91 protein-coding genes and 1 pseudogene (2 of these 92 only partly in view) are annotated in these 114818 nt (G+C 73.1%); 48 read left to right on the top strand and 44 right to left on the bottom strand.

Going from position 1 to position 114818, the window contains the following annotated elements; genetic code table 11:
- The 3 genes from WMF31_RS35920 to WMF31_RS35910 all read left to right on the top strand — a co-directional run.
- Positions 1-626 carry the 3' portion of a LysR family transcriptional regulator gene (locus WMF31_RS35920; RefSeq protein WP_436606263.1) on the top strand. It extends 286 nt beyond the left edge of the window, so the window shows 626 of its 912 coding nt (coding positions 287-912); the start codon falls outside the window, past its left edge; the stop codon is at positions 624-626.
- 71 nt (positions 627-697) lie between these two features.
- Positions 698-1327 (top strand): glutathione S-transferase family protein, encoded by a 630-nt coding sequence (locus WMF31_RS35915; protein ID WP_436606262.1) that lies wholly within the window; start codon positions 698-700, stop codon positions 1325-1327.
- A gap of 104 nt (positions 1328-1431) precedes the next feature.
- The gene (locus tag WMF31_RS35910; RefSeq protein ID WP_436606261.1) at positions 1432-4278 is read left to right on the top strand and encodes a hypothetical protein; all 2847 of its coding nucleotides are present in this window, start codon (positions 1432-1434) and stop codon (positions 4276-4278) included.
- Positions 4279-4296: 18 nt separating this feature from the next.
- Here WMF31_RS35910 and WMF31_RS35905 read toward each other — a convergent pair whose 3' ends face one another.
- The 7 genes from WMF31_RS35905 to WMF31_RS35875 form a co-directional block, all read right to left on the bottom strand.
- On the bottom strand, positions 4297-5247 hold the full coding sequence (locus tag WMF31_RS35905) for a S41 family peptidase (protein WP_436606260.1): 951 nt from the start codon (positions 5245-5247) through the stop codon (positions 4297-4299).
- 7 nt (positions 5248-5254) lie between these two features.
- Positions 5255-5812, bottom strand: coding sequence for a DUF3540 domain-containing protein (locus WMF31_RS35900; RefSeq protein ID WP_436606259.1), 558 nt, complete (start codon positions 5810-5812; stop codon positions 5255-5257).
- Positions 5809-7554 (bottom strand): pentapeptide repeat-containing protein, encoded by a 1746-nt coding sequence (locus WMF31_RS35895; RefSeq protein ID WP_436606258.1) that lies wholly within the window; start codon positions 7552-7554, stop codon positions 5809-5811. Before WMF31_RS35895 ends, WMF31_RS35900 begins: the two co-directional genes overlap by 4 nt.
- Positions 7551-9941 carry a DUF2169 family type VI secretion system accessory protein gene (locus tag WMF31_RS35890; protein WP_436606257.1) on the bottom strand — a complete coding sequence of 797 codons (2391 nt, stop codon included), beginning with the start codon at positions 9939-9941 and terminating at the stop codon, positions 7551-7553. The genes WMF31_RS35895 and WMF31_RS35890 overlap by 4 nt, the downstream gene beginning before the upstream one ends.
- 24 nt (positions 9942-9965) lie before the next feature.
- Positions 9966-11174, bottom strand: coding sequence for a hypothetical protein (locus WMF31_RS35885; protein WP_436606256.1), 1209 nt, complete (start codon positions 11172-11174; stop codon positions 9966-9968).
- Between the two features lie 147 nt (positions 11175-11321).
- Positions 11322-11660, bottom strand: a complete 339-nt coding sequence (locus WMF31_RS35880; RefSeq protein ID WP_436606255.1) for a hypothetical protein — start codon at positions 11658-11660, stop codon at positions 11322-11324.
- A gap of 353 nt (positions 11661-12013) precedes the next feature.
- Positions 12014-13288, bottom strand: a complete 1275-nt coding sequence (locus tag WMF31_RS35875; protein ID WP_436606254.1) for a serpin family protein — start codon at positions 13286-13288, stop codon at positions 12014-12016.
- Between the two features lie 309 nt (positions 13289-13597).
- Here WMF31_RS35875 and WMF31_RS35870 point away from each other — a divergent pair, with 309 nt between their 5' ends.
- Together WMF31_RS35870 and WMF31_RS35865 are read left to right on the top strand one after the other, a co-directional pair.
- Entirely contained in the window at positions 13598-15841 is a 2244-nt protein-coding gene (locus WMF31_RS35870) for an ATP-binding protein (RefSeq protein WP_436606253.1), read from the top strand.
- 44 nt (positions 15842-15885) lie between these two features.
- Positions 15886-16842: a hypothetical protein gene (locus tag WMF31_RS35865; protein WP_436606252.1), complete on the top strand. Its 957-nt coding sequence runs from the start codon at positions 15886-15888 to the stop codon at positions 16840-16842.
- Between the two features lie 6 nt (positions 16843-16848).
- Here the strand turns inward: WMF31_RS35865 and WMF31_RS35860 are convergent, their stop codons facing one another.
- On the bottom strand, positions 16849-17853 hold the full coding sequence (locus WMF31_RS35860; RefSeq protein WP_436606251.1) for a hypothetical protein: 1005 nt from the start codon (positions 17851-17853) through the stop codon (positions 16849-16851).
- A 263-nt stretch (positions 17854-18116) separates the two neighbouring features.
- Positions 18117-18353 carry a hypothetical protein gene (locus WMF31_RS35855; protein WP_436606250.1) on the bottom strand — a complete coding sequence of 79 codons (237 nt, stop codon included), beginning with the start codon at positions 18351-18353 and terminating at the stop codon, positions 18117-18119.
- A 641-nt stretch (positions 18354-18994) separates the two neighbouring features.
- Between WMF31_RS35855 and WMF31_RS35850 the strand changes: the two genes are divergently transcribed.
- Genes WMF31_RS35850 through WMF31_RS35835 form a run of 4 tightly spaced genes read left to right on the top strand, consistent with a single transcriptional unit; the run spans position 18995 to position 23434 of the window.
- On the top strand, positions 18995-19720 hold the full coding sequence (locus WMF31_RS35850) for a (2Fe-2S)-binding protein (RefSeq protein ID WP_436606249.1): 726 nt from the start codon (positions 18995-18997) through the stop codon (positions 19718-19720).
- Positions 19721-19722: 2 nt separating this feature from the next.
- Positions 19723-22140, top strand: coding sequence for a xanthine dehydrogenase family protein molybdopterin-binding subunit (locus tag WMF31_RS35845; RefSeq protein ID WP_436606248.1), 2418 nt, complete (start codon positions 19723-19725; stop codon positions 22138-22140).
- Positions 22137-23117, top strand: coding sequence for an FAD binding domain-containing protein (locus WMF31_RS35840; protein WP_436606247.1), 981 nt, complete (start codon positions 22137-22139; stop codon positions 23115-23117). The genes WMF31_RS35845 and WMF31_RS35840 overlap by 4 nt, the downstream gene beginning before the upstream one ends.
- On the top strand, positions 23114-23434 hold the full coding sequence (locus tag WMF31_RS35835) for a hypothetical protein (RefSeq protein ID WP_436606246.1): 321 nt from the start codon (positions 23114-23116) through the stop codon (positions 23432-23434). Before WMF31_RS35840 ends, WMF31_RS35835 begins: the two co-directional genes overlap by 4 nt.
- Positions 23435-23516: 82 nt before the next feature.
- Here WMF31_RS35835 and WMF31_RS35830 read toward each other — a convergent pair whose 3' ends face one another.
- Complete coding sequence (locus tag WMF31_RS35830) at positions 23517-23798, bottom strand: pyrimidine/purine nucleoside phosphorylase (protein WP_436606245.1); 282 nt, start codon at positions 23796-23798, stop codon at positions 23517-23519.
- A 438-nt stretch (positions 23799-24236) separates the two neighbouring features.
- Here WMF31_RS35830 and WMF31_RS35825 point away from each other — a divergent pair, with 438 nt between their 5' ends.
- The 3 genes from WMF31_RS35825 (at position 24237) to WMF31_RS35815 (ending at position 26806) form a co-directional block, all read left to right on the top strand.
- On the top strand, positions 24237-24692 hold the full coding sequence (locus tag WMF31_RS35825) for a hypothetical protein (RefSeq protein ID WP_436606244.1): 456 nt from the start codon (positions 24237-24239) through the stop codon (positions 24690-24692).
- Between the two features lie 198 nt (positions 24693-24890).
- Positions 24891-25889: a hypothetical protein gene (locus tag WMF31_RS35820; protein ID WP_436606243.1), complete on the top strand. Its 999-nt coding sequence runs from the start codon at positions 24891-24893 to the stop codon at positions 25887-25889.
- Positions 25890-25990: 101 nt separating this feature from the next.
- Positions 25991-26806 (top strand): MOSC domain-containing protein, encoded by an 816-nt coding sequence (locus WMF31_RS35815; RefSeq protein ID WP_436606242.1) that lies wholly within the window; start codon positions 25991-25993, stop codon positions 26804-26806.
- Positions 26807-26824: 18 nt separating this feature from the next.
- Here WMF31_RS35815 and WMF31_RS35810 read toward each other — a convergent pair whose 3' ends face one another.
- The 6 genes from WMF31_RS35810 to WMF31_RS35785 all read right to left on the bottom strand — a co-directional run bounded on the left by WMF31_RS35810 (position 26825) and on the right by WMF31_RS35785 (position 36444).
- A complete protein-coding gene (locus WMF31_RS35810) occupies positions 26825-27631 on the bottom strand; it encodes a phytanoyl-CoA dioxygenase family protein (RefSeq protein ID WP_436606241.1) in 807 nt (268 codons plus the stop codon).
- 133 nt (positions 27632-27764) lie between these two features.
- Positions 27765-28178 (bottom strand): PilZ domain-containing protein, encoded by a 414-nt coding sequence (locus tag WMF31_RS35805; RefSeq protein WP_436606240.1) that lies wholly within the window; start codon positions 28176-28178, stop codon positions 27765-27767.
- A gap of 175 nt (positions 28179-28353) precedes the next feature.
- Positions 28354-32532, bottom strand: coding sequence for a hypothetical protein (locus tag WMF31_RS35800; protein WP_436606239.1), 4179 nt, complete (start codon positions 32530-32532; stop codon positions 28354-28356).
- On the bottom strand, positions 32529-34385 hold the full coding sequence (locus tag WMF31_RS35795; RefSeq protein ID WP_436606238.1) for an OmpA family protein: 1857 nt from the start codon (positions 34383-34385) through the stop codon (positions 32529-32531). The genes WMF31_RS35800 and WMF31_RS35795 overlap by 4 nt, the downstream gene beginning before the upstream one ends.
- 485 nt (positions 34386-34870) lie before the next feature.
- On the bottom strand, positions 34871-35263 hold the full coding sequence (locus WMF31_RS35790; protein ID WP_436606237.1) for a hypothetical protein: 393 nt from the start codon (positions 35261-35263) through the stop codon (positions 34871-34873).
- Positions 35264-35292: 29 nt separating this feature from the next.
- On the bottom strand, positions 35293-36444 hold the full coding sequence (locus tag WMF31_RS35785) for a zinc-dependent alcohol dehydrogenase (RefSeq protein WP_436606236.1): 1152 nt from the start codon (positions 36442-36444) through the stop codon (positions 35293-35295).
- A 101-nt stretch (positions 36445-36545) separates the two neighbouring features.
- Between WMF31_RS35785 and WMF31_RS35780 the strand changes: the two genes are divergently transcribed.
- On the top strand, positions 36546-36683 hold the full coding sequence (locus WMF31_RS35780; protein WP_436606235.1) for a hypothetical protein: 138 nt from the start codon (positions 36546-36548) through the stop codon (positions 36681-36683).
- Positions 36684-36833: 150 nt separating this feature from the next.
- On the opposite strand, the gene WMF31_RS35775 is transcribed toward WMF31_RS35780, so the two are convergent.
- On the bottom strand, positions 36834-37436 hold the full coding sequence (locus tag WMF31_RS35775; RefSeq protein WP_436606234.1) for a hypothetical protein: 603 nt from the start codon (positions 37434-37436) through the stop codon (positions 36834-36836).
- 387 nt (positions 37437-37823) lie between these two features.
- On the opposite strand from WMF31_RS35775, the gene WMF31_RS35770 reads away from it, so the two are divergent.
- From WMF31_RS35770 to WMF31_RS35760, 3 genes are all read left to right on the top strand, one after another.
- A complete protein-coding gene (locus WMF31_RS35770) occupies positions 37824-39023 on the top strand; it encodes a glycosyltransferase (RefSeq protein ID WP_436606233.1) in 1200 nt (399 codons plus the stop codon).
- A 288-nt stretch (positions 39024-39311) separates the two neighbouring features.
- The gene (locus WMF31_RS35765; RefSeq protein WP_436606232.1) at positions 39312-40130 is read left to right on the top strand and encodes a family 43 glycosylhydrolase; all 819 of its coding nucleotides are present in this window, start codon (positions 39312-39314) and stop codon (positions 40128-40130) included.
- 161 nt (positions 40131-40291) lie between these two features.
- Positions 40292-41962 carry a DEAD/DEAH box helicase gene (locus WMF31_RS35760; RefSeq protein ID WP_436606231.1) on the top strand — a complete coding sequence of 557 codons (1671 nt, stop codon included), beginning with the start codon at positions 40292-40294 and terminating at the stop codon, positions 41960-41962.
- Between the two features lie 42 nt (positions 41963-42004).
- On the opposite strand, the gene WMF31_RS35755 is transcribed toward WMF31_RS35760, so the two are convergent.
- The 6 genes from WMF31_RS35755 to WMF31_RS35730 form a co-directional block, all read right to left on the bottom strand.
- On the bottom strand, positions 42005-43039 hold the full coding sequence (locus WMF31_RS35755) for an NADP-dependent oxidoreductase (protein ID WP_436606230.1): 1035 nt from the start codon (positions 43037-43039) through the stop codon (positions 42005-42007).
- 178 nt (positions 43040-43217) lie between these two features.
- Positions 43218-43820 (bottom strand): TetR/AcrR family transcriptional regulator, encoded by a 603-nt coding sequence (locus WMF31_RS35750; protein ID WP_436606229.1) that lies wholly within the window; start codon positions 43818-43820, stop codon positions 43218-43220.
- Positions 43817-44017 (bottom strand): hypothetical protein, encoded by a 201-nt coding sequence (locus tag WMF31_RS35745; protein WP_129344381.1) that lies wholly within the window; start codon positions 44015-44017, stop codon positions 43817-43819. Before WMF31_RS35745 ends, WMF31_RS35750 begins: the two co-directional genes overlap by 4 nt.
- Before the next feature lie 271 nt (positions 44018-44288).
- Positions 44289-45533 carry a zinc metallochaperone GTPase ZigA gene (zigA, locus tag WMF31_RS35740; protein ID WP_436606228.1) on the bottom strand — a complete coding sequence of 415 codons (1245 nt, stop codon included), beginning with the start codon at positions 45531-45533 and terminating at the stop codon, positions 44289-44291.
- A 363-nt stretch (positions 45534-45896) separates the two neighbouring features.
- Complete coding sequence (locus tag WMF31_RS35735) at positions 45897-47222, bottom strand: hypothetical protein (protein WP_436606227.1); 1326 nt, start codon at positions 47220-47222, stop codon at positions 45897-45899.
- Between the two features lie 98 nt (positions 47223-47320).
- Positions 47321-48082 carry a helix-turn-helix transcriptional regulator gene (locus tag WMF31_RS35730; protein ID WP_436606226.1) on the bottom strand — a complete coding sequence of 254 codons (762 nt, stop codon included), beginning with the start codon at positions 48080-48082 and terminating at the stop codon, positions 47321-47323.
- A gap of 121 nt (positions 48083-48203) precedes the next feature.
- On the opposite strand from WMF31_RS35730, the gene WMF31_RS35725 reads away from it, so the two are divergent.
- From WMF31_RS35725 to WMF31_RS35705, 5 genes are all read left to right on the top strand, one after another.
- Entirely contained in the window at positions 48204-48926 is a 723-nt protein-coding gene (locus WMF31_RS35725) for an SDR family oxidoreductase (protein WP_436606225.1), read from the top strand.
- Between the two features lie 297 nt (positions 48927-49223).
- Positions 49224-50972 carry a cellulose binding domain-containing protein gene (locus tag WMF31_RS35720; RefSeq protein WP_436606224.1) on the top strand — a complete coding sequence of 583 codons (1749 nt, stop codon included), beginning with the start codon at positions 49224-49226 and terminating at the stop codon, positions 50970-50972.
- A gap of 43 nt (positions 50973-51015) precedes the next feature.
- The gene (locus tag WMF31_RS35715; protein ID WP_436606223.1) at positions 51016-51276 is read left to right on the top strand and encodes a hypothetical protein; all 261 of its coding nucleotides are present in this window, start codon (positions 51016-51018) and stop codon (positions 51274-51276) included.
- Positions 51263-52207, top strand: coding sequence for a LysR family transcriptional regulator (locus WMF31_RS35710; protein ID WP_436606222.1), 945 nt, complete (start codon positions 51263-51265; stop codon positions 52205-52207). The genes WMF31_RS35715 and WMF31_RS35710 overlap by 14 nt, the downstream gene beginning before the upstream one ends.
- Positions 52208-52221: 14 nt before the next feature.
- Positions 52222-52851: a class I SAM-dependent methyltransferase gene (locus tag WMF31_RS35705; RefSeq protein WP_436606221.1), complete on the top strand. Its 630-nt coding sequence runs from the start codon at positions 52222-52224 to the stop codon at positions 52849-52851.
- Positions 52852-53723: 872 nt separating this feature from the next.
- Here WMF31_RS35705 and WMF31_RS35700 read toward each other — a convergent pair.
- From WMF31_RS35700 to WMF31_RS35690, 3 genes and pseudogenes are all read right to left on the bottom strand, one after another.
- Positions 53724-54656, bottom strand: coding sequence for a Uma2 family endonuclease (locus tag WMF31_RS35700; RefSeq protein WP_436606220.1), 933 nt, complete (start codon positions 54654-54656; stop codon positions 53724-53726).
- Between the two features lie 246 nt (positions 54657-54902).
- A pseudogene (locus WMF31_RS35695) lies at positions 54903-55019 on the bottom strand (NUDIX domain-containing protein); the annotation flags it as partial.
- A 172-nt stretch (positions 55020-55191) separates the two neighbouring features.
- Positions 55192-55587, bottom strand: coding sequence for a RidA family protein (locus WMF31_RS35690; RefSeq protein WP_436606219.1), 396 nt, complete (start codon positions 55585-55587; stop codon positions 55192-55194).
- A 164-nt stretch (positions 55588-55751) separates the two neighbouring features.
- On the opposite strand from WMF31_RS35690, the gene WMF31_RS35685 reads away from it, so the two are divergent.
- Positions 55752-56648 (top strand): LysR family transcriptional regulator, encoded by an 897-nt coding sequence (locus WMF31_RS35685; RefSeq protein ID WP_436606218.1) that lies wholly within the window; start codon positions 55752-55754, stop codon positions 56646-56648.
- A 64-nt stretch (positions 56649-56712) separates the two neighbouring features.
- Here WMF31_RS35685 and WMF31_RS35680 read toward each other — a convergent pair whose 3' ends face one another.
- The 4 genes from WMF31_RS35680 to WMF31_RS35665 form a co-directional block, all read right to left on the bottom strand.
- Positions 56713-58440, bottom strand: coding sequence for a CotH kinase family protein (locus tag WMF31_RS35680; protein WP_436606217.1), 1728 nt, complete (start codon positions 58438-58440; stop codon positions 56713-56715).
- A gap of 361 nt (positions 58441-58801) precedes the next feature.
- Complete coding sequence (locus WMF31_RS35675; protein ID WP_436606216.1) at positions 58802-60226, bottom strand: M20 family metallopeptidase; 1425 nt, start codon at positions 60224-60226, stop codon at positions 58802-58804.
- Between the two features lie 335 nt (positions 60227-60561).
- Positions 60562-60765 carry a 2-hydroxymuconate tautomerase gene (locus tag WMF31_RS35670; RefSeq protein ID WP_436606215.1) on the bottom strand — a complete coding sequence of 68 codons (204 nt, stop codon included), beginning with the start codon at positions 60763-60765 and terminating at the stop codon, positions 60562-60564.
- A gap of 95 nt (positions 60766-60860) precedes the next feature.
- Complete coding sequence (locus tag WMF31_RS35665; RefSeq protein WP_436606214.1) at positions 60861-61535, bottom strand: DUF542 domain-containing protein; 675 nt, start codon at positions 61533-61535, stop codon at positions 60861-60863.
- Positions 61536-61569: 34 nt separating this feature from the next.
- On the opposite strand from WMF31_RS35665, the gene WMF31_RS35660 reads away from it, so the two are divergent.
- From WMF31_RS35660 to WMF31_RS35650, 3 genes are read left to right on the top strand one after another with little or no spacing between them, the layout of a single operon-like run.
- Complete coding sequence (locus tag WMF31_RS35660; RefSeq protein WP_436606213.1) at positions 61570-61896, top strand: helix-turn-helix domain-containing protein; 327 nt, start codon at positions 61570-61572, stop codon at positions 61894-61896.
- Positions 61893-62171 carry a hypothetical protein gene (locus tag WMF31_RS35655; RefSeq protein WP_436606212.1) on the top strand — a complete coding sequence of 93 codons (279 nt, stop codon included), beginning with the start codon at positions 61893-61895 and terminating at the stop codon, positions 62169-62171. The genes WMF31_RS35660 and WMF31_RS35655 overlap by 4 nt, the downstream gene beginning before the upstream one ends.
- Positions 62168-62596 carry a hemerythrin domain-containing protein gene (locus WMF31_RS35650; RefSeq protein ID WP_436606211.1) on the top strand — a complete coding sequence of 143 codons (429 nt, stop codon included), beginning with the start codon at positions 62168-62170 and terminating at the stop codon, positions 62594-62596. The genes WMF31_RS35655 and WMF31_RS35650 overlap by 4 nt, the downstream gene beginning before the upstream one ends.
- 84 nt (positions 62597-62680) lie before the next feature.
- Here WMF31_RS35650 and WMF31_RS35645 read toward each other — a convergent pair whose 3' ends face one another.
- Together WMF31_RS35645 and WMF31_RS35640 are read right to left on the bottom strand one after the other, a co-directional pair.
- On the bottom strand, positions 62681-65119 hold the full coding sequence (locus WMF31_RS35645; RefSeq protein ID WP_436606210.1) for a substrate-binding domain-containing protein: 2439 nt from the start codon (positions 65117-65119) through the stop codon (positions 62681-62683).
- A gap of 257 nt (positions 65120-65376) precedes the next feature.
- Entirely contained in the window at positions 65377-66957 is a 1581-nt protein-coding gene (locus WMF31_RS35640; protein WP_436606209.1) for an AbgT family transporter, read from the bottom strand.
- A 633-nt stretch (positions 66958-67590) separates the two neighbouring features.
- On the opposite strand from WMF31_RS35640, the gene WMF31_RS35635 reads away from it, so the two are divergent.
- The 7 genes from WMF31_RS35635 to ilvE all read left to right on the top strand — a co-directional run bounded on the left by WMF31_RS35635 (position 67591) and on the right by ilvE (position 75887).
- Positions 67591-69123 (top strand): S28 family serine protease, encoded by a 1533-nt coding sequence (locus WMF31_RS35635; RefSeq protein ID WP_436606208.1) that lies wholly within the window; start codon positions 67591-67593, stop codon positions 69121-69123.
- Positions 69124-69252: 129 nt separating this feature from the next.
- Entirely contained in the window at positions 69253-70161 is a 909-nt protein-coding gene (locus WMF31_RS35630) for a PhzF family phenazine biosynthesis protein (protein WP_436606207.1), read from the top strand.
- Between the two features lie 210 nt (positions 70162-70371).
- On the top strand, positions 70372-71715 hold the full coding sequence (locus tag WMF31_RS35625) for a S41 family peptidase (RefSeq protein ID WP_436606206.1): 1344 nt from the start codon (positions 70372-70374) through the stop codon (positions 71713-71715).
- 503 nt (positions 71716-72218) lie between these two features.
- The gene (locus WMF31_RS35620; RefSeq protein ID WP_436606205.1) at positions 72219-72857 is read left to right on the top strand and encodes a peroxiredoxin; all 639 of its coding nucleotides are present in this window, start codon (positions 72219-72221) and stop codon (positions 72855-72857) included.
- A 256-nt stretch (positions 72858-73113) separates the two neighbouring features.
- The gene (locus WMF31_RS35615) at positions 73114-74088 is read left to right on the top strand and encodes a DUF2167 domain-containing protein (RefSeq protein WP_436606204.1); all 975 of its coding nucleotides are present in this window, start codon (positions 73114-73116) and stop codon (positions 74086-74088) included.
- Positions 74089-74284: 196 nt separating this feature from the next.
- Positions 74285-74998, top strand: coding sequence for an IclR family transcriptional regulator (locus tag WMF31_RS35610; RefSeq protein WP_436606203.1), 714 nt, complete (start codon positions 74285-74287; stop codon positions 74996-74998).
- Between the two features lie 4 nt (positions 74999-75002).
- On the top strand, positions 75003-75887 hold the full coding sequence (gene ilvE, locus WMF31_RS35605) for a branched-chain-amino-acid transaminase (RefSeq protein ID WP_436606202.1): 885 nt from the start codon (positions 75003-75005) through the stop codon (positions 75885-75887).
- 1 nt (position 75888) lies between these two features.
- Here ilvE and WMF31_RS35600 read toward each other — a convergent pair whose 3' ends face one another.
- Positions 75889-76800 (bottom strand): LysR family transcriptional regulator, encoded by a 912-nt coding sequence (locus WMF31_RS35600; protein WP_436606201.1) that lies wholly within the window; start codon positions 76798-76800, stop codon positions 75889-75891.
- Between the two features lie 603 nt (positions 76801-77403).
- Here WMF31_RS35600 and WMF31_RS35595 point away from each other — a divergent pair.
- The gene (locus WMF31_RS35595; RefSeq protein ID WP_436606200.1) at positions 77404-77910 is read left to right on the top strand and encodes a hypothetical protein; all 507 of its coding nucleotides are present in this window, start codon (positions 77404-77406) and stop codon (positions 77908-77910) included.
- 159 nt (positions 77911-78069) lie between these two features.
- On the opposite strand, the gene WMF31_RS35590 is transcribed toward WMF31_RS35595, so the two are convergent.
- Positions 78070-79335, bottom strand: coding sequence for a PAS domain S-box protein (locus tag WMF31_RS35590; RefSeq protein ID WP_436606199.1), 1266 nt, complete (start codon positions 79333-79335; stop codon positions 78070-78072).
- A gap of 150 nt (positions 79336-79485) precedes the next feature.
- Positions 79486-80295, bottom strand: a complete 810-nt coding sequence (locus WMF31_RS35585) for a 2-oxo acid dehydrogenase subunit E2 (protein ID WP_436606198.1) — start codon at positions 80293-80295, stop codon at positions 79486-79488.
- 613 nt (positions 80296-80908) lie between these two features.
- Here WMF31_RS35585 and WMF31_RS35580 point away from each other — a divergent pair.
- Positions 80909-81805, top strand: coding sequence for an MBL fold metallo-hydrolase (locus WMF31_RS35580; RefSeq protein WP_436606197.1), 897 nt, complete (start codon positions 80909-80911; stop codon positions 81803-81805).
- A gap of 102 nt (positions 81806-81907) precedes the next feature.
- Here the strand turns inward: WMF31_RS35580 and WMF31_RS35575 are convergent, their stop codons facing one another.
- Entirely contained in the window at positions 81908-82195 is a 288-nt protein-coding gene (locus WMF31_RS35575; protein WP_436606196.1) for a hypothetical protein, read from the bottom strand.
- Positions 82196-82201: 6 nt separating this feature from the next.
- Between WMF31_RS35575 and WMF31_RS35570 the strand changes: the two genes are divergently transcribed.
- Both WMF31_RS35570 and WMF31_RS35565 read left to right on the top strand, forming a co-directional pair.
- Complete coding sequence (locus tag WMF31_RS35570) at positions 82202-82339, top strand: hypothetical protein (protein ID WP_436606195.1); 138 nt, start codon at positions 82202-82204, stop codon at positions 82337-82339.
- 190 nt (positions 82340-82529) lie between these two features.
- The gene (locus WMF31_RS35565) at positions 82530-84458 is read left to right on the top strand and encodes a type VI secretion system Vgr family protein (RefSeq protein ID WP_436606194.1); all 1929 of its coding nucleotides are present in this window, start codon (positions 82530-82532) and stop codon (positions 84456-84458) included.
- Positions 84459-84763: 305 nt separating this feature from the next.
- Here WMF31_RS35565 and WMF31_RS35560 read toward each other — a convergent pair whose 3' ends face one another.
- Positions 84764-86794, bottom strand: coding sequence for a DUF2169 family type VI secretion system accessory protein (locus WMF31_RS35560; RefSeq protein ID WP_436606193.1), 2031 nt, complete (start codon positions 86792-86794; stop codon positions 84764-84766).
- Positions 86795-87047: 253 nt separating this feature from the next.
- Here WMF31_RS35560 and WMF31_RS35555 point away from each other — a divergent pair, with 253 nt between their 5' ends.
- The 4 genes from WMF31_RS35555 to WMF31_RS35540 are packed head-to-tail and all read left to right on the top strand — an operon-like array spanning position 87048 to position 90939.
- Complete coding sequence (locus WMF31_RS35555; RefSeq protein WP_436606192.1) at positions 87048-88292, top strand: DUF2169 family type VI secretion system accessory protein; 1245 nt, start codon at positions 87048-87050, stop codon at positions 88290-88292.
- Between the two features lie 15 nt (positions 88293-88307).
- On the top strand, positions 88308-89537 hold the full coding sequence (locus tag WMF31_RS35550; RefSeq protein WP_436606191.1) for a DUF4150 domain-containing protein: 1230 nt from the start codon (positions 88308-88310) through the stop codon (positions 89535-89537).
- 2 nt (positions 89538-89539) lie between these two features.
- Complete coding sequence (locus tag WMF31_RS35545; RefSeq protein WP_436606190.1) at positions 89540-90295, top strand: ankyrin repeat domain-containing protein; 756 nt, start codon at positions 89540-89542, stop codon at positions 90293-90295.
- An 8-nt stretch (positions 90296-90303) separates the two neighbouring features.
- Positions 90304-90939, top strand: coding sequence for a hypothetical protein (locus WMF31_RS35540; protein WP_436606189.1), 636 nt, complete (start codon positions 90304-90306; stop codon positions 90937-90939).
- Between the two features lie 110 nt (positions 90940-91049).
- On the opposite strand, the gene WMF31_RS35535 is transcribed toward WMF31_RS35540, so the two are convergent.
- The gene (locus WMF31_RS35535; RefSeq protein ID WP_436606188.1) at positions 91050-93476 is read right to left on the bottom strand and encodes a PAS domain-containing protein; all 2427 of its coding nucleotides are present in this window, start codon (positions 93474-93476) and stop codon (positions 91050-91052) included.
- Positions 93477-94124: 648 nt separating this feature from the next.
- Between WMF31_RS35535 and WMF31_RS35530 the strand changes: the two genes are divergently transcribed.
- Entirely contained in the window at positions 94125-96089 is a 1965-nt protein-coding gene (locus WMF31_RS35530) for a hypothetical protein (protein ID WP_436606187.1), read from the top strand.
- An 8-nt stretch (positions 96090-96097) separates the two neighbouring features.
- Here WMF31_RS35530 and WMF31_RS35525 read toward each other — a convergent pair whose 3' ends face one another.
- Complete coding sequence (locus WMF31_RS35525) at positions 96098-97648, bottom strand: serine/threonine-protein kinase (protein ID WP_436606186.1); 1551 nt, start codon at positions 97646-97648, stop codon at positions 96098-96100.
- Positions 97649-97720: 72 nt separating this feature from the next.
- On the opposite strand from WMF31_RS35525, the gene WMF31_RS35520 reads away from it, so the two are divergent.
- The 3 genes from WMF31_RS35520 (at position 97721) to WMF31_RS35510 (ending at position 104148) form a co-directional block, all read left to right on the top strand.
- Positions 97721-101716, top strand: coding sequence for a protein kinase domain-containing protein (locus WMF31_RS35520; protein ID WP_436606185.1), 3996 nt, complete (start codon positions 97721-97723; stop codon positions 101714-101716).
- A gap of 313 nt (positions 101717-102029) precedes the next feature.
- Positions 102030-102734: a hypothetical protein gene (locus WMF31_RS35515; RefSeq protein ID WP_436606184.1), complete on the top strand. Its 705-nt coding sequence runs from the start codon at positions 102030-102032 to the stop codon at positions 102732-102734.
- 49 nt (positions 102735-102783) lie between these two features.
- Positions 102784-104148, top strand: coding sequence for a sigma 54-interacting transcriptional regulator (locus tag WMF31_RS35510; RefSeq protein ID WP_129344450.1), 1365 nt, complete (start codon positions 102784-102786; stop codon positions 104146-104148).
- Positions 104149-104181: 33 nt separating this feature from the next.
- Here the strand turns inward: WMF31_RS35510 and WMF31_RS35505 are convergent, their stop codons facing one another.
- Both WMF31_RS35505 and WMF31_RS35500 read right to left on the bottom strand, forming a co-directional pair.
- Positions 104182-105642, bottom strand: a complete 1461-nt coding sequence (locus WMF31_RS35505) for a hypothetical protein (protein WP_436606183.1) — start codon at positions 105640-105642, stop codon at positions 104182-104184.
- Between the two features lie 519 nt (positions 105643-106161).
- Complete coding sequence (locus WMF31_RS35500; RefSeq protein WP_436606182.1) at positions 106162-106722, bottom strand: hypothetical protein; 561 nt, start codon at positions 106720-106722, stop codon at positions 106162-106164.
- Between the two features lie 554 nt (positions 106723-107276).
- Between WMF31_RS35500 and WMF31_RS35495 the strand changes: the two genes are divergently transcribed.
- Positions 107277-107693 (top strand): hypothetical protein, encoded by a 417-nt coding sequence (locus WMF31_RS35495; RefSeq protein WP_436606181.1) that lies wholly within the window; start codon positions 107277-107279, stop codon positions 107691-107693.
- Positions 107694-107809: 116 nt separating this feature from the next.
- Here WMF31_RS35495 and WMF31_RS35490 read toward each other — a convergent pair whose 3' ends face one another.
- On the bottom strand, positions 107810-108247 hold the full coding sequence (locus WMF31_RS35490; RefSeq protein WP_436606180.1) for a hypothetical protein: 438 nt from the start codon (positions 108245-108247) through the stop codon (positions 107810-107812).
- Positions 108248-108501: 254 nt separating this feature from the next.
- Here WMF31_RS35490 and WMF31_RS35485 point away from each other — a divergent pair, with 254 nt between their 5' ends.
- On the top strand, positions 108502-108912 hold the full coding sequence (locus tag WMF31_RS35485) for a hypothetical protein (RefSeq protein ID WP_436606179.1): 411 nt from the start codon (positions 108502-108504) through the stop codon (positions 108910-108912).
- Between the two features lie 166 nt (positions 108913-109078).
- Here the strand turns inward: WMF31_RS35485 and WMF31_RS35480 are convergent, their stop codons facing one another.
- Positions 109079-110656, bottom strand: coding sequence for a rhomboid family intramembrane serine protease (locus WMF31_RS35480; protein ID WP_436606178.1), 1578 nt, complete (start codon positions 110654-110656; stop codon positions 109079-109081).
- Positions 110657-110902: 246 nt separating this feature from the next.
- Positions 110903-112057 (bottom strand): DUF4142 domain-containing protein, encoded by a 1155-nt coding sequence (locus WMF31_RS35475; protein ID WP_436606636.1) that lies wholly within the window; start codon positions 112055-112057, stop codon positions 110903-110905.
- A 1014-nt stretch (positions 112058-113071) separates the two neighbouring features.
- Here WMF31_RS35475 and WMF31_RS35470 point away from each other — a divergent pair.
- The gene (locus WMF31_RS35470) at positions 113072-114334 is read left to right on the top strand and encodes a threonine/serine ThrE exporter family protein (protein WP_436606177.1); all 1263 of its coding nucleotides are present in this window, start codon (positions 113072-113074) and stop codon (positions 114332-114334) included.
- Positions 114335-114514: 180 nt separating this feature from the next.
- Positions 114515-114818, top strand: the beginning of a protein-coding gene (locus WMF31_RS35465; protein WP_436606176.1) for an ATP-binding protein. The gene runs 1490 nt beyond the window's last position; 304 of the gene's 1794 nt are visible here — the first part of the coding sequence; its start codon is at positions 114515-114517; the stop codon falls past the right edge of the window.

The following is a 114818-nucleotide window of genomic DNA, read 5'->3' as shown; positions in this document are numbered from 1 at the left end:
TGCGCCTGGCGGCGAGCGACTACCTCGGCAAGGGGCTGCTCGTGCCGGTCATCCGGCAGATGCTCGAGGAGCGCGCCCCGGTGAGGTTCGCGATCACGACGGCGAACTCGATCGACGCGGCGCGGTGGGTGGAGCGCGGCGAGGTGGATCTGGGGCTCGCGTCGGCGTCGTCGGCGGGCGGCGATCTCGTGAAGCTGCCGCTGTTCGTGCAGCCGTTCCTCTGGGTGGGGCCGCGGCAGCGGGGCAAGGCGGCGGCGCTCTGCGAGCGGCTCCGGCGCGAGCCGCTGCTCCGGCTCGCGCCCGGCAGCCTGGGGCGGCGCATGCTCGACGCGTACCTGGATCGCGAGCGGATCCGGCCGATCTCGACCATCGACGTGTCGAGCGTCTCGCTCCTCGTCTCGTACGTCTCCGGCGGGCTCGGCGTGGGGCTCGCGCCGGCGCTGGCGCTGACCGAGGTCGCGCGGTCGCGGGTCGACGTCGAGGTCGCCGAGGTCGAGCCGCTGCCGGTCGAGCTGATGACGCGCGAGAACTTCCGGCGCAACCCGATCATCGAGCGCTTCATCGAGCGCCTGTCGGCCGAGGGGCGCCGCGCCGAGCAGCGGACCCGGGCGCTCCTCGGGGCGTGACCCTCGCGGGAGAGGCCCCGTCGCGGCGCGAGCGCGTTGCCGCGGCGGGCCCGCGCGATTACGGAGGATCCATGATCCTGATTGGCCAGTACGACTCGCCGTTCGTGCGCCGCGTCGCCGTGGCGCTCCAGCATTACGGGCTCACCTACGAGCATCGCCCGTGGTCGGTGTGGGCCGACGCGGACTCCATCGCGAAGTACAACCCGCTCCGGCGCGTGCCGGTCCTGGTGCTCGACAGCGGGGAGGCGCTCGTGGAGAGCTCGGCGATCCTCGACGCGCTCGACGACCTGGTGGAGCCTTCGCGCGCGCTCCTGCCGCGGTCGGGCGAGGCGCGCCGCGCCGGGCTGCGGATCTCTGCGCTCGCCACGGGCCTCGCGGACAAGGCGGTGAGCCTGCTCTACGAGCACGTGCTGCGCACCGACGAGCGCCGCAGCCAGGTGTGGGTCGAGCGCTGCGTCCAGCAGATGTCCGACACGCTCGATCTCCTGGAGAAGGAGCGCGCGGGCCGCGGCGGAGACCACCTGCTCGGCAGCTTCAGCCACGCCGACATCGCGCTCGGCTGCGCGCTGCGCTTCGTGGGCGAGGCGCACCCGTCGCTCACCGACGCCGCGCGGCGACCGGCGCTGGCCGCGCACGCCGCCCGCTGCGAGGCGATGCCGGTGTTCGCGGCGGTGGTGCAGCCGCTGCACGTGGCCGTGTAGCCGGCGGGTCGGCCCGGGCGCCCCGGGGGGGGCCGGGCGGGGCGGCCGGGGTGCTCGGGCGCGTCGAAGGGTCCCTCGCAGGGCGGATGAGCTACCCTGCGGCCATGGGGCACATCACCCTCTCCTCTGCCAGCGGGCGCGTCACCATCACCGACGAGGTCTCGGACACGACGCCGCTCGAAGGGAGCACGCCTGTGGAGATCGTTGTCATGGAGGGCGGCGACAACATGGCGGTCAGCCCACAGACGCTGCGGGGCATCCAGCTGACGGACGGCTCGGTCATCGTGGTCGACGAACACACGCTGGAGCGCATCCAGCGCCGGATCGACAACCGACGCGGCCGGCTCGATATCCAGATCCAGACGCCGGGTCCGCCAGGAGATTGGCGCCCCACCGTCGTGCAGAGGTTCTCCGACGTATCGATGTCGAGGCCTTTCTCCGATGTGCCGATATCGATGGATGACGAGAGGCATGGCGGAGACGACGCCTCTCTGGGCCTCTCCGACGAGGACGCCGAACACCCTCGCGAAGAGGACGAGGACGATCTCCTCGACGGCGGCTTTCGCGGCGGCGGCGGCTGGAGCAGCGCGAGCGAGGGGAGCGACGACGAGGAGGAAGCGAGCAGCGGCCAGCCGCGTGGCGACATCGATCCATCGATGTTCGAGCACCTCATGCCGGACGACGCGGCGGAGGATCGCGGCCAGCCCGTGAGGCGGCAGCTCACGCTCGACGCGGACAAGGGCTTCGGCGGGCTCGTGCTCGCCACGTGGAACGCGTCCCATTTCGGCGCGCGGAAGGACGTCAAGAACCCCGGCCTGCTCGACCTCGACGACGGGGAGGCCTTCGACGAGGCGATCTTCGCCGATGAACGGTCGACGAGCGAGCAGGACAGGTATTACAGCAGGCGAAACAAGGACAAGGAGCTCCGCGGCGAGGGCGAGAAGGACGCCAAGGCCCAGTACGTGGTGGACATGCTCGTCGGCGCGATGCGGGCGGGGCATCCGATCGACGGGCTCGTGATCCACGAGATCAACAACGGCGAGGCGTTCCAGGACGCCTTCGGGAGGGCGGCGAGAGAGGCAGGGATCGACGGCACGTACGAGCTCCACCTCGGGCCGCACCTCCACACCGGCTCGGACAGGCACGCGCAGAAGGAGCGGTATCCCGTCGTCGTGCGCACGGAGAAGCTGAAGGTCGAAGGCGTGGAGTACATCCCGACCTACAGCGCCAGAGAGAGGGGGAAACCGAGGGTCGTCGCCGGCGAGCCGGTCCGGACCACGAACGGCGGCACCGTGAAGACGCCCTCCGGCAAGTCGCGCCCCCTCATCGCGTACACGATCACGCGGAAGGACCGGCCTTCAGCGAAGCCGCTCAAGCTCGTCAACGTGCACACCAAGCCGGGCAAAGGAGGGCTCAGCACCGACGAGGGCGTGAACGATCGCCGGCCGGTATTCAACCAGGTCCAGCCAGCGTACAGGCACGCGTCGAAGGACGGCGAGCACATGTGGGTCTTCCTCGGGGACCACTACCTGGCGGGCCAGGACGTCGTCACCAGAGACGGGAAGCGCTTCGACGAGTCGCTTCCATCCGGGATGCTCAACCTCGATCCGGAGTCGAAGACGAACACGATCGAGAAGATCAACACCGATGTGGAGAACGCCCGCTGGAGGCGCAAGACGATCGAGGCCCGCCGCGCCATGGAGAGCGCGAGGAACGCCGTCACGAAGCTCTCCGGCACGAACCTCGGCAAGCGCGGGCGCGGGGCCAAGGAGCCAGAGAAGAAGGCCCCCTCCAGGGCGACGCTCGAGAACAAGCTCAAGGCCATCGAGAAGGACCTGAGGAGCCTGGAGAATCACGATACCCGCGCGGGCGCGAAGGAGGACATCAGGGCTCTCCGGCGGCGATTGGAACGGCTGAAGACCACGCTCGCGCAGAAGAACCCATCGCTCGACGACGCTCAGAAGAAGATCCTCGAGCTCAACGCCGACACCAAGGCACAGGTCTACCAGAGCCTCCGCGCCCGCGAAGAGGCGTTCGTCGCGGAGCAGAAGTCGGCCCCTCGGGCGCGGCGCGCCGGGACGTTGGGGGATCGCGCGCGGAGCCTGCGCGACGCAGCAAAGGACAAGGATGATCCGGAAGCGTCGGCGCTCCTCGAACAAGCCCGCCGGCTGGAGGAGCAAGCTGCAGAGCAGGCGAGCGGCGAGTCCAAGGAGGACCGGCGAGGCGCCTTCCTCGACAGGAAGCGGACGATGGTGGCCGACAAGGCCGTGGTCAGCTCGAGCTTCGTGGTCCGCAAACCGGCGCTCATGACCGTGCTCCCCGGAAAGAAGGGCGAGGAGCCGAAGACCGCCTTCGTCGAGAAGGACGTGCTCTACGCCAGGAGCGGCGATGGCTGGAAGGCCACGGGAGATCACTTCGCCCTCGCGCAGGGCCGGGTGCTATCGGACCATGGGGCGGTGGTCATCGTGGTCAGCGACGACCCCGAGGATCAGGAGGCGGCCGACAAGATGATGGACGCGCTCGTCCTCGAGCCGTCAGGGCTGGCGAAGACCCTGGACGAGGCCGACGACGAGTCCGAGAGCGAGCAGGATGCCGCGCCCGACTTCGAACCGGACAGCAGCAGCGACGAGGACAGCGACGACGAGGACGGCAGCGACGGCAGCGACGAGGAAAGCGACGACGAGGACGATAGCGACGAGGACAGCGACGGCGGCGGCCGGGACACCGATCCTCGGGACGACTCCGGCGATGACAGGAGCTCCGGCGAGGACTCGCCCCCTCCCAAGAGGAAGAAGCCCAACGAGCGCAGCGTCGGGAGCCTCCACAGCGCGACGATGTCGCGCACGGCGCAGCGGCAGTCCACCCCCACCCGGGCGACCACGACGAGGACCACGACCAGGCTGCAGACGAACAGGTCGAGCAAAACCGCGGCCAAGAGCAAGAAGCGCTGATCTCCCTGCGCGGTGCGCTCACCCCGGATCTGGCAGCACGCCGCCGGCCGAGATCTCCCGCCCGTCCGGCAGCTCCACGCGGGCTCCGCGCCGCGCGCACCCCGCGTCCCACATCGCCGCGGCGCCCTTTCCGTAGGTCGCCTCGCCCGCGACGACCGCGCGCCCGTGCGCCTGCAAGCACGCGGCGACGAGCTCCGCCGCGGAGGCCGTGAAGCGGTCGACCCACACGACGAGGGGCATCGTGTACGGCGCTCCCGGCCGCGCGCGGTGCTCGGCCGCGTCGCCGTCCTCGTCGATGACGGTGGCCAGCAGCGCGCCTTCGGGGAGGAAGCCGCCGGCGATCTCCACCGCGGCCTTCACGTCGCCGCCCGGATTGCCGCGCAGGTCCAGCACCAGCACCTCCATGCCGCGGGCGAGGAGCCGCCCGATCTCGCGGTGGAGGAGCGCCGGGCCGTCGATGGCGATCCGCCGCAGGGCCACGCAGCCCACGCCCGGCGCGAGGATCTCGCCGGACAGCCCGTCACCGGCGGCCCCGGGCGCGAGCGCGACGGCGACGTCCAGCGCGCCCTGCAGCGACTCGCCGACGCCCGCGCGCATCGTGAACACGTTCGTGGCGCTGGGCACCGCGATGAGGCCGAGCGGCGCGTTGAAGTTGTTGCCCGCCGTCAGCGACGCGAGGTGCGCGGCAGGCAGGAAGTTGAAGAACACGTTGGTGAACGACGCCGTCACGACGGCCGCGCCCTTGATCGTGGGGTGCATCACGCCGGGCTCGTCGCCGATGGACATCGGGATCACCGAGCCCACGGTCAGCGACGGCATCATCGAGGTGAGCACGTTCGCCGCGAAGACCGTCGCCATCGCGTTGAAGGCGACGTTGACGTACGGGATCGGCACGCCGACCGGAGGCGTCCTGCACACGTCGGGCGCCGCGATGAACTGGCCTGCTCCTCGGTTCGCGACGGGCAACATGGCGCGATCACCCGAGGTGGACCTGCTTGCCCTGCACCGTGGCCGTCTCGTCGGTCACGATGGTGGCTGTCCCGGCCTGGAGCACGGAGCTGCCCTGGACCACCGTGCGCGCCTCCTTCGCCTCGACCTCGAGCCTCGACGCGACGCGCTGGTACAGGTCCGTGGCCCGCTGGATCAGGGTCTCCGCCCAGGTCGTGACGCGCGAGGCGTGCACCGTCACCTCGGGGCTCCGGATCTCCACGCCTCGATCGGCCGAGAGGCGCAGCGTGCCCCCCTCGGCCGCGAGATCGACGTCGCCGGAGAACCGCAGCACCGCGCGCCCGGAGCCGCGCAGCACGCCGATCGCATAGAGATCGTCGCGCTTGCCGATCACGAGCAGCGCGTCGCCGACGGCCGGCTCGTACGGCGAGACGAACGCCAGCGTGGCGTAGCGCTCGGCGCCGTTCGGCAGGAGCACGAGCACGCCGTCGGCATCGACCGACAGCACCTCTGCGGGGCCCAGAGTGTCTGTCTCGACGGGGCGGAAATCGGGGGTGATCACCTCGGCTGTGGCACGCTGGCTCATGTCCTGTCCTCCTGCCGAGGCGGCGGGCGCCACGCTTCGGCCTCCAAGCGATCGACGTCGGTCCCGCGAGCGCCGGTCCGGCGCGCGCCGCTCCACGAGGCCCTCTCCGCTCGCAGCGCGTGCAGGTTCGCGCCCGAGAGGTCCGCGTCCGAGAGGTCGGCCCCTTCCGCGGCCAGGTGCGACAGATCCGCGCCGGCGAGGCGGGCTCCCCGGAACGACGCGCCGGCCGCGTGCGCCTCGGCCAGCACGGCGTCGGAGAGATCCGCGCCCGCCAGGTCGGCGCCGTCCAGCGAGGCGCGCGAGAGGACGGTCCGCCGCAGCTCGGCGCGCTGGAGGCGCGCTCCCCGGAGATCCGCCTCCCCGAAGAAGGCCAGCTTGGCCCGCGCGCCCGCGAGGCGGGCCCCTCCGAGCTTCGCGCGCAGCAGCGTCGCGCCCCGGAGATCCGCGCCCTCCAGGTTGGCCCGCGCGAGATCCGCGTCGGTGAAGTTGCTCCCCGAGAGATCGGCGCCGTGGAGGTCCGCGCCCGCGAGCTGCGCCTCGATGAACCCGCAGGCGCGCAGGGTCATGCCGGCGAGAGGCACGCTCGAGAGATCGGCGCCGGCGAGGTCGGCGCGGTCGAAGATGGCTCGTTCGAGCCGCGCCCCCGCGAGGGACACGCGCTGCAGGAGCGCCTGCTGGAGCAGGGCGCGCGTGAGGTTGGCGCCGGCCAGGCTGGCGCCGTTCAGCACCGCGCGGACGAGGCGGGCGCCCTCCAGATCGGCGTTCGACAGATCGGCGTCGAGCAGCACGACGCCCGTCAGGTCCGCGCCGGCGAGCTTCTGCCCGGCGAGCCTCGCGCCCTGCAGGTACGCGCGCTCGAGGCGGGCGCCGGTCAGGTCCGCGCCGGTGAGATCGCAGCCCGCCAGGACCGCTCCGGTGAGGTCGGCCCCGCGCAGGCTGGCGCCCCGCAGATCCGCGCCGCGCAGCGACGAGCCCGCGAGATCCGCGCCCGCGAGATCCGCGCCGGCGAGCTTCGCCGCGCCGAGGTCGGTCCCCGGCGCCGCCAGGCCCGCGGCCTCGCCGGGGCCGAAGAGCGCGCCGTCGAGCACGCACCGCGTCATGCTGGCCGGCAGGCGCGCGCCCCGCAGATCGGCCTGGACCAGCACGACGCGCTCGAGCGCCGCGCCCGACAGGTCGGCGCCGCGGAGGATCGCGCCGAACATCGACGCTCCCGTGACGCGGGCGCCTCTCAGGTCCGCGCCGGTGAGGTCCGCTCTCTGGAACGACGCCCCGTCGATCGCGCGGCCGCCGAGCGCCGCGCCGGGCAGCTTCGCCATGTCGAGCCGCGCCTGATCGAGCCTCGCGCCGTCGAGCTTCGCGTCCGTCAGATCGGCGCTGATGAGCATCGCGCCCCCGAGGTCCGCGCCGGTGAGATCCGCGCCGCGGACCCTCGCCCTCACCAGCTTCGCGCCGCGCAGGACCGCGCCGCGGAGCCGCGCCCCGCGCAGGTCGCACGCCGCGAACGACGCGCCCTCGAGGTCCGACCCGTCGAGCACGGCGTCACGCAGGACGCACCGGATCCACTCCGAGGCGGCCAGCGCCGCCCCCGAGAGCGCCGCGCCGCCGAGGTGCACGTCGACGAGCCGGGCGCGCGGCATGCGCGCGCCCGTGAGATCGCGCCCGCGCAGGTCGAACCGGGTCACCCGCTTGCCCGCGAGGCTGTCGGTCTCGCGCATGCGACGGATCAGCTCCTCGGGCGTCATGATGGATCCAGGAGGGCCCGGGCGACGTTCGCGCCGGCAAAATCGGCGTCCGCGCCCGCGGCGCCCAGGAGGACGGCCTCGAACAGGCTCGCTTGCCGGAACGACACGCGCGTGAGCGTCGCCCTCCGAAGATCCACGCCGAACAGGTTGGCGTGATCGAAGCTGGCCTGTTCGAGGCGCGCGCGATCGAAGCGGGCCCTGCGCAGATCGGCGCCCGAGAAGCGCGCGCCCGCCGCCTCCACCTCCGAGAAGCACGCGTCGTGGAAGGACGAATACCTGAAGTCCGCCTCCGCGAGATCCGCGCGCATCCACACGCTGGCCGGGCCCCGCGCGCCGTTGAGCCGCGCGCGCCGCAGCCGCGCGTCCGAGAGGCCCGAGCGCCCGAGCTCGGCGTCGGTGAAGTCGGCGGCGTCGCCGGTGATCTGCGTCAGCATGCACCGGAGCAGGCGCGCGCCGACCCACACCGACCCTTCGAGCCGCGCGCCCTCGAGCAGGCACTGCGTGAGCGCGGCGCCCGCGAGCCGCGCCCCGGTCAGGCGCGCGCGCTGGAGGAGCGCCCGCTCCCCCACGGCCCCCTCGAGATCGGCGCCTTCCAGATCGATCTCCTCGGCAAAGACGCCGTCGAGCCGCGCCCTCGTGAGCCGCGCGCCCCCCGCCCGCGCGCGCGCGAGCTGCGCCTGCGTGAGGTCGGCCCCGGAGAGATCCGCGTCGCCGAGCTGCGCCTCGGCGAGCACGGCCTGCCGCAGGCTCGCGCCCGCGAGGCGCGCGCCGCGGAGATCCGCGCGCGCGAGGAGCGTCCCGTCGAGGCGCGCGCCCTCGAGGTCCGCGCCGCGCAGATCGCGGCCGGACCAGTCGCGCCCGGAGGCGTCGCCCCCCCGCGAGGGCGTGTCCGCGCCCTCCGCCGCCTCCGGCTCCCCGCCCGGAACGCCGCGCAGCCGGGGATCGCGCAGCGCCGCCTCGAGCGCCGCGAGCCCGGGGACCGCCGCGCCGGACGCCCGCGCCTCGAGCGCGAGGCCGCGGAGCTGCGCGAGGCGCCTCGCGAGCACGGGCCGGATCCTCGCGTCCGCCAGGGGCGCCTCGGCCGGCGGCGGCGCGGCGGGCGAGGGGGCGCCGGCCAGCGCGGCGGCGACCCTGGCGGGCAGATCGAGGCCGCGCCGCCCGGTGTGCGCGCCGGCGGCGGTCACCGCGCGGGCGATCGCCGACCGCAGCCCGGGCGGCAGCGTCGCGAGCGTCTCGTCGAGCTGCGCGGCGAGCCGCGGGTCGACGGGCTCCTCCGGCGCCGCCGGGCCGGGATCGGCCGCGGCCCACGCGTCGCCGAACGAGGCCGGCACGCTCTCCTTCACCGGATCGCGCTCGAACGCCTCGAGCGCCGCGCGGTAGTGCGCCTCGGGCTCTTTGGGGCTCGCCATCGGCTCGGAGGCGAACAGCACCGTGCGCACGCCCCGGAGCTCGGCGTCGGACACGGCATCGACGCCGCGCCACACGAGCGAGAGGCGGAGGATATCGAGGTCGGCGAACAGCGTATCGAGGACCATCGGCACCTCGCGGAAGCGACCGGCGGTGTCCATCAGGAAGGCGCGCACGCGCAGGCCCGGGAGCGCGCTCTCGAAGAGCACGCGGTCGGGGTGGAGGTTCGCGAACGACAGCGCCTCGTCGCCGCGGAGGAAGGGGACTTGCTGGTCGCGCGGCGCCGCGTTGAAATGGCCGAGGTCGAAGTCTTCCGCGTGGTACGGAGCGCGCTCCCTCCGCCACGCCGGGCCGTACGCGGCGCCGAGCTTCCGGGCGCGCTCGGGCCAGCGCGACGAGATCGGGCCGAACCCGGCGGGCGCCGGGCGATCGCCGCGGCTCTTGATGGGCTCGCCCGGAGACTCGATGTTGGGCAGCTCCGGGGTGTCCAGCCCCTTGCCCACCGGGTTCGCCGCGTGGCGCGGTCCGCCGAACGCGTGCGTGTACGCGACCGGCATCTTCACGAAGCGGGCCGGGTCCGAGGGGTAGTCTCCGAGGACGCCCGACACCCAGGTCCGCGGACCGACGACCTCCAGGACCTTCGAGAAATCGCCGACCGTGAAGCGGACAGGGCACGACGCCACGGGGCGGCCGGAGGGCGCGTGGCACGTGCCGAGGAGCAGCAAATCGGCGAGCGGCTTGAAGTCCGCGAAGTCGCCGGGATACACGATGTCACCGGAGAGGGCGTCGTCCTCCGGCCGGTGGCGCTCGGCCGACAGGGGCTCCTGCACGAGCCGCGGATCCCCCTCGGGCAGCGCGGCGGGGGCGCCGTGCACGAGCTCGAACGTGCCGCGCACGATGAGCGTGGCCTCCGGCTGCGGCGGGCGCCGCGACGAGGGCTTCACGCCGAAGGCGAGGGGCGTCAGGTTCTTGATCTTCATGCGCCGGACCCGGGGGGGGCGCCGTCAGAGGAAGCTGTGCTGCGCGCCCACCTGGGTGTGGGTCGTGCCCGTGGCGAGCCGCTGCGCCGCTGCCTGGATCTTCTTCGGCGTGATCTCGTAAGTCGCGTCCAGATCGACCGAGATGCCGGCGCCGATGTTGACCTCGATCTTGCCGGCGATGCAGATGTCCATCATCAGCGCGATCGTGATGTCGAGCACCGTCCCCATCGTGATCGACTGCTCGCTCCCGATCGTCAGCTCCGTGACGTCGCCCGAGACGATCTCCGTCTCGGTGCCGATGATCGTGGATACCGTGTTTCCGATGGTCGTGTCCTTGATCGACGGGCACACCGTGGTGCTCGTCATCGACGACGCCGTGGTCGTGTCGGTCATCGAGGTGACGGTGGTGGTGCTCGTCATCGACGTGGCCTTCGTCGTGCTCTCGATCGCGCCGGCGCACTCGGTCGTGTCGCGCATGGTCGTGGCGGTGGTCGTCGACTCGATGACGTCGGCCCAGGTCTCGTCCTTGATCGACGGCACCGGCAGCGCCGAGGAGCCGGTGTACGACTCGATCGACCGCGCCCACGTCCGATCCGTGATGCGAGGGTTCTCCTTGCCCTTCGCGGGCGCCGCGCTCCCGGTGATGCTCTCCTTGAGGTTGCCCGAATAGACGTCGTGCGTGTCGCCGTGGTACGTCGTGAACACGTCGCCTTTGATGCTCTCCTCGATCACGCGCCACGTACCGTCGTAGTTCTGCACCCAGCGGATCTCGCTGCTGCCCTCGAACGTGATGCCCGTCTCCGAGACGTGCCCGCCCGAGACGTCCCAGCCGGAGTCGTGGTCCTGCCGGCCGCGAACCAGCATGCGGTAATTGCCCTGCACGACCTCGACCTTGTCGCCGCGGGTCGTCGTGATGCGGTTTCCGTCGGAGTGGTCGCGCCAGCCACCCTTGGTGTGGAGCTTCGCCGTCTCCGCCTTTCGCTCCGCGACCGGGGTGAACTGAGGGCAGCCGTCACGCACGCGGTCGTCGTCCACGAACGACGTGACGAGCGCCGCGAGGTCCTCGCCGGAGGCGCGCGGCGCGCCCGGGCTCGCGGCGATGGACGGGTCCTTCACCGCGCCGAGGCGCAGATACGACGTCATCGCCTCGGTTTCGCTCGCCGCGTTGTTGAAGTTCGGCGCCTCGATGAGGATGTACTTGCCGCTGACGCCTTCGCCCTCTCTCTGGCCCATGCGCGCTAGGAGACCGAGGGGGACATCGCTTGTCAAGGGCGCGCGCCCCCGTCGCGGCGCCTTGCTCCCGGCGGCGCCGAGGTGGAGCGCGACCGGCTCGCCACGGCCTGCGGGGCGCGCGCGACGGCGCGCCGCAGGCCCGAGCGTTCACTCCTCGCAGAGCTCGAAATGCGTTTGCCTCGCGTCCAGGGACGCGGCGCGTCGCTCGGCGGCCTCGAGCAGCGTCGGGCTGGCGCCGAAGAGCGAGCCCGTCCCCGGCCAGTACAAGGTCGAGCCCGATTCACACAGGGTCACGAGCACGGGCCCTTCGGGCAACGAGCTCGATTCGCCTCGTTCGACCACGGCGATATAGCTGAGCCGGCTGCGGGGCGAGCCGCGAAACATGCGGAGCACCTCGGCGTGATAGGTCAGCCGATCTCCATCGGCGGTAGACGCTCGCTCGACCTTGATGTGCCGAACGAGCGCGGTGACCGGGGTCTGCGCCATGGCCGTCCTCAGCCCTTCGAGCTCCAGCGCCGCGCGCGACGCCGGCGCGTCGACGGCTGGCGCTGGCGCGCTGGCTCGACGAGGCGCCGGGGGCATCGGCGAGACGGCGGGAGGCGCGTCGATGGACGGTTCGTCAACGGACGGTCCGGCGACAGGAGACGGGTGGGCAGCGCGCTCGTGAGCGGCGGGGTCCTCGCCGGCGGCCTCGGCCATGGGAGAGTTCGTGGCGCATGGTCGACCACATGACGCTCCCATGAGCACGGTGAGCAGCGCCCATCGCGTCAGGCTCATCTCCTCGACAGCCTACCACGTCCGGCGGTATCCCGGGGACCATTCAAGGCGGGACGCGGTGATCAGCTCGCGCTGGGGTCGGCGACGCGGCCGACGAACAGGACGCTGCCCGTCGCGTTGTCGCGAATGAGGAACAGGAAGGGATTCACGAGCGCGAGCGACGCCGGCGGGGGCGCCGACTCGTCGCCGACGATGACCGCGGTCGCGGCCGCCGCCTCGGTGCCGGCCTCGTTCACGCCGACGAACGCCTTGTGGAGGACGTCCTGGATGTAGGGCCGTCCCGTGGCGTTGATCCCGGTGAAGTCCGCGGCGCCGGACGTGAACGCGATCTCCATCCCCATTTCCTTCAGCGTGTCCTTGAGGCTCAGCGTGTATTCGAACTTGAACCTGGGCATCGTGGTGTCGACCTGGTGCTCGCTCATCGCGCCGACGATGCCGTCGACCTTCGCCGCGTCGAGCGACGCCTCGAACGTGTCGAGCGTGCCCTCCTCCGGCAGGAGGAGCACCATCGACAGCTCGTTCCCGTCGTAGGGCATCGCGACCGCCTGGTAGCCGTCGCCCTCGGCGTACGGCATCTCCAGGCTGCCGTGCATCAGGGGCACGGTCACGTCGGTCCCGTCGGCCTTCACGAACCGGCCGTCCTCCGTCGCGGTGGGCTCGAACGGGGTGCGCCACGCCGCGTTGAAGTAGATGGCGTTCGTGAGGATCAGCACCGTCTCGGGGGTGATCGCCTCGACGGGCACCAGATCTTCGATCTTGCCCTCGGTCTGCTCGCTGACCCAGCCGTTGACGAGATCGACCGCCTCCCGCGGGTGCCCCACGAAGTCCACGACGCGCATGCCAGCGCCGTAGTTCAGCGCGAGCGTGTCGAGGAAGGGCGCCTCGAACGGGTAGCCGATCTGCCCCCAGAGCGCGTTCACGACGTGGAGGCGGAAGCCCTCTCCGTCGGCGCCCTGGGCGCCCTGACCGCGGCTCTCGAGCTCCTGGTCGAGCCAGTTGAGCGCCGGGTGGAGCCTGTCCTGCCCGAGGTCGAAGCGCATCGTGTCGGCCATGGCCGTCTCGGTCTCGCCCTTCGCGCCGGCCCATGTCATCGCGAGCGCCGTCGAGATGCTGTAGGGCGAATAGAAGACGTTGCCCGGCTCCTTCCGGAGCTGCTGGTAGAGGTCGAGCGCGAACGCGGAGTTGCCCGCGACGAGCGCGGTCCTGTCCTCCGGAGGCACGTCCGGGGTCGAGATGCGCTGTTTGTCGGAGGCGACCACGCATCCGGGTTTGTCCCCGTCGCGGCACGCCTCGCCCCCGGGATCGGGGCTCGGGTCTTCGTTCGGCTCGGTGGACATCTCGCAACCGAGGATCGCGGCCAGAGACAGGAGGAAGGGCGGAGCGCAGGTTCGAACGGTTCGCAGCATGCCGCTCCGCCGAGCATTCGCCGTGCCGCGCCGGCCCCCGAGCCCGGGGTCCTGCGTCTCCGAGGCGGTACGCGCGGGGCGTCCGAGCCGCCGCGCGCCGCGCGCGCCCGGACCCTGACATCCGGCGAAGGCGCTGGCCCGGTCTGGCACACGATGCCCCCTCCGCTTCGCGCTCCCGCCGCCCACGGCACAGGCCGGCGCCACCGTTGCGGTTGCATCACCGTTCCTTACAAAGACGGCATGGGCAAGGCCCACATCCACGGCACGACGGCGGCGCCGGCGAAGCTCACCTCGGACCTCACCCGCTGCGATCAGGAGCCCATTCATGTCCCGGGCGCCATCCAGCCGCACGGCGCGCTGCTCGTCCTCGACGAGCCGGATCTCACGATCACGCAGGCGAGCGAGAACGCCGGCGAGCACCTGGGGCAGCCGCTCGAGCGCGTCCTCGACCAGCCGCTCTCGGCCGTGCTCGGGGAGGCGTCGGCGGCCGAGGTGCGGGCGGCGCTCGACGGGGATCGCTGGAAGGAGCTGAATCCGCTCGCCATCGCCGCGCGCGGCCGGCGCTTCGACGGCATCGTCCACCGTCACGCCGGGGCCACGATCCTCGAGCTCGAGCCGATCCTCCCGACCGCGACGGAGGCCACCGTGCATCACCCGCTGCGGCGGGCGCTCCTTCGCGTGCAGTCGGCGGGGACCCTCGACGACCTCTACGAGGCCGTCGTGCAGGAGGTGCGGCGCTTGGCCGGCTTCGAGCGCGTGATGCTCTATCAGTTCGACGACGAGGGGCACGGCGCCGTGATCGCGGAGTCCAGGGAACCCTCGCTCGAGCCGTACCTCGGCCTGCATTACCCCGCCTCCGACATCCCGCGGCAGGCGCGCGCGCTTTACCTCGCGAACCCGCTCCGCATCATCCCCGACGCCCGCTACACGCCGGCGCGCCTCGTCCCCGGCGCGAGGCGAGAGCGCGCGGCGCCCCTCGACCTCAGCTTCGCCGTCCTGCGCAGCGTCTCGCCGGTGCACCTCGAATACATGGCCAACATGGGGGTGCTCGCCTCGATGAGCGTCTCGCTCCGCGTGCATGACGGCCTCTGGGGGCTCATCAGCTGCGCGAACCACAGCGGGCCTCGACGGCTGCCTTACGAGCTCCGGTCCGCCTGCGAGGTGCTGGGGCTCCTGACCTCGCTCGAGATCGCCGCGTTCGAGGATCGCGAGGCGGCCGCCCGGCGCGACGCGCGCCGCCTTCCCCTCTCGCTCCTGGTCGACACGATGCGCTCCGGCGACGATGTGCTCGAAGGGCTGCTCGCCCGCCCGGCAGAGCTCCTGGCCCTGGTGGGGGCAGAGGGGGCGGCGGTGGTCCGGGCGGGCGATGCGCGGACGTGGGGCCGTACCCCGCCGCTGCCGTTCGTGATGGCCCTGGCGGACTGGCTGGACCAGCGCCCGGATGCATCGCTGTTCTCGACCGCGTCCCTCGCCGCGATGCTCCCGAGCGCCCTCCCGGTCAAGGACGTCGCGAGCGGGCTCCTCTCGTTCGGGTTGCCCGGGGCCGAGCATCGACGCCTCCTGTGGTTCCGGCCGGAGATCGTGCAGACGGTCCGCTGGGGAGGGGATCCGCGAGAGCCGGTCGAGACCGACCCTCACATGCGTATCCACCCGCGCCGGTCGTTCGCGCTGTGGAAGCAGGAGATGCGCTTGCGCTCGCGCCCCTTCAGCGCGTCCGACATCGAGGCTGCGGAGGATCTCCGGCGGTACGCGGTCGAGATCGACCTGGAGCGGCAGGTCGAGCGCGCGCAGCGGGCCGTGCGCGCGCGCGACGATCTCGTGGCGGTGGTCTCGCACGACCTCAAGAACCCGATCGGCGTCATCCAGATGCAGGCCGCCCTGCTCTTGCGCGCGGCGGGCCCTCATGACGAGCCGCAATCGCGCCGCCTCCGCGCTCTGGCCGAGCGTATCCAGCGCTCGGTCGATCGAATGAACGCGCTCGTCCACGGCTTGCTCGACCTGGCGAAGATCGAGTCGGGGCGGTTCGTGCTCGAGCGTCGGCCCGAGCCGACGCGGGAGCTCGTCGAGGAGGCGCTGCTCGCGATGCGCCCGCTGGCGGAGTCCAGGCGGATCACGATCGCCGAGCATGTCGTCGAGACCCCGCGCGTGGAGGCCGACCGCGAGCGGATCTTCCAGGTGTTCTCGAACCTCGTCGGCAACGCGATCAAATTCACGCCCGAGGGCGGCGCTGTCACGGTGGAGGTCGCGCTGGAGCGGGACGGGGTCCGCTTCACGGTCGCCGATACGGGCCCGGGGATCCCTGCCGATCGGCTCCCGCACGTGTTCGAGCGGTACTGGCGAGCGCCCGGGGAGCGGTCCGCGGGCACGGGCCTCGGCCTTTACATCGCCCATGGGATCGTCGAGGCGCACGGCGGGCGGCTCTGGGTCGAGTCGACCGTCGGCGTCGGCACCCGGTTCACGTTCACGTTGCCCCTCTCGTCATGAGCCCGCTTGAGCTCGGCGAGGCATCCTGGTTCCATCGAGATGCCATGAGCGGTGCCGCGCCACGCCGGTGGATCCCACGATGGCTCGCCGCGCTCGCGATCGTGCCCTGCGCGTGCCACGGCCCCGCAGACGCTCCAGCGAGCAGGCCGGCCCCCGCGCGCGACGGCGCCGCGCCCCGTCCGCACGACAGCTCCGCGCCCGGCCCACGCGACAGCGCCGCGCCCGGCCCGGCGCAGCCCGGCCCCGCGCCTCCGCCGGCCGCCGCCCCGCCCACGAGCGCGCGGGCCGCTCCGACGCCGTGGCCTCCGGCGAGGCCGCAGGGCATCGAGTCGGACTGGTGCATCGACGGGGTCGACGCGCTCGACGAGGAGACCTGTTATGTGCTGCCGGACGCGCCGACCCGCACCCTGCTCATCTATCTTCACGGGATCGTCCCGCCGGGGAAGCAGAGCCCGCAGAAGACCAATTTCGAGACCGTCGTGGCGCGCGCCTCCCGCCGCGCCGGCGTCGCTGCGCTGATGCCGCGCGGCAAGGTCGGCCTCGCGCCCCGGGGGTTCGCGCGCTGGTGGGGCTGGCCGACGGGCGACTCGACGTACCGGGAGCACGCCGCCGGGTTCGTGGCGGCGTTCGCGGAGAAGCGGCGCAAGCTCGAGGAGCTGATCGGCGCGCCGTTCTCGCGGGTGTACGTCGCCGGCTCCTCGTCGGGCGCGTTCTTCGCCGCCGCGCTCGCGCTGCGCGGCGGCATCGACGCCGACGGGTTCGGCGCGATGTCCGGCGGGGGAGGCCGCGCGACGCAGGAGCTCCCGGCGCTCGAGCCCAGGCCGTTCTACATCGGCTTCGGCTCGCACGATGCGGCCGGCCGCTCGGCCCGCGCCCTCGCCGACGTCCTGCGCGCCGCGCGCTGGCCCGTGCGCGTCGCCGAGCACCCGGTCGGCCACGGCGCGAAGGAGGTCTACCTCGATGAGGCCTTCGCCTTCTGGCGCGAGCACGAGGGTCGATGAGACTCTTCAGGATCGCGAAGCGCTCGCCGGCCTGGGGCGGCCGGGCGCGCGGGGGCGGGCCCTCGCGCCCGGGGGCCTCGTCCCGAGCGCCTCGCGCACGGACGTGGCCGTGGCGGCGCGCGCGATCCATCGATCGAGCTTCGCCGGGTCGGTGCAGGCCCGGATGCGCGCCTCGTCGTCCCGTGAGGGCGAGAGCCCGCGTGCTCGCAGCAGCGTCATCAGCGCTTGTTGCCGGCCCTCGGCCCGGCCCTTGGCCTCGCCCTCGGCCCGTCCCTCGGCCCGGCCCTTGGCCTCGCCCTCGGCCCGTCCCTTCTTCCGTCCCTGCGCTTCGAGAAAGAGGCGGAGCTTCCTGGCCGCGGGGGTTTCGGGGATCTTGTCGGGGTTCATCGAGGCCTCCCTGAGGAGCGCCAGCATGCGCTCGCTGAGCACGGACAGGATCGCACGCTGCTGCGCGCGTCGCAACGCGGGGGGCAGCCGCTCGGTCAGCTCGAACGCCCGCTCGACGACGGCGCGCGCCCTGGGGCCGTGGCGGTGCTGCATGGCCCACGCCGCGAAGAGCGCGAGCTCCGGGTGGCGCTCGTCGAGGAGCGCCTTGCTCTCGGCGGCGCCGAGGTGCAGCACGACCGGCTTGAGCTGGAGCACCGTGCCGAGGCGCGTGCGCACGCACGCCACGCGCTCGGCCCAGCGGGCGACGGCGCGGCGGGCGGTGATGACGAGCATGTCGCCGGCCACGCCGGTCTGATCGTGGAGCAGGCTGGCCGCGAGCGGCCATCGGCGGCGCTTGGCCGGGTCGACGCCGCGCTGCAGCTCGACCAGGACCCAGCGCCGCCGGCCCCCGCGGTAGACGAGATCCAGCCGCAGCTCGGCGGGCTTGACGAAGCGGAGCGTGGCGTCGGACGGCTTGAGGCTGCGCGGCAGCTTCACGCCGGTGAGCGCGGAGACGAGCGCGCCGAGCAGCCCGGGCTGCTCGCGCAACGCGACGATCAGGACCTCGTGCGACGTGCCCGGCACGACGCTGTGACTACGACGGGAGGAGGGGAGTCGGCCAGTTTTTTTTCTTCTACCTCTCTACCTCTTCGCACGCGGACATGGCCTGTTGCGCCTCGCCGCATGCAGAAATCGAAATGGGCGACGAGGTCTGCCTGTAATGGGTTATTCCGGACCTGACGACCCAATGGCGCCCTTTGGCGGCTTCAAGCTGTCGGGGGTTGGACGCGAGCTCGGCGCTGCCGGCGTGCACGCCTCCACATCGGCCCGGCCACCGGGCGCGCTGGCTACTCACCCGTCGCGGCCGGCTGACGCGCGCGGATCTCGGCCAGCACGGCGTCGATCCGGGCGCGACGGTCGGGACGGGCGCGCGCGCGGGCCCGCTCGAGCGCGGGGATGGCGCGGTCGCCCAGCGCCAGGAGCCCCTCGCGCGCGGCGCGCGAGACCGCCGCGTGCGGGTGCGCGAGCCTGTCGGCGATCTCGTCCACCGCCCCGAGATCACCGCCGAAACAGAGCACGCGCACGGCGAGGCGGACGGTGGTGGGATCGGGATCGCCGAGGAGCGCGCGGGTCGCGCGCAGGTAGCGATCGCGCGGGGCCAGCCCGCGGGGACCGCCGCGGCGAGGTCGCGGAGGTCGTCCTCGCCCTCGCCCTCGCGGCGCGCCAGCGCCTGCGCGGCGGCGTGCGCCGCCGCGGGATCCGACGACGCGAGGAGCTCGCGCAGCGACGACAGCGGCGGCCGCAGCGCCTCCAGCGAGAGCAGGCGAGCTTCCGCCTCGAGCAAGGGTTCGGTCGTGTGCATCGCAGGAGGCCTCGGTTATACCGGGGAGCGCGGAAGACGAGCTCTCCCTTTCGGCGGCGAGCGCCGCGGGCCGGGACGTGGTTCGTCGGCGCTGCCGCTCGTGCTGCGCTATCCCGACACAGGCCCGACGCGCGTGCGGGCCAATCCTCTCTGCGGCCCCTTCGGCCGCTCGGGCCGAGCGCTGGATTCGCTCCCGAGCACGGCGTGCAATGCAGTCTGGAGCGCATGCACCGGACGACGACACCTGCTGAGCCTGGCAAGATCGTGGTCGTGTACGTCGTCCACGGTGGAAGCGCTCGAACGGGCCTGTCCATGCGCTTTCAATCGTAGACGCCCCCGACGAGGCCAGATTACGCTTCGCGCGTGTCGAGCCGCAGCAAGGAGGATCCGCGCTCCCCGACCGGGGGCGCTCCCAGCGAGGGCCGCGGCGCCGGCGACGGCGCGCAGGCCCTGCTCACCCGCCGCCGCTTCCTCGCCGGCACGGGGCTCACGGCCGCGACCTCCGTGGCCATCGAGGCGTGCAGCCCTGGCGAGCCGCAGGCGCCGCGCGGCCAGGGCAAGGGGACCGAGGTCCTCGGGCCCGATCGCGTGCCCATCACCCTGCAGGTCAACGGCGTGGAGCGGAAGCTCACCGTGGACCCCCGCGCCACGCTCGCCGACGCCCTCCGCGTCGACCTCGGGCTCACCGGGACCAAGGTGGTGTGCGATCGCGGCGCCTGCTCCGCCTGCACGGTGTGGCTCGACGGCACCCCCGTGTGCTCGTGCATGACCTTCGCGCTCGACGCGGTCGGGCGCGCGGTCGTCACCGTCGAGGGGCTCGCGCGCGGCGGCGCCCTGCACCCCGTCCAGCAGGCGTTCATCGAGCACGACGCCGCGCAGTGCGGCTTCTGCACCCCGGGCATGGTCATGAGCTGCGCCGCGCTGCTCCAGCGCAACCCGTCGCCGACCCTCGACGACGTGCGCGCGGCCACGAGCGGCAACCTCTGCCGCTGCGGCACCTACCCCAAGGTCTTCGAGGCGACCCTCGCGGCGGCGCGGGGCGGCGCGCGGCCGCCCCAGGGGCCGGCCGACGGGCGGAAGGAGGGCTAGCCATGGACGACGAACAGCGCACGGTGCGGGTCCCGACCGGCATCGTCCACCCGGGCGGCAGCGAGGTCACCGAGCGCCAGCGCTCCGTGCCCGCGGACGAGCCGCCGCCCTGGCCCGTGAACGCCGCGCTCTCCGCGGTCGGCAAGCGCACGCCGAGGCTCGACGGCCGGCTCAAGGTCACCGGCGGCGCGACCTACACCGCCGACGTGCGGCTCCCGGGCATGCTCTTCGGCCGCGCCGTCCGCTCGCCGCACCCGCACGCGCGCGTGCGCGCCGTCGACGTCTCCGCGGCCGAGCGGCACCCCGGCGTGCGCGCGGTCCACGTGCTCGAGCGGCTGCGCGGGAGCGCCGTGCTCCGCGATCCCTCGAAGGAGCTCCCCTCGAAGTACCCCGTGGTGCGCTACGCCGGCCAGCCCGTCGCCGCGGTCGCCGCCGTGACCCAGGCCGACGCGGACGAGGCGGCGCGGCTCATCCGGGTCGAGTACGAGCCGCTGCCGTTCGTCGTGGACCTCGACGAGGCGCGCGCGCCGGGCGCGCCGCGCGTGTTCCCGGGGCCCGCGGACCAGGCCGCGACCGCGGGCGGCGGCGGCGGGCCCGCGGGCGTGCCCCAGAGGGGCAACGTGCGCGGCCCGATGAAGAGCGGCCCGCTCGGCCCGCCGCGCGGCGACGTGCAGAAGGGCCTCGCCGAGGCCGACGTCCGGGTCGAGGGCACCTACCGCACCCAGGTGCAGACCCACTCGGCCCTGGAGCCCCACGGCGTGGTGGCCGACTGGAAGCCCGAGCTCCTGACCGTGTACGCGTCCACCCAGGGCACGGGCACCGTGCGCGACGAGCTCGCCGAGGTGTTCGGCCTGCCCAAGAGCCGCGTCCGGGTCGTCACCGAGTTCATGGGCGGCGGCTTCGGCGCCAAGTTCGGCATCGGCAACTACGGGGCGCTCGCGGTGCACCTCTCGAAGAAGGCCGGCGCGCCCGTGCGGCTGATGCTCGACCGCAAGGAGGAGCACGTCGCCGGCGGCAACCGCCCCAGCTCGGTGCAGGAGCTCCGCATCGGCGCCAGGAAGGACGGCACCCTCACCGCCATCCACCTCGTCTGCCACGGCACCGGCGGGACGGGCACGGGCTCCGGCGCCGGCGGGCCGGCCAAGAACCTCTACCCGTGCCCGAACCTGCTCGTCGAGGAGAGCGACGTGTTCACCCACGCGGCGCCGGCCGCGGCGTTCCGCGCTCCGGGCCACCCGCAGGGCGCCTTCGCCCTGGAGCAGGCGATCGACGAGCTCGCGGAGAAGCTCGGGATGGACCCGGTCGCGCTGCGCGACAAGATCGACGTCGACGAGGACCAGGGCGGCCGCAACGTCGACAGCGCGGCGCGCCGCGTGGAGCGACGGATCGGGGCCGAGAAGATCGGCTGGTCGCGCCGGCGGCCGCCCGGCTCCGACCCGGGCCCGGTGAAGCGCGGCCTCGGGATGGCGCAGTCGATCTGGTACCGCATCGTCGACCTGGACGCCTCGTGCGAGGTCCGCGTGGTGCGCGACGGGTCGGTGGAGCTGCGCTCGGCGGTGCAGGACATCGGCACCGGCATCCGCACCGCGCTGGCCCAGGTCGTGGCCGAGGAGCTCGGGCTCCGGCCCTCCGACGTCCACGTGCGCATCGGCGACACGGAGTTCCCGTCGGGCGTCGCCTCGGGCGGGAGCAAGACCACGGGCTCGATGACCCCGGCCGCGCGCAACGCGGCCCACCAGGTGCGCAGGCGCTTCCTCGCCGAGGTGGCGGCCGCGCTCGGCGAAGAGCCCGAGGCCCTCGCGCTGCGCGACGGCAAGGTCGTGGTGTCGAGCGACGGCGGCCGCTCGCTCTCGTTCCGGGCCGCCGCGGCGAAGCTCCGGACCGAGCAGATCGCCGCCACCGCGAGCCGCCCCGAGGACTACGGCGGCTTCGCCACGGGCCGGCCCCGGGGCGGCATCGGCATCGGCGGCTGCGGCGGGGTGCAGTTCGCGGAGGTCAGCGTCGACACCGAGACCGGGATCGTCCGGGTGGAGCGGGTCGTGGCGGTGCACGACTGCGGCCGGCCGATCAACCCGCTCGCGCTGGAGAGCCAGATCAACGGCGGCATCCTCCAGGGCATCTCGTACGCGCTCTACGAGGACCGGGTGCTCGACCGCCGCGCCGGGCGGATGCTCAACACGAACTTCGAGCAGTACAAGATCCTCGGCGCCCGCGAGACGCCGAGGATCGACGTCACGATCCTGGAAGAGTACCACGGCCGGAGCTCCACGGACGCGGGCGGCATCGGGGAGCCGGCCACGGTGCCCACGGCGGCCGCGGTCGCCAACGCCGTCTACAACGCCACGGGCGCGCGGGTGCGCGAGCTGCCGATGACGCCCGCGCGGGTGCTCGAGGCGCTCGCCCGGAAGGAGGCGCGATGAACCGGTTCGCATGGGTCAACCCGGGCTCGGTCGAGGAGGCCGTCGCCGCGCTGGGCGCGAGGGCGGCGCTCAAGGCAGGCGGCGTCGACCTGATGGACCTGCTCAAGGAGCGGCTGATCGCGCCCGAGCGCCTGGTCAACCTGCGCGCGATCCCCGGGCTCGACGGCATCGAGGAGCGCGCGGACGGGCTGCACATCGGCCCGCTGGCCACGCTCGCGCGCCTCGCGGAGGCGCAGGCCGTGCGCCTCCGCTACCGCGCGCTCGCCGAGGCTGCGGGCCGCGCCGCCACGCCGCAGATCCGCAACGTGGCCACCGTCGGCGGCAACCTGCTGCAGCGGCCGCGCTGCTGGTATTTCCGCAGCGAGGACTTCCTGTGCAAGAAGAAGGGCGGGGCGCGCTGCTTCGCGCAGGACGGCGAGAACGCCTACCACGCCTTCCTCGGCAACGCGGTGTGCGCCGCGGTGCACCCGTCGGCGATGGCGACCGCGCTGCTCGCGCTCGGCGGGAAGCTCCGCATCGCGGGGCCGCGGGGCGAGCGCGAGGCGCCGCTCGATGGGTTCTTCGTGACGCCGGAGCAGGACGTGCTGCGCGAGCACGCGCTCGGCCCGCAGGAGATCATCACCGAGGTGGTGGTGCCGCCGCCCGCGCCGGGGGCGAGCTCGGCCTACCTGAAGCAGGGCGAGAAGGAGTCGTACGACTGGCCGCTCGCCGAGGTGGCCGTGCTGCTCGAGCGCGAGGGCGGGCGGTGCCGACGGGCGTCGATCGTCCTCGGCGCGGCGGCGCCGGTGCCGCACAGGGCGCGGGCGGCCGAGGCGGCGCTCGCCGGCAAGGCGGTCGACGAGGCGGCCGCGCGCGCGGCCGCCCGGGCCGCGGTGGAGGGCGCGACGCCGCTCGCGGACAACGGGTACAAGGTGACGATCGCCGAGGTGATCGTGCGGCGGACGATCCTCGCGGCGGCCCAGGGGGGCGGGACATGATCGACGACAGGGCGAAGGGCGGAGTCGGCGACGGGGCGGAGGCGCCGGCGGGCGAGGGCCCCGGTCCGGGCGCGGCCGAGCGGCCGCCGGTCGTGTGCAGGAAGCTCCGGACCAAGGTGGCCTTCGGCTCGATGCACCCCGGCCTGCGCGACTGGCGCTACGGCGCGTCGAGCACGGCCGTGTACTGGTGCCTCGCGACCCTGGAGACCGCCGGGCCGGACGACGGCTACGCGCACCCGCACTGCTGCTGCGCGGGCCGCTCCTGCTTCGTGGCGCCGGCGGACGACGGCGCCGACGAGCGCGCGCCGATCGCGTGAGGCGGGCGCCGGGGGAGCCCGGCGCGGCTGGTCACGCGCGCTCCGGCGCGGCGCGACCCGCTGGACTCGCGGGCTCCTGCGATCAGAGGAACTCGCAGAGATACCCTGACGGCAGCGACACCCTGACGTCGAAACCGCTCTTGCCGGGCACCTCGAACGAGGTCCCCGCCGGGTAGGCGCGCCACTCCGGCGAGCCGTCCAGGCGGATCGCGAGCTCGCCCGCGACGACGGTCATCCGCTCCGGCGCGTCCGTCGAGAAGTGGTATTCGCCGGCGTCGATGACGCCCATCGTCTGCCTTCGCCCGTGGCGCTCGAAGCCGAGGCTCTGGACATTGCCGTTGAAGTAGCTGTTGTGCTTGAGCATGGCGCCCTCCTACCGCGTCCCTCCCTGAGAGACCAGCGCCGCCGCGCCCGCTCGCGCGAGCGCGGCGCCGGCGCGAACGCCGGTGAGGAGCGCACGGGCGCGGCGCGCGGAGGGGGGCGGGCGCGGCCGCCGGCCGGACGGCGCGGCGGCGCGGCCGCGGCGGTGTGCGGCGGACGAGCAGGCAATGGGCAGCGACAGCGCGCCGGGGCGGCTCGGCCTCGCGACGCGCGCGCACGCCCCGCACGGCCTCTCTCTTGCCTTGCACGGGCGCAACCCAGCGCAGAGCGACAGGGAGCGCGCGAGGGCACAGGAGCGCGCGAGGGCGGCGAGCCTGTTCGACCGCGCATGAGCGCGCCTGTCCTCGAGGGAGCCACAGGACAGGCTCTCCATTGGCGGATGGGAGCAAGAGGGAACGAGACACGAGCAAGGAGAAAGGCAATGAACGGAGTCGTGCAGTTCGTCCGGCGGGCGACCTTGCCTGCCGCCGGCCTCGGCGTCGCGCTGGCGCTGGCCGGAGATGCGAGCGCCCAGGCCGTGAAGGTCGTCTGGGCGAGCAACACCTACGAGAGCGACGAGCACTGCGATCCGCAGAGCAAGATGCTCGGGGGCGAGCAGCTCAACCGCGGTTATGCGCTCTACTCGACCAACCGCAAGTACCAGCTCATCCTGCAGGACGACGGCAACCTCGTGCTGTACCGGGTCCCGTCGCAGCCCCTGTGGGCCAGCGGCACCGACGGGCTGGCGATCAAGCATGCCATCCTGCAGACGGACGGCAATCTCGTGCTGTACGACTACGCGGGCAATGCGAGATGGGCGACCAACACGCAAGGACACCGGGGGGCGTTCCTGGTGGTCCAGTGTGACGGCAACCTGGTCCTCTACGCACCCACATAGCGCCTGGAGCCTGCCCCGGGGGGTGGTGCGGCCCTTTGGGGGCTCACCGGAGGGGCTGAAGTGCAGGCGAGCCATGAAAGAGGCTCGCCGGAACGCAAGCCCCGGAGGTGAGCCCCCAAAGGGCCGCACCACCCCCCGGCGCGCGGCGCGCCAGGAGATCGGCGCCCTCGCCGCGACGCGAGGGTGTACGCTCCATGAATGGCCTGGAGCTTCCTGCCATCCTGGATCGATCTCGAGTCCGTCTCGCTCTCGCTCGACCTCCCCGCGCGCACCACGTTGAAGCGCGTGGCCGTGGCCACCCTCTCGACCTCGGCCGCGACCGGCTCCACGGCGCTCCGCCTGACGCTCGCGCCGGCGCTCCTGCGCGTCGCGTTCGATCCCTACCTCGTCATCGATCTGCCGCCGCCGCTCGGCGACATGGGGCTACAGCAGGTCGAGTACGACCTTCGCTCGGGCGCCATGACGCCCAACGTCTTCTACACGGGGGGGCTCCTCCGGGTCGGCAAGGAGGCGGCCGAGGACGAGGCCCGCGCCTTCCTGAGGGGGCTCGTCACCTCGACGCCGATGGCCATCCCCCCGTACGATCCCACGACCGATCCCGATCTCGTCCTGACGGTGCGCCAGGTGCTCTCGAACCTCGAGGCCGAGGGCGGCGGCGTCGCCTTCCGCGGCGCGAGCCTCTCGGCGCGGGCCACGCTGCGCGAGGAGCTCGCGGGCGCGGTGGGGCGGGACGGGTTCCGCATCCCGGCCGGCGCGACGATCCTGGCCCGCGTCGACGTCGAGGGCACCACCCGGGCGGAGCTCGAGGCCTCTCCGCGCGTGAAGCGCATCCAGGTCGATTGCTCCTCCGTGGTGCTCCGCAAGGATGGAGTCGACCAGGCCGATGTCCGCCGCTTCATCGTGCGGCGCGGCGGGGAGATCACCGTCGAGCAGATCGAGCCCCTGGGGGCGCTCGGCCAGGCCGCCGGCCTCGAGTCGCTCGTGCGCCTCTTCGGCGCCCTGGCCACGGGCGGCGACGCCGCGGCGCTCGATCCGCGGCGCATCGAGCCGAGCGTCGTCGAGGGGCTGGTCAAGGAGGAGATCGCCCGCGCCCTGCGGCCCGCGCTCGTCGACTGGGTGCAGCAGAACGCCGAGATCGTGGTGGGGATGGACCTGCGGCAGGTCTTCGGCATCACGGAGGGAGCCGGCGTGGCGTGAGGGGATGAGGGGGGAAGGGGAGAGGGCGGAGCGGATGAGGCGGAGTGGATGAGTCGGCGCGCCCTCGGAGAGCGCACAGCGGTGTGTGCTATAGGCCACCGATGCGAGTCACCGCCCTTCACATCTACCCTGTCAAAGGCTGCCGCGGCATCGCCGTCGACGCGGCGGCGGTCGACGACCTCGGCCTCGCCGGGGATCGACGGTTCATGATCGTCGACGCCGACGGCAAGCCGCTCACGCAACGCCCGCTGCCGCGCATGGCGCTCATCGAGACCCGGCTCTCCGACGACCTGCTCACGCTCGGGGCCGCCGGCCGCGCGCCGGTCAGCGTGCCGCGCTCCGCGCAGGGCGCGCGCCTGCTCACGGTGGAGGTCTGGAGCAGCACCGGCCTGCTGGCCGAGGATTGCGGCGACGAGGTCGCCGGGTGGCTCAGCGATTTCCTGGAGCACCCGGCGCGGCTCGTCCGCATCGGCGCGGCGTTCCGCCGGCCGGTCAAGTCCCCGGCGGCGGGCCAGGGAGACGTCGTGTCGTTCGCGGACGAGTATCCGTTGCTCGTGATCTCCGAGGCCTCGCTCGCCGACCTGAACGAGCACCTCGTCGCGAACGGCGCCGAGCCGGTGCCGATGAACCGCTTCCGGCCGAGCCTCGTCGTGAGCGGCTGCGCGGCGTTCGACGAGGACCGGTGGGGCCGCGTCCGCGTCGGAGACGTGGTGCTGCGCGCCGGCGGCCCGTGCGCGCGCTGCGTGGTCACCACGACCGATCAATTCACCGCGGCGCGCGGCCCGGAGCCGCTGCGCACGCTCGCCACGTACCGGCGCGACCCCGAGCAGCCCGGTAACCTCAATTTCGGTCAGAACTACATCAACGAATCCAAGTCCGGCACGCTGCGCATCGGGGACGAGCTCGCCCTCGCATGAGCGCCCTCGCCGGCGCCCTCATCGCGCCTCCTGGCCCAGGCGGATCGCGATCTCCACCGGCGAGGGCTCGCCGTCCGCGCGGTGGAGCGGCGACGGTCCCGCCGGAGCGAGCGGCGGCTGCGCCAGGAAGCGCGGCCTTCTGCCGCGGTGCGGCTGGGCCGCGTGCACGAGGAAGGGGTGGCAGAGGTACACGGTCCCGGCCTCTCCGGTCGCCAGCGCTTCCGGCCGGCTCGCGGTGATATCGAGCTTTCCGGCGAGCTCCATGAACGACATGCCGGCCTCGCCGGCCGGCAGGAGGAGCCGGGCCACGTCCAGGTGAGAGCCCCTCCGGATCCGCGTCGGCGCGTCGTCCTCGCCCACGTCGGAGAACAGAAAGAGCATCAGGAGCGCGCGGCCCCGGGAGCTCCCGTTGATGCGCCAGGAGAGATAATCGCCCTCGTCGGCCCCAGGAAAGCTCGCGTCCACGTGCCAGCCGGTGTCGCCTGGATCGTCCGGGCCCGGAAACCGCACGGGGAACGTGCCGAGGACGGGCCGAGGGATCCATCGTCCTCTGCCGACGAGCCGATCGAGCGCCGCGCGCAGGACGGGGGTGTTCGCCGCGCTCTTGAAGGGCTCCTGTCCATACTGGCCCAGCCGGATGACCGGCCGCGTCCACGTCGCGGGATTGTCCGGATCGCACCCGGTGTCGCGCCACAGGATGGCGCGGCCCTGATCGGCGAGCTCCCGAGGAAAGGCATGGTCGAGGCGGACGAAGCCTTCCTCGATGAAGCGCCGCACGTCGGCGTCGCTCAGGACGCGAATCGCGTCGTGGTCGAGATCGGTCATGGGAAGTACAGTTATCGTGGCGCCCAGACCGCGGCAATGGGGGGGGACGCGCGAGCGCGGGGGCGAGGGCGCGCGCCGGGGTCATGGAAGACACGGGCCCGCGCCGCCCCGCGGGCGAGCCCGCGGCTCCGGATCAGCCGAGCAGGATCATCGCGGCGGTCGCCGCGTAGTCGACGCGCGGCGCGCGGTACGGGAACGTCGGCGGGAAGCGCTCGAGCGCCGCGCGGAGCCGCCGGCTCGACGCGCTGTCGAGCGGATCGAAGCAGAGGCCCACGGCGCGGCACGGATCGCCCGTGCGCCGGCCGTGGATCGTGCGCGCGATGGTCGCTGTCGCGTCGATCCAGGTGTCCGTGTCCGGGATCCGGAAGCTGACGATCACCGGCTCGCCCGTGAGCGTGGGCGCCTCGGTCAGCACGAGCATCCCGTCCGTCGAGAGGTCGATCGCCCGGGTCCCGAGCAGCCGGAAGCCCCGCTCGCGCACGGCGTGGCACTCCACGATGACGGCGCGCCGCGCGACGCGACGCTCGCTGGCGAGCAGCATCTCCATGGTGGTCCTCCTCGGCGTCGTACCGTACGGAGGCAGGTCGTGTGGGGGCAAAAAAGCCGCGTGGCTGTGAACGAGCCCGGTGAACGAGCCCTGGGAACGGGCCCACGGCCGCGTGGGGGGCGTCGCGCCGCCGGAACCGGCGGCGGACGCGCGGCCGTGGGCCCTCTCGTGTGCGCTAGCCGTTCATGCGACGCCGGCGGCGCAGGGCGAGGCCGGCGAGCGCGGCGAACATGGGCAGGAGCGTCGCCGCGCCCGGGCCGCTGCCCGCGGGCGTGGGCCGCGCCGCGCAGAGGCCGTTGCCCTCGGCGACGATGTCGTCGGGGTTCAGGACCTGGGTGGACTCCGGCGCGCAGGTGCCCGGCGTGCTGTCGTCCGAGCTGCACACCTGCCCCGCCGGGCAGCCGTTGCCGTCCTCGCCGCGGCAGCCGTCGACGCAGGTGCGCGTCGCCTCATCGCAGATCTTCCCGCTCGTCGGGCCGCCGCACGCGGCGTCCTCCTCGCAGCCCGCGTCATCGTCCTCGGGGTCTCTGGGGTCGGTCTCGCCCTCGTCGATGGCGCCGTTGTGGTTCGCGTCCTCCTGGCCGTCGGGCACGCCGCCGTCGTCCGTGTCCGGATCGAGCGGGTTCGTGGTCGTCTCGGGATCCGCGTCCGGGATGCAGGTCCCCGCGCCCTCGTCCGTGGCCGCGTTGTCGCAGGGCAGGCCGAGCTCGGTGCCGTCGAACAGCCCGTCGTCGTCGCTGTCGGGGTCGAGCGCGTTGACGCGATCGTCGCCGTCGTGGTCGTCGCTGAAGTTCGGCTCCTGGCCGTCGAGCACGCCGTCGTCGTCGCTGTCGGCGTCGTTCGGGTCGGTGCCGATCTCGCCCTCGACCGCGTCGCTCAGGCCGTCGCCGTCGCTGTCCGTCGGCGTCCCGTCGTCGTCGCCGTTGTTGGGATCGGTCTCGCCCTCGTCGATGGCGCCGTTGAAGTTGATGTCCTCCTGGCCATCGGGCACGCCGCCGTCGTCCGTGTCCGGATCGATCGGCGAGGTCTTGGTCGCCCCCTCGTCGGCGTCGGGGCGGCAGTGGCCCGCGGCCGCGTTGGTGGCCGCGTGGTCGCAAGGCAGGCCGAGCTCGGTGCCGTCGAAGATCCCGTCGTTGTCGCTGTCGACGTCGAGCACGTTGACGAGCCCGTCGCCGTCGCTGTCCTCGCCGGCGTTCACCTCCGCCCCGTCGATGACGCCGTCGTCGTCCGTGTCGGCGTCGTTCGGATCGCTGCCCAGCGTCTCCTCCAGCGCGTCGCCGAGCCCGTCGCCGTCGGTGTCCGTCGGCACCGCGTCGTCGGCGCCGTCGTTCGGATCGGTCTCGTCCTCGTCGATGGCGCCGTTGTGGTTCGCGTCCTCCTGGCCGTCGGGCACGCCGCCGTCGTCCGTGTCCGGATCGAGCGGGCTCGTGGTCGACGCGGGATCCGCGTCCGGGATGCAGCTCGCAGCGTCCGGCGCGGTCGCCGGGCTGGAGCAGTCGCGGCCGAGCTCGGTGCCGTCGAACAGCCCGTCGCCGTCGCTGTCGGGGTCGAGCGCGTTGACGCGGCCGTCGCCGTCGTGATCGTCGCTGAAGTTCGGCTCCTGGCCGTCGGGCACGCCGTCGTCGTCGCTGTCGGCGTCGTCCGGATCGGTGCCGATCTCGGCCTCGACCGCGTCGCTCAGGCCGTCGCCGTCGCTGTCGTCGAGCGGCGCGTCGTCGGACCGGTCGTTCGGATCGGACTCGCCCCCGTCGATGGCGCCGTCGAGGTTGATGTCCTCCTGGCCGTCGGGCACCCCGCCGTCGTCGGTGTCCGGATCGAGCGCCGAGGTCGTGGTCGCCCCCTCGTCGGCGTCGGCGCGGCAGTGGCCCGCGGCCGCGTTGGTGGCCGCGTGGTCGCAGGGGAGGCCGAGCTCGGTGCCGTCGAACAGCCCGTCGTTGTCGCTGTCGACGTCGAGCACGTTGATGAGCCCGTCGCCGTCGGTGTCGTCGGCGGGGTTCGGCTCCTGCCCGTCGATGACGCCGTCGTCGTCCGTGTCGGCGTCGTTCGGATCGCTGCCGAGCGTCTCCTCCAGCGCGTCGCTGAGCCCGTCGCCGTCGGTGTCCGCCGGCGTCCCGTCGTCGTCGCCGTTGTTCGGGTCGGTCTCGCCGTCGTCGATGGCGCCGTCGAGGTTGACGTCCTCCTGGCCGTCGGGCACGCCGCCGTCGTCGCTGTCGGCGTCGAGCGGATCGGTCTTGGTCGCCCCCTCGTCGGCGTCGGCGCGGCAGTGGCCCGCGGCCGCGCTGGTGGCCGCGTGGTCGCAGGGCAGGCCGAGCTCGGTGCCGTCGTAGAGCCCGTCGTTGTCGCTGTCGGGGTCGAGCGCGTTGATGAGGCCGTCGCCGTCGGTGTCCTCGTCGAAGCGCGGCTCGTCGCCGTCGGGCACGCCGTCGTCGTCGCTGTCGGCGTCGTCCGGATCGGTGCCGGCGGCGATCTCGTCGGGATCCTCGATCCCGTCCTCGTCCGTGTCGCAGCCGTTGTCGATGACGCCGTTGCAGTCGTTGTCGATCCCGTCCCCGCACGCGTCGGTCGCCTCGGGCACGCAGACGCAGGCGTTCGCGTCGGGATCGCACTGCGGGGCCAGCGGCCCGCAGTGCGCGTCGGTGAGGCACTCGACGCACGCGTTGGGCGTCGTCTCCGTCCGGCAGTACGGCGTCGGCGCGGCGCACTGCGCGTCGGTCGCGCAGTCGTCGACGACGACGTCCGTCGGCGGGACGCCCCCGGCCGGGCCGTTGCCGTCCGTCGGCGTCTCCTCGGACGGCGAGCCCTGCTCTCCGGCGGCGGTCACGATCGCCTGGTTGGAGATCAGCCCCTCCGCGCTGGCGTCCACCGTGACCTCGAAGGTCACGGTCGTCGCCCCGGTGACGGCGGCGAGCGTGCCGCCGCTGTCCGCGTTCGCGCCCGCGCCGAGCCGCACGCGCACGGTGCGCGTGGCGGCGTCGTACTCGCCCTGATCGTCGCCGGCGGCGTCCGTCATCGCGCCCGCGTTCGGGCCCGACTCGATCGCCAGCGAGCCCGGCACGTAGGTCACGCCCGGGGGCAGGGGATCGGTGAGCACGGTGTCGACCGACGCGTCGTTCCCCGTGTTGACGACCTCGACCGTGTACCGGAGCACGTCGCCCGCGAGCAGCGGCTCACCGTTCACGTCGACGGCCATCTTCGTGGACGACGTGAAGTCCGGCTTGAAGGTCGAGATCGAGGTGACGAAGCCGGCGAGGAAATACAGATCGCCGTCGGTCGCCGCCTCGATGGGCGCCGAGGTCTGGCCTGCGGACACCATGTCTGTGATGTCGAGGACATCGATGTCGATGCCGGCCATGGCCCCGGGGAGCCCCCTCATCTGCGGCAGGTCCCCGACGGTCGACACCGGTATGCCGAGGTAGGAGCGCGTGCCGTTGAAGAAGTTGTCGGCGGGGTTCAGCGTGTTCTCGAGCACCTCGTTGTTGAAGAGGAAGCGGTCTCCGTCGATCGACGCGTCCCCCTCGAATGTGATCATGCCGATCTTCGCGTCGTAGCCCGCGTTCGGCACCACGAACCCCGAGAGCGTCGCCTGCACGCCCTGGTCGGGCTGGCCAGCGGGCGGGGTGTTGACCCGATCCATCCCGTGGAAGAGCGCGAGGTGGCGCGGCGGCTCGGAGGCGAGCTCGTAGAACACGACCATCCACCAACCGGCGAAGTTGTTGTGGTCGAAGTTGGCGGGGGAGGGAGCGATGAAGTCCTTGCTGTGGACGCCGCCCACCCGGTAGGCGCCGGTCCCGTGCGCCTGCACGATCGCGGTGATGTCCGCGAACGACTGGTAGTACTCCGTCGTCGTGGGGTCCTCGTCGGGGGTGAACGACCCCCCGAGCGGGGCCACGGCGTGCACCTCCTCCTCGAAGCCGCTCGCGCCGGGGCGGTCCAGGGTCACCGTGGTGTCCACGGGATCGCCGGACGAGATGTGCGCGCCCCAGTAGAGGTAGGCGTGCGTGACCGTGGCGCCGGCCGGCACCTCGAGCCATGCGGTGCTCCGCGCCTCGCTCGCGCTGATGGTGGTGTTCGCCTCCGCCTCGCCGTCCCCGGGCGAGTCGGCGCGCCAGTAGACGTCGGGCGAGCTGTCGCCGAGGCCGGTGCTCCCGCACTGCGAAGCGTCGGCGTTGCCCACCACGGGCGTCGCCGGCTCCAGGTCCCCACCGCACTCGTAGCCGAGCGTGTTGCCGATCAGGAGGAAGTCGCCCCGCTGGCTGACCTCCACGTGCATCACGGGCGCGGCGTGCGCGGCGCCGCCCGGCCCGCCCACCCAGGCGAGCCCGACAAGACCACCTATGATCAGACGTCTCTTCACGGTGCCTCCTGCTGCTGCTTCGGCTTCTTCTCGAGGATCTTGAACTGCACGCGGCGGTTCTTCTGGCGCCCCTCGGCGGTGTCGTTGTCGGCGATCGGGACGTCGGGCCCGTAGCCCTTCGGCGTGAGCCGCTCGGCCTCGACGCCGCGCTGGACCAGCGCCTTGACCACGGACTCGGCGCGGGCCTGGCTCAGCTTCATGTTATACGCGCGTCCGCCGCGCGGATCGGTGTGCCCTTGCACCTCGACCTTGAGGATCTCCGGGTGCTCCTTCAGCACACCCGCGACCTCCTCGAGGAGCTCGTCGCTCGCCTTCTTGATGGTCGCCTTGTTGGTGTCGAACTGCACCTGCTGCAGGATGACGATCTCGGTCTCGGTCATCCGCACCGCGACGGGGCAGCCGTTCTTCGCCGGATCCGGATCGACCTTGCCCTTCTCGTCGGGGCAGGCGTCCTGATCGTCGCGCACCGTGTCGCCGTCGCGGTCGCCGGGGCAGCCGTTCGTGGCCGGGTCCGCTGTGCGGATGCCGGCGATGTTGGGGCACGCGTCCTCCGCGTCGATCACCCCGTCGCCGTCCGTGTCGGGCGGCGGCGGGCAGCCGTGCTGCTTCGGGTCCTCGTTGGTCGGGCCCGGCTGCTCCGGGCACGCGTCGACGTCGTCGGTGATGCCGTCCTTGTCGCGGTCCCCGGGCGGCGGGCAGCCGTGCTTCTTCGGATCGTCGTTCGCGACGCCGGCCGTGTCGGGGCACGCGTCGACCTCGTCGAGGATGCCGTCCTTGTCGCGATCGGACGGCGGGCAGCCGTGCTTCTTCGGATCGTCGCTCGCGACGCCGGCCGTGTCGGGGCAGGCGTCCCGCTCGTTCAGGATGCGATCCTTGTCGCGATCCGGGTCCTCGCGCCGCACCTCGGGCGAGTACGCGAGCATGGCCACGGCGCGGACGTCCGGCGTGCCGAGCCCCGACGTGAAGCCGGGGCCGACGCCGGCGCCGATCTCGAAATCGCGGAGCGCGGGCGCGAAGCGGTACCGCACGCCGAGCAGCGCCTCGACGTTGGTGTTGCGCGCCTCGGGCCCCTCCAGCACCGTGGTCACGTTCACCTCGGGGCCGATCTGGAGCTGCTCCTCGGGCAGGAGCAGGAGGCCGAGGCCCGCGCCGGTGTTGAGCGAGAGGCCCTGCTGCACCTGCGCGAACGTCTGCGAGGGGCGCAGCTCGACGCCGGCCGAGAGCGACCAGACGAGGTTCGGGATCCGGCCGCCGGCGATGATCTGCGGCATGCCGCGCACCGAGCCCTCGCCCACGAACGAGCCGGGCTCGCCGTCGCCGGTCGGTAGCCAGACGTAGCCGCCGACGGCGAGCTGGAACGGGTCGAAGTAGTCGCCGAGCAGGCGCAGCCTGAGCCCGAGCCGGAGATCGCCGATCTCCGCCCCGCTCGGCGAGGCGAAGGCGAGGCCCTCGGCGGCGGGGCTCTCGCCCTGCTGCAGCACGGCGAGCGGCACGTCGACGTTGAGGTGCAGCCGGTCCCAGACCGTGAACGAGCCGTTCAGGTGCAGGAACATCTGGTGCTCCACGATGGATCCGATGCGCTCGTCGGAGCTCTTGCGCGTGAGCACGAGCGGGTTGTGCGCGTAATCGCCGAGCAGCATCAGGTGGAGGGTCGGGCTGCCGTCCTGATTGGGCGAGGCCGCATAGGGCGACGGCACACCGAACATGCGGTCGCCGGCGGGCGCGGGGCTGAAGCGATCGAGGGCGAGGCCGCGCGTTGCGTCCGCCTGCTGAGCGAACGCCGGCGCGGCCCACGCCGCCGCGGCCAGCGCGGCGGCTCCGCATATCCATCGAGGGGGAGAATGGGCTCTCATGCGCAAGATCACCTCTGGGTGCTTGGGGCGAGCGGCCGGCCATCGGCTCCGGCGCGCAGGCACGTTGGGGGGAACGCCGCGCCTCGGGGGGAGGGGCGGCAAGCGACCGCGAAACCCAGGGCCGTCTTACACTTCTTCGCCGGACGGCGTCGATGTACTTTTCGTCGCGGGTCGGCCCGGGCTGCGTCGGCCTCGGCGGCGAGGATCCTCGCTGCGAAGCGCGGGCTCACCGTCGAGCGATCCTCCTGGCTGGCGCTTCGCGGCAGGCGGCGGGCGTGGCGCGTGAAGCGGGCGTGGCGTGGTGGGATGCGTATCGCCGGGCGTGAATCGGTCGGACCTCACGACCGTGCGCGAGGTTCAGGCCGCGCGCGCGGGTATCGGGCCGCACCGCGGCCGCAGAGCGGCCCCGGGCCCGGGAGGGGGGCGTGCGCGCCGTCACGCCGGCGCGACGAGGCGCGCTGTCGCCCCGGCGTGGGGCGTCGCCGTCACGCGCCCGTCGGCGCCGCGCTCCCGGGCCGATCGGCCCTTCGGGCCCGTCGCTTGAGCCGGAGAGGGAGGCTCGCGATGACGTCGAGCCGATCGGCGAGGCCCAGCACGAGCCAGTGGGAGAGGCGGTGATCCGGGATCGCGTAGGCCACGCGGCGCAGCGCGCCGCGCACGCCCCTCGGCGGCAGCGCCGTGCTGAACACCGGCGTCGGGCGGGCGAGGCCCGGGTGCGTGATCACCCGTCCCTCGATGGGCTGCCGCGCGGGCTCTATCCAGTGCGCGTCGGGCAACAGGTGTGGCGGCGCCTCCCTCGGGACACCGGGCCTGTCCTCCGGACACAGGTCCGCGCCCCAGAATGGCAGGTCCCTGGGAAGCATGATCTCGATATCCATGGTCGCCTCCTCCTCTCCCATCGAGAAGCTCACCCGGCCTCGTCCGGGATGAGCACGGCCTTGATGATCCCGTCGGTCCGCGCCGCGAACAGGCGGTACATCTCCGGCGCCGACTCGAGCGGGACGCGGTGGGTGATGAGCGCCCTGGGATCGAGGTTCCCCTTGCGGATGTGCTGGAGCAGGTGCGGCATGTACCGCTTCACGTCGCACTGACCGGCCTTGAGCGTCAGGCCCTTGTTCATGGCCGCACCGACGTCGATGAGGTTCCACGGCGGCCCGTAGACGCCGACGATCGAGACCCTGCCGCCGCGGCGGACCGACTGGATCGCCCAGTTGAGGGCGACCGGCGAGCCGGCCTCCAGCCGGAGCCGCTTGCCGAGGAGATCGCGCGCCAGCGAGCCGCTCGCCTCCAGGCCCACCGCCTCGATGCACACGTCCGGTCCGCGGCCGTCGGTCATGTCGCGGAGGACGGTCACGACGTCGGGGACCTTGCTGAAGTCGACGGTCTCCGCGCGGGCGTAGCAGCGCGCGAACGCCAGGCGGTAATCGATCGAGTCGACGGCGATGACCCGGCGCGCGCCGAGCAGCCAGGCGCACCGCTGGGCGATCAGGCCGACCGGCCCGCAGCCGAAGACCGCCACGGTGTCCGCGGGGGTGATGTCGCCCATCTCCGCGGCCTGGTAGCCCGTGGGGAGGATGTCCGAGAGGAAGAGCACGTCCTCCTCGGAGAGGTCGTCCGGGATCTTCATGGGCCCGACGTCCGCGAAGGGGACGCGGACGCGCTCGGCCTGGCCGCCCTGGTACCCGCCGGTCGTGTGCGAGTAGCCGAAGATGCCGCTCATGAGGGTGGAGAGCGGGTTGGTGTTCTCGCAGGCGGAGGTGCGCTCCCGCTGGCAGAAGAAGCAGGTGCCGCAGGCGATGTTGAACGGGACGACGACGCGGTCGCCGCGTTGCAGCGTCTGCACGCAGGGGCCGACCTCCTCGACGACCCCGGTGAACTCGTGACCGAAGATGGTGCCGACGCGCGTGTCGGGCACGTATCCGTGATAGAGGTGCAGATCGGAGCCGCAGATCGCCGCGCGCGTCACGCGCAGGATCACGTCGTTCGGGTGTTGAATCCGGGGCTCCGGGGCCTTCTCGACACGGACGCAACGCGGGCCATGGTACGTGAGCGCGAGCATGCGGTTATCCCTCCACTCGGCTCGACGAGCAATGCAAGGGGTGAACCGGCCGGGGGCGCTCCTGGGTGCACCCGGCGTGAGCGCTCCGGTGTGCACCCGGCGTGAGCCTCGGGTGTGCGGAACTCCTGGCGAGCGGCGACAGCAGGGCGAGCGGCGACAGCAGGGCGAACGGCGCGGGGGCGCGGAGCTGGGAGGAGCGGGCGTGCCAGCGCGGCCGGATCGGCGCCGCGCGCGCGTGATCGACGGACGCCGCGGGCCGCAGGGGAGCCCGCGGCGAGGCGCTGGGCCCCCTCACTCCTGCTCGGGCACGCGCCCCGGGACGCGCGGGGACAGCGGGAGCTGGACGCCCTCGGACAGGTTGCCCTTGCCGGGGACGTGGTTGACTCTCTCTATGCGGCGCGCCGCGCGAGGGCGAGGGCGCGGCGGCCGCGGTCCGTCAGGGCGAAGTGGCCGTCGACGAGGCCCTCGGCGACGAGCTCGCGCGCCCAGCGCCAAGGCGGCTCGGTGTCCGGGCGCTCGACCCAGGCGCGCAGGGCGTCGAGCGCCTCGGCGGGCAGCTCGAAGCGCTCGCGGAACGGCGGGAGCGTGCCGACGCGGAGCTCCGTGCCCGCCGGGTCGGCCGCGAGGTCGAGGCCGCGTCGCCGATCGTACACGGCGCCGTCGACCTCGATGTGGATGCCGCCGGCCTTCTCGCGCGCGACGGCCTCGGAGCCGACCTCGGAGCGGCCGCGGAAGACGAGCGGCGACACCGGCGGCGGCTCGTCCGGCGCCGGCCCGCGCCGGTGCAGGTGATCGCGCCAGGCTCGCCGGAGCGCCTCGTCGGGGATCGCCTCGGCGAGCGCGCGCTCGAAGCGGTCTTCGATCTCGAGGACGCGCGCGTCGAGCTTGCGCCGGACCGACTCGGCGGTGGTCCGCCGGTGCTCGTTGTGAACGTGGTTGTGCTCGTGGACGAGCGCCAGCAGGTCGTCGCGGCTGAGCGGTGGCTTGATCATGGGTGCCTCCGTTCCCTCCCTGGGGTCGGCGATCGCGCTCCGCGAGGGACGATGCGTGAGGACTGGGGGAGGAGCTTCCAGCCTCCATCGAAGCGCGGCCACGCGCTCGCCGAGCGGGCCGCGCCGGCGGCCTCACCGCGCGCGTGGGGGCGGACGGCCAGGCGACCCGACCGAGGTCGGGGTAACGCCTGGAAAAAACGGTCTGACGGGCGGTCACCTCCGGCCGTCTGGGCCTGAACGGATGATCCGTGGTACAGGCGCCCTCGCGCCGCCTCCCGTTCCACGATGTATACCGGAGCTCGGGCGTTGATACGATGAAAAGTCGCATCCGCGGTGCCATCGTCGCCGCCGTCATCCACGCGACGCGTGGTGGAAGGGAGATGGGCGATGCGGGTATTGCTGACGGGCGTGGGGACGCGCGGTGACGTGCAACCCGTGGTGGCCCTGGCCGCCGAGGTGCGGCGCCGGGGGCACGACGTGAGGCTGTGCGTTCCGCCGAACTTCATCGAATGGGTGGGAGGCCTGGGCTTCACGGCGACCCCGATCGGAATCGCGATGCGTCCACCGAGCGGGGCCGCCGCCGCGCACGCCTCCACGCCGACGCCGGAGCAGGTCCGAGCGCTGGTCGAGCACCTCGTGAGAGACCAGTTCGATGCGACCGCGTCGGCCGCCGAGGGGTGCGACGTGATCGTGGCCGGCGGAGCGCACCAGTACGCCGCGCGGTCCATCGCCGAGCGGCTGGGCATCCCGTCCGTGGTCGCCGTGTACGCGCCGGTGGCCCTGCCGTCGCCGGATCATGCGCCCGGCGGGGAGCCCGGGGGCGACGCGGAGTCCAACCTCCGAGGCTGGCAGGACGAGTCGCGGAGCTGGAACGAGCGCATTCTCGAGCGGCTCGACGACAACCGGAGGCGGCTGGGCCTGGGGCCGCCGAGCGACGCTCTCGGCCACGTCCTGGGCGAGGATCCGTGGCTCGCGGCGGACCCGGTCCTCGGGCCGCTGCCGGCGACGCCTGGCCTGCGGGTCACGCAGACGGGAGCCTGGCTCCTCCCCGACCCGACGCCGCTCGCCCCCGCGCTGGAAGCGTTCCTCTCCGCCGGCGAGCCGCCCGTCTACGTCGGCTTCGGCAGCATGCCTGCGGACCCGCAGACCGGCCGCACCGTCGTCGAGGCCGTGCGGGCCGCGGGGCGCCGCGTCGTCCTGTCGCAGGGGTGGGCCGAGCTCGCGCTGGTCGACGACGCCCCGGACTGCATTGCGATCGGCGATGTCAACCAGCAGGCGCTGTTCCCGAGGGTCGCCGCGGTGGTGCACCACGGCGGGGCGGGGACGACCGTGACCGCGGCGCGCGCGGGCGCCCCGCAGGTGATCGTCCCGATGTTCGCCGATCAGCCCTACTGGGCCTCGCGCGTGCGGGCGCTCGGGATCGGGGCGTCCGTGCCTCGTCGCGCGCTGAGCGCGGAGTCCCTCCGGGCCGCGCTGGGGGACGCCCTCGAGCCCGGGATCGCCGCTCGCGCGGCCGCGATCGCCGGCGCCGTGGCGGTGAATGGCACGGCCGTCGCCGCCGACCTCATCGAGCGGGCCTCCGCGTGAACCTGGGCTGATCGCCTCGACGCCAGCACGCCGGCGCCGCGCGCCTCCTCCTCGACCTGGCGGCGTGGCGCGCAGGGCGCGACGCGCGCGCCGACGGCTGCGCGGGATAGGCCACGACGTGCGCTGGATACGCCCGCTCGCCCGAGCGAGCTGCGCGACTCGAGCCGCCGAGCCGCGGCGTGGCGCCCCGGATCCCTGGCGGAAACGGCTGGAATTTTTTTTCGGATACATCCGTCGCACGACGTCGAGAACAACAACCCGGAGGACAACGAGGGCTCGCACTTCGACATGAGGGATTACCACGTGTACTCCTTCGACGATGTGACCTGCGAGGTCATCGACCACGGCGTCGCGCTCGCCCTTGGCGACGTGCCGTGGGCGCAGAAGCAGCTCTGGGCGCCCGACGCCGCGTACAAGAACGGCACGTATTACCTGGTGTTCCCCGCCAAGGACTCGAGCGGGATCTTCCGCATCGGCGTCGCGACGTCCTCGTCGCCGACCGGGCCGTTCAAGGCAGAGCCGGAGCCGATCGCCGGCAGCTTCAGCATCGATCCGACGGTGTTCATCGACGACGACGGGACCGCGTATCTCTACTTCGGCGGCCTGATGGGCGGGCAGCTCGAGCGCTGGCGCACGGGCACGTACAACGCCGGCGGCACGGGGCCGGGCAGCAGCGAGCCGGCGCTCGGCCCGCGCGTGGCCAAGCTCTCGGCGGATCTCAAGAGCATCGACGGCGACGTGAGCGAGATCCGCATCAACGACGCCAGCGGCAACGCGATCACGGCCGGCGATACCAACCGGCGCTTCTTCGAGGCGGCCTGGCTGCACAAGTACGACGGCACCTACTATCTCTCGTACTCGACGGGCGACACGCACTACCTCGTGTACGCCACGGGCGACAGCCCGACCGGGCCGTTCACCTACCGCGGTCGCCTGCTCAACCCGCCCTCCGGCTGGACCACCCACCACTCGATCGTGCAGTTCAAGGGCGACTGGTTCCTCTTCTATCACGAGAACGCGCTCTCCGGGAAAACCCACCTCCGATCCGTGGAGATCGCCGACCTCACCCACAGCGCCGACGGCACCATTCCGACGATCGACCCCTGACCCGAGCAGCGAGCGGCGCCGCCCCGCTCGATGAGCTCCCCTCTTCCCCAGGTCACCCCTGGCTTCGCCCTCGGCGAGCGCCCGCGCGGCGCCGTCCCGCGCCGTGGAGGGCACGGACAGGGGCGCCGGGCTATGCTGGCGCGCCGACAGCACGAGAGCTCATGACCAGCCCCACGACATCCTCCGCGCCGGCGGGCCCCGCCGCGCCCGCCCTGCGCCCTTACCAGCGCGCCGCCGTCGACGCCGTCCTCGCGGCCCGCAGGCGCGGCGTCCGGCGCATGGTCGTGTGCCTCCCCACCGGCGCGGGCAAGACGGTCATCTTCTCCCATCTCGCCCGCCTCGCCAGGCGGCAGGTCCTCGTCCTCGCCCACCGCGAAGAGCTCCTGTTCCAGGCCAAGGACAAGATCGAGCGCGCCCTCGGCGGACAGGCCACGGTCGCCGTCGAGCAGGGCGAGCTCCGCGCCTCGTCGGACGCGCGCGTCATCGTCTGTTCCATACGCTCCCTCCACGAGAGGCGGCTGGAGCAGGTCAAGAGCGGCCGCGACATCGGCCTCGTGATCTACGACGAATGCCACCACGCCCCCGCCGAGGACAACCGCCGCGTCCTCCGCCAGCTCGGCGCCTTCGACCCCGCGTGGACCGGCACCCTGCTCGGGTTCACCGCCACGACGGCCCGCGGCGACGGCAAGGGCCTCGACGAGGTCTTCGAGGCGATCGTCTACAGCCGCACCCTCCCCGAGATGATCGCGGACGGCTACCTCGTCCCCCTCGCCGGCTACCGCGTCGCCACCGCCACCGACCTCTCCCGCCTCGACCCCGGCGGCCTCGACTTCGCCACGGACGAGCTCGCGGAGGCCGTCGACCTGGAGGAGCGCAATGCGCTCGTCGCCCGATCCATTCAAGAGCTCGCCCGCGACCGCCGCACCATCGCCTTCTGCGTCACGGTCGCGCACGCCAGGAACCTCTCGAAGGCGCTCAACCACCTCGGCGTCCGGGCCGCGACCGTCCACGGCGACATGCCTTCCGACCTCCGCGGCCGGATCCTCGCCGATTTCCGGGCAGAGCGCGTCCAGGTCCTCACCAACGTCGCTGTCCTCACCGAGGGCTTCGACGATCCTGGCGTCTCGTGCGTGGCGATGGCCCGCCCCACCCGCTCGGAGGGGCTCTATGCCCAGTGCGTCGGGCGCGGCACGCGCCTCCATCCGGGCAAGAGGGATTGCCTCATCCTCGATTTCGTCGACCTCTCCTCGCTCGCGCTGTGCACGCTCCCCTCGCTCTTCGGCATGCCGCGCGACCTCGATCTCGAGGGCAGGGACGCCGCGGAGGCGAGCCGCTTCTACCGGCAGGTGACCTTCGATTACGCCGGGTTCGAGGTCGAGGCGGGCCGCATCACGCTGCGCGAGATCCAGGAGCGCGCCGCCCGCTTCGATCCGCTGAGCCTCCGCGTCGACCCCGAGGTGATGGCCATCTCGCGCAATGCGTGGGCCTCTCTCGGCCGCTTCGGGCTCGCGCTCCATTTCGAGAGGAAGCCTGGAGCGATCAGCGAGGTCGTCGTCCTCGCCCGCGGCGGTCGCGGCAAGCGGTGGCACGTCCTCCTGGATGGCGAGCTGGTCGAGCGCTTCTCCACCGTCGAGGAGGCGGTGGCCGCGGTCGATTACGAGGTCGCGCGCCGCGGCCCCGCGGCCGGGGCCTCGGCGCGCCACGACGCGCCGTGGCGCAGGGGAAAGCCCCCCGCGCCGCTGCCGGTCGAGCCCCCGAGGGGCTATCCCCCGCCGAGCACCCTGGAACAGGCCATGATCCTCGCGGTGTGGGCCAGGGTCACCGCGCCGTAGGCTCGGCCTGCCACGCCGGAGCCGCCCGGCGGCGTCGGCGCGTCAAGCGTCGGCGACGCGCACCACGAGCTTGCCGAAGTTGCGCCCCTCGAGCAGGCCGATGAAGGCCGCCGGCGCGTTCTCCAGCCCGTCGACCAGGTCCTCGCGCAGCTTGACCCGGCCGTCGGCGACCCACGCGCCCATGTCGCGGCGGAACGCGTCGTAGCGGTCGGCGTAGTGGTCGAGGATGACCAGGCCCTGCATGCGAATGCGCTTCTGCAGCACCGCCGTCATCAGCAGCGGCAGCCGGTTCGGGCCGGGCGGCAGCGTCTCGTCGTTGTAATGCGCGATCAGGCCGACCACCGGCACGCGCGCGCCGATGTTGAGCAGCGGCAGCACCGCGTCGAACACCGGGCCGCCGACGTTCTCGTAATAGACGTCGATGCCGTCCGGGCAGGCGACCGCGAGGCGCTCGGCCAGCCGCGGGTCGCGGCGGTCGAGGCAGACGTCGACGCCGAGCTCCTCGACCGCGTGGCGGCACTTGTCGGCGCCGCCGGCGATGCCGACCACGCGCGCGCCCTCGAGCTTGGCGAGCTGCCCGACCACCGCGCCGACCGCGCCGGTCGCCGCGGCCAGGACCACGGTTTCGCCCGGCGCGGGCCGGCCGATCTCGAGCAGGCCGACGTAGGCGGTGAACGCGGGCATGCCGAGCACGCCCAGCGCCAGCGACGGCCGCGCCATCTCACCGAGCTGGACCAGGTCCTGACCGTTCGAGAGCGCGTAGTCCTGCCAGCCGGCGTTGCCGAGCACCAGATCGCCGGCGCGGAACTGCGGATGCCCGGAGGCGACGACGCGGCTCACCGTGCCGCCCACCATGGGCTCGCCCAGCCCCACCGACGGCGCGTAGACCGGCGGGATTTCGTCCATCACCTGGCGCATGTACGGATCGAGCGAGAGGTACAGCGTGCGCAGCAGCACCTGACCTTCGCCTGGCGTCGGTATGGCGGCTTCGTCGAGACGGAAGTCTCGCGGCGTCGGCAGGCCGCGCGGACGCGCGGCGAGGATGACGCGGCGATTGACGGGTTCGCGTTGAGGCATGGGCTACTCCTGTGCTGTGGCGTGGTGTGAGGCGGAAGTGTTCTGCTGGATCGCTCCGGCGCGCCGCTGGCGCGGTCGAGCGCGGATGAGGCGAGCGCGGCGCGCAACCACGCACGAGTAGACCGGTCGTCTAGAGCCCCGGCGCGAACAAGGCGGAAGAGCATGCACCTCTCCCGCCTCAGGCGGCGTGCGCCAGACCCAGCAGTTGCCGCGTGATGGCCATGGCCGTGTCCAGCGGCGCGCGGTCGCGGGCGATCTTGGCCAGCAGACTGGCGCCGAGCCAGCTCTGGTAGAGCGCGACCGCGACGGCCTGCGCGTCCTGCCCGGCCGGCAGCGAGCCGTCCGCCCTGCCGGCCTCGATGCCGCGCGCCAGGCGTTCGACGATGCCGCGGGTGCCGCGCTCCAGCGCCGCGCGCATGTTCTCGGACAGATCGCAGACCTCCGCGCCGAGCTTGACCACGAGGCAACGCCGCTGCGCCTCGTCGCCGGTCTGCGAGTCGAGCCAGTCGCGGAAATAGCCGATCAGCCGCTCTGCGGCCGTGCCCGGCTGCGCCAGGAGCGCGTCCATGCGCGCCAGGTAGCCGGCGAAATAGGCCTCGAGCACCGCCTCGCCGAAGGACTCCTTGGAACCGAAGTAGTGATAGAACGAGCCCTTCGGCACCTGCGCCGCCGCCAGCACCTCGGCCAGGCCGACCGCCGTGAAGCCCTTCCGCAACAGCAGCGGATGGGCCACTTCGAGGATGTGCCGGCGGACGTCGGTGGTGGCGGCGGTCGCGTTCAACAAGCCGCACGGTAGCACCTAGTAGACCGGTCGTCTATGAAGAACTGGACGGCCGCGAGGCGACCCGTCTCGTGCTGCGCCGGCGAGCCGTGCTCCAGCGGATCGAAGAGCGGCTCATGATCGATACGGCCCTGGATCCCGCCGCTGTTCGCGTCCGCGATCTGCCACTCGCTGTTGCGGTCGTCGTGATTGGCCACGTCAGCGCAGCGCTCGCCTCATCTCCGAGAGCAGGAAGTCCCAGACCGCCGCGACGCGCGGAGCGTCGCTCGCGGAGGGGCGTGCGGTTTCGAGCGATGGTCCGCGCGCCGGAGCGCTCGCCTCGCTGCCGGGCGTCGAGCTCGTGGGCGGCGACTTCGACGATCGGGAGACGCTCGCGCGAGCGCTCGCGGGCGTGGAGCGCGCAGGGGCGGCTCGCGCAGGGGCCGCGCGCGACCCTCCCTGCGCTGCGTCGCTGTCCCGGCGAGGAGGCTACGCCACGAGGTGCTCGAGCGGCCCTGTCTCGGCCTCCTCGGCCTCCTCCCACGCGGGGAACGGATCGTCGAGCCGGCGCCAGCCGGAGGGGCCCTCGGCCATCTCGTCCGGGGTGAGCAGGCAGGCGTCGAGTCCGCGCGTGAGCGCCTCACGATTCATGTCGACGCCGATGAAGACGATCTCCTGCCGCCGGTCGCCCCAGGTCGGGTCCCACGCGGCGTCGATCGCGGCGCGCGTCTCCTCGTCTCCGGGCCACTCCGCCTCCGGCAGGGCCGCGTACCACCTGCCCGCGGCCTCGAAGGAGGCCGCGCCGCCGGCCTGCGACCAGGCGCCGGTGACGCTCATGCGCGTCGCGAGCCAGAAGAACCCCTTGGAGCGGAGCACTCCATCCCAGGCGCTCGCGCCGTGAAGGAGCTGCCAGAGCCGCCCCGGGTGCATCGGGCGGCGGGCGCGGTAAACGAAGCTCTGGATCCCGTACTCCTCGGTCTCGGGCACGTGCTCGCCGCGCAGCTCCCTCATCCAGCCGGGCGCGCGCGCCGCCTCCTCGAAATCGAAGCGCGCGGTGCCGAGGATCTCGCGCGGATCGACCTGACCCCGGAGGGACCTGAGGATGCGGGCGCCGGGGTTCAGGTGCCGGAGCATCGCCGTGAGCCGCTCGACCTCGTCCTCGCCCACGAGATCCGTCTTGTTGACGACGAGGACATTGGCGAACTCGACCTGCTCGACGAGCAGATCCGCGACCGTGCGCTCGTCGTCGCCGTCCAGCGCGGCCTTGCGCGCGCGGAGGTCGTCGGCGCTCGTCCAGTCCGCGAGGAACCGCTGCGCGTCGACCACGGTGACGAGCGTGTCGAGCCGGGCGACCTCCGACAGGCCCTCGCCGGTCTCCGGATCCTCGAAGGTGAACGTCTCGGCGACGGGGAGGGGCTCCGAGATGCCGGTCGACTCGATGAGCAGGTAATCGAAGCGCCCCTCCCGCGCGAGCCGGGCGACCTCGACCAGGAGATCCTCCCGGAGCGTGCAGCAGATGCAGCCGTTCGACATCTCGACGAGCCGCTCCTCCACCCGGCGGAGCGCCGCGCCCCCGCCCCGGACGAGCGCCGCGTCGACGTTGACCTCGCTCATGTCGTTGACGATCACGGCGACCCGCAGGCCGTCGCGGTTCGCGAGGACGTGGTTGAGCAGCGTGGTCTTGCCCGCGCCCAGGAAGCCGGACAGCACGGTGACGGGGAGCTTTCGGGTCACGACAGAGCCCTCTCTACGGTGGGAGCCGCGCGCCGCGGCGTGGGGCGGGGAGGGTTAGTGTACCAAGGATGCAATTGCAACAAAATTTCATTTGTGACGCCGAGCGTGCGGCCGGGCCCGGTCACGGCCGCGGGCGGCGACGGCGGGGGCCGCGCGCGTGGCGGTTCATTTCTCGGTCGATTGACGTGGTGGGCGCGCTTGCACTCCTGCGGGAAGTTGCCCCGGATCAGCAGAAGAGCCGCCAAGGCCGCCAAGAGGAGAGGGGGAGGGCTGTCGCAGCATTTCCCCCTCCTGTTCCCCTTATTTCTTGGCGCCCTCGGCGGCATGGCGGTTCGCCTTCCAGGCCGACTTCCCGCAGTGGAGCTAGCGCTTCTTCTTCGGCTTCTTCTTGGGCTTCGGCAGCTTCATCTTCTTCGGATCCTTGGGCGCCCAGGGCACGCGCGTGTCGATGGGCAGGATGTCCTCGTGGGGCAGGGCGCGCTCGCCCTCGCGCTTCACCGCGAACGACGCGGAGACCACGTTGACCTTGTGCGCCCCGACGTCGGACAGATCGCCTTTGACGCGCAGCCCGATGGGGATGCAGAAGCGCCTCTTCCGCTCCTCCTCGTCCGCGTCGGCCGGCGACGGCGCCCCGACGCCGGTCGGATCCGACCGCGCGCCGATCTGACTCGGGTCCTCGATCGCCTGCTGGATCTGCTCGAGCACCTCCTCGGCGCACACGAGCTCCGGCCTGGGCTTCTTCTTGCTGCCCGAGGGATATTGCACCTTGGACTCGACCTTGACCGTCACGGTCACGGGCGCCCGGTCGGGCCCCATCTGCATCGCGCGCCCGGCGAGCGTGCCCCGGGCCGCGCCCACGATGCGGTCCCAGGTGGGGCCGTCGCCCGCCGTCGCGCTCACGAGGCGGACGCCGAGGACCTGGCCGTCGGCGCCCAGCTTGACCTCGAAGGTGGCGCGGGCGTCGAGGGGCGCGGCCGAGGCGCGCACCGCGTCGGCCAGCGTGGTCGCCACCAGGCCCGCGGCCGGGACGCTGATCCCGACGGCCTTGTCCTTGCTGTGGAGGGTGCCGCTCAGCACCTTGCCCGCGATGGCGAGATCCACGGGCGGAGCAGGCGCGGCGACCGTCGGGGCGGGGCGGGGCGCCTCGGCGCTGGGCAGGGCGCCGGGGAGGGTCCAGAGGGGCGCGCCGAGCCCGGGCGCGAGCGCGACGCCCCCGCCCGCCGCCGGGGGAGGCCCGCCGTACTCGTCGGCGGGCGGCACCGTGGCCGCGGCGCCGGGTCCTGCGGCCACCGCCGCCGGCCCCTGGGCCGCGCCCGCAGGCGCCGCGGGCTCGGGGGTGGGCGCCGCGGGCTCGGGGGTGGGCGCCGCGGGCTCGGGGGCGGGCGCCGGCGTCGAGCGCGCGGCAGAGGCGACCTTGGCGGCCGCGGCCGCCGGCGCGGGCGCCTGCGTCTTCTCGACCGGGGCGGCCTTGCTGGCCTCCACCGGCTCGCCCGCGGCCGGCGGCGCGGCCCCGGGGCCGGCCCGGGGAGCGTCCCCTTCGAGCTCCAGATCGATGCCGTCCACGAGATCGGGCGGCGCGGCCGGGACCTCGATGGCCCGCTCGCGCGCCGGCGCCGCGAGGATCGCGAGGTGCGCCGCGAGCGCCACCACGACCGCCGCGGCCTCGCGCCCCCGCGACGAGATGCTCACCGCCTCCTCGATTCAAGGCGACCGCGCATCCCGGGATCCTAGCACCCCTGCGGCAGAGGCCGTCCCCTCGCAGCAGGAAACCGTCACCCAGCGCGGCATCAGACCGCGCGCGCGTACTGGCCCGGCGTCGTGCCGACGATCCGTCGGAAGTGCCGGTTGAGCTGGCTCTGATCGTAGAGCCCGACCTGCGGCGCGACGTCGCGCGGCCTCACGCCGGCGGCGAGCAGCGCCTTCGCGCGCAGGATCCGCAGGCGCGTGAGGTAGGCGTGCGGTGGCATCCCGACCTGGGCGCGGAACGCGCGGCACAGATGGTACTTGTCGAGGCCGGCGTGCGCGGCGAGATCGTCGAGCGTGATCGCCTCGGCGAGCCGCGCGTGAAGGAGCTCCACGGCGCGGCGCACGGGCCGGGTGCGCTCGCTCGGCTGATCGGCGACCGCGCCGAGCGCCGCGATCGCCTCCGCCACCGCGACCTCGAGCGCGAGGCGATCGGCGCCGCGCTCCACCGCCGCGTGCAGCCGCTCGAACGGCCGCGCGCGCTCATCGCCCGCAGAGAGCTGCGGCTCGACGCGCGCGCGCTTGCCGATGACGCGCTCGACCCCCTGCGCCGGCAGCAGGATGACCTGGAACACGCCCGGACCGTCGCGTGCGATGTCGCGGTGGACGTCGCCGGGTTGCTTCAGCTGGAACGAGCCCGGGGCGCTGCGCCAGACCTGGCCGCGGCTCCACCACTCCGAGCGCCCCGCGTCGATCCGGGTGATCGCGTACGCGTCCTTCATGCAGACGTGGAGCTCGTCGGTCGACCAGCGCATGGCGCGCACGCCGGGAGCCGAGACCGTGAGCTCGTCGGTGTGGATCGTCATGCCTCGAGGATACCCCCGCGCTCCGGGGCGGGCTTGGGCGTTCTTGGCGGCCCGGTGGGGCGTCGTGAAGCTGCCAAGAACCGCCAAGGCGCGAGTCCCGCGCGTCGCCATCTGAGGGCGCATGACATCCAAGCTCATCGCCCTGGTCACCGGGGCCAACAAAGGTATCGGTCTGGCGATCGCCCGCGAGCTCGCGCGCCGCGGCGCCCTCGTCCTCGTCGGCGCGCGCGACCCCGGGCGCGGCGAGGCCGCGGCCGCCCAGATCCGCGCGGAGGGCGGCGACGCGCGCGCGCTCGCGCTCGACGTCACCCGCGCCGACACGATCGCCGCCGCCGCCGCGTGGATCCGCGCGGAGCTCGGCCGCCTCGACGTGCTCGTCAACAACGCCGGCATCGCCAAGGTGGGAGCGCCGAGCGCCACGGCGCTCGCGGACGTCCGCGCCGTGTTCGAGACCAACGTGTTCGGCGTGATCGCCGTGACCCAGGCGATGCTGCCGCTCTTGCGCGAGGCGCCGGCCGGGCGGATCGTCAACGTGTCGAGCCGGCTCGGCTCGCTCACCGCGATCAGCGACCCCGCGTTTCCGAATCGCGGGATCGGCGGCGTCGCCTACGGCCCGTCGAAGAGCGCGCTCAACGCGGTCACGGTCGCGTTCGCCCAGGAGCTCGCCGGCACGCCGATCAAGGTCAACGCCGCGTGCCCTGGCTACACCGCGACCGATCTCACCAACCACAAGGGGCCGCGCAGCGTCGCCGAGGGCGCGCGCGAGCCGGTGCGGCTCGCGCTGCTCGGTCCCGACGGACCGACCGGCACGTTCTCGGACGACGACGGCCCGATCCCCTGGTGAGGCCGCGCGCGTGTCCCGCGCAGCGCCAGACCAGGTGAACCCATCCGCTGCGCTCGTCGGCGACGATGTGGCACGGCGGCTCCGCAAGGGGCCGCCCCGGCGGGTGACGATTTCCTGAAGGCGCGGCGCCCGTGCCACCATCCAGGATGAGGCCATGGGCGCGATCTCGACGAAGTGCGCGTTTTGCAGCGCCCCTGCACCAAGAGCCGCCGATCACGGCCGGTCGGCGCGTGCGCCTTTCCGACTCCACTCCATCGCGCCGGGGCCGATGGACATCGCCAGAAAGAGGTGCTGTTGATGGGATCACGACCGAGATCGTCGCGGAGCGACCAGCAGAGGACGCGACCGGCCGCGCGCCGGCGCGCGGCGCCCCTCGCCGCGAGGGCGGGCCTCCAGGCATGCGGCTTCCGCCTCGCGTCGCTGGCCGTCGTCGTCCTCTGCCTCGCGTGCCATCCCGGCGAGAGCCTCGCCGCCACGACCGAGACCGACTTCACCGTTCAATACGCCAACTACGACGCAGCCGCCCCGAACGACACCATCATCGAGGCCGGCATCCGCGTGCGCAACAACACCCCACGGTCGGTGCCGCTGAGCAGCATCGTCGTGCGGTACTGGTTCACGAAGAACGGCGCCGCGACGGTGACCCCGGCGTGCTGGTGGTGGAGCCCGTCGTGCAGCAACATCACGCTGGCGACCGGCACCGTCTCCCGGTCCGGCGCCGATCGCTACGTGGAGATCCGCTTCTCGAACGGGGCCGGGAGCCTGGCCCCGGGGGCCACGACCCAGCCGATCGACCTCGGGATCCAGCTCGGCGTGAATGTCAGCGAGGCCGACGACTACTCGTACGGGAACCAGGGCACGTTCTCCGACTGGAGCCGCATCACCGTGCACGACGCCGGCTCCGCGCCCACGGGCGGCGTGCGCGGCGGGGCGCCGCCGAGCGGCGGCGTGGCGGTCCCCGCGGCGCCGACGTCGCTCACGGCCACGGCGGCGAGCTCGAGCGCGATCGCCCTGAGCTGGTCCGCGAGCGGCGGCGCGACGAGCTACAGCGTCTACCGGTCGACCACGCCGGGCTTCACGCCCGGGGGGAGAAACCGGATCGCCTCCGGCGTGGCCTCGACCAGCTACGACAGCGCTGGCCTCGCGGCGTCCACCACCTACTACTACAAGGTCACCGCCTCGAACGCGGGAGGCGAGTCGACGGCGTCCAGCCAGGCGAGCGCGACGACGCTCGCCGGGAACCCTGTCACCGCCGAGTTCTTCGACGATTTCAGCTATACAGGCACCGGCGACAGCAGGTTCCGCGACGGGTGGGCGCTGCGGACCTGGTCGGGCGGCCCCGGCGTGAAAGGCGCGCAGTGGCTGTCGTCGAACATCTCGCTGATCACCGACCCCCAGGACCCCGCCAACAAGCTGATGCGGCTCCAGGGGACCACGGACGGCACCGCGGCTGGCAGCTCGCAGGCCGAGGTCATGTCGACCTCCGACAAGTTCCGTCTGGGCACCTACGCCGCCAGGGTGAAATTCCACGACGCGCCGCTGTCCGGCGCGCGCTTCCTCGCCGACAAGCCGATCGAGACGTTCTTCACGATCACCGAGTATGTCGAGGGCGACCCGGACTACTCGGAGCAGGATTTCGAGTACATGCCGAACGGCGGCTGGGGGCAGGGCGACGACAGCACGATGTGGCTGACCTCGTGGGAGACGACGACCGACAAGCTATCGACCCTCGTCCCGGAGAGCCACGACGGCTGGCACACGCTCCTCCTCCAGGTCACCAGCTCGTCGATCACCTACTACATCGACGGCGTGGAGGTGCCGGGCGCGACGCACCCCGAGAAGTTCGCCCCGGAGGCGGGCCAGCACCTGAGCTTCCAGGTCTGGTTCGACGAGCTCGACGCGGCCCAGCGCAGCTCGCGCACGTACCACGAGGACGCCGACTGGGTGTACTTCGCCAAGGACGCGATCCTGTCGCCCGCCGAGGTCGACGCGAAGATCGCCGCCCTGCGCGCCTCGTCGGTCGCCCGCAAGGACACGGTGCCCTGAGCCGGCGACCGTCGACACGCCCTCGGCGCCGGCGTCGGCCGCGATGGCCCGTGCCATCGGGATAGCGCTGCTGGTCGTCGAGCGCCAGAGCCGCCACGTGATGCCCGCCGGCCTGCGCCGCTGCTCGCGCGAGGCGCCCTGTCGCGACGACGACGTGTGCGCCAGGACGGGCGCGGGCCAGGGCGCGGCGGATCCCCTCGACGTGGAGGCGATGGCCCGCAGCTCCCTGGGGTCGGGGGGCGCATCTGCGCAGGTCGCGCGCGCCCGCGAGGGGTATGATCGCCGGCGTCGTGGACTGGGATGACGTCCGCCATTTTCTCGCGCTCGCTCGTACGGGCTCCGTCCGCGCGGCGGGCTCGACGCTCGGCGTGAGCCACTCGACCGTGGCGCGGCGGGTCGAGGCCCTCGAGACGCGGCTCGGCGTGAAGCTGTTCGACCGGCACCGCGACGGGTACTTGCTGACGGGCGCGGGCCACGAGATGGTCTCGGGGGCGGAGCGCGTCGAGCGGGAGATGGCCGCGCTGGAGCGCGGCCTCGCCGGACAAGACGCGCGGCTCGCGGGGGCCGTGCGGGTGACCTGCACCGACCCTTTCATCGCGAAGATCCTCGTCCGCGCCCTGGCGAGCCTCTGTGAGCAGCATCCCGGCATCGAGATCGAGCTGGACGCCGACGCCAAATACCTGGATTTATCGAAGCGCGAGGCCGATGTCGCGGTGCGCGCGCTCTTGCCGAGCGCGTCCCCGCCGGAGCACCTGATCGGGCGGCGGCTCGTCCCCATCACCCTCTGCAACTACGTCGCGACGGCGCACGCTGCCCGGCTCGACCCCGAGCGCGGCGCGCGCTGGCTCGGATCCAACCCGCGCAAGCTCACCGAGGAGCTCGTCGCGTCGTCGAGCTATCCGGAGCTTCCGATCTGGGGCACGTTCGAGTCGATGGCGGTCATGATCGAGGCCGCGCAGGCAGGCCTCGGCTTCATCCTGTTGCCCACGTACGCGGGCGATCCGGAGCCCGGGTTGCAGCGCCTCGCGAAGCCGGACCTGCGCCACGTCGGCGACTTCTGGCTCCTCAGCCACCGCGACCTCCGGGACAACGCGCGCCTGCGGGCCGCGCGCGAGCGCATCACCGCGGCGTTGACAGCGCGCGCAGCGCTGTTTCGCGGCGAGGCCGAAAGGTGGCGCGAAGCTGCGCCCCTGCGTCACGAACTTGCACCAGGCGCAGACGCGCCGGACGCGTAGAATCGTCGACCACGATGAGCGCCAACGCCAAGTTCTGGGATAACGTCGCCGAGAAGTACGCCGCCATGCCGGTGAAGAACGTCACGGCCTTCGAGCGCAAGAAGGCCATCACCCGCGAGCACCTGCGCCCGAGCTCGATGGTCCTCGAGATCGGCTGCGGCACCGGCTCGCTCGCCCTGGCGATGTCGCCATTCGCCGGTCACATCCACGCGATGGACGTCTCGGCCGAGATGCTCCGCATCGCCGACCAGAAGAAGCAGGCCCAAGGCGTGACCAACGTCACCTTTCTCCAGGGCACGCTGGACGGGCCCGCTCCGTACGAGCCCGAGCACTTCGACAGCGCCTGGGCGTACTCCATCCTCCACCTCGTGCCCGATCGAAGGCGCACCCTCAAGACCATCTTCGACCTCCTCAAGCCCGGCGGCTCGTTCATCGCGTCCAACGTCTGCCTCGGCGACACCTGGGTACCCTACGGCGCGATCATCACGGTGCTGCGCTGGTTCGGGAGGGCGCCGGCCGTCCACATCTACGATCGTGAGACGATTCTCCGCGAGATGCGCGAGGCAGGGTTCGTCGAGATCGAGGAGAGGGAGATCGGTGCTGGGGGGATGGTTGCGTTCGTCGTGGCGAAGAAGCCGGGGTAGCGCGCGGCTCGCTGGAAGCTGGGTGAGTCGAGCACCATCCGAGCTACAGCGGCGTGTGGGTCGGGGCGCCAGGGCGCCGATCTGCTGGAATGCGTGGCAATTCAGGATCTCGAGGCGCCCCAGCGGCTCATCCAGGAGGCGGCGTAATTCATTGAAATTGTACGATCTTCAATGGGTTCGTCGCTCTCGTACGACAGCCGCACGTCGGTGAGCAGCGAACGAGCTGAGCTCCACCGCTGTGCGGGCGAGCCAAGCGTCACGATCGTCCGCCTGCTCATCGAGATCAGCGTAGATTTCGCGACGTGCGGCTGTAGTACCAGTCAACAGCGGTGCAGGTTCGCAGGAGGACCCAAACGATGCCGTACACAACGAAAAGAAAGACCACGAGCTCGACGGTCCAGCCGAAGATGTAGATCAGCCTCAGGTGCCCTGATCTCTCGTTCGATGTCGCTCGCCTCCACCCTCTCTGGACGTCGTGCGGGCGGGCCAGATGCCAAACTCCCTGCGTCTTCTTGCTCGCGCTCGCCGTTCATGACCAGGTCCGTAGCATGCCGCGTCGCTGCCGCACCCGTGCGCGGCCCGACGTCCGGCATCACGCCAACCACCCGATCCAGGTGGGGCGCCCCGACGTCAGAGCGGCGGGCCGAGACCGCGAGGGCGTGGACCAGCAGCCAGCGCGATCCGGGCGACCGCTCCGGTATCGCCGCCCCGGCGCGTCTTTCCGCTCAGGGGGTCGCGCGCTCGTGGTGCCGGTGCTGCGGAGGCCGACGCGGCCGACGCGGGCGTCGAAGAGGAGGCGGCTCGACGAGAAACGGCGCACGAGCGAGAAGAAGCACGTGCGCCGCGGCGGGGAGAGCGACTGACAGCGACCGTCAACGCTTGCGCCGGGAGCCCGCGACGACCTCGGCCGCCGTGGCCGCGGTGGCCGCGCGCTTGAGCCATCGCCGCAGCTTGGTCGGATCGTCGCAGCCGGCGATCGTGCGAGCCACCTTGGCCGGCACCACGACCCCGCGCGCTTGCAGCACCGTGGTGATGGCCTCCTGCGCCATCCTGAGCTCGCCGAGCAGCGCGCCGCGCGCTTCTCCGCGCGCCTCGCCGCGCGCCTCGCCGAGCGCCGCGCCGCGCGCCTCGCCGCGCGCTTCGCCGAGCGCCTCGCCCTCTGCGAGCGCCGCCTCGAGCGCGGGCACGCGCTTCTCGAGCAGCGCGCGGGCCACGGCGTCGTCCGAGGAGGTGGCGTCGAGCAGCGCCTGGATCGGTAGCGGGAGCACGAGGCATCGGTCCTCGATGACCGCATCCTTCGCGAGCGGCTGCCAGCCGTCGGTCTCGCGCGACCATTCCAGCACCCGGCGCTGCTTCACCAGGATGCAGAACACCCGCCGCACGCCCCGAGCGATCAGCCGGCGCGCCTTGCTGGTCGGCACGGCGAGGGCTTGCTTGTCGCTGACCTCGAAGGCCAGCTCCTCCAGCCGCCGGTGGCCTCCGCGATCGGGCTTCTGCGAGAAGACGCTGGCGTCGGGCGCATAATCGCTGCCGCAGTCGGCCCGGGTGAGCATGTCGACGGCGCCCCGGTAGCCCGCGGCGACGTGGGCGCCGAGGACGTAGGTCAGATCGAAATGCTGCGTCGCGTGCGGCGCATCGGCCGGGGCGGCGAAGAGCTCGGCGCCGTCGAGGTACTCCACCCGCGTCTCGGGCGGGGCCAGCCGGTCGTCGACGTGCGGGCGGGCCCTGCCGCTCGAAGGCGCCTGGACCGTGCGACCCGACGCGCCTGCGCCGGGGGCGAGGAGGACGTGTTCGTGCCTGGGCATGGCCTCCAGCATAGCCCAGCCGGCGCCCGGCAGGGCTCGCAACGCCGGAGGCGAGGCGGACGCGCTGAGGTCGGGCGCGGGGAGTGGTCAGATTGGACCATGAAGGCGGGAAGGTGGGACGAAAAGATCAATGATCTTCTCGCTTTCCCGCCTTCATGTGAACTCTCTCCGGGCAAATGTGACCATGACCCGGGCGCGCGGCGCGGATCAGCCGTGCGCTCTCAGGCAGCCCAGCTCGTAAAGCCTTGTCTCCTCGAGCAGCTCGCGCGCCGCCGCGTCCTCCGGGGTCTCGCCCGGCTCGACGCCGCCGCCGGGGAGCTCGTCGAGGATCCTGTCGGGCCCCGGCCTGTACTGGCGCGCCAGGTCCATGTCGTCGTAGTTGCCCCAACCGGCGGAGCCGGCGCGGAACTCCCAGTTGCCTGCCTTGGCCATCGAGCCGGGCTCGATGACCGAGGGGGCGAAGAGCGACCAGCGAAAATAAGCGCCGCGCGCCCATCATCGACCGGTTGTTCTGGCGGGATTTCTGACGCGGGAACTAGCTGGTGTGCGCAACGGCGCGGATCTCAATCAGTTGATGTGGGAACGCCAGCCCCGAAACGCCGATGAGGGTGCCTGCCGGACGATGTTGCCCAACATATTCCTTGTACAGAGCAACGCACCGCTCGAAATGCTCGCTCGGGTTCGTCAGGTAAATGACCACCTCGGCGAGGTTGGACCTCGTGACGTTGAACCCCGCCAGCACCCGATCGAGGTTCTCCAGCGTCTGCCGGGCCTGCGCCTCGAAGTCGCCCTCACCGATGAACGCGCCCTGCATGTCGTGGGAAAATTGCCCCGAAATGTAGATGGTGCCGTGGATGCTGTACCCCTGGGTGACGCCGAAGCCGTCTTCCCACGGAACGCCGTGGTTGTAGGTGGTGGCCTTCTGTGTCATGTGAGCTTCCTCGCTGTTTGTGGTTCCTCGTCGCGACATCGACGAGGCGTCGAGAACCGTAGCCAGCCCATTGGCGAACGGAGGTCTACACAGACGCGAAGAAATTTCTTGACGGTTTCCATGCGCCCTGCTCATCCCAGCGCCGGAGCAGATGGAGTTGCAACATGCTGCGCGCGAACCTGAACGAGATCCTCGTCTTCATGGCCGTCGTCGAGGAAGGGAGCTTCATCGCCGGGGGGCAGGCGATGGGCCTGACCAGGTCGGCGGCGGGCAAAGCCGTGAATCGCCTGGAAGACAGGCTGGGCGTGCGCCTCCTGAACCGCACGACCAGGGCGCTGAGCCTCACCGATGAAGGTCGGGTGTTCTACGACCGGGGTTTGCAGATCCTCGCGGCCGTCGACGAAGCAGAGGCGAGCGTGGCGGGGCGCTCCGGCACGCCACGGGGGCTCCTGCGGCTCACCGTCCCCGACGCCTTCGGGCGGCTCGTCGTTCTGCCGCTGCTGCGGAAGTATCTCGAGGCCTGGCCCGACATCCAGGTGGAGGTGAGCTTCACCGATCGCCAGGCCGACATCGTCGAGGAGGGCTTCGATCTGGCCGTGCGGATCGGAGAGGCGCCCCCGGACACGCGGCTGGTCTCCCGGGTGGTCGCCAGGTACAAGGCCGTGCTTTGCGCCGCGCCGTCCTACCTTGCCGGGCGTGGTGAACCGCTGAACATCGATGACTTCGCTGACCACGACTGCTTGATCTTCAGCAGCCGCAATCGGAGGCAGAGCTGGCGCTTCCTCGGCGACGATGGAGCCTGGGTCAAGGCGCAAGGACGAAGCCGCCTGCGGCTGGATAGTGGAGAGGCCATCCGGGATGCGGCCGTCGCAGGGCTCGGCATCGCGTTTCTTCCGGACTTCCTGGTGGCCGAGGACCTGGCTGCCGGTCGCCTCCAGCAGGTGCTACCCGACCTCGAGGCAGGGGACGTGAAGATCGTGGCGATCTACCCGACGCGACGTCTCCTGGAACCCCGCGTCAGGCGCTTCATCGATCTCATGGTCGAAGAGCTCGGGAGCTGACGCCGCTGACATTCAGGCGACGGAGGACCTGATGCTCGCGGCGCCGCTCCCCGAATGACCGCGATCAGTCCCGGAGTCCAGCGCCCGGCTCTTCGCCGCCTGCGCCCCCGGCGCCCGGGCCCTCGCCGCCCGCGCCCCCGGCGCCCGGACCCTCGCCGCCTGCGCCTGCGCTGCCCGGGTCCTCCCCGCCCGCGCCCCCGGCGCCCGGGTCTTTCCCGCCCTCGCCGCCCGCGCCCGGGTCTTCCCCGCCCGGGCCTCCACCGCCCGCGCCGCACTCCGGGGGATAGGCGCAGTAGCCGCCGCAATCGACGAGGGGAGGCATGCAGAGCTGCGGCTGCTCACGGTTGCTCTCCAGCTCCGCCGGCAGCGCCTCGATGCGCTCCGTGAGCCAGGCGTCCAGAGAGCGGTATCGCTCCTCGTCGCCCGGACGGAGCATGCCCTCGTCCGACAGCTCATCGTAGATGCCCTTCAGCACCGCGCTGGGGTCCAGCGCGGCGAAGTCCTCGATCACCCCCTCGCACGCCGCGATCGTGTCGTCCCAGCAGGCCGGATCGCTCTGGCATCCGCGCGCCAGCGCGCTCGTGCCGGGCAGGGGGACCTGCGCGTACCAGCTTTGCCCCAGGCTGATGTCGACCGAGTACGGCAAGTACTGGAACAGACCGTCGGCCCGCTCGACCAGCACGACGTTGTTGCTGTTGTGGATCGTGTCGTCCCCGGTGGCGAGCACCCACGACAGGCACTGGAACCGATGGAAGGCCGGCCAGTCGATCCAGCTCGCGAGCGCGTCCTTGAACCCCTCGCCGTGCGGCGTGTCGGCGATCGTCTCCTCGAGCTCCTTCACGCGGGTGTTGTCACACGTCTTGAGCTGGCAGCTCCCCGGATCGTCGAAGACGCTGCCGCCGACCGGGAACACGTCGAGCGGGATCGGGCCGCCCCACGGGTCGTTGCCGGCGAAGTCCCCGGCGAACTCCCACATGTTGGCGCAGCCACCGCCGAGCTTGCTCTCGAGGCGCTCGCAGAACCCCCTCTTGTAGCGCTCGACCACGATGTAGGGGATGGACACCTCCGGCCCCCAGACGTTGCTCGAGACCCAGGCGTAGCCGGCCAGGGGAGCCGGATAATCGAGGCGAGCGTAGAGCTCGAGCGCGAGGCGCTCGCGGAAGATGCTGCCGACCTGGCCGTTGTTGAAGCGCAGGTGCTCGAAGCCGCCGAGCCGTTGCTTTTCGACGAACTCGTCCGTGTCGATGTTGAGGTTGGGGATCGTGCGCTTCGTCCAGGGCCGCATCGTCGACTGTCCGGCGACCCCCACCTGGACCTTGCCGTAGTCGGCCGTCTTGCCCTCGGCGCCGGCCGTGGTCACCCACAGGTGATCCACGAAGGTCGCGTCCTCCCCGGTCGGTGAATAGATGTCTCCGGATCCCGGCATGCCGGGGATCCCGATTCCGCTGCTCCCTTCGTTCATGATCTCGAGCTGCTCTTCCGGGACAGCGAACCAGTAGCGGTTCCCGAGGGTGCCGAAGACGTCGAGCGCGAGATCCGTCACCTCGGTGTCCGCGACGGGCGCTCCCGGGTACTCCTCTCCGGGCGCGCCGCCGGCGCCCCCGGCCCCCCCGGCGCCGCCGGTCCCGCCCTCCTCAATCGTATAATAGTAGTTGTGGTAATTGTCTGGCTCATCGGCGCAGCCCGCCAGGAAGGCGACAGACGGGGCGGCGCAGAGGGCGAGCAGGGAAATCGCTCGCGTGCGGAGCGACCTTGACCGAACAGAAGGACGAGACGGTAGCTGACTGGACATGGTGGCGTGACCTTTCCGCGACACGTCCCTGGCCCATGGCAAGAATCGCACCGTTCACGGTAAACCGCATGACCGCCCAGGCGTCGATGCCCTGGAGCCCGGTCCGCCGTGCAGGCCCGGTGAGGTCTTCGAGGAGCGCAGCCCCTTCGCCCCGCAGGTCGGTGGACGCGCGGTAAGCGGCCCCTCATGACACCGGGATCAGATCCTGGCACAAACAGCGCTCGCGGATCCATCCGCCTCGCGGACGGAGGCGGGGGTGGGCGCCCTCCTCCTTTTGCGGTGTGGGACGGCGCGGAGGCGGGCGCCCCGAGCGCGCCGCCCCTCGCCGCCGCGCCCCCGGGCACGCCGCCGCGGCGCCGCGTCAGCGCGCCCGCGCGGCGTGGTCGGCGAGCACGCTCGCGACGCAGCAGGTCAGCTTCTTGCCCATGCCGAGGTGCAGGAACTCGTTGGGCCCGTGCGCGTTCGACTGCGGCCCGAGCACGCCCGTGATCAGGAACTGCGCCTCCGGGAACTTCTGCCCCAGCATCGCCATGAACGGGATCGTCCCGCCCTCGCCGATGCCCATCGCGGGCCGGCCGAAGTACGTCCGCGAGGCCCTGTTCACCGCCTCTTCCAGCCACGGCGCCGTCGCCGGCGCGTCCCACCCGGCCGACGGCTCGGTGACGTGGAACCGGACCTCCGCGCCGTAGGGCGGATCCTCCTCCAGGACGCGCTTCAGCGCGGCCGCCGCCGCCCTCGGGTCGACGCGCGGCGGGATGCGCACCGAGAGCTTCGCCCTCGTGAACGGGCGCAGCACGTTGCCCGCGCCGGCCACGGGCGGCAGGCCGTCGGCGCCGGTCACGGAGAGCGCTGGCCGCCACGTGCGGTTCAAGAGCAGCTCCGCGACCTCGTCGGTCACGGGGCGGCCGCCCTGCACCCACGGCAGCTCGCTCACCACCGTGGGGCCCAGCACCCCGGCCGCGGCCCGCGCCTGCGCCGCGCGCTCCTCCGGGATCTCGACGTGCAGCGCGTCGACGAGCACGCGCCCGGTCCGCTCGTCCTCGATGCGCGACAGGAGCTGCCGCAGGATCCGGAAGCTCGAGGGCACCACGCCGCTGCCCACGCCCGAGTGCACGCCCTCGCGCAGGATGCTCACCTCCAGCGTGCCCTGGACGAGGCCGCGGAGCGAGGTCGTGATCCAGAGCTGGTCGTAGTTGCCGCAGCCGGAGTCGAGGCACACGACCAGGCTCGGCTTGCCGATGCGACCGGCGAGCGCGTCGATGTAGGCCGGCAGATCCGGGCTGCCGCTCTCCTCGCACCCCTCGATGAGCACCACGCAGCGCGCGTGCGGCACCCCCTGCTCGTGCAAGAGGCGCAGGGCGGCGAGCGAGGCGAAGCTCGAGTAGCCGTCGTCGGCGCCGCCGCGGCCGTAGAGCCGGTCGCCCTCGCGCACCGGCTCCCACGGGCCGAGCCCCTGGCGCCAGCCGACCATCTCGGGCTGCTTGTCGAGGTGCCCGTAGAGGAGCACCGTGTCGTCGCCCGTGCCCGGCACCTCCATCAGGATCACCGGCGTGCGCTGGTCGAGGCGGACCACCTCCACCGTGAGCCCGGGGATCGGCTGCGCCTTGCACCACGCCTCGACGAGCGACGTGGCCCTGTCCATGTGGCCGTTCTCGCGCCAGGCCGGGTCGAAGGCGGGCGACTTGTTGGGGATGCGGATGTAGTCGTGCAGCGCGGGGACGATCTCCCGCTCCCAGCAGCCCTCGCATGACGCGATGACTTCGCTTTCGTTGAGCTTCGCCGACATGGACCTCTCCAGGGGGTGAGAACGGGGCGGCTCGTGGACGGACGGCCGCGGACGTCACGGCAGGAGGCCCGCAGGTTGTAACACCGCGCGGGGGCGCGGCGAACGCTCTTCAGAAGAGCCGTCCCCCGCGCGCCTCGCGCTCGCCTGTCGCGGCCGGGGGCGGCCGGTCGCGGCGGTCGCGAGCGCGCTCCTGCCAGGCGGCGACGGCCCGCGCTCGCTCCGCCACGACGGCGCGGCGGCCGAGGTCGAGGCGGTCCGGGCGGCCGGGGGCGCAGCGCTGCCCTGCGCTGTCGAACGCGACGCCGTTGACGCCGTCGCGTCGCTCGCACGGGGGGCTACCGTGGATTCTGCTTCTTCCAGTCGTCGGTCAGCAGGCCGGAGAACCCCCAGTCCTCCTCCGCGATCTCCTGGATGACGATATGAATGTGCTCCGGCTTCTTGCCCAGAGTTCGAACCAGCGAATCGGTGATGTCCTTCACGATCTGAGCCTTCTGCTCTCGCGAGGCGCCCCTTGTGATCTGAACATTCACGTACGGCATCTATCCATCCTCGACTTCCGTGGGCACGTCTCCGCTGGCCGAGCCGATGCGCGCGCGACCGGCCCAGCGCCGCCGCCTCGCCGCGTCGCGCCCGCTCATCGACCGAAGCGCGGCGCGAGGACGTGGTTCTCCAGGTGAACGTGCCGGAAGGTGTCCTGCTCGATCGCCTGGAGCTCGCCGAACAGCGCGCGATAGCTGCCGCAGGCCCAGTCGGGCAGCGCGAAGTCGTCGCTCGCGTCACGAAGGGTCTCGAGGAGCTTCGCCACCGCGAGGTGCTCCTCGCGCATCGCCGCGAGGGCGCGCGCCGTCTCCGGGTCGACGTCCGCGCCGGCGGAGCGGAGCGCCGGGAACAGGTTCGCCTCCTCGTCGTCGAGGTGCGCGAGCAGGGCGTCCGAGAGCTCGCCCACGGCGCCGTCGAGGGCGCGCAGCTTCGGGTTGCGCTCGCCGTGGACCCGCGCGACCTTCGCCGCGAGCGCGCGCACGAAGGGCAGCGCCTTTCGCAGGTACGCGTGGTGCTTGCCCACGATGTGGTCGATGAGCGCGGGCGTCGAGGCGTCGCGCATCGCGTCCGGCGCGGCGCCTCGCCGCTCCGCGATGGCTCGCTCGAGCTGCCCCAGGAGCGCGGGGAGCTCGACCCCGCGCTCCCTGGCGGCCCGCTCCAGGCTGAGCTCCCCGCGGCAGCAGAAGTCGATTCGGTGCTGCTGGAAGACCTGGGCGCACTCGGAGTGGTCGAGGACGATGTTGGCGACCGATTGGGCTGGGCTCAGCATGGTGGACCTCCTGTCGTCCGTGTGAGCAAGGCGCGTGCCGGACGCTCGTCGCGCACGGATCTGCCCGGTTTCGCGCTCGAAATCGCGGCGCGCGACCGGCGCGCGGAGCGACGCCGAGGACCTCCCGGAGGAGCTGCTCGCGCAACCGTCGCCGCCCGGCGCACGCCTTGCGCTCCGGTCGCGCGCGGACGTCGAGCGAGAGCGCCTCCTCGGCGTCCTCGATGCCTCTCGCGGCTCCCAGGCGGAGGCCGCGCGCGTGCTGGGATCGGGCGCAACGCGCCCTCGCGCGAGCTGCGCGAGGACAGCGCGAGTTTTTGGCACGTGTCCTGCCACATCCTCTCGTGAAAGGAGTCGCCCATGATCTCGACCCAGCTCGCCCACCACCTGTCGCTCGAGGTGTCGTGCCCCGCGTGCCCGGAGACCTACGCGGTCCCGCTCGACGCCGTCGAGCAGAGCCAGTGCCACCTCGACGAGCACGGGCCCTGCTCCGGAATGGCCATCCACGAGTGTCCGACCCCGTACCTCGCGTCGCTCGCGCCTCGAGAGGCGATCGCGCACCTGCATGAGGCGGTCGCCGCGGAGCTCACGCGCTGGGACGACGACGGCGGCGCGCCGCGGGGACCGGAGCCGTCGTGAAGCGCGACCGGCGGCTCCGCGGCCTGTCCTCCGAGCACCACCACGCCCTCGTCCTGGCCCGCGCCGTCGAGCGGCAGATCGACGCCTGGTCGACGTCGGACGGCGCGCGCCTCCGCGACCGGTTCGATCGGCAGCTAGAGCCCCACTTCTTCGCGGAGGAGCAGGTCCTGCTGCCCGCGCTGCGCGCCGCGGGCCGGCCCGACCTCTGCGAGCGCGTCGAGCGCGACCACGCCCGCCTGCGACGCGCGGTCACGCTGGCATCGGCGGGCGACGCGAGCGCCGCGCGGGCCTTCGGCGCGGAGCTCGCCGAGCACGTGCGCTTCGAGGAGCGGGACCTGTTTCCCGCGTGCGAGTCGCTCCTCGCCGGCGAGATCCTCGACGAGGTCGCGCGCCGCGCGCCCGGCGAAAGTTCGCCCGATTCGTGACCCTCTCGGTCGCGGGAGGCGGCGCCCCGCGGACGTCTGACCTCGCCCGCCGCGCGCCTGACCAGCCCGCCCGCCCGCCGCCGCTCAGCCGCGCCGGCCGACGCCGCGGCCGCGGGTCCTGGCCAGCGCGTAGCGGAAGCCGCGCGCCAGGTTGGGCTGCGTCACCATCGAGCCGACGTCGAGGCCCTGATCGACCATCGTCTGCGCGGCGTCCGGCCTCAGGCCGACGAGCACCGCCTCGGCCCCGAGCAGCGCGGCCGCCTGCGCCGCCCGGACGAGCTGCGACGCCGCCGCCGCGTCCACGACCGCCATCCCGGTGACGTCGATCAGCACGATCCGCGCCCCCTGCGCGTCGATCGCCCGCAACATCGACTCGATGAAATGGCTCGAGCGCTGGGCGTCCATGACGCCGATCACGGGCATCACCAGGATGCCCTCCGCGATCGGCACGACGGGGCTCGAGAGCGCGCGGATCGTCTGGAGCATCGACTCCCGCTGCACGCCGGCGCGCTCGAGCGCCGCGCTCCGCTCGGAGATCCGGCGGAACAGCCGGGCGTTCTCGATGCCGACCGCCGCCGTGCCGGAAACGCGGACGAGGAACGACACGTCGCCTGGCCCGCACGCCTGCCGCCGGTCGCTGCTCAGGACGAGGGCGCCGAGGGCGCTGCCCCGGGCCTGCAGGGGCAGGACGACGACCGTGCGCGCGCCGGCGTGGGCCGGGGGCAGGGCGGCGTCCGCGCGCCCGTCGCCGTCGGCCGGGTCGAGCACGAGCGGGCGACCCGCCTCGATCGCGCGGCCCACGGGCGAGCGCGCCGGGATCGCGACCTGGTCCTCGACGACGGAGCGCTCGGGCGGCGAGAGGCCGATCAGCAGGATCTCGGCGGGATGCGCGGCGGCCAGGGGCCGAGCGTCCTGCCCGCTCGCGGCCCGGCGGGCCGCGTCGAGCGTGAGATAATCGGCCAGCGGCGTGGACCACGGCGTCCGCTCGAGGGTGACGCAGTCGACGCCGGTGTGGAGGACGCGCGAGGGCGGCAGCTCCGCGAGGATCGGCGCGATGCCGCGCATCATCATGCGATGGATCACCTCGACGGCGCGGAAGCCCATGTCGTACTCGCGCTGGACGATCGTCGCGTGGATCGTGCCCTGCCGGAGCAGGGCGACCGTGCTGGCGATGAGATCGAACCCGATGATCTTGAGATCGCCGCGCCGGCCGAGCTGGCTCGTCGCGAGGCCCCAGGAGGGCCCGTTGTCGGCGGCGGCCCCGAACGCGCCGCCGATGTCCGGCCGCGCCCTGAGCGCCGCGGCGGCGAGCCTCGTCCCGGCCGCCAGATCCCAGTCGCACGCGGTGGTCGGCAGCACCGTGAGATTCGACCCGAGGGTCGCGGCGCGGAAGCCCTCGACGCGCTCGCGGGCGTTCAGCGCGAGCTCGACGGGGCCGAGGGGCGCGACGACGCCGCCGCCGGGGAGCAGCCGCAGCATCATCTCGCCCGCCATCCGGCCCGCCGCCACGTTGTCGGTGCCGATGTACAGCGGCGCCAGGCTGCCCGGCACGGGCGGCGTGTCGATCACGACGACCGGGATGTCCGCCTCCGCCGCCCGCCGGAACCCCTCCTCGACGATGTCGGGCGTGCAGGGCGCGATGACGATGCCGGGCACGCGCCGGTCGATCGCGTCGTCGAGCAGCTCGCTCTGAGAGCCCGCGCCGTACCCGCCGCCGCCGGTCCGGAAGTCCACGCTGAGGCCCAGATCGCGCCCGGCGCTGGCGGCGCCGGCGTGAACGTTCTGCCAGTACGTCGTCGGCTCGGACCGCGGGGCCCGGTACACGCGGGCGCGGCGGTCCCCCCCCGCGCCCGCGGCGCGCTCTCCGGGGGCGTCGTCCTCGAGCAGCCAGAGCTCCACGGTCTTCCAGTCCGGCTCGAGCTGCACGCTCCGGATCCCGTGGGCGATGGTCTCGATGAGGTGATGCAGCTCGACGGTGGTGCCCACCGCGTTCAGCATCCGCTCGAACAGGCGGATCTCCTGCGCCGATCTCGCCTTGTCGTCATAGAGCCTGTTGCGCTCCAGCGCGTCCGCGGCGGCGTCCGCGAAGACCTCGATGAGGGCGCGGCGGTCCTCGTCCGGAGGCTCCAGGGTCGGCTGCTCGACGGCGAGGTAGCCCACCGGCTCGCCGCCCAGCGAGATGGGCGCGATCAGCACGCCGGCGCCTTCAGGAACGGCGCCGTCGAGCTCGATCGCGGAGGGCAGGTTCGCGCGGTACCACGCGCGCGCATCGACGACGCGGGGCCCCCGCGCCGCCTCGAGCGCCGCCTCCGGGGTGAGCGGGCCGCGCGCGCCGTCGGGCTCCACGGCCGCCGAGCGCCGCGGCAGGGGAGGAGGCGTCGCGCCGAACCCGGCCAGCGCTCGAGCCACGAGGCGCTCGCCCTCGCGGAGGAACACGCCGCCGCGCGGCGCGCGCGGTGGGACGGCCATGGCCCGACGCGCGATCTGCTGCAACACGGCAAGGAGGTCGGGCACCTTGAGCATGCGGTTCGTTCGGGGAGGCCGTCACGGAGCGTGGCGAGCCGGCTCAGCAAGCGCGAAGAGGCGCTCCTCTGTCAAGGACGCTCTCTTCGCCTGCGACGGTAACGAGAGCAGCGGTCGGTCAGGATCGCGGCGCGCCTAGAGCCCCTCGAGCGCGGTCAGGCCGGATCGGCTGCCTTGTGGATGGAATATTCTCTTCCAGTGCGAATGTGCACGCTCAGGGCGAGGGGGCGCTCGTGACGAGACCGCACGGGGGGCGGTCAGGGGTAGACGTAGGGCGCGTCCAGCCCGAGCGGGAGCCCGAGCTGCCAGTAGACGAGGAGAAACAGGCTCCACGCGGTGAGGAAGGTGAGGGAATAAGGCACCATGAGCGCGACGAGCGTGCCGATCCCCGTGCTCTTCACGTACTTCTGGCAGAAGACCACGACCAGGGGGAAATAGACCATGAGCGGCGTGATGATGTTCGTGGTCGAGTCCCCGACGCGATAGGCCGCCTGGGTGAGCTCCGGCGAGATGCCGAGCGACATGAGCATGGGCACGAGGATCGGGGCGAGCAGCGCCCATTTGGCCGACGCGGAGCCGATGAGGAGGTTCACCGCCGCCGTGAGCAGGATGGCGCCCACGATGGTCACCGTGCTCGGGAGCGCCATGGCCTTGAGCGCCCCGGCGCCCTTGAGCGCCAGGAGCGCGCCGAGGTTCGACTTGTTGAAGAGATAGATGAACTGGGCGGCGAAGAAGGCCATGACCAGGTAATAGGCCATGGTGCTCATCGTCTTGCTCATGCCGCCGATCACGTCGCGGTGGCTCTTGAAGGCGCCGGACGCGTAGCCGTAGACCAGCCCCGGGACGAGGAAGAACAGGAAGATGAGCGGCACGATCGCGCGCATGAGCGGCGCGGCGCTGGCCGTGAGCTCCCCGCTCGGCGCGCGCAGCGGCGAGGACGCGGGCGCGCTCGCCGCGACGAGCGACGCGACGCAGGCCAGGAGGGCCCCGAGGCCCAGCCAGAGCGCGCGCGCCTCGCGCGGCGTGAGCGCCGCCATGCGCTGCGGCTCCTGCTCCGGCTCGGGCGCGGCGTCGACGGGCGTCCGGGCGAGGCGCGGCTCGATCACGCGATCGGTGATGAACCAGCCGAGCCCCATGACGAGCAAGCTGGAGGCGCTGCAGAAGAACCAGTTGCAGAGCGGGTTGACGGCGCGCTCCGGGTCGAGGATGCCGGCGCCGGCCTGGGTCAGGCCCTGGAGCAGCGGGTCGAGGCTGGACGGGATGAAGTTGGCGCTGAAGCCGCCGGAGACGCCCGCGAACGCGGCGGCGATGCCGGCGAGCGGGTGCCGGCCGGCGGCCTGGAAGATGACGGCGCCGAGCGGGATGACGAGCACGTAGCCCGCGTCCGCGGCGGTGTGGCTCACGATGGCCACGAGGATCAGCATCGGCGTGAGCAGCGCTCTCGGCGTGATCGCGAGGAGCTTTTTCAGGCCGGCGTTGATGAACCCGGAGTGCTCGGCGATGCCGACGCCGAGCAGCGCCACGAGCACCACGCCCAGCGGATGGAAGCCCGTGAAGGTCGGGACCATGGCCGAGAGGAACTCGGTGATGGCCTTGCCCGAGAGCTGGCTCTGGACCTGGATCGGCTGCTTGGTCCGGGGGTCGATCTCGGCGAACTGGAGGGGCGCGAGCGCCGCGGACAGGACCACGACCACGGCGGCGAGCACGACGAAGAGCAGCGCCGGATCGGGCAGCCTGTTGCCCGCCTTTTCGAGGGCGTCGAGGGCGCGGCTCGCCCATCCGGCCGGGGCGCGGGGCAGGGGCGGGGGCGGGGATTGCTCCGGTTGCTTGCTGGACATGCCAGCATCTTAAAGCGACGGCGCCCGGGGCGGAGCGGGTTCCGACGTGGGCGGGCGGTGAGCGGGTAGAGAGAGGGCGGCGCGGGCGATAGCCCTGTTCCGTTCCGGGGCGCTCCGTTCTGGGCTGTGGCGCTTCGGGCGTCGTTGCCTGGCTCGGTCCGGTTGTACGGGAAAGGTCTCGCCGGGCTGCCCGGCCCGAGGAGAGGGGGGCGTCGCGCGCGGCGAGGCCCCGCCGAACTCGCCTGAGCCATCTCTCCTCCGGCGCTGCCGGAGGAGAGATGGTCAACGGGCTCAGACACGGCCCGTCCCCACCGCGCGCGACGCCCCCCTCTCCTCGGGCCTACCGTGGACTCCCGTTCAACCAGCGCAGGGATTGGCACCCTCCGAGACGAACAGGGGCTCCTGTCTGCAGCACGAGGAGAACGGCGTGAGCGTGCGGAGCCAATCTCGACAGGGCTCGTCGCGATCCGAGAGCTCAGCATCTGCCGGGGATCCCTCGCCGGATATGCCGAGGACTCCTCGCCGGCCTCCGAGGGGGGCACGCATGGAATACGCACGTGGATTGGCGTCCAGCGCCCACGTTCTGCTCGATCCCGATCGCGCTGAGTGCCCCCTGGTATAGCTTCCGCCGCCATGCGCACGCCTCTCCTCGTATGGCTCACCATCCCCCTGCTCTCCTCGTCGATCGCCGCCTGCGGAGACGACGCCGGGAGCGGCCCGCTCTCAGGCATGGGCGGCGCAGGCGGCGCCGCAGAAGACAGCGGCGCCGCCGCAGAGGGCGCAGGAGGCGCCGTGGAGGACGGCGGCGGCGCAGGCGGCGCCGCGGAGGGCGCAGGAGGCGCCGCGGAGGGCGGCGTGGAGGCGGCCGGCGCGGGAGACCTCGTGGAGCAGCTCAGGGCCATCCCGGGCCTCACCGTCGAGGAGCAGGACTCGGACCTTCCAGGCTATCGCTATCTCGTGATGGAGATCGAGCAGCCGGCAGATCACGGCGAGCCCGACGGGGCGCGGTTCCAGCAGCGCCTGGTGCTCCATCACCGAGATCCCGCCGCGCCGGTGGTGCTCGTCACCGAGGGATACTCCATCTACCCGGAGTCCCAGTGGCTCGACGAGCCCGCCGAGCTGCTCGCCGCCAACCAGATCCGGGTCGAGCACCGCTTCTTCACCCCCTCTCGCCCCGCGCCCGCAGACTGGTCGATGCTCACCATCGAGCAGGCCGCCGCGGACCTGCACCACGTCATCGCGTCGATCCGGCCTCTCTACCAGGGCAAATGGATCTCCACCGGCGTGAGCAAAGGCGGGATGACCTCGGTCTATCACCGCCGCTTCTTCCCCGCCGACGTGGACGGCACCGTGGCCTACGTGGCCCCGCACAGCCTCGGGGGCCCCGACCCGCGCTACCTCGATTTCGTGGCCGAGCGCGGCGAGCCGGCGTGCCGGAAGGCCCTGCAGGACTTCCAGCGCGAGGCGCTGCTGCGGCGCTCGGCCATGGTGGAGCGCATGGAGGACGAGGCCGCGAAGGAAGGCTTCGCCTACGATGTCCTCGGCGTCGAGCGGACCCTGGAGGTCGCTGTGCTCGATACCGTCTTCTCCTTCTGGCAGTACCAGCGCGCGAGCCTGTGCGCCGACGTCCCGACCGCCGCGTCGAGCGACGAGGAAGTCTGGGCCTTCCTCGAGGAGGTGGCCTCTCCCTCGCTGTGGTCCGACCCCTACCTCCTCGCGTTCGAGCCGTACCACTGGCAGGCGGCGACGCAGCTCGGCTATCCGGGCGTGGCAGAGGCGCACCTCGCCGACCTCCTGAAGCACCCGGGCACCGACGTGCCTCCGGCGTTCGTCCTGTCCGGCCCCGGCAAGACCCCGGCCTACGATCCCGGCGCGATGCAGGACGTCTCCCGCTGGCTCACCTCCGAGGGCGAGCGGTTCCTCTTCATCTACGGCGAGAACGACCCCTACACGGCCGCGGCCTTCGAGCTCGGGCAGGCGCGGGACGCGCACCGCTTCATCGCGCCGGAAGGAAACCACGGCGCCGTCATCGGCGAGCTCGCGCCCGCCGATCGGGAGCAGGCCCTGAAGGCGCTGGAAGCCTGGACCGGCGTCGCGCCGAGCCCGCACGCCCCGACGTCGCTCCGGAGGCCGCTCCGGGATCCGCGCTGGAGGATGCGCCTGTAGGGGGCAAGCCCCTCTCACCCCCCGGCCCGGGCGGCGCCTCATGGGAGTGAGCGCGTGGCGCGCGGCCGTCAGGTAGAATCGCCGGGTCCCCCCGTCGACCTGTCGACCTCCGCCCGCGAGAGCACCGCCATGATCGCCAACGCGCCTGCCGACGCCCGCCTCGCCCGCGCCTTCGTCGACGCCAGCGGGCATGGCGGCAATCCCGCCTGGGTGCTGCCAGTGGGGGCGAGAGGCGATCTCGAAGCGGCCCTCTCCTCGGCGCGCGCGCTCGCCCGCGCGACCGGGGTGGAGGTGACGCTCGAGGCCGCGGGGAGGGACTTCCGGTTCCTGGTGCCCGACGGAGAGCTGAGCTTGTGCCTCCACGGTCTGCTGGCCGGGCTGGCGCTCGCCCGCGGTCAGGGCCGCCTCGGCGAGGACGATCGACCCTCGACCGTGACGACCCCCTCGGGGGAGCTCCTGGCCCGGGTCCGGTCGGTGGACCAGGCGACGTTCGCCGTGTCGGTGGGGCTCGGGCCGCAGGCGCTCGCGCCGCTGGATGCGGGCGGCGAGCGCCGGGCGGCGCTGGCCGCCGCCCTCGGCCTCGCCCCGGCCGACCTGCCCGGGCGGCTGTGGAACGCCGGCGGCGCGCGCCTCAAGACGCTGATCCCCCTGGCGCGGCGGGAGCAACTCGCGGCGATCTCCGTCGATCCGGCGGCCGTGGACCGCATCGCTCCCGCGCTGGGCAGCACCGGGCTGTATGCCTTCGTCGTCGAGCGCATCGAGGGAGATGGCGCGCACATCGCCGTCCGCCACTTCCCGGCGGGCATCGGCCTCGTCGAGGACCCGGCGACGGGCGGCTCGGCCGCCGCGCCGGCCCTGTGGCTCGTGCGCGCAGGCGGGCACGCGAGGCTCGCGCGCCTGACCATCGCCCAGGGCGACGACATGGGGCGGCCGTGCCGCCTCTCGGTCGAGCGGTCGGGCGACGACGATCTCCGTGGCTGGCAGGTCGGGGGCCGCGTCGCCCTGGAGCCTCCTCCGGGCGAGGAACGGCGAGGATGACGGGCTGACGACGGGGCGCTGCGCGCCACCGGGCAGGCCGTCGTGGACACTCACCACGTCGGATCCCGGTCCTCCGGACAGGGCCGCACGTCCCGCGGCGTGCGCCGGACTGGCCCCATTTCCAGCGGCGGCGGCCGCGGGCCGGGGGCGCGGCGACGCGGCCGCGCGGGGCGTTGCCTGCCCTCGCCGTTTCGTGCTGTTCTGCTCGATATGATGGCTTCCTGGCGCACGGCCCTCCCCCCTTGTCTCCTCGTGCTGACGGCCGCCGCGGCCGCGGGCTGCTCGACCTCGGTGGAGCGCGATCAGGCGCAAGCGGCCGACGACTGCTCGACGGTGGGACAGAACCGGTTCCTGTTCGAGCTGATGAAGGACGTCTATCTCTGGCACGACCTCGTGCCCGACGTGGCGTACGAGGATTACCCCTCTCCCGAGGCGCTGCTCCAGGACCTCGTCCACGAGGAGCGCGATCGCTGGAGCTACATCATGAGCAAGAGCGATCAGGAGGCGTATTACGACGAGGCGCGCATGCTCGGGTTCGGCTTCCGGTGGATGTTCGACGAGGAGGACAGCGTCCGGTTCGCGATGATCTACCCCGGCTCGCCGGTGAGCGAGGCGGGCCTGCGCCGGGGCGACAGGGTGCTGGAGATCAACGGGCTCACGATCGACCAGATCGCGAAGGACGACCTGTGGGAGGAGGTGAGCGGCCCCGACGAGGAAGGCTACGAGATGACGCTGACGATCGAGCGCGCCGGCGCCGAGGTCTTCACGAGCGCCGTTCGAAAGGCGTGGTTCACCCTCACCTCCGTGCTGAGCCCGCGGGTCGTGCAGGCCGGGTCCAGGAAGGCCGGCTACTTCATGCTCACGAGCTTCGTCGAGCCCACGAGGGCAGAGCTCGACAGCGCCTTCGCGATGTTCCGGGAGGAGGAGATCGAGGATCTCATCCTCGACCTGCGCTACAACGGCGGCGGGCGCCTCGACGTCGAGCGGCACCTCGCGAGCCTGATCCACCAGCCCGAGCAGGTGGGCGCGCTGCTCGACCTCACCACGCACAACCAGCGGCACCGCGAGTGGGACAAGCAGACCGTGTTCGAGGAGCTCGACCAGGTCCCCGCCGTGTCGCGGCTGGTCGTCATCACGTCCGGCGGGACGGCCTCCGCGAGCGAGGTGCTGATCAACAGCCTGCGTCCGTACCTGGACGTCACGCTCGTCGGCTCGACGACCCACGGGAAGCCCGTCGGCATGTACGGCTGGCATCACTGCGACAAGACGATCAACCCGATCGCGTTCCGGGTGGTCAACGCGGACGGAGAGGGCGACTACTACGACGGCATGGCCCCCGACTGCGTCGCCGAGGACGCGCTCGGGGCGGAGCTCGGCGACGCGAGCGAGGCGTCCCTCGCCGAGGCGCTGCACGTCCTCGAGCACGGGGCCTGCTCGGCCTCCGCGGCGCCCGCCGGGGCGGGCGAGCGGCGCGCCGTGCTGAGCGAGCGGCGCGCCGCCCCGCGACGCGAGATCCCCTGGCGCGGCTTCCGGCGCGAGGTCGGCGCGCTCTGAGCGCGGCGCCGGGCGGGCGCACCTCGCGGCGCTCACGTCCAGGAGATGGCTGCACGGCGGGGCAGCCGGCGCCGAGCGCGCCATCAGTGCTGCGCGATCACGCCCAGCATCTCGAACGGAGATGTCGTCTCACGCCCCCGCGCGGCGCCTCTACATTCTCAGTATTCTGGCCGCGCGTGCTTGATCGCGAGCGCTGCGCGTGGCGGCGCGATCCTCTCGCGAGGTGGGCTCCGCGCCTCAAGGATTTGCGGCGCTCCCCCGAGAGGACGAGCCTACTGCGCTTCCACGGCGAGCGGCGCCAGCGCGTGGCCGAGCACCTCCGCCGGCCGCCGGACCCCTCCGCGCCGGCGCGGCGCGGGCCCTGTTCGCGCCCCTGCAGGGGCGGTCGGCCCGGCTGCGCGGCGTCAGCGCCCGGGACGCAGCGAGCGGCTTGACACCCTGCCCATCATGACAGACAGTCCTCCAGCATAACGGACGAACCATCGTTTCAAGGAGGAACCGCCATGAGCCTGCAACTCGGCAGCATCGCACCCGATTTCGAGCAAGCTTCCACGGAGGGGACCATCCGGTTCCACGAGTGGGCCGGGAGATCGTGGGTCATCCTGTTCTCCCACCCGAAGGACTTCACGCCGGTCTGCACGACGGAGCTCGGCGTGGTGGCGCAGCTCAAGCCGGAGTTCGACAAGCGCGGCGTGAAGCCCATCGCCCTCAGCGTCGATGACGTCGACTCGCACAAGCGCTGGACCGTGGATATCGAGGAGACGCAGCGCACGAAGCTGAACTATCCGATCCTCGCCGACGTGGACCGGAAGGTCTCGACCCTTTACGGGATGATCCACCCGCAGGCGAGCGACACGCTGACGGTCCGCTCGGTGTTCATCATCGACCCGAACAAGAAGATCCGCTTGACGCTCACCTATCCGGCGAGCACCGGGCGCAATTTCGACGAGCTCCTGCGCGTCATCGACTCGCTCCAGCTCACGGACGACCACGCGGTCGCGACGCCCGCCAACTGGAAGGACGGCGACGAGGTGGTGATCGTCCCCTCGATCCAGGACCCGGAGGTCCTCGCGCAGAAGTTCCCGAAGGGCTACAACGCGGTCCGGCCCTACCTCCGCCTCACCCCGCAGCCCAACCGCTGAGGCGATGAACGACACGCCCCCGCGCCGCGGCGCGAGGGCGCACGGCGACCCGGCGCGCCGGGCGAGGCGCCGCCGGGCCGCGAGGTCCGGGGCGGCGCGGCGCGCGAGCGCACGCCGCCCCGGACCTCGCCGCGCTTGAACCCTCCTGAGCGTTCTGATGTAATGACCGGAACATTCCGGAGACGGCAGGATGTCCGTCTGGAGGGGAGGAATCGTGTCGCGACGCCGGTCTGTCTGGATTGCTGCGGGAGTCGTTGTGCTCGGTCTCGGCGCGCCCGCGGTGGGCGTCGTCGCCCCCGCGCCGGCCGCCGCCGAGGAGCAGCCCGCCGCGCCGGGCGCCGCCGCGCCGGCGGGCGCCGCTTTCGCGGGGACGGCTGCGCCCGGGCAGCCGGGGGGCGCGGAGCAGGAGCCGACCGCGGCGGAGATCGCCGCGGCGATGCAGCGGTTCGATGCCGGGCTGAACCTCCGGAGCGGGAAGGTGACGGTCGGCGACGACCTGGCCGAGCTCGACGTGCCGGAGGCCTTCCGGTTCACGGGCCCCGAGGGCGCCGAGAAGGTGCTCATGGCCTGGGGCAACCCGCCCGGCTCGGAGGCGCTCGGCATGCTGTTCCCGGCCGGCGTGAGCCCGATCGCCGACGACTCGTGGGGGGTCGTCATCAGCTACGTGGAGGAGGGCCACGTCGAGGACGACGACGCGAAGGAGATCGACTTCGGCGAGCTCCTGGCCGAGATGCAGAAGGAGACCAGCGAGGAGAACCCGGAGCGAAAGAAGGCGGGCTTCCCGGCGGTGCGCCTCGTCGGCTGGGCCGAGCCGCCGCACTACGACGCTGCGACGAGGAAGCTGTTCTGGGCCAAGGAGCTCGAGTTCGAGGGCAACGAGGACCGCACGCTCAACTACTCCATCCGCGTGCTCGGGCGCAAAGGCGTGCTCGAGCTGAACGCGGTCTCCGGCATGAAGCAGCTCGCGACGGTGCGGAGCGAGATGCAGCGCGTGCTCGGCTTCGTCGAGTTCAAGCCCGGCAACCGGTACGAGGACTTCAATCCGGACATCGACCAGGTCGCCGCGTACGGCATCGGCGCCCTGGTCGCTGGCAAGGTGGCGGCCAAGGCGGGGCTGTTCAAGGGGCTGCTCGCCTTCCTGCTCGCCAGCAAGAAGCTGGTCATCGCGGGCCTCTTGGCGGCCGTCGGCGGCGCCAAGGTGATCTGGGACAGGGTCCGCGGCCGCGCCTAGAGCACCGATTGCGTTGAACGAGCGAGAGCTCAACCGCCAAGGACGCCAAGGAGAGAATCAATTCTTGGCGTCCTTGGCGCCTTGACGGTTCAGAAGACCCCACCTTCAGCCAAGGTACCCCACCACCCAGCCGAGCTCGGCCTGGACGGCGGCTCCGGTGTGGGCTATACCAGAAATCGGAACGCGATTCCGAATAATGGAACGGTCTGGAACGGTCGACAAGGCGGTGCGCGCCCTCGAGGCGCTGCGCTCGAGCGGCGGCGTCGCGTCCCTCGCGGAGCTCGCGGAGCGCCTCCGCATGCCCAAGGCCACGCTGCACCGGCTGCTCGCGTCGCTCGCCGCGCACGCGCTGGTCGAGCAGGACGGGGAGGGGCGCTACCGGCTCGGCGTCGGCCTCATCCGGCTCGGCCTCGGGGCCCAGGCGATCGACGCGGTCGCGCGCGTGGCCAGGCCCGAGCTGGAGCGGGCGGCGGCCGCCTTCGGCGAGACGTTCTTCCTCGTCGCCGCGCGCGGGGGGCGGCTCGTCGTGCTCGACAAGGCCGAGGGCACGGGGCTGCTCCGCGCGGCGCCCACCGTCGGCGCCGAGGTCCCGGTCGACGTCACGGCGAGCGGCCGGCTCTACCTCGCGCACGCGCCCGAGCTCGTGGGCGCCGCGGCCGCGGGCCGCGCCGCGCCGCGGGCCGTGCAGGAGGCCAGGCGGCGCGGCTACGACATCAACGAGGCGGAGTGGATCGACGGGCTCACCGTGATCGCGGCCCCGGTGCTCGCGCACGGCGCCCTCCACGGCTGCATCGCCTGCGCCGCGGCGGCGCCCAGCCTGCGCGGCGAGCGCCTGGACGCGGCGGTGCGCCACACGCGCGACGCCGCCGGGCGCGTCGCGCGCTCTCTCGAGGGGGGGACCAGGAGGTGACGGCATGAAGACATGGATCGATGGGCGGATCGTCGACGCGGCGGACGCGACCGTGAGCGTGACCGACCACGGGCTGCTCTACGGGGACGGCGTCTTCGAGGGCATCCGGGTCGCGGCCGGGAGGCTCTTCCGGATCGAGCATCACCTCGCGCGGCTCACGCTCGGCGCGAAGGCGCTCGGCCTCGCCTTGCCGCGCCCGCCCGGCGAGCTCCGCGACATCATCGAGCAGACCGTGCGCGCCCACGGCGAGCGCGAGGCCTACGTCCGCCTCGTGGTGACGCGCGGCGTCGGCCCGCTCGGCGTGGACCCCACGACCTGCGAGCGCCCCGGGCTGTTCTGCATCGTCGGCTCGATCCGCCTGTTCAGCGAGGAGCAGCGGCAGCGCGGCCTCGCGCTCATCACGTCGAGCCACCGCCGGCCCAGCGCCGACGCGCTCGACATGCGGGTCAAGAGCCTGAACTACCTCGGCTCCGCGCTCGCGAAGCTCGAGGCCCGGCAGCGCGGCGCCGACGACGCGCTGCTGCTCAACGCGCACGGCCACGTGGCCGAGGCCAGCGTGGCCAACGTGTTCGCGCTGCGCGGCGACGTGCTCTCCACGCCGCCGGCGACCGACGGCTGCCTCGAGGGCATCAACCGCGCGGCCGTCCTGGAGATCGCGCGCAGCATCGGGCTCGAGGTCCGGGAGCGCTCGCTCGGGCGGCTCGACTTCCTCGGCGCCGACGAGGCGTTCCTGACGGGCTCGGGCGCTGGCATCCTCGCGATGCGGAGCCTCGACGGGCGCGTCATCGGCAGCGGGGAGCGCGGCCCCGTCACCGCCCGCCTCGCGTCGCTGCACCGGCGGCTCGCCGAGCGCGAGGGGACCGAGCTCATCCCGGCGCAGGCCCCGTGAGTCAGCACTCGCGGGCGATCTCCGCGAAGAGCCCGCGCAGCCAGGCGTGCGCCGGGTCCTTGGCCTGCCGCTCGTGCCACACCTGATCCAGCGAGAACCCCCCGAGCTCCACGGGGGGCTTCATGATGCGCAGCGCCTCCATCTCGGCGAAGGCGCGCGCGATGCGCGCCGGCACGGTCAGGACCAGATCGGTCTGGGCGACGATGAGCGGCGCCACCAGGAAATGGGGGATCTGCAGCGCCACGCGGCGCGTGAGCCCATGCTCGGCGAGGACCTCGTCGACCCGGCCGCCGCCCTCGCCGCGCGGGCTGATGAGCGCGTGCGGCAGGCTCGCGTACGCCCTGAGGGTGAGCTTGCTGCGCACCACGGGGTGATCCCTCCGCACGACGCACAGGTAGGTCTCCTCGAGGAGCCTTTGCCGGTAGAACCCCGCGGGCACGGAGGGAAACAGGCCGATCGCCAGATCGATCTTGCCGGTCTCCATGGATCCGAACATCTCGCTGTCGTAGGGGCGCGCGATCAGGTCGACGTTGGGCGCGTCGGAGAAGAGCTTTTGCACGAGCCGCGGCAGGAGGATGAGCTCCACGTAATCGACCGTGGCGAGGGCGAACGAGCGGCGCGCCGTCGCGGCGTCGAAGCGGGCGGGGCGCGCGACCGTCGTCTCGATCTGGGCGAGGGCCGCGCGGATGGGGCCGATGAGCTCCTGGGCGCGGGGCGTCGGGATCATCCCCCGCGCCGTGCGGACCAGGATCGGATCGTCGATCAGCGCGCGCAGGCGCCCGAGGGCGTGGCTCATCGCCGACTGGCTCAGCCCGACGCGGGCCGCTGCGCGCGTGACGCTCCCCTCCGCCAGGAGCGCGTCGAAGACGACGAGCAGGTTCAGATCGATCGAGGCAAGATGCAAGGGATGCATGGGCCCCATGCTAATTATGAGTTGGAGACGCGCCATCGGGGGACCTACACGTTGGCGGCATAACGGTCATGAAGAGACCCGCGTGGGCCCGCCGCTGGTCAGCCGCAACTCTGGGCATCCGGGTATCCGGGCATCCTCCCGACCGCCATGGGATCACCCGGCCACCGGAGCGGTCGCCTCGCCGCGGCCACGGAGCGCGGCGTCCGCCTCCAGGGGGAGGCGTCCTCGCCTGAGGTCGCACCCAGGGTGCTGATCGAGCCTCTCGAGCGCGTCGGGCCGCGATCCTCCTTGAAACGCCACGTCGCCCCTCGGAGCTGTGCTGCTGGTTGCATCGAAGTCTTGATGTGCTTGGTTGCGTTCACTAGGTGACCGCCCGCGCTGACACGCCCCGCGCGCGGGCTCCCCCTCCGGATCGCCTCGCCTCCGTGCGGCAAGGGCGACCCTCGTTGCACAGGAGCGAACGATGAGCCTCCGCCGGGCTCGACGGTGCATGAGCGTCAGGGCCGGCCGGTCCGCGTCGCCGCCTGCCCGGCCCGCCTCGGTCGCGCTCGCGCGCGCCGGCGACGAGCACAGAAAGCGACAGCAACAGGAAGAGGAAACTCCATGCCAAGCTCGAAGCTCCGCGCCCCGATCCTCGGCCCCCTGCTGGCGTCGGTGTTGCTCACGTCGTGCGCTCGTCCGGGGGGAGACTCGGAGGGCGATTCGGCTGCGGCGAGCGCGATCGCCGTCGAGGAGCGACTCGCCGCCTGCGATCAGGATCCGCGCGTGATCGCCGGGCTCATCGAGAGGGAGGTCTGCGCGGGGGCAGACCTCTACTTCCGCGAGGTGTCCCGGGGCCAGGGGCGCCGTTGCGGATCCTGCCATCCGGTCGAGGACACCTCCACGATCGCGCTCCCTTTCCTCGACGCGCTCCTCGAGGCGAGCCCGCTCGACGCCCTTTTGTTCCTCCTCGACCAGGAGCCGGAGCCGGCCGACCTCGAGGTGGACGAGCGGAGCGATCTCGGCCTGGTACGGGAGCGCATCCGCGGCGCCGGAGGGGCTTTGCTACACCCCCGCGCCGGGGGTTTCGCGACGTTCGTCAGAGAGAGGCTCGAGCATCAGGCTCGATGAGCGAGCCACCGAGGAGCCGCCAGAGGCCCCCAGGATACGATGCTGTTCCTGGCGTCCTGGCGTCCTGGCGTCCTGGCGGCGCGAGGCGCCGCCGTCGAACGAGCTCGCCGCGCGCACGACGGCGAGCAGGCCTCTTCGAGCACGGGTCCTCTCTCCCGCTCAGCGCGCGGCGTCGTCGCGACAGTGGGAGAGCGCGTATCGCAGGGCATTCTGGAGCAGGCCGAAGGTCATGAAGGCCTCGTCGGCCCAGCCGATCTCCGTCATTGTCCGCGCGATCGCGGGCGAGATGCCCGAGACGAGGCATCGGCTGCCGAGCAGGCTCGCCGCGCGCACGACGGCGAGCAGGTGGCCCACGGTGGCGGCGTCCACCGCGCTGACGCCGGTCAGGTCGAGCACGGCGAAGCGCGCGCGTGTCCGGACGATCTCGGCGAGGAGCCGCTCCATGATGTGCGCCGCCCGCTCGGCCTCCACGGTCCCGATGATGGGCAGCACGAGGACCTGATCCCACGCCTGGATGATGGGCGTGGACATCGCGAGCATCGTCTCCTGCTGCTGCCGCATCACCGCCTGGGCGCGCTCGCGCTCGGCGTTCTCTTCCGCGAGCATGCGGTGCTTCTGCTCGAGCTCCTCGGCGTAGGCGTTCCGGCGCTGGAGCGCGTCCCTGAGCTCGGCCTCCAGCCGCTTGAACGACGTGACGTCCTTGACCGTCAACGCGACCCCATCGTCGAGGGGGATGACCTGCTGTTGCATCCACATGCGCTCGCGCCCTGGCCTCTCCGCCTCGCTCTCCTGGAGCAGCCGCTCGCCGGTCTGGAACACGCGCGTGTACTTCTCCAGGAGCCTGCGGAAGTGGTCGGGCCCGGCGAGCTCGCTGAGGCGCCGGCCGATGAGCTCCTCGCGCGGCGCGGCGAGCATCTCGGACGCCCGGGCGTTGGCGTCGACGAGCACGAAGTCATCGCACCTCCCGGCCTCGTCGAGCGAGCACCGGAGTACGAAGAAGGCGTCGAGGCTCCCGTGGATCGCCGCCCGGAACCGGGACTCGGCCGCGCGCAGCGCCTCCTCGGCGAGCTTGCGCTCCGTGACGTCGCGCGCGACGAAATAGACGAGCTGCTCCTCCAGGTGAGCTGACGAGTTCCATTCGATCCAGCGATACGAGCCGTCGCGGCACCGGTAGCGGTTCGTGAACGTCACGGTGCCGGCGCCGGCGAACGCCAGCGCGGACTCGGCGATCGTGCGCTCTCGGTCGTCGGGATGGACGAAGTCCACGAACGGCCTGGACAGGAGCTCTTCTCGCGAGAACCCCAGCGCCCGCTCCCAGGCCCGGCCGATCCGCTTGAAGTACCCGTCGAAGCCGGCGATCCCCACCAGATCGACGGACAGATCGAAGAACCGCCCGAGCTCATCAACCTGCCATGCGTGAGCCATGATGAGACCCACCGCTATCAGCTCCGGCGCTGGAGATCGAGTCCATCGCCCCCGCGGCGCGGCCGCCAGGGAGAGGGGCACACCGGAGCACCAGGTCATCCCGGGTGAGGCGCGCATGGCGAGGCGATCTCGCACGGGGCGAATCCATTTCTACACCTCCGTGGTCTCCGGCTCGAACGCCCCCGGATCGGCCATGTAGGCCCGGAAGTGGCGGAGCACCTGGGCGATGTGCCAGCCGTCGACGTACCGGTGGTCGATGGTCGCCGTGATCGGGATCATCGGGCGCACCTCGGCGCGGCCGTCGACCGCGACCGCGCGGTCGGCGATCTCGCCGGCGAGGATCAGGAGCGGCACCTTGAAGAACGAGGCGAGCGGGGCGAAGCCCATGGGGAGCCCGAGCATCCCCACGCTCGTGACCATGGCGCTGCCGAACGGGCTCCGCTCGAGGCCGAGCGCCGGGAGGTCCCGGTCGAGGCTGCCGGTCAACCACCCCGAGAGCCGGAGCACCTGGCGCAAGAGCGGCCCGGGCAGGGCGCTCGCCGTTCGCTTCGCCCGGGTGAAGGCCGGGTCGCGGCCCTGCTTGAGGGCGCGGGCTCTGTCGTCGAGCTCGCGGGCGAGCTCGACGGCGCTCTTGCGATCGGCGCGCTCGACCTTCACGCCCGAGAGATCGCTGCCGGCCTGGACCGCGGTGATGAAGAAGACGTCGATCGACCTGCGGGGCACCGCGCGGTCGGCGACGATGCGGGTGTTGAGATCGGGCACCTGGAGGAGCGCGTGCGCCACGGCGCGCCCGACGAGGTGGGTCGGCGTGACGTGATGACCCGCGGCCCGCGCCGCGCCGATGAACGCGGCGATCGGGCCGGCGTCGCACTCGAACGCGCCGAAGATCTGCGGGTTGTCCGGCGCACGCCATATTGCCGACGCGACCTTCCGCCACCCGGTGAGCTTTGCGATCGCCACGTGGATCTCCAGGAGTCTGCGACAGCAGCAGAGTCGGGCCGATGGCCCGCCGCGCGGGGCAGGGGACCACCCCGCGGGCCGCATCGGTCCATGGTGTCGTCGTCCGCCGCGGGAAGCCGCCCGCCCTCGACGCCGGCGCCGCGGTATCTCCGCTGCTCCAGGCTCTCCCGCTGCCAGCCGGCGAACGCGGGCCAGCGCGACATGGTGAGCCGGACGGTGCGAGCTGTCCCGGTGTGACAGGAGCGCCGCGATTTCCCTCGCACGGCCGATCGGGTCGCTCGAGCCGCCGCGGAGCCGCCGCCAGTGCGCCGCCGCGGAGCGGCGGTCGGCGCGTGAGCCTCCCGGGGTTGGCTCCTGAGCCCGCGTCAACCCGATACGGCGCGTCAATCCGATACGGGCCGATGAGCACAACCTCGATCGCCAGGATCGGCATGCCCCATGCACTCCCACGCTCCATGTCCTCCGAGGCCCTCATGCGCTGCCCTCGCGCCCACGCTCGCGCAGCACGCCCCGGTGCGCAGGGCGGACGCATGGCACCCGATGCGCCGGTCTCGGCGAGGACCCGCCCAGGGCTGTTCCAGAGGCAACATAAGCGCGAGGGGAGAGGCGACTCATGCGAATGCATCATCTCAACTGCATCTCGACGTGCCCGATCGGCGGCGCGCTGATGGATGGGCGGACGCTGGGGCTCCGCGGGCGGCTGACGTGCCACTGCCTGCTCCTCGAGACGGACAGCGGCCTCGTCCTCGTGGACACCGGCCTCGGGCTGCTGGACGTCTCGATGGCCAGAAAGCGCCTGAGCCGATTCTTCCTCTTCCTGCTGCGCCCGGAGTTCCGCGCCGAGATGACGGCGCACCGGCAGATCCAGCGCCTCGGCTTCCGGCCCGAGGACGTCCGCCACATCGTGCTCACCCACCTCGACTTCGACCACGCCGGGGGCCTCGACGATTTCCCCGGCGCGGACGTCCACCTGCTCGCGGACGAGCGCGACGCCGCGATGGCCCAGCGGACGCTCCTCGATCGCATGCGCTACCGACCCGCCCAGTGGTCGACGCAGGCGCGCTGGGTCGCGTACCCGTCGGACGGCGGGGAGCGCTGGTTCGGCTTCGAGGGCGCGCGCGCGGTCTCTGGCCTGAAGGACGAGGTGCTGTTCGTCCCGCTGATCGGCCACACGCTGGGCCACGCGGGCGTCGCTGTCCGGAGCGCGGGCGGCTGGGTGCTCCTCGCCGGCGACGCCTACTTCTATCACCGGGAGATGGACCCGTCGCGCCCGAGCTGCACGCCCGGCCTGCGCCTCTATCAGGTCATGATGGAGAAGGACCGCCGCGCGCGGCTCCGCAACCAGCGCCGGCTGCGCGCGCTGCGGCAGGAGCACGGACACGAGGTGACCGTGGTGTGCTCCCACGATGTCGTCGAGTTCGAGCGCATGACCGGGCGCAGCCACGCCGTGCCGGCGAGGCCCATCACCCCGCGACGAACCCCCACGCCGTGGGCCGGGCAGGTCGGCTGACGATCCTGCCGAATTCCGCAGCAATCGCCCGATGAGGGAGAAGGCCGCAAGGGGGCGCGAGGGACACGGAGGAGCAGCCCGGCGCGCGGGCGATCGGCGCCGTCAGCGCCGCGCGGCCCTTCCCTTCAGCGGGCGCCACGCGCGCAGGCTCTCCACGAAAGGCTCGAGCACCGCGCGCACGCGCGGAATGGCGCGCGCGCTGCGCGGGCAGAGCAGGGCGAGCGGGCGTCGGACGGGCGGCAGGTCCACCTCCAGCTCGCAGAGCGGCGACCGCCTCGCGAAATGCGGGTGCTCCCGCGCGAGCAGCATCGCGCCGAGCCCGAGCTCGCACGCCTCGTCTCGGCGCTGCTGCTCGGCGCCTGCGCGGAGCCATCCCCGGCGCCGACGCATGAAGCGGTGAGAGCCACCCTCGGCGAGCCGACCACGCTCCAGGCGATGGAGGCGCTCCTCGACGACCCAGGCCCCATCACCGTCCGCGCCCTCGCCGACCGCCACCCGTCGATGCAGGTGCGCCTTGGCCACCAGTCCCTGTGACCGCCCGGGCAGGCGCTCCGGTGACACGCTGGTGACACGCTGGAGGCCCGGAGGAAGCCCCGATCCGGGGGCGACGCCGCGGAGCATGACTGCCGGCGTCCGGCGGCTTGTGGTGGGCTCGCCTGCCCGGCTAGCATGCCTCCGACCCGTCTCGCCAGGCGGTGGCGGCGCGGGCACCACCGGAGCGACCATGGCCGACGGGAATCCGATTCAGCTGGCGAAGGGAGACGGGGGCTCCGGCGCGCCGGGCGCGTGCAGGGAGGTCTGGGCGGAGGCGCAGATCGCCTCCGGCGACGCGGTCGACGTGCGCCACGTCGAGGTCTCCGACCGCATGTCGGCGCTCTTCGAGGTGCGCGTCGTCGCCGTGTCGGACAACCCGGACATCGATTTCGAGGCCGTCGTCGGCCAGCCGATGCGCCTCGCCGTGCACGGCGCCCATTCCCGCACGTGGACCGGCATCTGCAATCACCTCCGGCAGGTCGCGGTCGAGGAGCGCAACCTCTCGACCTACGAGCTCACGCTCGTCCCGTCGCTGTGGCTCGCCACCCAGCGGCGCAATCACCGCATGTTCCAGCACCGCTCGGAGATCGACATCGCGCATCAGCTCCTCGACGAGTGGGGGATCTCCCCGGAGCTGCGCCTGGCCGGGACGTACAAGAAGCGCAAGTACCGCGTCCAGTACGGCGAGAGCGACTACACGTTCCTCTGCCGCATGCTCGAGGACGCGGGGGTGAGCTTCTACTTCGACGGCAGCGGCGGCGAGAGCCGGCTCGTCCTCGATGACGGCCCCCACCGGAACGCCCGCCGCAGCCCGATCGCGTTCCGCGACAACCCCACGGAGGCGGATCGGGAGCACGTCATCGACGTCCACGTCGGCCGCCGCCTGCGCCCGGGCAAGTACACGGTGCGCGATCACGACCACCGGCGGCCGGCGGTCTACAAGCTCATGGCGAGCGCCGCCGGCGCGGGCGGCGTCGAGGAGCGGCTCGAGCGGTTCCACTACGTGCCCGGCGCGTTCCTGTACGAGAGCGACAAGGGCGAGAGCACGCCGGCCGCCGACGATCGGGGCAAATACCGCGCGGACGAGTCCGAGGGCGCCGCGCTCGCGCAGCGGCGGCTCGAGGCCAAGCGCGCGTCCGCCCGCGAGATCACGTTCAAGACGAACGCCCTCGATCTCGCGCCGGGCACCGTCCTTTCCTTCCTCGACCATCCGAAGACCGAGCTTGGCCCGGGCGTGGGGCTGCTCGTCCTCGAGTCGACCCTCGTCGGCGACCTGCCGGGCGCCTGGCAGCACGCGTGCAAGGCGGTGAGCGCGGAGGTGCCGTACCGCCCGCCGCTCCGCACGCGCAAGCCGCGCGCCCAGGGGGTCGAGAGCGCCACGGTCGTGGGCGCGCCCGGCGAGGAGATCCACGTAGACGAGCTCGGCCGCGTGCGCGTCCAGTTCCACTGGGACCGGGAGGGCCGCATGGACGACGGGTCGTCGTGCTGGATCCACGTGAGCCAGCCCTGGAGCGGCGCCGGCTTCGGCGGGACGAACCTGCCGCGCGTGGGCCAGGAGGTGATCGTCGATTTCCTCGGCGGCGACCCCGATCGCCCGATCATCGTCGGCCGGGTGTACACGAGCCTCCAGAGGACGCCCTACAAGCTCCCCGACGACAAGACGCAGAGCGGCTGGAAGAGCAGCTCGTCGCCCGAGACCGGCGGCTACAACGAGATCATGTTCGAGGACGCGGCCGGCCGGGAGCTCGTGCGGGTGCAGGCCGAGCGCGACCTCCACAAGAAGGTCAAGCACGACGAGAGCATGATCGTCGGCAACGACCGGGTGAGCGCGATCGGCCACGACGAGGAGCAGACGGTCGGCAACGATTTCATGAAGCAGGTGGGGAACAACGCGCGCGAGGTGGTGGGCATGAACCGGTCGCGCGCGGTGGGGAACAACGAGACGGTGGAGATCGGCAGCACGCAGACCATCCGTGTCGGCGACAGGCTGGAGATCGTCTGCGGCAAGTCGGTCATCGTGCTCGAGAGGTCGGGGAAGATCACGATCGCTGGCACCGACATCACGGTCCACTCGAGCGGCCACACGCAGATCGACGGCGATCCGATCGACCTCAACTGACTCTTGCTCTTGTGAGCGACCCTTGGCGCGGCACGGCGCGCATGCCCGGCTCGGGCGGATCCGCCATACCGGCGCCGATGTGGAGACCTACGTGCGGCGGCTGATGGTACGCCGACGGATCGAGTGACGCCTGCGCGCGGCACGTCGGGCCCACGAAGACGCGGAGATCGTCCTCTCCCACGCGCTTGGGAACCTGCCGGAGCCGCCTTGGCTCGCTCCCATGTTCTTCCGAGGAAACGATTTCTGACGCGGTTCTTCCGAGGAAACGATTTCTGACGCGCGGGACTGGAGCCGGGCCTCCGTTCTCAGGGGGCCTCCGCCGCCTCGCGCATCGCCTCGCGCACTTCCCGGGCCGCCTCCGGATCCTTCACGACCCGCTCCAGCCACACGCGCCGGATCCGGATCATCACGCCCTCCGGCAGCCTCAGCTCCGCGAGCGTCTCCCGGTCGTTCCCGCGCTCTGCCGCGATCACGAGCCGCGCGTACTCGGCCGCCGTGATCGGCCCTCGCTCGGCCTCGAGCGCCCCGACGAACGCCGCGTCGTACGCCGAGAGCTGCGCCTTGCTCCCGCGCGCCATGCCGGCGCGGATCGCGTCGAGCCAGTGGGCGTGGAGCGCCTCCCAGGTGTCCAGCGCGAGCGCCTCCGCCTCCAGGATCTCGTCCTGCGACTCCGGCCGGCGCGCGAGCCGCGCCGCGATCGCCGCGCAGCGCTCGAGGGGGTACTCGCTCACCGGCAGCCGCGGCGCCTCCGCCTGCCCGGTCGGGAGCTGCTCCGCCGTGGCCGGGGCGGGGGCGGGCGCCTCGGCCCGCGCGGCCTCGGCGGCCCCGCTGGCCGCGGGGGGCGGCGGCGCGGGCGGCGGCGGCGTGACGAGCCACGCGGGCGGCTGCGGCGAGGCGGGCCACGCGGGAGGCTGCGGCGAGGCGAGCCACGCGGGCGGCTGCGGCGAGGCGGGCGGCGCGTCGGAGCGCTGCGCGTCGATCGCCGCGAGCGGCGGAGGCGGCGCGGGGGCCGGAGGGGAGCCGGGCGAGGCCGTCGGGCGACGCAGCGTCGAAGGCCCTTCGACCGGCGCGCCGCCCTGGGGCGGGAGCGCGCCGGCTCGGAACGGGAGCGCCGGCCTCGCGGGCGCGAGGGATGGCGCCTGGGTCCCGGCGGCGCCTTCCTCCCCACCGACGGGGCCCGAGGCCGGGCTCGAAGGGCGCGAGATCGAGGCCTCGGGGCCCGAGGCCGGGAATGACGGCGAGACGCGCGCTCCGTTCGCGTCCGGCGCCGCGCCGGCGGGCGGCTCCGCGCCGGGGGGCGCCGCGGCCTGCTGGAACGGCAGCGCCGCGGCGGGCCTCGACGAGAGCGGCGCGGCCATCGTGCCCGTGATGCTCGGCGCGTCCTCGCCGTGCGTGACGAGCACGACCCCCGCGCGATCGGGGCGATCGAGCAGCAGCTGCCCGCGCCAGACGAGCGCCGCCACGCCGTGATCCGTGTCGATGACCAGCGTGTCGCACCGGAGGGGCACCCGCTGCTCGACGCCGTAGACGGCCGTGATCGCGCGCGGCGCCGGCGCCGCGAGGCGCGTGACGAGCCGCGCGAAGCGCGGGTGCAGGTGCTCGAGCACGATCCGCTCCCCTCCCGTGAGCTCGTCCGTCACCTGATCCGGCGGCGCGACGTTGAAGTACCCGAGATCGATGTCCTCGGGCAGCGGCCGCTCGGCCCAGCGCGCGTGATTCCAGCCCGCCGCGTGCCGGCGCAGGCGCTCGGCGCGGTCGGGCCACTCCGGCCGGAGCGGCCCGAGCCCGGCGGGCCGCACGAGCTCGCGCCGCGCCGCCCCCCACGAGCCCGCCGGCAGCAGGTTCGGCGCGCGCACCCGCCCCCACGGATCGGCGAGCCCGCCGTCGCCCGTCGGCACGCCGACCGGGTTCGCCGTGCGCGGCCCGCCCGCGGCGCGCTCCCAGCGGAGCGGCATGCGCGTGAAGGGCGCGGGCTCGCCGAGCGCCCCGTCGTGCGCGAAGCACGCGTCCCCGCGGATCTGGACCGCCTTGTCCAGATCGCCCACCGCGAGCCGCGCGACGAGCAACCGCACCGGGTTGCCCTCGGGCGCGTACGCATGGCCCACGACGACCACCTCTCCCCACCTCTTGAGGGGCGCGACCGGGCCCCACGGCTCGACGAGCCGCCGCTCGTCGTCCTCGCCCGCGAGCGGGGCCGTGGGGGCGCGGATCAAGGGCGACTCGCCGGGCGCGAGCTCGAAGAGGGCTCGGCACGCGATGGTGAGCGCCCAGGCGTCTGGTCTCGGCCGCCACACGAGCGAGCTGGCCCGCAGCGACCCCTGGCAGACGACGTCCATCGATGCGTGAGGGTACCCGAGCCGCGACGCCCCCGGCGCAGCGAACGCGCGCCGTCGCGTCCCGGTCACGCGGGGGACGCGGCGCCGTGAAACAGGCGGCGCGCTGCGCGCCCCGTGCGCTTCTGTCCAGCGCGCCTCGCGCCCCGAGGCGCCGTGCCGGCGGGGGCCTCCTCGCGCGGCATCGCCGTCGAGCGCCGGCGCGGCCTCCTCCGTTGAACGCCGGTGCGGCCTCCGATAGCGTCACGGGGCGACGATGGAGTGCCGCAACCTCACGCCGTTCGACGCCCTGGCGTACGGCGCGCTCGACGCCAGCGACGAGGAGCACCACGTCTTCGTGCTCAAGGCCGCCTACCGGCTCGCCGCCGGGGCCGACGGCGACGCCGGGGCGGCGACGCACCGCTGCGAGCTCCTCCCGGGCGACGAGGCGGGGCGGCTCCACCTGCGCGACGAGTTCGAGGGCGAGCCGAACGCGTCGAGCGTCCGCGCGGAGAGCGATCTCGCGCCGTTCAAGCCGCGCTGCGACGTGCTCGTGCGCGCGACCGCGTGGGCGCCCGGGGGCCGGCCCGCGGAGCGCTGGACGGCGCGGCTGCGCGTGACGGCGCCCGAGGAGCCGCCCCCGGGGGTCGACCCCGGCGGCCGCGCGCCGGCGAGGCGTGTGCTCGTGGACAAGGCCCTGGAGGTGTGCGGCCCGCGGTGGTTCGAGCGCGCGGAGGACGGCTTCCGCCTCACGCCGCCCGGGCCGGCGGCGAGCGTCCCGGTGCGCTGGGAGCACGCCTTCGGCGGGCGCAGCTTCGTGCCCGCCCCGGAGCCGGGCAGGGGCCCGCTCCTCGACGAGGTGTGCTTCACCAACCCGGTCGGCTGCGGGTGGATGGAGGCGCGTTACCTCGGCGCGCTGAAGGACGCCGGCGCGCCGTTGCCCGACCGCGTGCCCGCGCCGCAGATCGAAGGGCCCGACCGCAGGGTGACGCGGCTCGTGCTGGCGTCGCACCCGCCGCACGCCGTCGAGGCGCCCAGGATGGCGGAGCTCGCGGAGGGGTACGGCGTCGGCCCGGCGGGCCTCGGGTGCGTGGGGCGCGCGTGGACGCCCCGGCTCCAGCGGGCGGGCACCTACGATGACGCGTGGGTGCAGGGCCGGCACCCGTTCCTCCCCGACGACTTCTCCTTCGCCTACTGGAACGCGGCGCCCGACGACCAGCAGATCCCGCACCCCGGCCCCGGCCTGCGCGTCGAGCTCGTTCACCTCGCGCGCCCCGAGCTCGCCCGCGACGGGCGCGTCGCGTTCGAGCTGCCGCCGCATCGGGCGTTCGCGCTCGCCTGGATCGCGGGGCTCCCCGTGCCGGTCCCCGCGGCGCTCGACACGCTCGCGGTGGACACCGAGGCGATGGTCGTGACGTGCGTGTGGCGGGCGCTCGTGGCGCGCGCGCTCGGGGTGCAGCGCATGGAGGCGCGCTTCGAGGTCGACCCGCTCGCGCCCCTCTTGAAGCTGCAGACGGATTGAAGATGGAGGCGGCGCGTGGCTGAGAACGTCCTCTCCCGCAAGCAGGATCCGTGGATGGCGGTGTCGTGCGCGCCCGACGTCTGCAAGACGCCGATGGGGTCGAGCACGCCGCCCGTGCCCTACAACGTGGTCTCCAGGCTGGCGCCCGCGCTGGACGCCAGCGCGGACGTCCGCGCCAACGCCGGCCGCGTGCACAAGCACGACAGGACGGTGATGCCCACGACCGAGGGCGACGAGCCGGGCAGCGCGAAGGGCGTCGTGAGCGGCACCGTCGGGCAGCAGAGCTGGTCGCAGGAGCACAGCCCGAGCGTCAGGGCCGACGGCCTGCCGGTCGTGCGCCACGACGACAGGGCGCAGATGAACGGCGACAAGGCGGCGCAGGACAAGGCCGACAAGGCGGCCCGCTACGCGTGCCGCAAGGAGCAGATCGCGGAGGGCAAGAAGAGCCAGGATCCCGCGACGCGCGACGCCGCCGAGCGCTTCGAGCGCAACAACGTCGCCGCCGAGAAGGCCGCGCTCTCGCAGCACGCGTACGACCCCTCGAAGCCGCCGCCCACGGGCTGGCGCGACATCAGCGACGACCCCGAGGCGCTCGCGCGCTACGGCGTCACGCCCGGCGATCTGGACGGCAGCCGCCCGGACGCCACGCGGCTCTACGAGCCCGATCCCGACGTCTTCGGCGGCGATCAGCGGCCGACGGTCGCCTTCCGGGGGACGGAGGGCGGCGCGGACTGGAAGAACAACATCGCGCAGGGGCTCAACATCGAGTCGCCGTACTACCGCGACGCCGTGCGCGTGGGGAACACGCTCGGGGGCAGCGTGGACTACACGGGGCACTCGCTCGGCGGCGGCCTCGCGTCGGCCGCGGCGACCGCGGGCGGCTCGCGGGGGTGGACGTTCAACGCGGCGGGGCTCAACGCGGGCACGGTGACGGGCTACGGCGGCACGGAGCGCCCGGCCGACATCGCCGCGTACCGCGTCCAGGACGAGGTGCTCACGGGCGCGCAGGAGCAGGGGTGGAAGGGCACCCTGGCCGCGTTCGCGGTGGGCGGCTTCTGGGGCGCCGCGGCCAAGATCGCCCTGAGCGCGCTCATGCCGGACGCCGTGGGCGAGCGGCGCACCCTGCCCGCGTCGAGCTTCGACCCGTACCACCGCCACCTGATGCCCGACGTCCTCAAGGGCATCGAGCGGCAGAAGCAAGAAGACCAGCAGCGGATCGCCGAGAAGACCGGAAAGGTGTGCTGAACATGGCCATGCGCCGGCCCGACCCCGACCGCTTCTTCCTCGGCCCGCAGCGCGAGCTCGCGCGGGCCATCGCGGCCGCCGACCTCGCGGCCGTCCGCGCGCTCGCGCCGGCGACCGACCTCGGCGCGCCCGGCGCGGAGGACATGACGCTGCTCGTGTTCGCGATGCAGTGGGCGTCGGGGCGCGAGCCCGAGCGGCTGCGGATCGTGACCGAGCTCGTGCGCGCGGGCGCCGACGTGCACCGCGTGGTGCCGGGCCTGACGAGCGCCCTCGAGCTCTCGCTGCTCTCGAGCAGCCCCGATTTCTTGCGGGCGATGCTCGACGGCGGCGTGCCGCCCGACGCGCGGGTCGGCCGCGGCGGCACGCCGGCGCTCTTTCGCGCGGCCGCCGAGCCCACGGCCGCGAACATGCACCTCTTGCTCGACCGCGGCGCCGACGTGAACGCCCGCGACGCGCTCGGGACGCCCGCGATCACGCACGCGCTGCGCGCCCTGCAGCTCGATCAGGTGGAGCAGCTGCTCGACCGCGGCGCCGACCCTCGCGCGGTGAACCGCCTGGGCCAGTCGTTCGCGGGCGTCCTCGCGGAGCTCATGGCGCGGCAGCTCCCGGGCTCGCCCGCGCTCCAGAAGATGTCGGCGCTCCGCGACCGCGTCGCGCGGGCGGGGGTGGAGTGGCCGCCCGCGCCGCCCGAGGTGGAGCGCGAGCGCATGCGGCAGCGCGGCGAGGAGCCGATCGTCCCGGTCGGCCACGCGCGGTGAGGTGATCCATGGCAACGGGCAACACGATCGGGCGCATCGTCGGACAGTCCCCCGCGCGCCCGGTGCCCCCGGAGCAGGCCAACCCGGTCGTGCGGCTCTCCGAGGGCGTCCAGCAGCTCGCGTCGCGGTGGCGAGCGCTCCACGGGATGATGCAGCGCCTCGGCGGAGGGCGCGGGGGCGCGCCGCCGGGCGGGGGCGCGCCCGGGGCCGTCGACGCCGCGCTCGGGGCCGCGGACGTCGCGTCCCTCGCGGAGCTCGGCGCCCGGCTGGCCGAGATCGGGAGCCGCCTGCGGGCCTCCCCCGAGGCGATGGAGAGGCCGCCGCGGCCCGACCAGTTCGAGACGCGCCGGCTGACCGAGGAGATGCTGCGGCAGGCGATGGAGGTGTCGGGGCCTCGCGGCCAGCCGGTGCACGCGCTCTCGCTCGCCGCGGCGCGGGAGCGGATCGCGGAGCTCGCCGGACAGGCCCCGTCGCCGGCGCAGGCCGCGCAGGCCGTCGAGAACGCCGCGACGATGGCGCAGATGCGCGGCGCCAACGGGCCGGTGCTCGCGATGCTCCAGTCGGTGCTCGGCGAGCTCCGGCGCGCGCTGGCCTTGATCCAGGGCATCCAGGGCAGGGCGGACGGCGCGCAGATCCGGAGGTGAGCCGCGCGAGAGCGCGCTCGGAGGCACCCCCGTCGCGGGCCACGACAGGGGCCCGCCGGAGCGCAGGCCCCGTGAGCGACGAGCCAGGGACGAGCCTGGGCGACGCGGCGCTAGGCGCCGCTCCGGGGAGGCGGCAGGCCGATCGGCAGCGTGAAATGGAACGTCGTGCGCCCGCCCCTCGGGCTCTCGACCCAGATCCTGCCGCGGTGCGCCTCGATCAGCCCCTTCGCGATGTACAGGCCGAGACCCAGCCCGACGACGCGCTCGTTCCGCATGGCCCTGCCCCGGAAGAAGCGCTCGAACAAGAGCGGGAGATCCTCCGGCGGGATCCCCCGGCCCGTGTTCTGGATGGAGACCTGCACCTCGCCGCCGCGCCGCGCCAGCGTCACCTGGATGGGCGTCCCGGGATCTCCGTACTTCGCGGCGTTCGAGAGCAGATTGCTGAGGACCTGCTCGACGCGCCCGGCGTCCGCCTGGACGATCGGGATCTCGCCCGTGAGCTCGACATGGACCTCGTGCCCCTCGGTCTCGCCCGCGGTCCGCTCCACGACCGCCTCCACGAGCGCCGCCAGGTCGACGGGGTCGCTCTCGATCGCGAGCCGCCGCGACTCGATCCGGGAGATGTCCGTGAGATCCGAGATCATCCGCCCGAGCCGCCTGGCGCTCGCCAGGATATGCCCTGCCCGGATCTTCACGGCGGCGGCCATCTGCGGCCTCCGCTCGAGCTGCGCCGCATAGCCGATGATGGTCGTCACGGGCTGCTTCAGATCGTGCGCCACCACGGACGTCCACTCCTCCTTGAGCCGCTCCAGATCCTTGAGCCGGGTGATGTCGTCGAACACGACGACCGCGCCGAGCAGCTTCCCCGTGCCGTCGACGATGGGCCCGGCGCTCACGAGCACCGCCACGGCGCCGCCGTCGGGGCGCCGGAGGGAGAGCGCCCTCGCCGTCGTCACCTCGCCCCGCAGCGCGCGCGCCGCCGGCTGCTCCTCGTCGGGGAGCGGCTGCCCGTCGGGGAAGCACAGGAGCGACGCGTCGGTCGACCCGGGCGACGCCGTCCCGCCGAGCTCCTTCGCGCGGCGGTTCAAGGCGATCTGCGCGCCGGCCGCGTCGAGCAGGAGGATGCCGACCGGAGAGCGCTCGATGACCGCGATGAGCCAGCTCCGCTCGGCCGCGAGCTGCCGGACGAGCCGCTCGCGCTCCTCGTCGGCGAGCTTCTCCGTCGTGACGTCGCGCGAGATCCCGACGCAGGTGATCGGATTCCCGCTCCCGTCGCGCTGGATCGCGATGTGGTTCGCGAACCAGCGGACCCGGCCGCCTCGATCGATGATCCGGAGCGTGATCCGCCCGCCGCCCGTGGCCATCCGCTCGACGAAGGCGTCATACCGCTCGCGATCCTCGGGGTGGAGCAGCTCCTCGAAGAGCCGGGGGTTGTCGTACCAGGCCTCCGGCGGATAGCCGGTCAGCTCGAGGACGGCGGGGTTGATGTACTCGTAGGTGCGCTCCGGGCCGAGCCGCCTCCGGAAGATGACGTCGCTCGCGTGCTCCGCGATCACCCGCAGGCGCTCCTCGCTCAGCCGCAACGCGGTCGCGGCCCGCCGCGGCTCGGTGACGTCGAGCGCCGTGCCGATCAGCCGGAGCGGGGTCCCGTCGCCGTCGCGGATCACGTCCGCCTCCGTCTGGAGGATGCGCTCCTCCCCGTCGGGGCGGAGGATCCGGTACTCGAGGCAGTACGGCGCGGCCCCCTGGAGCGCGAGCTCGACCGAGCGCATCACGCGGTCGCGATCCTCGGGGTGGATGCGGGCGAGGAACTTCTCGTACGTGAGCGCGCCGTCGCCGCGGGCCAGCCCCAGCATCGGATAACACTCGTCGGACCAGAACAGCCTGTTCTGCGGAATGTGCCAGTCCCAGTTGCCCAGCCTGGCGATCTTCTGCGCCCGCGCGAGGCTCTCCTCGCTGAGCCGGAGCGCCGCCTCCGTCGCCCTCGCCTCGTCGATCGCTGCGCTGAGCCGCTCGCTCGTGCGCTGAAGCTCCAGCTTCTCCCGCTCGAGCTCCTCGACCCGCGCGCGGAGCGCGCGTGACTCGACGGCGGCGAGCGCCATCCCGAAGACGCTCGACAGGGCGCGGGCGATCCCGGTCGCGTCGGCCTTCGTGAAGGCGACGCGCGAGGCGGCGTAGAACAGCACCGCGCGCACCTCGCCGGCGAAGGCGAGCGGGAGCGCGGTCGCGATGGCGTCGCCGTGGCCGTCCGCGGCGATGACGCCGGGGAGCGGCGCGCCGCGGCCGTCGTCCGGCGCGATCTGCGCGAGCCCGGTGCGGGCCGCCTCCGCGGCGAGGCGCTGCGCGTCGAACGGCAGGGGCTCGAGCGGGTCCCGGAAGAGGCTTCCCCGGCCCTCCATGACGAGCTCCAGCGCGAGCGGCTCCTGGCGGATCTCGTAGAGGTTGACCACGGCGGCGTGGAGGTGGCGCAGCGCCGTCTGCACGATCACGTGCCGCGCGGCCGCGGGCTCCGCAGCGCGCGAGAGGGCGATCGACACGTCCGCCACCATGCGGGCCACCGCATCGCCCGCCGATGGCGGGCGCGCGCGCTGTCCGTCCCTGGACGGTCCACCCCGCATGGCCCGGCCCCCTGTGTCGTCGCTGTTCAATCCGCCCCTCGCGCCTTCGACTCGATCCTGTGAGCGCGGCGCGAGAGTATCATGAGGTCCGCGCGGCGCGCCGCTTCATGCCGCGGCGCGAGGGCCAGCGCGGCAGGCCGGCCTCCGAGGCATCGGGCCGTCGCCGCGCCCCCGCGCTCCACCCTCGGATCCCGAGCGGGGCCGGGGATGCCCGGGCGCGCCGTGTTTCTGCGCGACCAGGGCTGCAACGGGGTGGCTACACCCCTGTGGGAATCTTTTGCGCCCTCCCGGTGGGCTGGCCTGGTGGGCTGGCTTAGCGGGCGCTCGACCTGCAGCCGAGTGCGACGTCGTAAATGTGCTTGAGCTTCACCAGCGGGCCCGGACCGGGACAGGCGAGGGAACGGGCTGGCAGCTCTCGCGCAGCGCGCGGGGCCGACGGCTCCGTTGCGGGCGCGCTGACGCTCCGTTGCGGGCGCGCTGACCGGGAGCGCCGGGTGGAGCCCCGGCACCCGTCGTGAATACGGTGGCCGTTGCTCGCATCCAAGCCACTATCCACTCGGAGGAGTCATGCGTAATTTTCGCAACTTGATGAGCGCCGCGCTCGCATCCGTCCTGTCGCTCGCGGCCGCGGCCGCTCAGGCCGAGGTGGCCATCTGGGATGTCATGGCGTCGGATGGCAACGGCGAGTTTGATTCCAGGCTGGTCGTCCAGGGAGATACGCTCGTTCTGCGCGTCAGCGCTGCCGGTACCGGCGGCGTCTACCCCGTCGAAGCGGAGCTCGAGGGGGTGAGGATCGAGCTCGTGCGCCCTGGCGACGAGGGGCCCTTCGAGGGGACATTCGATATCAGCGATCTCGCCTACGGCCCGCACCGCTTGACGATCCGCGCGTACGATCTCTTCGGCGATGCAGAGACGGTGGAGAAGACCGTGGAGAGGTACGCGGCGCCGCTCATCCGGATGACGAGCCCGCTGCCGAGCAGCACCGTCGCCGGGAACCCGCGCGTGTACATCCAGTGCCTGGGGACGGCGCCGTACGAATGCGCGCAACTGTGCGGCTATTTCCGGACCCAGACGCGTGACCTGGGGAGCCAGTGCTTCGCCCGCCAGGCGGGCGCGCCGCCCGGGCCGCTATGGTTCGCGGCGGCGCCATCGCCCGCGCCGCTCCCCGGCGAGGTGGTCACCGTCAGCGTCTCTGTCAGGCTCAGCAACGATCGCGAGCTCGGGCGCACGCTCGGGCCCCTCTACTACGAATCCAGCCCGAAGCTCGTCGCGCTCCACAGCGTCCCGGGCGCCATCCTCGATTTCGACGCCACGCGGATCCTGTTCCTCGATCACTACCAGCGGCTCGGCGTCTTCGACCGCGCCACGCAGGAGATGCGGTGGGCCGCGACGCTCCCGCCGGATCCTTCGATCGGCTCGAGCTACGGCGCCCTCACGCCGTACGGCGCCGCGGTCCAGTCAGGGACCGGCCGCGTCTTCGTGTGGCGCGACGGCGTGTGGCGCAAGATCGTGACGACCGGCCGGCTCGACGCGGTGAGCGGCGACACGCTGGTGTGGACCACGGACGACGAGGACAGGGCGTATGCACACACGGTGTCGACGGGCATCAACACCCCCCTCTGGAACCGGCCGGGCACCGTGACGCCGTTCCAGACCGACATCTCGCCGTCCGGCGATATCTACTATGCCACCTACGAGGAGCCGTGGATCCGCCGGTTCGGCGTGAGCCGCCTCGGGTATCACCCGGGCAAGCTGCAGCGGCCGATCACCGACGGAATGAACGTCGCCGGACGGTGGTGGAACGGGAGCACGAGCTCGAGCTACCTGTTCACGGCGGACGGCGAGGAGGTGTTCCTCGGCGACTCGATCTCGGGCAACTCCGCGGGGCTGCTCCTGCACGCGGGGTACGCCGGCTTCCTGCGGAGCGACGGGGCCGCGAACCAGGTATGGCTGCGGACGCCGGAAGGCGAGATGTACCAGCTCAGCAACTTCGCGGCGTCGAGCCTGTTCGATCAGCAGAAGCTCCGGGTCGGCCACGACGGCATCAGCGACGACGGGGAGGTGCTGTTTCTGAACGGGGGCAAGCGGTACATCGGCCGCCCGGGCGTCGAGCCCGAGGAGATCGGCTCGGCGCTCGGGCACGCGCGCTGGGTCGACGGGAATGCGCTCGTGACCATCGGCAACACGCTGTTCCAGGTCGTGAGCGAGGCGGCCCCCGCCGCGCCCTCCGCGGAGACGGGCGAGGCGCTGCTCGCCGGCGCGGCGGGCCCCGACGGCCCCGACGCGCCGATCGCGGGCGAAGCGCAGGAGCCTGCGCCGGCGGCGCTGCTCCCCGGCCACGAGCCGGACGCCCTGCCGGTGCTGGACGACGCGCCCGCGCTCCAGCTCGCCGGCGACGCGTCGAGCGGCGGCCTGCCGGCCGGGGTCGGCTGCAGCGCCGGCCGCTCGGCCGCCCCGGGGAGCGGCCTCGCCGCGCTCGCCGCGGCGATCGCGGGCCTCGCCGCTGCGCGGCGCGACCGCCGGCGGGCGTAGCCAGAGCATCAAGAAGCCTCCGGTCGAGGCGCCGCGAGCCTCCGGAGGGCGCCCTCCTCGCCGGCCGTCGCGATCTCCAGATCGGCGAGGATCTCGGGTGAGGCGAAGACGCCGGTCGCCGGCTGGTCGGGCACCCACGCGGCGATCTCCAGGAGCTCACCGGCCGCAGGCGAGCCCTCGCCGGACTCGAGGAGCTCCCCCGCGTGGAGGCACAGGCGCACCGCGATCCTGGGATCGCGCCCCGCGCGGGCCTCGAGCCGCCGATGGATCGCGAGCGCGGCGTTCACCACGCGGCGGCGCGCCTCCAGGTCGCCTCCGGGATCGTCGGGGCGATTCGCCGTGAGCAGCACGCTGCTGCCGGTCTGCGCCGCCGTCGTGAGCCCTGCGCAGACCGACTCGGCGGTGATGAAGGGGAGGATGACCTCGAGATCCGCGAGCAGCCCGTCGTCCGGCTCCTCGATGGCGCCCGGATCGACGTGCACCTCGGCGTAGAGCGCGAGCGCCCGGCGCGCGCGCGTGTGCGCCTCGGAAGACGGCGCGCCCGTCCCGCGGCTCGCCTCCACCGTGGTCCGGAGATCGCTCAGGAACGCCGCGATGCTCGGGTGGCGCTCCCTGCGATCCTTGCTCATCGCACGGAGGATCACCGCGTCGAGGGCGGGATTCACCGGCGCGCGGGCGCTCGGGCGTGGCGGGTCCACGTGGAGGTGGAGCTGGCGCAGCATCGGATAGGAGCGCTCGAGGAAGGGGGGCTCGCCGACGAGCAGCCGGTAGGTCAAGACGCCGAGCGCGTACACGTCAGCGCGCGAGTCGACCGGCTCACCGAGGAGCTGCTCCGGGCTGATGCACGCCGGGGTCCCGACGACGTGCCGCGACGACGTGAGCGCGGGCCCCGGCGCGTCGAGCAGCTTGGCCACGCCGAAGTCGAGCAGGACCACCCTCCGCCGCCCGTCCTGCTCGGCGAGGAAGACGTTCGAGGGCTTGATGTCCCGGTGCACGATCCCGCAGCGGTGCGCCGCGTCGAGCGCGCTGCAGAGCGGCTCGAGGAGCGCGAGCGCGTCGGTGGCCGACTGGCGGCCACGGGCACGGAGGTGCTCGTCGAGACTACAGCCCTCGAGCAGCTCCATGACGTAATAAGGGGACCCGCGGCCGTCGAGCCGGCCGTGCTCGAGGATCTCGACCACGTTCGGGTGATTCAACCGCTGGATCACCTCGATCTCCCGCTCGAAGCGGACGACGGCGTCGAGGTCCGAGGCGAGCTCGGCGTGCAGGACCTTGAGCGCCACGGCGGTGCCGCGCCCGGCGTGCGTGGCCCGATAGACGAGGCTGAAGCCGCCCCTGGCGAGGACGCGATCAAGGACGTAGTCGCCGACACGGGAGCCCTGCTGCAGGGTATGGAGCCGTGGTACGAGGGGCGAATCCACCTGCGTGTGCGTGGCCTCGTATTCGGAGCCGGGAGAGGTCGTATCGTCGAGGCCGCCCGGCGGGTGGGCGCCTGTCGTCTCCGCCGGCGCCGCCGCGCGCGCTATCGGGGGTGTGTCGTCGTCCGTGGTTCGTGCCATGCGCCGAGCCGTAACGATATATCATGAGCGCTGTTGGCGGCTCGCCCGCGCCCGGCGCGAAGGGAGACCGATTTGCTCCGCTGTCCATCGTGTCACAGGCGGCTTGCCGACGCGGCCTCGTGCCCCCGGCACGGCGGGCCTCCGCGCGCGCCTGCGCCCGCGGAGGCCCGCGCCGCGCCGCGCGTCGAGGGCTTCCGGCTCGCCGAGCGCCTCGGCACAGGCGGCTTCGCCGAGGTCTGGGCGGGCGTTCGCGCGCGCGACGGGGCGCACGTCGCGGTCAAGATCGGCCTGGCCGGCGCAGCGGAGGGCGAGGCGCGCTTCCTGCGGGAGGCCGGCGCGCTCGAGCGGATCGGTCCCCCGCACGTGCCGCGCCTCCACGGGCAGGGGAGGCTGGACGATGGGCGGCCGTGGATCGCCATGGAGCGGCTGCGAGGGCGCACGCTCGCGGCCGACCTCGCGGCGCTGCCCGCGCCGCCGGACCCGGCCTGGGCGCTCGGGCGAGCCGATGCGCTGCTGGTCGCGCTCGAGGCCGCGCACGCGCGGGAGGTCGTCCACCGCGACGTGACGCCGGAGAACGTCTTCCTCGTGCCGGCGTGCGACGGCGGGGCGCGCGCCGGCGCCGCGGCGCGCGGCCTCCCGGGCGCGGAGGAGCGCGCGGTCCTGCTCGATTTCGGGCTCGCCAGGCGGAGCGCGGCGGGCGCGGCGATCGACGCCGCGCTCACGCGCCCCGGGGCGATCGTGGGGACGCCCATCTACATGGCGCCCGAGCAGGTCCGCGGGGATCCGGCGGTCGACGCGCGCGCGGACATCTACGCGTTCGGCGTGATCCTGTTCGAGCTCCTGACGCTGCGGCCGCCGTTCGTGGGCGACGCGAGCGCGATCGAGCACGGGCACCTGGCGCTGCGTCCGCCGCGCCCGACCGAGCTCGCGCCCGTGCCGGCGACGATGGAGGACGTCGTGCTCGCCTGCCTCGCCAAGGACCCCGACCGCCGGCCCGGGAGCGTGTCGCTGCTCCGGCGCGCCCTGGCCGAGGCGGTCGCCGGCCGCGCCGGCGCCGCGGCCGAGGCGGCCCTGGTCGAGCCGCCGCCCAGCGCGCGGAGCGCCCGGCTCCTCGCCGAGGGGCGCGAGCCGGTCGTGGTGCTGGTCGCGGACGTCGGCGGCGCCGCGCCGCAGGCCGTGGCCGCCCTGACGAGCCGCCGTGGGATGGTCGTGCGTCAGCGCGGGCGCCGCTTCGTGGCGCTGTTCTCCGGCCTCGACGCCGAGCATCCTGCGCAGGCGGCGCTCGCCGCCGCGCGGGAGCTCGTCGGCCGGTGCGACGCGCGCGCGGCGCTCCACCTCGCGCGCGTGACGCTGCGCCGGAGGGGCAGGAGCGTGCCCATCGCCCACGGCGCGGCGGTCGACCGCCCGGAGGACTGGCTGCCGCCCGAGCCGTGGTCCGGGGTCACGCTGAGCCCGGAGGTCGAGCGCGCGCTGCTGGAGACCGCGCCCGCGCCCCCCTCGGCGGGCGTCGCGACCGCGGACGCGGCGGACGTCGAGGCGCCCCTGCTCGGGCGAGGCCCGGAGGTCGAGGCGCTGCGGGCGAGCGCTGCCGCGGCCTTCGACGGCACGTGCCCCGGCCTGATGACGCTGATCGGCGACGTCGGCCTCGGCAAGACGCGCCTCGCGCGCGAGGCGGCGCTCGTCGCGCGGTCGCTCCGCCCGGATGCGCTGGTCGTCGCGATGCGCGCGGCGCAACCGCTCTCCGGAGGCGCCGCGCGGGAGCCGGCGGAGCTCCTCGCCGCCGTGCTGAGCGCGCCCGAGCGGCCGCCGGCCGACGTCGCGGCGTTCTGCGAGGCGCGGCTCGGCGAGGAGGTCGGGCGCGCGGCGTGGCCGGCCGTGGCGGCGGCGCTCGGGTGGGCAGCCCCGGAGGGCCGCGCGCCGGCCCGCCACGAGCTGCTGCGGGCGATCGCGGAGGGGCTCCGCCGCCGCGCGCGCCTGGGGCCGGTCGCCGTGATCCTCGACGACGCGGACTGGGCCGACGACGCGCTGCTCGACGCCCTCGAGCTCGCGACGCTCGACGGCGCGGGCGTCTCGCTCTGGGTCGTGGTCGCCGCGCACCCGCGCTTCGAGCAGCTCCGCCCGGGGTGGGGCACCCGCACGCAGCGCTTCGACAGGACGACGCTCGCGCCGCTCGACGAGCGCGCCGGGATGCGGCTCGCCGCGGAGCTCCTCCTGCCGGCCGAGTACCCGCCGGCGGACGCGCTGCGGCGGCTCGCCGCGTGGGCCGGCGGCAACCCCGCGTGCCTCTCGGCGATCGTCCGGGCGCTGAAGCGGGCCGGGATCGTGCGCCGGCGCTCGAACACGGGGAGCTACTACGCGGCGACCGCGGCGCCGGAGGGCCTACCGCCGTCGCCGGGGTGGCAGTGGCTGACGATGCGGCGGCTCGAGGCGCTGCCGCCGGAGCTGGCGGCGTGCGCGCGGCTCTGCGCGGTGCTCGGCGCCTCGTTCACCCGGGCGGAGCTGGAGTGGGTCCAGGACGCGGCCGATCGGGCCGGGGGGGCCGGGTCGCCGGTGGACGCGGGGTTCGGCCTGGGCGCGCTGGTCGAGCGGGGCATCCTGGAGCGCGTGTCCCGGGAGCGGTACGCGTTCCAGAGCGGCGTCTTCCGGGACTCGGTGGTCGAGCTGCTCCATCCGGAGCACCGCGAGGAGAGCCACCGGTACGCGCTGGCCTTCTGGCGGGCGCGGCTGTCCGCCGGCGACGCGACCCCGGAGACGCTCGCGTCGCTGGCCCGGCACGCGAGCGCGTGCGGCGCGCGCGGGGAGGCGGCGGAGGCGTACGTGCGGCTCGGGGACCTCGCGCTGTCGGCGCACCGGCACGTCGAGGCGGATCAGCACTACACCGCGGCGCTCGCGTGCACCGCCGACGACGACCTGCGCCGGCGCGCGCTCGCGCTCGCGGGCCGGGGGAAGATCCGGTACCGGGCGCACCGCACGCGGGAGGCCATCGAGGATCTGAGCGCGGCGCGCGAGCTCGGCGAGCGCCTCTCCGACGACGTGCTCGTCGCGGAGATCCTCCTGGAAGAGGCCACGCTGCTCGACTGGACGGGCGATTACGAGGGCTCGGCGCGGCGCGTGGAGCGGGCGCGCCCCCTGGTCGTGCGCTCGGGCTCCTCGCGGCTCGCCGTCCGGCTCCTGGTGGCCGACGGCCGCGGGTGCGTGCGGACGGCGCAGGTGGCGCGGGCGATCGCGCTCCTGGAGCGGGGCGCCGTCGAGGCGGAGGCGCTCGGGGATCACGAGAGCCGGATCGTCGCGCTGCTGCTCCTCTCGGTCGAGCTCTCGCACGCGGGCTCGTTCCGCGAGGCCGAGGAGCGCGCCCGCGAGGCGATCGACCTGTGCGCGAAGGCCCAGGATCTGCCGCACCTGTGCGTGGCCTACATGAACCGCGTGGTGCTCTGGGCGCTCACGAAGTCGCCTTCCCGGGCCATGGAGGACCTCCGGCGCGCCATCTCGCTCGCGCGCGAGATCGGCAATCCATGGCTCGAGCGCGTGGCGACCTACAATGTCGCCGAGCTCCTGTACTGGAGCGATCGGCGTGACGACGCCCTCGCGCTCGCCCGCCGGGCGCACGTCCTGGAGTGGCGGTTCATCGAGCGCCCCGTGCCCGAGTGCTCCCTGCTGCTCGCGCGGATCCTGGCCACGGCGGGGCAGGACGACGAGGCCCGCAGGCTCGTGGCCTGGGTGGCCCGCTCCTGCCCGCCCGAGCCGGCGGCGGGCTCCGCGTTCGTGTACTTCCGGCTGCTGCAAGCGCTGCTGATCGCGGGGACGGGGCGCAACGCCGGCGCTCCTGCGGTGACGGATGGCGCGGCGGGCGCCGCGGCCTGTGGGGGGAGCCTGCTCTTCGCGGACGAGCTCCTGGAGATGCTGTACTGGCGTGCTCGCGTCGCCCTCCGGGGCCGGCGAGGCGCGGAGGCTTCGGCGATCGTGCGCGAGGCCCGGGCCATGCTGGAGGAGCATCCGGCGTGGGGGGCTCGCTTCGACGGGCTCGCGCGCGCCCTGGAGGAGGTGCGGGTGAGCGCATGCACCGCCTGAGGGCCAGAGCCCGCAGGCCCCGGGCCGCGCGGGGATCGCGCGACGCCCGCGCGCCGCCCGGCGCTGCGGCCGTTGCTCCTGCAGGCGCGCGCCTGCCCCGCGCGAGCCGCCGGGGAGCGCCGCGCGGCGTGCTCCTTGCACTGCTCGCCAGCGGAGCGCGCCCGGCCGGGCGCGCGGACCCAGGGGGATCATGGTCAATTCAAGAGCATCGAGCGTTCTCGTGGCGAGCTGCTGCCTCCTCGTGATCGCCTGTGGGGCAGACCGACACAGCGGCGCGGGCTCGCGCACAGAAGGGCAGGACGCGATCATCGTCATGAACGGGGACGACCCTGAGTTCTTCTGGCGGTCTTCGACCCAGCTGGCCTTGCGCGCGCTGGCCGAGGCGCCGCTCGCGGGCGCGCGCGGCGAGCTCGCGGGCACGCCCCTGCTCGCGAGCGATGAGGGCCGGAGGCTGCTCTCTTACGTGGTCCTCTGCGCGCTCCCGGCGGGCGAGTCGCTGCACGAGGGCGAGGCCGGCGCCTCGCTCGAGGGCATGGTCGGCCTCGCGCCGGGGTGGACGTCGGCGCCTCTCCAGGGCGCCGAGGCGCAGCGGTGGGTCACAGCCTGCCTGCTCCAGACCCTCAATGGCCTCGGCATGGACGTCGAGCTGCGGATGACCGGCGGCCACCCGGTGCTCTCAGGGCGCGGGGGCGCGGCGGCGTCCGAGTTCACCACCCCGGATACCACCATGTTCGGCAACGTCTTCGATCCCGACGGCCCGGCCGCGTTCGCGTGCATCGACAACGTGGATGTGACGGTGTGCGGCGTCGACTGGAGCGCGCACTCGCTCCGGCGGATCTGCGGTCTCTCGCCCACGTGCGGGGCCACGCTGCTCGGCCCGTGCTCGCTCTCCTGCGCTCACGCCGAGGACGGTCACGCCACGTGCGACACGCCCGAAGGGGACCGCTACGTGGAGGCCATCTCCACGCGCCTCCACAGCGGCCTCTCTCTCGATCTGCTCGCGCCCTGCGGCCCGTGATGCGCGGCCGGCCTGCAGGCCGGCTGCCCCCTGTGTTAGGGTGCGGTCGATGGCCTCGGAGCGACCCCCCTGTCAGGACGTCGGCGCGACGACGGTGCTGGAGGCGCGCCCCCGCGAGGTGGCGTTCCGCCGTTTCCGCGTCCACGTGCAGCTCGGCCCGGATCAGGGCGCCTCGCAGGTGGCGGACGCGCCGGAGCTCGTGATCGGCACCGCGCGTGGGAACCAGCTTGTCCTGACCGATCAGGCGGTGTCGCGGCACCACGGCGTCATCACCGTGACGCCGCAGGGCTTTCTGCTCCGCGACCTCGGCAGCACCAACGGCACGAGGGTGGGCGGGATCCGCGTCGAGGCGGCGTACCTGGAGCCGGGAGCGCTGATCGGCATGGGCCAGTCCACGCTCCGGTTCGACGTCCTCCCGGACGAGATCCGCGAGCCGCTCGGCGACGAGGATCTCTCGGGGCGGGTCCTCGGGCAGAGCACCGCCATGCGGCGGATCTTCGCCATGCTGCCGCGGGTCGCGGCCTCCGACTCGACGGTGCTCCTCGAGGGCGAGACCGGCACCGGCAAGGGGCTCCTCGCCGAGCTGATCCATCAGCAGAGCCGCCGCGCCGCGGGCCCCTTCGTCGTGATCGATTGCAGCGCGATCCCGCCGACGCTCATCGAGTCCGAGCTCTTCGGGCACGCCCGGGGCGCGTTCACGGGCGCGCAGCAGGCGCGGGCGGGCGCCTTCGAGGCGGCGCGCGGGGGGACGGTGCTGCTCGACGAGCTCGGCGAGCTCAGGCCCGACCTGCAGCCCAAGCTGCTCCGCGCCCTCGAGGAGCGGACGATCCGGCGCGTCGGCAGCCTCGATCCGATCCGCCTGGACGTGCGGGTGATCGCCGCCACGAACCGCGATCTTCGTCAGGAGGTGAACCGGGGCAGCTTCCGCTCCGATCTCTTCTATCGGCTCAACGTGGTCCGGATACGCGTCCCGTCGCTGCGCGAGCGCCGCGAGGACATTCCGCTCCTCGTCGCGCACTTCTACCGGCAGTTCGCGGACGGGGCCAAGCCGCCGCTGGAGCTCGTGGAGGCCATGACGCGGCACGACTGGCCGGGCAACGTCCGCGAGCTGCGCGGCGCGGTCGAGCGGGCCGTGCTCCTCGGGGATCCGGTGCTCTGGCGGGACGGCGCCGCGGCCGGGGACGGCGTCGCGGAGGGGGAGGCGCGAGACAGCGTCTTCCGGGAAGATGACCTGTCGCTGTCGTTTCGTGAAGCGAAGGAGCGTGTCGTCGCGTCGTGGGAGCGCGCCTATGTCCACGCGCTGATCCGCGCGAACGGCAGCAATGTCTCGCGGGCGGCGCGGGCGGCGCGGATGGATCGCAACTACCTGCGGGAGCTGCTCCGCCGCCACGGCGTCCTGGCGACCGACGCCTGAGCGACCGCCGCCCCCGCCGGCGGCCGTCCTTAATCACATGGGCGTGCGGAACATGGCCTGTGCGGAGCACAGGACGTCGGTCACCACCTCCGCGTCGGCCTCGGCGGAGGCCGCCTCGGCGAGCGTCGGCGCGAGCGCCTCGACCCCCGCCGCGAACGTCGCGTAGGCCTCGATGACGGCGTCGAGCTCGGCGTCGAGGCTGCCCGCCGCGCTCGCGCCGGCCTTCGCCTTGGCGTCGAGGTAGGCCGAGAGCGCCGCCTTCAGGTCGGCGTCGAGCTGGGCGTTCAGGTCGACCGTGGCGCCGAGGACCGCGTTCAGCGCCGCCCTGGCGTCTGCGGTGGTGCCCACGAGCGCGCCGAGCGCGCCGCCGACGTCGGCCTGCGCGTCGCCGGTGAGGCTCGCGACGAACGCCGCGCGCGCGGCGACGATCGCGTCCACGCTGGCCGCGGCGGCCACGGCCGCCTCGAGCTCCGCGCCTGCCTCCGCGATGGCGCTGACGGTGGCCTGCGCCGCCCCGCTCAGCTTGGCGATCTCGACCGCTGCATTCACGGTCGCGCGCGCTTCCAGCGCCGCGGCGGCGTGCAGGCTGGCGAAGACGACCGCGTCCGCGTCCGCGGACGCGTCGAGCGCGGCGCTGAGCGCGGCGCGGAAGGTCACGCTGGCGGCGGCCTGCGCCCGGGCGCGGACGTCGGCGGTGGCGCCCGCGGCCTCGAGCGCGGCGTCGAGATCGGCGAGGAACCGCGCGGTGGCCTCTCCGGCGGGGACGTCGCGGTCGAGCTCCGCGTTCAGGGTCTCGGCGGCTCTCAGCTCGGCGCTGGCCAGCGCCTCCGCGTCGACGTCCACGCCGGCGGCCGCGAGCGCGCGCAGCTCCGCGTGATGGGCTCCCAGCGTCGCCCCGGCGAGCGCCTTGATCACCGCCTCGAGCTCGGCGCCGGCGGACACCGCGCCGGCGATGGCCGCGGCGAGCTCCGCGTGGACGAGCGCGCGCACGTCCGTCGCCACGGTGGCGTCTGCGCTCACGCTGGCGGCCAGATCGATGAGCACCTGCGCCTCGACCGAGCTCTCGGTCGAGATGGGCGCCGCGGTGACGGTCTTGCCCGCGGCGTCCGCGGACGCCTCGACGAACGCGGCGCCGATCACCTGGCCTGAGCCGTCGAGGGCCTGGATGATGAGCGGCCTGGCGTCGGCCGCGATCTCCGCGGAGAAGGCCCCCTCCGCGTCGATCGTGGTCTCCACCAGCGACTCCAGCGCGCCGGTCTCGAGGAGATGAGCGACGCGGACGGTTTTCGTGCTCTCGACGGTGCCCTCGCCGGCGAGGCCGTGATCGAGGGATCCGGCGCCCTCGTTGGTCACATGTCCGCTCACGACCGCGAGCGCGCCGGCGCCGGTATCGCTTTCCGAGGACGAGCCGCTCGAGCCAGAGGAACACCCCAGGGCCATCGAGGCGCCGATCACCAGAGCCAACACGCTGCACTTCGAAGAGATCGTCTTCATGCTCACTCCTGTGTTTGCGGTGTACAGTTCGCGACCCCTGGGTCCCTGTCGCCCGGATGCTCCGCCGATGCTCCGCGCGCCGACGCGCGAGGTGCGAGTCGGCCGGGATCGACCGGAAGCAGGGCTCGATTGCGCCTGCTGCTCACGCCTACAAGCAGGCTCCGTGCCGCCGGCTCGAGGCGGCCTTGCTGCGCGGAGTCCACGGCAGGATCGCGGGGGATCGGCGTGGGATGAGGCGAGGCGGGGACCGCGGATCCGCCGGGCGGGAGGGGCGTATCGGCTGCTGGGAACAGCCAGCAGTGCTGCGGGCTGTCGCAGGCACCGACCCTCTCTCCGTGGTCGGAGCCGGCCGGAGCCATCGCACGCTCGGCGAGCTCCTGCGGCTCGATGTGGGCCCAGGATACCTCATGGTCGCTGCTGCGCCACCGGGGATCGATCTGCTCCACCGTCGCCGCGCAGATCAGGAGATCATCGCGCCCCGCGATGCGGAAGGCGGCCTGGCCGATGCCGCGCGGGTTGTCAGAGGCAGTCGGCGAGGCCGTCGTAGAGCGAGCGGCCAGTTCCGGGGAGCGCGGCGTGGATCGCCCGCTCTCCCGGCGTCGAGAGCGCCTCGATGAGGTCGCTGACGGGCGTCTCGGGGGCGAGGGGCATCACGCAGCGAAAGATCCTGGCGTCCACCTCCACCTCGCCGGTGGAGGGCAGGATGTCCTCGTTGCTCGCGGCGAGGACCCACACGCAGGTGCCTATCGTCCCGGCGTGCTCCTCGACGGAGCAACGGAATCGGAGGGGCTCGTAGTTGCTGTAGTCGCCTTCGCAGAAGGTGTCGCCGCAGACGGCGTCGAAGTCGTCCTTCAGGTCGATGAGGATTCCGTACCATGCGTCGAGCTCGGCCGAGCTCGTGAGGTACGAGCCGGCGTCGACGAAGCGCTTCGGGGCCATCGCGCCGGCTGGGGGGCCGCTCTCGTCTTGCTGCTGCGGAGCGGCGCTCTCCGGTCGCTGCGGAGCGGCGGTGCCCTGGGCCGCGGAGCAGGCGAGGACGAGGGTGGAGATGAGCGTGAACAAGGCGTGACGAATCGACATGCGTGCCTCCATTCGAGCGCGACGCGCGCGGCGCCGCCTCGAGCCATCACGCCGCCTCCGCGCCTCCGCGCTGTCCTCAGGCAGCGAGGCCAGCACGAGGTCGGATGTCGCGGCGTTTCGGGGAGCGCGCACTGCGAAGGGCGTGCCCTGGCGCGAGCGCCGGATTTCTCGGCTTTTTCCGCCACCCGGGCCTGGCGGCCGCCACCCTTGCCGCCAGGTCCGCCAGCGCGGGGCGCCTCAACCTGGGTGAGGTCGCCTCAACCTGGGTCACCTCAACCTGGGTGAGGTCGCCTCAGGTCGCCTCAACCTGGGTCGCCTCAACCTGGGTGAGGTCGCCTCAACCTGGGTCACCTCAACCTGGGTGAGGTCGCCTCAACGACGCCAGGCGGCGGTGCTGGAGCGCTGCCGTGCATCGGGCAGCGACCGCCCCTGGTACGGTGGCTGCTGATGGATTATGAATGCTGGTGACGGCCGTGAATATGGCGTTCGCCGACAGAGCAGGTGTCGGCGCGGTGGCGTCTGGCTTCAATCAAGGCAAGGAAGACGAGATCCGCATGGAACGATCGAAGGTGCTCTCAGGTCTCAGCGGCTGCATGCTGGTCGCTGCCTCGCTCACGGGGTGTATCCTCGTTGATGGAGATGAGCTCGAGCCCGAGAGCGGCTCGCTCATCATCGCGCTCAGGATCGACCACAACGACGACCCGTCGCAGTGCGTCGTCTACGACGTGGACGCGCTGGCGGTCACGATCAAGGGCGAGGCTGGCTTCGTCACCGAGGCCGTCGCGGATTGCCACGATCTCGGCATGACCTTCGACGGCCTGCTCCCGGGCCGTTACAGTGTCGAGGTGCGGCTCCTGGATTCCGCCGGAGATCTGAAGAGCGAGATCGTGAGGCTCTCGGGCGTCGCCGTGGAGAGCAACTCCGATAGGGTCCTCGAGGTCTACTTCGCCTCCGATTGGATCGACGCCTGAGGCGCGCGGGCCCGGCGGCGCGGCAGCGTCAGGCGGCAGTACCCCCGGGACCGCGAGCCCCCGCGCCGGGAGCCCGCGGTCGTCGCGGCACCGGAGACGACCGCGGGCGGCGATGCCTAGCGGGTGACCGTCCGCACGCGGTGCGCGTGGTGGTGGCGGTGGTGATGGTGGACGTGCGGGGAGCGCCGCTCGAGCTGGACGCGGTGCTGGATCAGGGCGCGCGGCTCGCGGCGGTAGTAGGCCCAGCCGTGGCGCGTGGGATAGTACCAGCGGCCATCGACGTAGTAGACGTACGTGCCATGATAGTACACGCGGGGCCGAGCCTCGATGTCGACCGGCACCACCCGGGTGTGAACGACCGGCTCCTCGACCACCGTCAACTCCTGAACCACGACGGTCGGGCGCGCAGGGGCGACGGCCCTGGTCCGAACCTCGGCGGCGCACCCCGCCGCGCCGAGGAGCGCGGACACGGCGAGCGCGGCCATCACCGCGAGCCTGCTGCGTCCGGGGGCGAGCGCGGTGGCGCCGGGCGATGAAAAGTTGCTGACTGACACGTTGACCTCCATGCCCCTCGCGTCAGCAACGTCAATGCCAGGCGGCGGCGCCTGAGCGCCGCCGCGCATCCAGCAGCGACCGTCGCTGGTACGGTGGTTGCTAATGAGCCGCTGGTGAGTTGCTGGTGATTGGTTGATCAGCTGATGCGCGGTCGGCTGATGAGCGTTGGTGGCCGCCGTGCACGCGGCGTTCGCCGACAGGGCAGGTGTCGGCGCGACAGCGCCAGACTTCAGACAAGGAAGACGAGATCCCCATGAAACTGTCGAAGGTGCTCTCAGGTCTCGGCGGCTGCGTGATGGCCGCTGCCTCGCTCACCGGATGCGTCATCGTCGATGGCGATGGCCCCGAGAGCGGCTCGCTCACCGTTGCGGTCACCATCAATCGCAGCGACGACCCGTGGCAGTGCTTCACCCACGACGTGGACGGGCTGGCGGTCTCCCTCGTGGACGACGACGGCTTCGTCACCGAGGCCATCGCGGATTGCGACGATTTCGGCATGACCTTCGACGGCCTCCCCTCGGGCTTCTACGACGTCGAGGTGTGGCTCCTGGATTTCGCCGGGCGTCCGAAGAGCGACATCGTGATCGTCGAGTACGTCAGCGTCGATGGCGGCTTCGAGACGGTCGTCGACATCGACTTCCCCTCCGGGGCGATCGATCCCTGACGCGCGCGCGCCGGGTCGCGCTGCGGCGTCAGGACCTCTCCGCCGAGGGCCGCGCGTCGAGCGCGTGAGGGGCCTGCGCCGAGGCGGTCCACGGGAGGGGCCCGCCTCGGCCCAGGTCCAGGTCCCGCGAGCGACGGGCCGGGGACGAGCTCGGGCGGATGACGCGCTAGCGGCAGTACCCCGCGAGCTCCGGCGCGCCGACGCGGCAGGCGGGGCGCGCCACCGCCTCGGCCTCGGGCCTGCGACCCTGGAGCGAGAGCAGCCCTGCCAGCGAGGCGCGCATGTGCGCCTCCATCCTGCGGTCGGGGAAGTGTATCCGGAAGAGCGCCTCCTCGGCGAGCCCCTTGCGCAGGTGCTCCTCCGCCAGCGCGAGGTCGCCCTCGCGCGCCGCCTTGTCCGCGGCCAGCCAGCGGGCGCGCGGGTCGCGCGGGTAGCGGGCGAGCAGCGCGTCCGCGTCGGCCGCGTCGAGCGTCGGCAGCGCCTCGTCGGGGATGACCTCCGCCGCGGCCGCGGCCGCGTAGCCCGGATAGCTGCTCGCGGCCGTCGCGACGCCGACCGCGTAGAGCCCCACCGCCAGCGCCGACGCCGCGAGCGCCGCCCTCGCGTGCGCCGGCGCGCGCGCGCCCTTCGGCCAGAGCCGCAAGAGCGCCGCGCCGGCGAGCACCCCCGCCACCGCCCCGCCGAGGTGCGCCGCGTAGTCGATCTCGCCGCCGCTCCGGTGCGTCGCGAGCGGGATCAGCGAGGGTACGAGGATCTGCGCCATCGGGAGCATCACCTGCGTCCGGTCCCGCACCGGCAGCCGGAAGCTCGCCGCGATCGCGGCGGCGAGCAGCCCCATGACCGCGCCCGAGGCCCCGACCGAGACCGTGGCGTCGCTGCCCAGCGCGAGGCTCAGCAGCGAGCCGCCGACCGCGCCGACCAGGAACAGCGCCACGAGGTAGGCGCGCCCGAGGAGGTGCTCGAGCATCGCGCCGGCCATGTACAGGGCGAAGCCGTTCAACCCGAGGTGGAGCACGTCGCCGTGGAGCAGCGTGGCCGTGAGCAGGCGGTGCCACTCGCCGTGCTCCAGCACGAGCTGCCGCTGGAGGCCGCCGAGCGCCGTCAGGGTCGACACCGAGACCCCGAGCGGCCCGCTGCCCTGCGCGCTCGACACCGCGAGCAGGTGCTCGCCCGCGAAGGCGGCGCCCATCACGCCGAGCAGCGCGTACGTGGCGACGGGGCGCTCGACGCCGGCGCCGATCTCGGAGGGCGGCTCGGACAGCGGCTCGTCCGCGCGCCGCGGCGCGCGCAACAGCTTGCGGAGCCAGCGCACCTGGAGGAACGCGAGCGGCGCGCTCGCCCACGCCTCGCCGGTCGGCGGCGCGGCGATCATCGCGGTCACCCCGACCTTGGCGAGCCCGGGGAGCCGCTGGAGCCGCTTCAGCCGGGCCTGATCGTCGGGCTCGAGCGACGGCCGCACCTCGATGATGAGGAGGTTGACGGGCATCTTCGCCCCGCTCATCCGCCCCGTGAGCGGGAGGCACGCCTTGCCGATCCGGAGGAGCTCCTCCTTCTCGATCGCCCACCGCCTCGAGGGATCGCGCTCCGCGTCGACGATGCAGAGGATGCAGAGCGTCAGTCCGTCCTCGTACGTCAGCGCGAGGTCGCACGCCTCCACGAGCGCCGCGGCCGCGAGCGGCACCTCGAAGGTGAAGCCCCGCTCGGCGACGTAGCGCTTCGCGAGGTACGCGGCGAACGTATCCATCGCTGGATCGTACCAGGGTGCCCTGCGCCGCTCCAAGCCGGCGCGGCGTTCCGCGCGGCGAGCGTGAGCCGCTCCGGCCACGGTGAGCGCGGATCCAGGGATACATCGGGGTGACGCGGCCCTGGCGCGCGCGGCGCTCGGTGGGCCGGTGGTGGGTGGATGCGCCTCCGCGGACGAGGCGCCGCGAGCGAGCGGTGGGCGAGCGCGAAAGGCCGCGCATCGCGGCTTCAGCGCTCCCCCGGATCGCTACGGAGATTGCTGCTGCGCGCCGCGCTGCTGCGCGTCTTGCTGCCGCTGTCCCTGCTGCTGGCCGTACTGCCCCTGCTGCTGGCCGTACTGTCCCTGCTGCTGGCCGTATTGCCCGTGCTGCTGGCCGTACTGCTGCGCGCCGTGCTGCCGCTGGCCTTGCAGCTGCCGCTGGCTTCGCAGTTGCTGCTGTACGTCTTGCTGCTGCACGTCCAGCTGTCGCTGGCGTCCCTGCTGCTGCACATCCAGCTGTCGCTGGCGTCCCTGCTGCTGCACATCCAGCTGTCGCTGGCGTCCCTGCTGCTGCACATCCAGCTGTCGCTGGCGTCCCTGCTGCTGCACATCCAGCTGTCGCTGGCGTTCCTCCTGCTGGCGCTGCCCCTGCTGCTGGCGCTGCTCCTGCGGCTGCCCGAACTGCTGCTGCCGTCCTTGCTGCTGCTGGCCGTACTGCTGCGCGCCTTGCTGCCGCTGGCCCTTCTGCTGGCCGTACTGCTGCGCGCCTTGCTGCCGCTGGCCCTCCTGCTGGCCGTACTGCTGCGCGCCTTGCTGCCGCTGGCCCTCCTGCTGGCCGTACTGCTGCGCGCCTTGCTGCCGCTGGCCCTCCTGCTGGCCGTACTGCTGCGCGCCTTGCTGCCGCTGGCCCTCCTGCTGGCCGTACTGCTGCGCGCCTTGCTGCCGCTGGCCCTCCTGCTGGCCGTACTGCTGCGCGCCTTGCTGCTGCCGTTGCCCTTGCACCAGCGAGCAGAAGATCTCCTCGGCCTCTCGCAGGTGCCGCTCCATGTCCGATCGGAGCCTCTCGACCTCAGACCGGAGCCGCGCGTTGCGCGTGTTCGCGACCGCAGGCATCTCCAGGAGCTCGATGGCATGACGATGAAAGTCGACCTGCGCCCACGCGAAGGCCAGATCGAACTCCGCGCCCCGCTGCTCCTCCAGCGACTCGCTCGTCCGGGATGCGGTCTCCTGGAGCTCGCCGCAGCGCTCGCACTGCGTGAACTCCTGCCTCGCGCCCTGCGGCGGACCGCCCGCGCGCCGTTCGGCTTGGGTGTGCGCTTCGATCATCTCCTTGGCGTAGCGCTGGACCTCCGGGGACTCAGCCTTGCCCTTCGCCATCTGCGAGAGCTCGATCTCACGCTGATTGATGGTCGAGATCAGCATCGAGATCTCGCGATCTGAAATCGCCCCCACCGACCCTTGCTCGCCGCGCCTCTCGCTGCGATCGGACTCCGACTCGCCGCCTCGCGCGCGGCCGCGCCGCCCGCCGACCTCGGCGCAGGCCTGCCTGTCGCCGCCGCGGTCGGCCTGGTCGCCGCCTCGCCTGCCGCTCGTGTCACTTGCGCCGTCTTCGGTCGTGCGGCCGCCGCCTGCCTGATCAGCCTCCCTGTCCTCTCTGCCGGTGCTGCCCCTGTCGGTCCTCTCGCCGGCGGCCGCTCCCCCGCCGTCCGTGTCAGCCTCGTCCTCGTCGCCGCCGCCGATACAACCGCCGGCTCCCACGAGTGCAAAGCTCCCAGCGAACATGATCGCCATGAGGCGACCTGAACGATTGCGCAACATCATGCTTGCTCCTTGCTCGATATCGGCGCGCTGTCGCGCTCACCTGCCGGTTATCGGCCCCCAACATCTTGGTTCGCCCAGCTGGGATGGTGAGCGAGGGGGAGCCCGAAGCCAGCATCGTCATTTCCCCGAGCGCGCCGCGCCCCGGGCGCGTCGCGGCGAGCATCGGAGTCCGACGCAGCGTTGACCCTGGCTGTCGCAGCGCGGCCAGCGCAGCGGCGACTTTCCCCGTGACCTGCCCTCGCCCCCGTCCGCTGCGGCCGTGGGGCGTGGAGCCGCCGCCCGCCCCCGTCCGGGCCTCCTGGGATCGAGCCGGCGGGCGGACCTCCGCAGCTCGCGCGGAAGAAGCGGCTCGCCGCTCGCCGCTCATCGGCGCCGGGCCCATCGCCTCCGGGACGAGCGCCCCGGGTCGCCGGGGACCCTCGATGAGCGCGGCCGCGCCGCCGCCACCATTGACACCGTGACGGATACCGTGTCTCAAGAGGAGAGACCCGGCTTTGGGCGAGCTGCCCCTTGAAGAGATCTGTCCCTTGAAGAGGAAGAGCGCGGGCGCGGGCGGCGCCGCATCGCTGCGCGGAGGGCGTCGCGGCGCAGGGCCGGCCTGCCGCGGGGGCTGCCATGGGCGCTGATCCTCCCGCGAGCTCGCGCCCCGAGCTCCCGCTCCGCGTCGAGCCGGCCGAGGCCGAGGCGTTCATCCTGACGCTCGCCGAGGCGCTGCACGCGCACGGGGCCGCGGCGCACCAGCTGGAGGGCATGCTCACCGTGGTCGCGGACCGGCTCGGGATCGTGGCGCGCTTCTACTCGACGCCCACGGCGGTGATGGTCTCGTTCGGCCCGGTCATCGAGGGGCGGACCTCCCTGGTGCGGGTGCACCCGGGGGCGATCAACCTCGAGAAGATCTCGCTCCTGCACGACACCACGGTGAGCGTCATCCGCGGCGAGCTCGGGCTCGAGGAGGGGCGCGCGCGCGTCGCCGCGATCGTCGGCGCCAGGCGGCGCTACGGCGGGGTGATCTCCGTGATCGGGTTCGCGGTCTCCTCGGCGGCCTCGGCGGTGATCTTCGGCGGAGGCGAGCGCGAGGTGCTCGCGTCGGGCGTGGTGGGCCTGGCCGTGGGCGCGATCGAGCGGGGGGCGCGGCGCTGGTCGATGGGGGCCTCCATCGTCGAGCCGATCGCGGCGGCCGTGGCCGCGGTGGGGGCGGCGGTCGCGGCGCGGGCGCTCGGCCCGCTGTCCACGCTGGTGGTCACGCTCGCGGGCGTGGTGATGCTCCTGCCGGGGCTCAGCGTCACCACGGCGATGACGGAGCTGGCCACGCGCAACCTCGCCGCGGGCACGGCGCGGGTCACCGGGTCGCTCGTCCAGCTCCTCAGCCTCGGGTTCGGCGTCGCGCTCGGGGCGGGCCTCGTCGCGCGGCTCCCGCCCCACGCCCCGCTGCCGCCCGCGCCGCCGCCGGCGGAGCAGCCGGTCGCCTCGCTCGCCGCCGCGGTGCTGGTCGCCGCCGTGGCCGCCTCGGTGCTCATGCAGGCGCGCCCGCGGGATCTCGGCTGGATCCTCGTGGTGGGCGGGAGCGGCTTCGCCGGCGCGCGCCTCGGCGCGCACCTGCTCGGCGCCGAGCTCGGCGCCTTCGTGGGCGCGCTGCTGCTCGGCCTGATGAGCAACGGCGTCGCCCGCGCCTTCGACCGCCCCGCCGCGGTGCCGCTGGTGCCCGGCCTGATCCTGCTGGTGCCCGGCAGCATCGGGTTCCGCGGGATGTTCTCGCTGCTGGAGAACGACGTGGTCTCGGGCGTCGACACCGCCTTCCGGGCGATCCTGGTCGCGACGGCGCTGGCGGCCGGTCTCCTCTTCGCGAACATCGCGCTGCCCCCCCGTCGCGCGCTGTGATCGGCGGCGGATCCTGGTCCGGCGCGCGGTCACGACCGCCCGCGACCGCCGCCTTTGCCCTGGCCGCCGGTCGGCGTAAGCTCCGGGCGATGCCTCGCCGGGACCGTGCTTTCGGCGCCACCGTCGCTCCCGGCGCCGCGGCGCCCCACCCCGCGTCGCGCGCTTGATGGCGGCCCTTCCATGGATACACCCGCGCGTCCCCGCCCCTCGTCCGGCCCCTCTGCCAGCGCTGATCCGGCGGACCTCGAGGCCCTGAAGCGCGAGATCGAGCGGCTCCGCGTCGCCGCTTCCCGCAACCGCGGGTGGCTCCACGCGGTGCTCGAGCACAGCCCGCACGGCGTCATCCTCTGCGACGCCGCCGGGAGGCTCGTCCTGCACAACCGCGCCGCGGAGCGCATCTGGGGCGGCAGCGCCTCGACCGAGTCGATGAGCGACTGGACCCGCTACCGCGCCTTCCACGCCGACGGCCGCCCTTACGAGGCCT

Origin of the sequence: Sorangium sp. So ce1036, from assembly GCF_051369805.1 — a bacterium.
Taxonomy (GTDB): domain Bacteria; phylum Myxococcota_A; class Polyangia; order Polyangiales; family Polyangiaceae; genus Sorangium; species Sorangium cellulosum_F.
This window is presented reverse-complemented; position numbering and strand designations above follow the sequence as displayed.

Coding starts and splice junctions, on each gene's coding strand:
- WMF31_RS35845 (WP_436606248.1), top strand. CDS start 19,723: ATGGACGACGAACAGCGCACGGTGCGGGTCCCGACCGGCATCGTCCAC.
- WMF31_RS35475 (WP_436606636.1), bottom strand. CDS start 112,057: ATGCTGATCTCGACCATCAATCAGCGTGAGATCGAGCTCTCGCAGATG.
- WMF31_RS35640 (WP_436606209.1), bottom strand. CDS start 66,957: ATGTCCAGCAAGCAACCGGAGCAATCCCCGCCCCCGCCCCTGCCCCGC.
- WMF31_RS35885 (WP_436606256.1), bottom strand. CDS start 11,174: ATGGGCCAGAGAGAGGGCGAAGGCGTCAGCGGCAAGTACATCCTCATC.
- WMF31_RS35630 (WP_436606207.1), top strand. CDS start 69,253: ATGATCGCCAACGCGCCTGCCGACGCCCGCCTCGCCCGCGCCTTCGTC.
- WMF31_RS35580 (WP_436606197.1), top strand. CDS start 80,909: ATGCGAATGCATCATCTCAACTGCATCTCGACGTGCCCGATCGGCGGC.
- WMF31_RS35610 (WP_436606203.1), top strand. CDS start 74,285: ATGGAACGGTCTGGAACGGTCGACAAGGCGGTGCGCGCCCTCGAGGCG.
- WMF31_RS35795 (WP_436606238.1), bottom strand. CDS start 34,385: ATGAGAGCCCATTCTCCCCCTCGATGGATATGCGGAGCCGCCGCGCTG.
- WMF31_RS35485 (WP_436606179.1), top strand. CDS start 108,502: ATGAAACTGTCGAAGGTGCTCTCAGGTCTCGGCGGCTGCGTGATGGCC.
- WMF31_RS35700 (WP_436606220.1), bottom strand. CDS start 54,656: ATGCCCAGGCACGAACACGTCCTCCTCGCCCCCGGCGCAGGCGCGTCG.
- WMF31_RS35500 (WP_436606182.1), bottom strand. CDS start 106,722: ATGTCGATTCGTCACGCCTTGTTCACGCTCATCTCCACCCTCGTCCTC.
- WMF31_RS35690 (WP_436606219.1), bottom strand. CDS start 55,587: ATGACACAGAAGGCCACCACCTACAACCACGGCGTTCCGTGGGAAGAC.
- WMF31_RS35755 (WP_436606230.1), bottom strand. CDS start 43,039: ATGCCTCAACGCGAACCCGTCAATCGCCGCGTCATCCTCGCCGCGCGT.
- WMF31_RS35770 (WP_436606233.1), top strand. CDS start 37,824: ATGCGGGTATTGCTGACGGGCGTGGGGACGCGCGGTGACGTGCAACCC.
- WMF31_RS35705 (WP_436606221.1), top strand. CDS start 52,222: ATGAGCGCCAACGCCAAGTTCTGGGATAACGTCGCCGAGAAGTACGCC.
- WMF31_RS35815 (WP_436606242.1), top strand. CDS start 25,991: ATGCGAGTCACCGCCCTTCACATCTACCCTGTCAAAGGCTGCCGCGGC.
- WMF31_RS35865 (WP_436606252.1), top strand. CDS start 15,886: ATGAGCGGTGCCGCGCCACGCCGGTGGATCCCACGATGGCTCGCCGCG.
- WMF31_RS35560 (WP_436606193.1), bottom strand. CDS start 86,794: ATGGACGTCGTCTGCCAGGGGTCGCTGCGGGCCAGCTCGCTCGTGTGG.
- WMF31_RS35555 (WP_436606192.1), top strand. CDS start 87,048: ATGGAGTGCCGCAACCTCACGCCGTTCGACGCCCTGGCGTACGGCGCG.
- WMF31_RS35715 (WP_436606223.1), top strand. CDS start 51,016: ATGGCCCGTGCCATCGGGATAGCGCTGCTGGTCGTCGAGCGCCAGAGC.
- WMF31_RS35880 (WP_436606255.1), bottom strand. CDS start 11,660: ATGGCGCAGACCCCGGTCACCGCGCTCGTTCGGCACATCAAGGTCGAG.
- WMF31_RS35730 (WP_436606226.1), bottom strand. CDS start 48,082: ATGACGATCCACACCGACGAGCTCACGGTCTCGGCTCCCGGCGTGCGC.
- WMF31_RS35670 (WP_436606215.1), bottom strand. CDS start 60,765: ATGCCGTACGTGAATGTTCAGATCACAAGGGGCGCCTCGCGAGAGCAG.
- WMF31_RS35905 (WP_436606260.1), bottom strand. CDS start 5,247: ATGTTGCCCGTCGCGAACCGAGGAGCAGGCCAGTTCATCGCGGCGCCC.
- WMF31_RS35595 (WP_436606200.1), top strand. CDS start 77,404: ATGCCAAGCTCGAAGCTCCGCGCCCCGATCCTCGGCCCCCTGCTGGCG.
- WMF31_RS35760 (WP_436606231.1), top strand. CDS start 40,292: ATGACCAGCCCCACGACATCCTCCGCGCCGGCGGGCCCCGCCGCGCCC.
- ilvE (WP_436606202.1), top strand. CDS start 75,003: ATGAAGACATGGATCGATGGGCGGATCGTCGACGCGGCGGACGCGACC.
- WMF31_RS35575 (WP_436606196.1), bottom strand. CDS start 82,195: ATGCGTCGGCGCCGGGGATGGCTCCGCGCAGGCGCCGAGCAGCAGCGC.
- WMF31_RS35790 (WP_436606237.1), bottom strand. CDS start 35,263: ATGGATATCGAGATCATGCTTCCCAGGGACCTGCCATTCTGGGGCGCG.
- WMF31_RS35620 (WP_436606205.1), top strand. CDS start 72,219: ATGAGCCTGCAACTCGGCAGCATCGCACCCGATTTCGAGCAAGCTTCC.
- WMF31_RS35685 (WP_436606218.1), top strand. CDS start 55,752: ATGCTGCGCGCGAACCTGAACGAGATCCTCGTCTTCATGGCCGTCGTC.
- WMF31_RS35545 (WP_436606190.1), top strand. CDS start 89,540: ATGGCCATGCGCCGGCCCGACCCCGACCGCTTCTTCCTCGGCCCGCAG.
- WMF31_RS35655 (WP_436606212.1), top strand. CDS start 61,893: ATGATCTCGACCCAGCTCGCCCACCACCTGTCGCTCGAGGTGTCGTGC.
- WMF31_RS35775 (WP_436606234.1), bottom strand. CDS start 37,436: ATGATCAAGCCACCGCTCAGCCGCGACGACCTGCTGGCGCTCGTCCAC.
- WMF31_RS35625 (WP_436606206.1), top strand. CDS start 70,372: ATGATGGCTTCCTGGCGCACGGCCCTCCCCCCTTGTCTCCTCGTGCTG.
- WMF31_RS35470 (WP_436606177.1), top strand. CDS start 113,072: ATGGGCGCTGATCCTCCCGCGAGCTCGCGCCCCGAGCTCCCGCTCCGC.
- WMF31_RS35875 (WP_436606254.1), bottom strand. CDS start 13,288: ATGTCCACCGAGCCGAACGAAGACCCGAGCCCCGATCCCGGGGGCGAG.
- WMF31_RS35645 (WP_436606210.1), bottom strand. CDS start 65,119: ATGCTCAAGGTGCCCGACCTCCTTGCCGTGTTGCAGCAGATCGCGCGT.
- WMF31_RS35840 (WP_436606247.1), top strand. CDS start 22,137: ATGAACCGGTTCGCATGGGTCAACCCGGGCTCGGTCGAGGAGGCCGTC.
- WMF31_RS35785 (WP_436606236.1), bottom strand. CDS start 36,444: ATGCTCGCGCTCACGTACCATGGCCCGCGTTGCGTCCGTGTCGAGAAG.
- WMF31_RS35565 (WP_436606194.1), top strand. CDS start 82,530: ATGGCCGACGGGAATCCGATTCAGCTGGCGAAGGGAGACGGGGGCTCC.
- WMF31_RS35915 (WP_436606262.1), top strand. CDS start 698: ATGATCCTGATTGGCCAGTACGACTCGCCGTTCGTGCGCCGCGTCGCC.
- WMF31_RS35870 (WP_436606253.1), top strand. CDS start 13,598: ATGGGCAAGGCCCACATCCACGGCACGACGGCGGCGCCGGCGAAGCTC.
- WMF31_RS35890 (WP_436606257.1), bottom strand. CDS start 9,941: ATGAAGATCAAGAACCTGACGCCCCTCGCCTTCGGCGTGAAGCCCTCG.
- WMF31_RS35480 (WP_436606178.1), bottom strand. CDS start 110,656: ATGGATACGTTCGCCGCGTACCTCGCGAAGCGCTACGTCGCCGAGCGG.
- WMF31_RS35835 (WP_436606246.1), top strand. CDS start 23,114: ATGATCGACGACAGGGCGAAGGGCGGAGTCGGCGACGGGGCGGAGGCG.
- WMF31_RS35725 (WP_436606225.1), top strand. CDS start 48,204: ATGACATCCAAGCTCATCGCCCTGGTCACCGGGGCCAACAAAGGTATC.
- WMF31_RS35720 (WP_436606224.1), top strand. CDS start 49,224: ATGGGATCACGACCGAGATCGTCGCGGAGCGACCAGCAGAGGACGCGA.
- WMF31_RS35665 (WP_436606214.1), bottom strand. CDS start 61,535: ATGCTGAGCCCAGCCCAATCGGTCGCCAACATCGTCCTCGACCACTCC.
- WMF31_RS35895 (WP_436606258.1), bottom strand. CDS start 7,554: ATGACGCCCGAGGAGCTGATCCGTCGCATGCGCGAGACCGACAGCCTC.
- WMF31_RS35495 (WP_436606181.1), top strand. CDS start 107,277: ATGGAACGATCGAAGGTGCTCTCAGGTCTCAGCGGCTGCATGCTGGTC.
- WMF31_RS35805 (WP_436606240.1), bottom strand. CDS start 28,178: ATGGAGATGCTGCTCGCCAGCGAGCGTCGCGTCGCGCGGCGCGCCGTC.
- WMF31_RS35810 (WP_436606241.1), bottom strand. CDS start 27,631: ATGACCGATCTCGACCACGACGCGATTCGCGTCCTGAGCGACGCCGAC.
- WMF31_RS35510 (WP_129344450.1), top strand. CDS start 102,784: ATGGCCTCGGAGCGACCCCCCTGTCAGGACGTCGGCGCGACGACGGTG.
- WMF31_RS35515 (WP_436606184.1), top strand. CDS start 102,030: ATGAACGGGGACGACCCTGAGTTCTTCTGGCGGTCTTCGACCCAGCTG.
- WMF31_RS35600 (WP_436606201.1), bottom strand. CDS start 76,800: ATGCATCCCTTGCATCTTGCCTCGATCGATCTGAACCTGCTCGTCGTC.
- WMF31_RS35590 (WP_436606199.1), bottom strand. CDS start 79,335: ATGGCTCACGCATGGCAGGTTGATGAGCTCGGGCGGTTCTTCGATCTG.
- WMF31_RS35540 (WP_436606189.1), top strand. CDS start 90,304: ATGGCAACGGGCAACACGATCGGGCGCATCGTCGGACAGTCCCCCGCG.
- WMF31_RS35830 (WP_436606245.1), bottom strand. CDS start 23,798: ATGCTCAAGCACAACAGCTACTTCAACGGCAATGTCCAGAGCCTCGGC.
- WMF31_RS35505 (WP_436606183.1), bottom strand. CDS start 105,642: ATGAAGACGATCTCTTCGAAGTGCAGCGTGTTGGCTCTGGTGATCGGC.
- WMF31_RS35675 (WP_436606216.1), bottom strand. CDS start 60,226: ATGTCGGCGAAGCTCAACGAAAGCGAAGTCATCGCGTCATGCGAGGGC.
- WMF31_RS35825 (WP_436606244.1), top strand. CDS start 24,237: ATGAACGGAGTCGTGCAGTTCGTCCGGCGGGCGACCTTGCCTGCCGCC.
- WMF31_RS35900 (WP_436606259.1), bottom strand. CDS start 5,812: ATGAGCCAGCGTGCCACAGCCGAGGTGATCACCCCCGATTTCCGCCCC.
- WMF31_RS35635 (WP_436606208.1), top strand. CDS start 67,591: ATGCGCACGCCTCTCCTCGTATGGCTCACCATCCCCCTGCTCTCCTCG.
- WMF31_RS35525 (WP_436606186.1), bottom strand. CDS start 97,648: ATGGCACGAACCACGGACGACGACACACCCCCGATAGCGCGCGCGGCG.
- WMF31_RS35820 (WP_436606243.1), top strand. CDS start 24,891: ATGGCCTGGAGCTTCCTGCCATCCTGGATCGATCTCGAGTCCGTCTCG.
- WMF31_RS35910 (WP_436606261.1), top strand. CDS start 1,432: ATGGGGCACATCACCCTCTCCTCTGCCAGCGGGCGCGTCACCATCACC.
- WMF31_RS35765 (WP_436606232.1), top strand. CDS start 39,312: ATGAGGGATTACCACGTGTACTCCTTCGACGATGTGACCTGCGAGGTC.
- WMF31_RS35680 (WP_436606217.1), bottom strand. CDS start 58,440: ATGTCCAGTCAGCTACCGTCTCGTCCTTCTGTTCGGTCAAGGTCGCTC.
- WMF31_RS35530 (WP_436606187.1), top strand. CDS start 94,125: ATGCGTAATTTTCGCAACTTGATGAGCGCCGCGCTCGCATCCGTCCTG.